Annotated in this window: 104 protein-coding genes, 1 tRNA gene, 2 riboswitches and 1 other annotated feature (1 of these 108 only partly in view); of the genes, 65 read left to right on the top strand and 40 right to left on the bottom strand. The window is 37.2% G+C overall.

Going from position 1 to position 115,343, the window contains the following annotated elements; all coding sequences use genetic code 11:
- Positions 1–203: 203 nt before the first annotated feature.
- The 10 genes from NSQ59_RS22840 to ltrA (NSQ59_RS22795) all read left to right on the top strand — a co-directional run bounded on the left by NSQ59_RS22840 (position 204) and on the right by ltrA (NSQ59_RS22795) (position 12,422).
- Positions 204–713, top strand: a complete 510-nt coding sequence (locus NSQ59_RS22840) for an RNA polymerase sigma factor (protein ID WP_340832848.1) — start codon at positions 204–206, stop codon at positions 711–713.
- Positions 710–1,786 carry a DUF4871 domain-containing protein gene (locus NSQ59_RS22835; protein WP_340832847.1) on the top strand — a complete coding sequence of 359 codons (1,077 nt, stop codon included), beginning with the start codon at positions 710–712 and terminating at the stop codon, positions 1,784–1,786. The genes NSQ59_RS22840 and NSQ59_RS22835 overlap by 4 nt, the downstream gene beginning before the upstream one ends.
- A gap of 100 nt (positions 1,787–1,886) precedes the next feature.
- Complete coding sequence (locus NSQ59_RS22830) at positions 1,887–2,666, top strand: ABC transporter ATP-binding protein (protein ID WP_340832846.1); 780 nt, start codon at positions 1,887–1,889, stop codon at positions 2,664–2,666.
- A gap of 2 nt (positions 2,667–2,668) precedes the next feature.
- On the top strand, positions 2,669–4,300 hold the full coding sequence (locus NSQ59_RS22825; RefSeq protein ID WP_340832845.1) for a hypothetical protein: 1,632 nt from the start codon (positions 2,669–2,671) through the stop codon (positions 4,298–4,300).
- A gap of 344 nt (positions 4,301–4,644) precedes the next feature.
- Positions 4,645–5,361, top strand: a complete 717-nt coding sequence (locus tag NSQ59_RS22820) for a hypothetical protein (protein ID WP_321198680.1) — start codon at positions 4,645–4,647, stop codon at positions 5,359–5,361.
- A 432-nt stretch (positions 5,362–5,793) separates the two neighbouring features.
- On the top strand, positions 5,794–6,369 hold the full coding sequence (locus tag NSQ59_RS22815) for a DeoR family transcriptional regulator (protein WP_340832844.1): 576 nt from the start codon (positions 5,794–5,796) through the stop codon (positions 6,367–6,369).
- Positions 6,370–6,397: 28 nt separating this feature from the next.
- Positions 6,398–8,017, top strand: coding sequence for a copper resistance CopC/CopD family protein (locus tag NSQ59_RS22810; RefSeq protein ID WP_340832843.1), 1,620 nt, complete (start codon positions 6,398–6,400; stop codon positions 8,015–8,017).
- A gap of 13 nt (positions 8,018–8,030) precedes the next feature.
- Positions 8,031–8,678, top strand: a complete 648-nt coding sequence (locus NSQ59_RS22805) for a YcnI family copper-binding membrane protein (protein ID WP_340832842.1) — start codon at positions 8,031–8,033, stop codon at positions 8,676–8,678.
- Positions 8,679–9,271: 593 nt separating this feature from the next.
- Positions 9,272–10,528 carry a group II intron reverse transcriptase/maturase gene (gene ltrA / locus NSQ59_RS22800; protein WP_340828527.1) on the top strand — a complete coding sequence of 419 codons (1,257 nt, stop codon included), beginning with the start codon at positions 9,272–9,274 and terminating at the stop codon, positions 10,526–10,528.
- 634 nt (positions 10,529–11,162) lie between these two features.
- A complete protein-coding gene (gene ltrA, locus NSQ59_RS22795; protein WP_055737770.1) occupies positions 11,163–12,422 on the top strand; it encodes a group II intron reverse transcriptase/maturase in 1,260 nt (419 codons plus the stop codon).
- Positions 12,423–12,474: 52 nt separating this feature from the next.
- On the opposite strand, the gene NSQ59_RS22790 is transcribed toward ltrA (NSQ59_RS22795), so the two are convergent.
- Positions 12,475–13,431, bottom strand: coding sequence for an alpha/beta hydrolase (locus tag NSQ59_RS22790; RefSeq protein ID WP_340832841.1), 957 nt, complete (start codon positions 13,429–13,431; stop codon positions 12,475–12,477).
- Between the two features lie 464 nt (positions 13,432–13,895).
- Between NSQ59_RS22790 and NSQ59_RS22785 the strand changes: the two genes are divergently transcribed.
- From NSQ59_RS22785 to NSQ59_RS22775, 3 genes are all read left to right on the top strand, one after another.
- Entirely contained in the window at positions 13,896–14,849 is a 954-nt protein-coding gene (locus tag NSQ59_RS22785; RefSeq protein ID WP_340832840.1) for a GNAT family N-acetyltransferase, read from the top strand.
- Entirely contained in the window at positions 14,846–15,658 is an 813-nt protein-coding gene (locus NSQ59_RS22780) for an aminoglycoside adenylyltransferase domain-containing protein (RefSeq protein WP_340832839.1), read from the top strand. Before NSQ59_RS22785 ends, NSQ59_RS22780 begins: the two co-directional genes overlap by 4 nt.
- 34 nt (positions 15,659–15,692) lie before the next feature.
- Positions 15,693–15,939, top strand: a binding site (T-box leader).
- Positions 15,940–15,986: 47 nt separating this feature from the next.
- Positions 15,987–16,982, top strand: a complete 996-nt coding sequence (locus tag NSQ59_RS22775) for a tryptophan--tRNA ligase (protein ID WP_055742307.1) — start codon at positions 15,987–15,989, stop codon at positions 16,980–16,982.
- Between the two features lie 186 nt (positions 16,983–17,168).
- Here NSQ59_RS22775 and NSQ59_RS22770 read toward each other — a convergent pair whose 3' ends face one another.
- Positions 17,169–17,681, bottom strand: a complete 513-nt coding sequence (locus NSQ59_RS22770) for a hypothetical protein (protein WP_126649133.1) — start codon at positions 17,679–17,681, stop codon at positions 17,169–17,171.
- Between the two features lie 136 nt (positions 17,682–17,817).
- Between NSQ59_RS22770 and NSQ59_RS22765 the strand changes: the two genes are divergently transcribed.
- Positions 17,818–18,213, top strand: a complete 396-nt coding sequence (locus NSQ59_RS22765; protein ID WP_340832838.1) for a VOC family protein — start codon at positions 17,818–17,820, stop codon at positions 18,211–18,213.
- Between the two features lie 34 nt (positions 18,214–18,247).
- On the opposite strand, the gene NSQ59_RS22760 is transcribed toward NSQ59_RS22765, so the two are convergent.
- Positions 18,248–18,415 carry a DUF4083 family protein gene (locus tag NSQ59_RS22760; RefSeq protein ID WP_235950465.1) on the bottom strand — a complete coding sequence of 56 codons (168 nt, stop codon included), beginning with the start codon at positions 18,413–18,415 and terminating at the stop codon, positions 18,248–18,250.
- Between the two features lie 478 nt (positions 18,416–18,893).
- Between NSQ59_RS22760 and NSQ59_RS22755 the strand changes: the two genes are divergently transcribed.
- The gene (locus NSQ59_RS22755; protein WP_340832837.1) at positions 18,894–21,641 is read left to right on the top strand and encodes a dynamin family protein; all 2,748 of its coding nucleotides are present in this window, start codon (positions 18,894–18,896) and stop codon (positions 21,639–21,641) included.
- A 223-nt stretch (positions 21,642–21,864) separates the two neighbouring features.
- Here NSQ59_RS22755 and NSQ59_RS22750 read toward each other — a convergent pair whose 3' ends face one another.
- Positions 21,865–22,920, bottom strand: a complete 1,056-nt coding sequence (locus NSQ59_RS22750) for a lactonase family protein (RefSeq protein WP_340832836.1) — start codon at positions 22,918–22,920, stop codon at positions 21,865–21,867.
- Between the two features lie 235 nt (positions 22,921–23,155).
- On the opposite strand from NSQ59_RS22750, the gene NSQ59_RS22745 reads away from it, so the two are divergent.
- The 4 genes from NSQ59_RS22745 (at position 23,156) to NSQ59_RS22730 (ending at position 27,342) form a co-directional block, all read left to right on the top strand.
- Complete coding sequence (locus tag NSQ59_RS22745) at positions 23,156–23,842, top strand: IspD/TarI family cytidylyltransferase (RefSeq protein WP_235950454.1); 687 nt, start codon at positions 23,156–23,158, stop codon at positions 23,840–23,842.
- A gap of 4 nt (positions 23,843–23,846) precedes the next feature.
- Positions 23,847–24,602: an SDR family oxidoreductase gene (locus NSQ59_RS22740; protein WP_126649132.1), complete on the top strand. Its 756-nt coding sequence runs from the start codon at positions 23,847–23,849 to the stop codon at positions 24,600–24,602.
- A gap of 22 nt (positions 24,603–24,624) precedes the next feature.
- On the top strand, positions 24,625–25,941 hold the full coding sequence (locus NSQ59_RS22735) for a CDP-glycerol glycerophosphotransferase family protein (RefSeq protein ID WP_340832834.1): 1,317 nt from the start codon (positions 24,625–24,627) through the stop codon (positions 25,939–25,941).
- 177 nt (positions 25,942–26,118) lie between these two features.
- Complete coding sequence (locus NSQ59_RS22730; RefSeq protein WP_340832833.1) at positions 26,119–27,342, top strand: CDP-glycerol glycerophosphotransferase family protein; 1,224 nt, start codon at positions 26,119–26,121, stop codon at positions 27,340–27,342.
- Positions 27,343–27,568: 226 nt separating this feature from the next.
- Here NSQ59_RS22730 and NSQ59_RS22725 read toward each other — a convergent pair whose 3' ends face one another.
- The 4 genes from NSQ59_RS22725 to NSQ59_RS22710 all read right to left on the bottom strand — a co-directional run bounded on the left by NSQ59_RS22725 (position 27,569) and on the right by NSQ59_RS22710 (position 29,371).
- Entirely contained in the window at positions 27,569–27,757 is a 189-nt protein-coding gene (locus tag NSQ59_RS22725) for an aspartyl-phosphate phosphatase Spo0E family protein (RefSeq protein ID WP_055742298.1), read from the bottom strand.
- Positions 27,758–28,236: 479 nt separating this feature from the next.
- Positions 28,237–28,392 carry a YjcZ family sporulation protein gene (locus NSQ59_RS22720; RefSeq protein ID WP_083489538.1) on the bottom strand — a complete coding sequence of 52 codons (156 nt, stop codon included), beginning with the start codon at positions 28,390–28,392 and terminating at the stop codon, positions 28,237–28,239.
- A 33-nt stretch (positions 28,393–28,425) separates the two neighbouring features.
- The gene (locus NSQ59_RS22715) at positions 28,426–28,515 is read right to left on the bottom strand and encodes a YjcZ family sporulation protein (protein ID WP_083489537.1); all 90 of its coding nucleotides are present in this window, start codon (positions 28,513–28,515) and stop codon (positions 28,426–28,428) included.
- A 247-nt stretch (positions 28,516–28,762) separates the two neighbouring features.
- Positions 28,763–29,371 (bottom strand): nucleotidyltransferase family protein, encoded by a 609-nt coding sequence (locus NSQ59_RS22710; RefSeq protein ID WP_340832832.1) that lies wholly within the window; start codon positions 29,369–29,371, stop codon positions 28,763–28,765.
- Between the two features lie 338 nt (positions 29,372–29,709).
- Between NSQ59_RS22710 and pepV the strand changes: the two genes are divergently transcribed.
- A complete protein-coding gene (gene pepV / locus NSQ59_RS22705) occupies positions 29,710–31,122 on the top strand; it encodes a dipeptidase PepV (RefSeq protein ID WP_340832831.1) in 1,413 nt (470 codons plus the stop codon).
- 45 nt (positions 31,123–31,167) lie between these two features.
- Here the strand turns inward: pepV and NSQ59_RS22700 are convergent, their stop codons facing one another.
- The gene (locus tag NSQ59_RS22700; RefSeq protein ID WP_055742295.1) at positions 31,168–32,130 is read right to left on the bottom strand and encodes a D-2-hydroxyacid dehydrogenase; all 963 of its coding nucleotides are present in this window, start codon (positions 32,128–32,130) and stop codon (positions 31,168–31,170) included.
- 135 nt (positions 32,131–32,265) lie between these two features.
- Complete coding sequence (locus NSQ59_RS22695) at positions 32,266–32,826, bottom strand: 3D domain-containing protein (protein ID WP_055742294.1); 561 nt, start codon at positions 32,824–32,826, stop codon at positions 32,266–32,268.
- A gap of 261 nt (positions 32,827–33,087) precedes the next feature.
- Here NSQ59_RS22695 and NSQ59_RS22690 point away from each other — a divergent pair, with 261 nt between their 5' ends.
- A complete protein-coding gene (locus NSQ59_RS22690) occupies positions 33,088–34,170 on the top strand; it encodes a helix-turn-helix domain-containing protein (protein WP_340832830.1) in 1,083 nt (360 codons plus the stop codon).
- Positions 34,171–34,273: 103 nt separating this feature from the next.
- Here NSQ59_RS22690 and NSQ59_RS22685 read toward each other — a convergent pair whose 3' ends face one another.
- The gene (locus NSQ59_RS22685) at positions 34,274–34,474 is read right to left on the bottom strand and encodes a cold-shock protein (protein WP_055742292.1); all 201 of its coding nucleotides are present in this window, start codon (positions 34,472–34,474) and stop codon (positions 34,274–34,276) included.
- A gap of 304 nt (positions 34,475–34,778) precedes the next feature.
- Here NSQ59_RS22685 and NSQ59_RS28025 point away from each other — a divergent pair, with 304 nt between their 5' ends.
- Complete coding sequence (locus NSQ59_RS28025) at positions 34,779–35,303, top strand: CotG/ExsB N-terminal domain-containing protein (RefSeq protein ID WP_437177125.1); 525 nt, start codon at positions 34,779–34,781, stop codon at positions 35,301–35,303.
- Positions 35,304–35,755: 452 nt separating this feature from the next.
- On the opposite strand, the gene NSQ59_RS22680 is transcribed toward NSQ59_RS28025, so the two are convergent.
- On the bottom strand, positions 35,756–36,283 hold the full coding sequence (locus NSQ59_RS22680; RefSeq protein ID WP_340832829.1) for an exosporium protein C: 528 nt from the start codon (positions 36,281–36,283) through the stop codon (positions 35,756–35,758).
- Positions 36,284–36,626: 343 nt separating this feature from the next.
- On the opposite strand from NSQ59_RS22680, the gene helD reads away from it, so the two are divergent.
- The 5 genes from helD (at position 36,627) to NSQ59_RS22655 (ending at position 44,806) form a co-directional block, all read left to right on the top strand.
- Positions 36,627–38,924, top strand: a complete 2,298-nt coding sequence (helD, locus tag NSQ59_RS22675) for an RNA polymerase recycling motor HelD (protein ID WP_340832828.1) — start codon at positions 36,627–36,629, stop codon at positions 38,922–38,924.
- 142 nt (positions 38,925–39,066) lie between these two features.
- The gene (locus NSQ59_RS22670; RefSeq protein ID WP_340832827.1) at positions 39,067–40,332 is read left to right on the top strand and encodes an ATP-binding protein; all 1,266 of its coding nucleotides are present in this window, start codon (positions 39,067–39,069) and stop codon (positions 40,330–40,332) included.
- Positions 40,333–41,440: 1,108 nt separating this feature from the next.
- Complete coding sequence (locus tag NSQ59_RS22665; protein ID WP_340832826.1) at positions 41,441–42,532, top strand: CotH kinase family protein; 1,092 nt, start codon at positions 41,441–41,443, stop codon at positions 42,530–42,532.
- Positions 42,533–43,519: 987 nt separating this feature from the next.
- A complete protein-coding gene (locus tag NSQ59_RS22660; RefSeq protein ID WP_340832825.1) occupies positions 43,520–44,029 on the top strand; it encodes a hypothetical protein in 510 nt (169 codons plus the stop codon).
- Between the two features lie 111 nt (positions 44,030–44,140).
- Positions 44,141–44,806 (top strand): hypothetical protein, encoded by a 666-nt coding sequence (locus NSQ59_RS22655; protein WP_055742287.1) that lies wholly within the window; start codon positions 44,141–44,143, stop codon positions 44,804–44,806.
- A 314-nt stretch (positions 44,807–45,120) separates the two neighbouring features.
- Here NSQ59_RS22655 and NSQ59_RS22650 read toward each other — a convergent pair whose 3' ends face one another.
- The 3 genes from NSQ59_RS22650 to galU form a co-directional block, all read right to left on the bottom strand.
- Positions 45,121–46,110 carry an NAD-dependent epimerase gene (locus NSQ59_RS22650; RefSeq protein ID WP_055742286.1) on the bottom strand — a complete coding sequence of 330 codons (990 nt, stop codon included), beginning with the start codon at positions 46,108–46,110 and terminating at the stop codon, positions 45,121–45,123.
- Between the two features lie 55 nt (positions 46,111–46,165).
- The gene (locus NSQ59_RS22645; RefSeq protein WP_340832824.1) at positions 46,166–47,467 is read right to left on the bottom strand and encodes a UDP-glucose dehydrogenase family protein; all 1,302 of its coding nucleotides are present in this window, start codon (positions 47,465–47,467) and stop codon (positions 46,166–46,168) included.
- Between the two features lie 93 nt (positions 47,468–47,560).
- On the bottom strand, positions 47,561–48,442 hold the full coding sequence (galU, locus tag NSQ59_RS22640; protein WP_055742284.1) for a UTP--glucose-1-phosphate uridylyltransferase GalU: 882 nt from the start codon (positions 48,440–48,442) through the stop codon (positions 47,561–47,563).
- 286 nt (positions 48,443–48,728) lie between these two features.
- Between galU and NSQ59_RS22635 the strand changes: the two genes are divergently transcribed.
- The 3 genes from NSQ59_RS22635 (at position 48,729) to NSQ59_RS22625 (ending at position 53,262) form a co-directional block, all read left to right on the top strand.
- Positions 48,729–49,826 (top strand): CotS family spore coat protein, encoded by a 1,098-nt coding sequence (locus NSQ59_RS22635; RefSeq protein WP_340832823.1) that lies wholly within the window; start codon positions 48,729–48,731, stop codon positions 49,824–49,826.
- Entirely contained in the window at positions 49,823–51,487 is a 1,665-nt protein-coding gene (locus NSQ59_RS22630) for a glycosyltransferase family 4 protein (RefSeq protein WP_340832822.1), read from the top strand. Before NSQ59_RS22635 ends, NSQ59_RS22630 begins: the two co-directional genes overlap by 4 nt.
- Before the next feature lie 284 nt (positions 51,488–51,771).
- Entirely contained in the window at positions 51,772–53,262 is a 1,491-nt protein-coding gene (locus NSQ59_RS22625) for an amidase family protein (protein ID WP_340832821.1), read from the top strand.
- A 75-nt stretch (positions 53,263–53,337) separates the two neighbouring features.
- Here NSQ59_RS22625 and NSQ59_RS22620 read toward each other — a convergent pair whose 3' ends face one another.
- Complete coding sequence (locus NSQ59_RS22620; protein WP_340832820.1) at positions 53,338–53,862, bottom strand: NAD(P)H-dependent oxidoreductase; 525 nt, start codon at positions 53,860–53,862, stop codon at positions 53,338–53,340.
- Between the two features lie 82 nt (positions 53,863–53,944).
- Positions 53,945–55,378, bottom strand: a complete 1,434-nt coding sequence (locus NSQ59_RS22615; RefSeq protein ID WP_340832819.1) for an ABC transporter permease — start codon at positions 55,376–55,378, stop codon at positions 53,945–53,947.
- A 164-nt stretch (positions 55,379–55,542) separates the two neighbouring features.
- Between NSQ59_RS22615 and NSQ59_RS22610 the strand changes: the two genes are divergently transcribed.
- Positions 55,543–56,748 (top strand): DEAD/DEAH box helicase, encoded by a 1,206-nt coding sequence (locus NSQ59_RS22610; protein ID WP_340833192.1) that lies wholly within the window; start codon positions 55,543–55,545, stop codon positions 56,746–56,748.
- A gap of 59 nt (positions 56,749–56,807) precedes the next feature.
- Here NSQ59_RS22610 and NSQ59_RS22605 read toward each other — a convergent pair whose 3' ends face one another.
- The 3 genes from NSQ59_RS22605 to NSQ59_RS22595 form a co-directional block, all read right to left on the bottom strand.
- Positions 56,808–57,341: a hypothetical protein gene (locus NSQ59_RS22605; protein ID WP_126647600.1), complete on the bottom strand. Its 534-nt coding sequence runs from the start codon at positions 57,339–57,341 to the stop codon at positions 56,808–56,810.
- A gap of 180 nt (positions 57,342–57,521) precedes the next feature.
- A complete protein-coding gene (locus NSQ59_RS22600) occupies positions 57,522–57,974 on the bottom strand; it encodes a DUF2269 family protein (RefSeq protein ID WP_055742278.1) in 453 nt (150 codons plus the stop codon).
- Positions 57,975–58,084: 110 nt separating this feature from the next.
- A complete protein-coding gene (locus NSQ59_RS22595) occupies positions 58,085–59,641 on the bottom strand; it encodes an ABC-F family ATP-binding cassette domain-containing protein (protein ID WP_055742277.1) in 1,557 nt (518 codons plus the stop codon).
- Positions 59,642–60,194: 553 nt separating this feature from the next.
- Here NSQ59_RS22595 and NSQ59_RS22590 point away from each other — a divergent pair.
- The 4 genes from NSQ59_RS22590 to abc-f all read left to right on the top strand — a co-directional run bounded on the left by NSQ59_RS22590 (position 60,195) and on the right by abc-f (position 64,232).
- Complete coding sequence (locus NSQ59_RS22590; protein ID WP_055742276.1) at positions 60,195–60,725, top strand: RNA polymerase sigma factor; 531 nt, start codon at positions 60,195–60,197, stop codon at positions 60,723–60,725.
- Between the two features lie 194 nt (positions 60,726–60,919).
- The gene (locus tag NSQ59_RS22585) at positions 60,920–61,879 is read left to right on the top strand and encodes a Gfo/Idh/MocA family protein (RefSeq protein WP_126647602.1); all 960 of its coding nucleotides are present in this window, start codon (positions 60,920–60,922) and stop codon (positions 61,877–61,879) included.
- Between the two features lie 69 nt (positions 61,880–61,948).
- Positions 61,949–62,074: an RAxF-45 family protein gene (locus NSQ59_RS22580; protein WP_280513094.1), complete on the top strand. Its 126-nt coding sequence runs from the start codon at positions 61,949–61,951 to the stop codon at positions 62,072–62,074.
- A gap of 262 nt (positions 62,075–62,336) precedes the next feature.
- The gene (abc-f, locus tag NSQ59_RS22575; protein ID WP_340832817.1) at positions 62,337–64,232 is read left to right on the top strand and encodes a ribosomal protection-like ABC-F family protein; all 1,896 of its coding nucleotides are present in this window, start codon (positions 62,337–62,339) and stop codon (positions 64,230–64,232) included.
- A gap of 149 nt (positions 64,233–64,381) precedes the next feature.
- Here the strand turns inward: abc-f and NSQ59_RS22570 are convergent, their stop codons facing one another.
- Entirely contained in the window at positions 64,382–64,819 is a 438-nt protein-coding gene (locus NSQ59_RS22570) for a C40 family peptidase (RefSeq protein ID WP_340832816.1), read from the bottom strand.
- A 344-nt stretch (positions 64,820–65,163) separates the two neighbouring features.
- On the opposite strand from NSQ59_RS22570, the gene map reads away from it, so the two are divergent.
- Positions 65,164–65,907 (top strand): type I methionyl aminopeptidase, encoded by a 744-nt coding sequence (gene map / locus NSQ59_RS22565; protein ID WP_055742273.1) that lies wholly within the window; start codon positions 65,164–65,166, stop codon positions 65,905–65,907.
- 36 nt (positions 65,908–65,943) lie between these two features.
- Here map and NSQ59_RS22560 read toward each other — a convergent pair whose 3' ends face one another.
- On the bottom strand, positions 65,944–66,549 hold the full coding sequence (locus tag NSQ59_RS22560) for a biotin transporter BioY (RefSeq protein WP_340832814.1): 606 nt from the start codon (positions 66,547–66,549) through the stop codon (positions 65,944–65,946).
- Between the two features lie 225 nt (positions 66,550–66,774).
- On the opposite strand from NSQ59_RS22560, the gene NSQ59_RS22555 reads away from it, so the two are divergent.
- The 8 genes from NSQ59_RS22555 (at position 66,775) to NSQ59_RS22520 (ending at position 76,729) form a co-directional block, all read left to right on the top strand.
- Positions 66,775–67,653, top strand: coding sequence for an SDR family oxidoreductase (locus tag NSQ59_RS22555; RefSeq protein WP_055742513.1), 879 nt, complete (start codon positions 66,775–66,777; stop codon positions 67,651–67,653).
- Between the two features lie 520 nt (positions 67,654–68,173).
- The gene (locus NSQ59_RS22550) at positions 68,174–69,505 is read left to right on the top strand and encodes a polysaccharide biosynthesis protein (protein ID WP_055742271.1); all 1,332 of its coding nucleotides are present in this window, start codon (positions 68,174–68,176) and stop codon (positions 69,503–69,505) included.
- 66 nt (positions 69,506–69,571) lie between these two features.
- Entirely contained in the window at positions 69,572–69,865 is a 294-nt protein-coding gene (locus tag NSQ59_RS22545) for a hypothetical protein (protein ID WP_055742270.1), read from the top strand.
- A 123-nt stretch (positions 69,866–69,988) separates the two neighbouring features.
- Positions 69,989–71,179, top strand: coding sequence for an LL-diaminopimelate aminotransferase (locus tag NSQ59_RS22540; protein WP_340832813.1), 1,191 nt, complete (start codon positions 69,989–69,991; stop codon positions 71,177–71,179).
- Positions 71,163–72,827, top strand: coding sequence for a thiamine pyrophosphate-binding protein (locus NSQ59_RS22535; RefSeq protein ID WP_340832812.1), 1,665 nt, complete (start codon positions 71,163–71,165; stop codon positions 72,825–72,827). The genes NSQ59_RS22540 and NSQ59_RS22535 overlap by 17 nt, the downstream gene beginning before the upstream one ends.
- Positions 72,828–73,015: 188 nt before the next feature.
- On the top strand, positions 73,016–74,518 hold the full coding sequence (locus tag NSQ59_RS22530; protein ID WP_205603359.1) for an aldehyde dehydrogenase family protein: 1,503 nt from the start codon (positions 73,016–73,018) through the stop codon (positions 74,516–74,518).
- Between the two features lie 68 nt (positions 74,519–74,586).
- Positions 74,587–75,744: a saccharopine dehydrogenase family protein gene (locus NSQ59_RS22525; protein ID WP_340832811.1), complete on the top strand. Its 1,158-nt coding sequence runs from the start codon at positions 74,587–74,589 to the stop codon at positions 75,742–75,744.
- 214 nt (positions 75,745–75,958) lie between these two features.
- Positions 75,959–76,729, top strand: coding sequence for an IclR family transcriptional regulator (locus tag NSQ59_RS22520; RefSeq protein ID WP_055742266.1), 771 nt, complete (start codon positions 75,959–75,961; stop codon positions 76,727–76,729).
- On the opposite strand, the gene NSQ59_RS22515 is transcribed toward NSQ59_RS22520, so the two are convergent.
- From NSQ59_RS22515 to NSQ59_RS22500, 4 genes are all read right to left on the bottom strand, one after another.
- Positions 76,726–78,069: a bifunctional folylpolyglutamate synthase/dihydrofolate synthase gene (locus NSQ59_RS22515; protein WP_055742265.1), complete on the bottom strand. Its 1,344-nt coding sequence runs from the start codon at positions 78,067–78,069 to the stop codon at positions 76,726–76,728. The two genes, NSQ59_RS22520 and NSQ59_RS22515, sit on opposite strands and share 4 nt — an antisense overlap.
- Positions 78,066–79,391, bottom strand: a complete 1,326-nt coding sequence (locus tag NSQ59_RS22510; RefSeq protein ID WP_055742264.1) for a bifunctional folylpolyglutamate synthase/dihydrofolate synthase — start codon at positions 79,389–79,391, stop codon at positions 78,066–78,068. The genes NSQ59_RS22515 and NSQ59_RS22510 overlap by 4 nt, the downstream gene beginning before the upstream one ends.
- A gap of 108 nt (positions 79,392–79,499) precedes the next feature.
- Positions 79,500–79,655 carry a hypothetical protein gene (locus NSQ59_RS22505; RefSeq protein WP_340832810.1) on the bottom strand — a complete coding sequence of 52 codons (156 nt, stop codon included), beginning with the start codon at positions 79,653–79,655 and terminating at the stop codon, positions 79,500–79,502.
- Between the two features lie 98 nt (positions 79,656–79,753).
- Positions 79,754–80,314, bottom strand: a complete 561-nt coding sequence (locus NSQ59_RS22500) for a GNAT family N-acetyltransferase (protein WP_340832809.1) — start codon at positions 80,312–80,314, stop codon at positions 79,754–79,756.
- Between the two features lie 420 nt (positions 80,315–80,734).
- On the opposite strand from NSQ59_RS22500, the gene NSQ59_RS22495 reads away from it, so the two are divergent.
- Together NSQ59_RS22495 and NSQ59_RS22490 are read left to right on the top strand one after the other, a co-directional pair.
- Positions 80,735–80,807 (top strand) — tRNA-Arg (locus tag NSQ59_RS22495).
- Between the two features lie 381 nt (positions 80,808–81,188).
- Positions 81,189–81,557, top strand: coding sequence for a LysM peptidoglycan-binding domain-containing protein (locus tag NSQ59_RS22490; protein WP_340832808.1), 369 nt, complete (start codon positions 81,189–81,191; stop codon positions 81,555–81,557).
- Positions 81,558–81,799: 242 nt separating this feature from the next.
- Here the strand turns inward: NSQ59_RS22490 and NSQ59_RS22485 are convergent, their stop codons facing one another.
- A complete protein-coding gene (locus NSQ59_RS22485) occupies positions 81,800–81,901 on the bottom strand; it encodes a YjcZ family sporulation protein (protein WP_126647621.1) in 102 nt (33 codons plus the stop codon).
- Between the two features lie 702 nt (positions 81,902–82,603).
- Here NSQ59_RS22485 and NSQ59_RS22480 point away from each other — a divergent pair.
- Complete coding sequence (locus tag NSQ59_RS22480) at positions 82,604–83,029, top strand: acyl-CoA thioesterase (RefSeq protein WP_055742511.1); 426 nt, start codon at positions 82,604–82,606, stop codon at positions 83,027–83,029.
- A gap of 34 nt (positions 83,030–83,063) precedes the next feature.
- Here NSQ59_RS22480 and NSQ59_RS22475 read toward each other — a convergent pair whose 3' ends face one another.
- Positions 83,064–83,906, bottom strand: coding sequence for an aldo/keto reductase (locus NSQ59_RS22475; protein WP_340832807.1), 843 nt, complete (start codon positions 83,904–83,906; stop codon positions 83,064–83,066).
- 19 nt (positions 83,907–83,925) lie between these two features.
- Positions 83,926–85,122, bottom strand: a complete 1,197-nt coding sequence (locus tag NSQ59_RS22470) for an MFS transporter (RefSeq protein WP_340832806.1) — start codon at positions 85,120–85,122, stop codon at positions 83,926–83,928.
- A gap of 187 nt (positions 85,123–85,309) precedes the next feature.
- Here NSQ59_RS22470 and NSQ59_RS22465 point away from each other — a divergent pair, with 187 nt between their 5' ends.
- The gene (locus tag NSQ59_RS22465) at positions 85,310–85,675 is read left to right on the top strand and encodes a winged helix-turn-helix transcriptional regulator (protein WP_055742259.1); all 366 of its coding nucleotides are present in this window, start codon (positions 85,310–85,312) and stop codon (positions 85,673–85,675) included.
- A 19-nt stretch (positions 85,676–85,694) separates the two neighbouring features.
- Here NSQ59_RS22465 and NSQ59_RS22460 read toward each other — a convergent pair whose 3' ends face one another.
- Together NSQ59_RS22460 and NSQ59_RS22455 are read right to left on the bottom strand one after the other, a co-directional pair.
- Positions 85,695–86,102 carry a GNAT family N-acetyltransferase gene (locus NSQ59_RS22460; RefSeq protein WP_340832805.1) on the bottom strand — a complete coding sequence of 136 codons (408 nt, stop codon included), beginning with the start codon at positions 86,100–86,102 and terminating at the stop codon, positions 85,695–85,697.
- A gap of 841 nt (positions 86,103–86,943) precedes the next feature.
- The gene (locus tag NSQ59_RS22455; protein ID WP_161809314.1) at positions 86,944–87,105 is read right to left on the bottom strand and encodes a hypothetical protein; all 162 of its coding nucleotides are present in this window, start codon (positions 87,103–87,105) and stop codon (positions 86,944–86,946) included.
- Between the two features lie 101 nt (positions 87,106–87,206).
- On the opposite strand from NSQ59_RS22455, the gene NSQ59_RS22450 reads away from it, so the two are divergent.
- From NSQ59_RS22450 to NSQ59_RS22380, 15 genes are all read left to right on the top strand, one after another.
- Positions 87,207–88,064 carry an aldose epimerase family protein gene (locus tag NSQ59_RS22450; protein WP_340832804.1) on the top strand — a complete coding sequence of 286 codons (858 nt, stop codon included), beginning with the start codon at positions 87,207–87,209 and terminating at the stop codon, positions 88,062–88,064.
- Positions 88,065–88,205: 141 nt separating this feature from the next.
- A riboswitch (cyclic di-GMP riboswitch) is annotated at positions 88,206–88,292 on the top strand.
- A 229-nt stretch (positions 88,293–88,521) separates the two neighbouring features.
- A complete protein-coding gene (locus NSQ59_RS22445; RefSeq protein WP_055742256.1) occupies positions 88,522–88,812 on the top strand; it encodes a hypothetical protein in 291 nt (96 codons plus the stop codon).
- Positions 88,813–89,540: 728 nt separating this feature from the next.
- A protein-coding gene (locus NSQ59_RS22440) for an IS3 family transposase (protein WP_268888313.1) occupies positions 89,541–90,700 on the top strand; the annotation gives its coding sequence in 2 pieces (ribosomal slippage) (positions 89,541–89,802 and positions 89,802–90,700; 1,161 coding nt in all).
- 162 nt (positions 90,701–90,862) lie between these two features.
- Positions 90,863–91,246, top strand: coding sequence for a DUF2294 domain-containing protein (locus tag NSQ59_RS22435; RefSeq protein WP_055742255.1), 384 nt, complete (start codon positions 90,863–90,865; stop codon positions 91,244–91,246).
- 468 nt (positions 91,247–91,714) lie between these two features.
- Entirely contained in the window at positions 91,715–93,244 is a 1,530-nt protein-coding gene (locus NSQ59_RS22430; RefSeq protein WP_340832803.1) for an NADH dehydrogenase subunit 5, read from the top strand.
- Positions 93,244–95,862, top strand: a complete 2,619-nt coding sequence (locus NSQ59_RS22425; protein ID WP_340832802.1) for a DUF2309 domain-containing protein — start codon at positions 93,244–93,246, stop codon at positions 95,860–95,862. The genes NSQ59_RS22430 and NSQ59_RS22425 overlap by 1 nt, the downstream gene beginning before the upstream one ends.
- Before the next feature lie 144 nt (positions 95,863–96,006).
- Positions 96,007–96,660, top strand: a complete 654-nt coding sequence (locus NSQ59_RS22420) for a class I SAM-dependent DNA methyltransferase (RefSeq protein WP_055742509.1) — start codon at positions 96,007–96,009, stop codon at positions 96,658–96,660.
- Entirely contained in the window at positions 96,657–97,127 is a 471-nt protein-coding gene (locus NSQ59_RS22415) for an S-ribosylhomocysteine lyase (protein WP_055742253.1), read from the top strand. The genes NSQ59_RS22420 and NSQ59_RS22415 overlap by 4 nt, the downstream gene beginning before the upstream one ends.
- Before the next feature lie 16 nt (positions 97,128–97,143).
- Positions 97,144–98,061, top strand: coding sequence for a PLP-dependent cysteine synthase family protein (locus tag NSQ59_RS22410; protein ID WP_340832801.1), 918 nt, complete (start codon positions 97,144–97,146; stop codon positions 98,059–98,061).
- 171 nt (positions 98,062–98,232) lie between these two features.
- Positions 98,233–99,369: a bifunctional cystathionine gamma-lyase/homocysteine desulfhydrase gene (locus tag NSQ59_RS22405; RefSeq protein WP_340832800.1), complete on the top strand. Its 1,137-nt coding sequence runs from the start codon at positions 98,233–98,235 to the stop codon at positions 99,367–99,369.
- 71 nt (positions 99,370–99,440) lie between these two features.
- Positions 99,441–99,488, top strand: a riboswitch (PreQ1 riboswitch).
- Between the two features lie 118 nt (positions 99,489–99,606).
- A complete protein-coding gene (gene queF / locus NSQ59_RS22400) occupies positions 99,607–100,107 on the top strand; it encodes a preQ(1) synthase (protein ID WP_055742250.1) in 501 nt (166 codons plus the stop codon).
- 1 nt (position 100,108) lies between these two features.
- Positions 100,109–100,750 carry a queuosine precursor transporter gene (locus tag NSQ59_RS22395; protein ID WP_126647629.1) on the top strand — a complete coding sequence of 214 codons (642 nt, stop codon included), beginning with the start codon at positions 100,109–100,111 and terminating at the stop codon, positions 100,748–100,750.
- A 307-nt stretch (positions 100,751–101,057) separates the two neighbouring features.
- The gene (locus NSQ59_RS22390; protein WP_055742248.1) at positions 101,058–101,768 is read left to right on the top strand and encodes a DapH/DapD/GlmU-related protein; all 711 of its coding nucleotides are present in this window, start codon (positions 101,058–101,060) and stop codon (positions 101,766–101,768) included.
- 209 nt (positions 101,769–101,977) lie between these two features.
- Positions 101,978–102,520, top strand: coding sequence for a hypothetical protein (locus NSQ59_RS22385; protein ID WP_055742247.1), 543 nt, complete (start codon positions 101,978–101,980; stop codon positions 102,518–102,520).
- An 18-nt stretch (positions 102,521–102,538) separates the two neighbouring features.
- A complete protein-coding gene (locus NSQ59_RS22380) occupies positions 102,539–104,083 on the top strand; it encodes a flotillin family protein (RefSeq protein ID WP_055742246.1) in 1,545 nt (514 codons plus the stop codon).
- Between the two features lie 33 nt (positions 104,084–104,116).
- On the opposite strand, the gene NSQ59_RS22375 is transcribed toward NSQ59_RS22380, so the two are convergent.
- The 5 genes from NSQ59_RS22375 to NSQ59_RS22355 form a co-directional block, all read right to left on the bottom strand.
- On the bottom strand, positions 104,117–104,344 hold the full coding sequence (locus NSQ59_RS22375) for a hypothetical protein (RefSeq protein WP_126647630.1): 228 nt from the start codon (positions 104,342–104,344) through the stop codon (positions 104,117–104,119).
- A gap of 224 nt (positions 104,345–104,568) precedes the next feature.
- Positions 104,569–105,576, bottom strand: a complete 1,008-nt coding sequence (mreBH, locus tag NSQ59_RS22370) for a rod-share determining protein MreBH (RefSeq protein ID WP_055742244.1) — start codon at positions 105,574–105,576, stop codon at positions 104,569–104,571.
- Positions 105,577–106,371: 795 nt separating this feature from the next.
- A complete protein-coding gene (locus tag NSQ59_RS22365; protein ID WP_340832799.1) occupies positions 106,372–107,211 on the bottom strand; it encodes a TIGR03943 family putative permease subunit in 840 nt (279 codons plus the stop codon).
- 31 nt (positions 107,212–107,242) lie between these two features.
- Entirely contained in the window at positions 107,243–108,130 is an 888-nt protein-coding gene (locus tag NSQ59_RS22360; protein ID WP_055742241.1) for a permease, read from the bottom strand.
- A gap of 516 nt (positions 108,131–108,646) precedes the next feature.
- Positions 108,647–109,159 carry an acyl-CoA thioesterase gene (locus tag NSQ59_RS22355; protein WP_055742240.1) on the bottom strand — a complete coding sequence of 171 codons (513 nt, stop codon included), beginning with the start codon at positions 109,157–109,159 and terminating at the stop codon, positions 108,647–108,649.
- 325 nt (positions 109,160–109,484) lie between these two features.
- Here NSQ59_RS22355 and hutH point away from each other — a divergent pair, with 325 nt between their 5' ends.
- A complete protein-coding gene (hutH, locus tag NSQ59_RS22350; protein WP_055742239.1) occupies positions 109,485–111,005 on the top strand; it encodes a histidine ammonia-lyase in 1,521 nt (506 codons plus the stop codon).
- Positions 111,006–111,106: 101 nt separating this feature from the next.
- Here the strand turns inward: hutH and NSQ59_RS22345 are convergent, their stop codons facing one another.
- The 3 genes from NSQ59_RS22345 to NSQ59_RS22335 all read right to left on the bottom strand — a co-directional run bounded on the left by NSQ59_RS22345 (position 111,107) and on the right by NSQ59_RS22335 (position 114,718).
- The gene (locus tag NSQ59_RS22345; RefSeq protein ID WP_340833191.1) at positions 111,107–111,886 is read right to left on the bottom strand and encodes a TraR/DksA C4-type zinc finger protein; all 780 of its coding nucleotides are present in this window, start codon (positions 111,884–111,886) and stop codon (positions 111,107–111,109) included.
- Positions 111,887–112,055: 169 nt separating this feature from the next.
- On the bottom strand, positions 112,056–113,324 hold the full coding sequence (locus tag NSQ59_RS22340; RefSeq protein ID WP_055742238.1) for an MDR family MFS transporter: 1,269 nt from the start codon (positions 113,322–113,324) through the stop codon (positions 112,056–112,058).
- A 158-nt stretch (positions 113,325–113,482) separates the two neighbouring features.
- A complete protein-coding gene (locus tag NSQ59_RS22335; RefSeq protein ID WP_126647635.1) occupies positions 113,483–114,718 on the bottom strand; it encodes an aminopeptidase in 1,236 nt (411 codons plus the stop codon).
- Between the two features lie 159 nt (positions 114,719–114,877).
- Between NSQ59_RS22335 and NSQ59_RS22330 the strand changes: the two genes are divergently transcribed.
- Positions 114,878–115,228, top strand: a complete 351-nt coding sequence (locus NSQ59_RS22330; protein WP_340832798.1) for a DUF488 domain-containing protein — start codon at positions 114,878–114,880, stop codon at positions 115,226–115,228.
- Between the two features lie 15 nt (positions 115,229–115,243).
- On the opposite strand, the gene NSQ59_RS22325 is transcribed toward NSQ59_RS22330, so the two are convergent.
- Positions 115,244–115,343, bottom strand: the end of a protein-coding gene (locus NSQ59_RS22325; protein ID WP_340833190.1) for an RrF2 family transcriptional regulator. Its footprint extends 338 nt past the window's final position; 100 of the gene's 438 nt are visible here — the last part of the coding sequence; the start codon falls outside the window, past its right edge; its stop codon occupies positions 115,244–115,246.

Here is a 115,343-nt window from a genome sequence, read left to right as displayed (position 1 = left end):
TTTAAAAAAACTGCGATATACATAAAATCAATTCGTCTAATGTAATTAAAGGTAGCTTAAACTTCGTTGTTTATATAAAAAAAATCCGTATTTAAGGTTGTAGCCTTTTTAAGAAAAAATGCCCCGAAACTAAAAATAATATAGGATTTAAAGCAATTAACGAAAACAACCTAATTAGAAGACCGATATCGGAGGGTGAGAATGTGGATAGTAAAAAAATCATTTCCGATTGGTTTCATCAGTATAGCGACGATATATATCAATTTTTCCTTTACCGGATTCGGCCGAGTGATGTGGAAGATCTAGTTCAAGAAGTATTTATTCGAGCGATAAAAGGCTTGCAATCTTTTCAAGGAAATTCAAGTCCGAAGACTTGGCTTTTCAGCATTGCTCGTAATGTGGCAATTGATGAAATCAGGAAAAGAAAACGAAATAAATGGAGGGAGCCACTTGCTAATCAGGTGAATATAGAGCCGATTGATCACCTCACACCAGATTTCTTTCTGGAATTAAATGAGGAAAATAAGCTTTTATATAAATCGATTCAATCCTTAAAAGAAAATTATCGTGACATCTTAATCCTTAGGGGAATCAATGAGCTAACGACAGAGGAAGCTGCTGTAATATTGAACTGGAGTGATAACAAGGTTCGCTCCACTTATCATCGTGCAAAAAAAGCTTTACAAAGGCAGTTAGGAGGGACAGATAGATGAACCATCCAAACGAAGATTTGATAGAAGATAAGCTGAAAAATTTGCCTAAACCAAAATTAAATACGGAAGTGAAAAACAACATTTACTTTTCCTTGATGAGGGATGATCTCTATAAAAAGAAAGAGCCTGCTTTTTATACAAAGAAGATCGTCTTATCTCTGGTTGGGGTGTTTGCTTTAGTTATTTTCAGTTTCACTGTGGCGAGCAGTATGATAAAAAACAGCAATAATACCAACACCAGCTCCTTTTCTTTATCCATTGATCATAAGAATAAGGTCGATATAAAAAAACTTATTCCGTACAGAGAAAGTTATGTTGGTGATAGCAGCGCCGTAGTGGGAATTCTCCAGCAATTGCCTGGCAATCAGTATATAAAAGGTGGAGTTTCCCTAAGTACGAAAAAAGAACCGTACGGAATCCATGTTCATTACATTTCGAATGAAAAGTATTGGAGCAGGGATAACACCGAAAGAATTTTTCTTTATAACGCAACCACTTTATTTATTCTGATAAAAAATGTCGATGAGGTTTCATTTGATGTTAATACAAAAGAGGGTACACAATCCTTCCATACAACCAGAAAAGAACTAGGAAGCTTTTACGGTGTAACATTACGGGAATTATCTAAGAATCAACGGCAATGGGAAAATCTATTAAACTACACTTTTACCGATAAGGAAAAAGTGCAAAGCTTCTATGACAAACAAATTTTTCATAATGTAGATTGGACATTAAGCCCAACGTTCAAATCAGATAATAGTACAACGATGATTGGAAAAAAAGGAAAGTTAGGCATAATGAAATCTGACTTTACTGCTAGCCACCCTGGTAAATATTTGTGGGGTTTTTGGGGAGATAAAAACGAATTACAAGGTCCGGTAAAAATAATTGGAATGAAAAAGGATTCGGGGAATGTAACAAAGATTTTTTCGACCAATCAGCTAATAGGTCCTATACATGGAGCAGACCAGCATATCCCTTGTGATATGTACTTTCCTAGCTCAGGAGTTTGGTGCCTATATGTATATTTAAATAATAAGCCATTTGATTATATTGTTATAAAGGTGCATTAAGTCGGATAGTGAGAACATTATCCGACTTCCTTTTTACCCACCACTCATCAGGAAATATATGCTAAAATATGAATATATCGACTAAAAGTGGGTGTGAGTAATGGGAGAAGAAGTTTTAAGTATACGTGATTTACGAAAAAATTACGGATCAAAAGAAGTATTACAGGGAATTAATCTCACCGTTGAACGAGGAGAGATTATTGGATATATAGGGCCAAATGGTGCTGGAAAAAGTACGACGGTAAAACTCTTGTTGGGCATTGAAGAGGGATATTCCGGTGAAATTAAGATTTTTGGAAGGGATATATCTGATGGAAATATAGATTACAAGAGAAGAATTGGATATGTGCCTGAAATTGCGGAAGTATATGATAATTTAACAGGACAGGAGTATTTAACTTTTATCGGTGAGCTTTATGGGCTGGATTGTGACCTTGCAGATTATAAGGCTAAAAGTTTAATGGAATTATTCGGTGTAGGCGAAGTGTACCATTCTCGAATTGCCTCATACTCAAAAGGAATGCGGCAAAAACTTCTTATTATTTCAAGCATGCTGCATAATCCGGATATTTTATTTTTAGATGAACCGATTAATGGCTTAGACGCTAATAGTGTCATGATATTCAAGGAAATATTATCTCAGTTGGCTGCACAGGGAAAGACAATCTTTTATTCCTCCCATATCATGGATGTGGTGGAGAAGATCAGCAGCCGAATTATTCTGCTTCATGGTGGGAAAATTGCTGCGGATGGCAGCTTTGCGGAGCTGAAGGATCAAAATATGGAAGGAACGTTGGAGGAAATCTTTAATCAGCTAACTGATTTTCATGAACATAAGGATATTGGTACGAGATTTGTCTCTGTCGTACAAGAGGTGTAGAGATGAGGGATATTAGAACATTAAAGTTTTTAGACAAATTTAGCGGTCTATTCCAAAAGTTTGGTGTCGATTATCCCGCCATGAGAAAAATACTGCAAGTCAAACTTATCATGGATCAGAGAAGGGTACCGACCATCTTTAGCCAAGGGGCGCAAAGTAAGAAAAAGAAAGCGGGAGACGATGGAAATGGGTTTTTAAAATCCCTTTGGTTGTATGCCTTTTTTGGACTACTCACAATCCCGTTTATTGTTCTCGGCGAAAATTATCTTTTTCAAATGAGTATTATTTTTGGCTTTGTTATGTTTATCGTCATGACATCGATGATCTCCGATTTTTCTTCTGTTTTACTCGATATTCGCGATAAGAATATTTTACATACAAGGCCAATTGATAAGAAAACAATCAGTGCAGCCAAGATGATGCATGTATTCATTTACTTGTTCTATTTAACAGGATCTATCGTTGCAATTCCATTGATTGTAGGACTTTTTAGACATGGGATTATCTTTTTCTTACTATCTATTATTCTTATCATATTAATGGAAGCATTCATACTAGTAATAACGGCATTGATTTACATGTTAATTTTAAAATTCTTTGATGGGGAAAAATTGAAGGATATTATAAATTACGTCCAAATTGGGTTATCATTTTCCATTATGATTGGCTATCAAGTGCTGGGAAGATCATTCGAGTTTATCAATTTTCATGTGGTACTCACTCCAAAATGGTGGCAGGTGTTTATTATCCCGATGTGGTTTGGAGCACCATATGAACTGATTTTAAACGGACATTTTGATTCTTTTTACGTGCTATTCTCTATTCTGGCTATTGTTGTTCCAATTATCGCCTTTTTCATCTATTTGCGGTTAGTCCCGGCTTTTGAGAAAAATCTGCAAAAGCTTGCCACGCATAGTGTGAAAAAAGAAAAGAAACGAAGCAAATTAGAAAGCAGCTTCATCAAAATGATATGTTCAGGAAAAGAAGAACAGGCATTTTTCCGCTTTGCCAGCCTGATGATGAAAAATGAAAGGGATTTTAAGCTGAAGGTCTATCCATCATTAGGGTTCGCGATCATTTTGCCTTTTATATTTTTGTTTAATAGTCTTAGAGACGGCGGATTTTCCAGTATCTCCTCTGGAAAAGGATACTTAACAATTTATTCTACGATGATCATTATTCCAAGTGTCATCACCATGCTTAAGTTTTCTGGAAAATATAAAGGTGCATGGATATATAAAGCATTACCTCTTGACCATCTATCCCCATTATTTAAGGGAACATTGAAGGCGTTCTTGGTACGTCTCTACCTCCCATTGTATTTGGTACTTTGTCTTTTATTTATCGCCATTTTTGGGGTAAGGGTCATCCCAGACCTTATTCTGGTATTTTTAATTTCCGCTTTTTATTCGATTATTTGTTTTATCATCCTGAAAAAAGTCATTCCATTTTCGGAAAGCTTTGAATCGGTTGGGCAAACAGAAAGTTGGAAAATCTTTGTTTTGATGATCCCAATTGCCATTTTTGCCGTGCTGCACTATTTAAGCACCTTGGCAAGCTTTGGTGTGTATATCTACATTTTTATTATGTTGGTTGCAAACCTTTTTCTTTGGAAGAAAAGGATACGTGCCTAACCATTTTTTGGTGGCACGTTTATTTTCATGCAATAATCCAATAAGTTATTCCAAAAATGATTGCTGCAACAGAGGTTAATATTAAAATGGATAGCAGATACCCATTAAACTAGGCTTAGATATTAGGGACTGTATTTCCTGCGGTACTTTTTTATAAAAAATAAATATGAATTTTACATTGCAAATGTTCAACATTATAATGTAAATGGATAAAAATATAAAATTAGGAAGGAGAATAACAACTGAAAAAGTATCTCATTTCTATTTTGCTCGTTGTAACGGTTGTCTTGTCTGGATGTGGAGGTGCAGTAAATGTTCCTATGTCACAAATGGAACATAAGGGCATGAGTTCGATGCAAGGGAAAGTGACACCGACGGAAGCTGATTGGACAACCCCTAAGGAAATTAAACCAAATCAAGATTTCCCTATTTCTATTTTAATTAAGGATAAGAAAGGGAAACCAATACCGAAATTCGATGTAGTTCATGAAAAATTAATGCATATGATTATTGTAAGTAAAGACCTATCTTATTTTTCCCATATTCACCCCGAGTATAAAGGGAATGGTGAATTTGATATCAAGACCTCCCTTCCAGCAGCTGGTGACTATAATATCATTACAGAGTTTACCCCAAAAGGCTCGGAGGATAATGGTCTGCAAAGACATTGGATTCATGTGGAGGGAGATGCTCCCGCCCAAGAATCGATTGCACCGGACAAGCATATGACAAAAGTGATTGATGGGAAAAAAGTGACCCTTTCCTTTGATCATATTATGGCAGGCATGGACTTAGATATGAAGTTTACTATTCGTGATGCCAAAACAAATAAGCCAATCACCAACTTAGAGCCTTATATGGGTGCAATGGGTCATGCGGTTGCGATAAGCAAAGATTTAAAAGAATATCTACACATCCATCCAATGCCGTCAAAAGAACATGGTCCAGATGTAACATTTATGGTCTATTTCCCGAAAAAAGGTGTCTACAAAATCTGGGGACAATTTCAATATGAAGGAAAAGTGTTTGTAGCTCCATTTGTAGTGAAAGTGGATATGTAAAGAAAGAAGCTATGCTTAATAGGGTATAGCTTTTTTTGATGAGGAAATTTGCTACGAACGTGATATGCCTAAAAAACAGAGTTACGCGTAAAAACTTTAAAAACGTGCCCAGTATCAAGGTCAAGCATAGAAAATGGGAATAATAGTGATCGAATCGTACCCAAATCCGTGACAGCGAGGAGAAGAAAAGTGGCAGTTTGGTGAAGGCAATAGGAATCCAGTAGAAAATCGTACAGGAATAGGGTGTATTTGATACCTGAAAACCTTCCCACGTTCATCTTATGGTAACAAATCCTGCTCTGCCTTACTGTATTCGTCACTATTTCGTCTGAAAAAATACAACATTTTTTCACAAATAGTCACATATAATAGGTTGATATTCCAATTGGAAACAAGTAGTGTATAGGAAGAACCGATATAGGAGGTTTTTAAATGTTACCCGCAGAAAGACAACAGCAAATATTAACATGGCTGGAGAAGGAAAAAACAGTTACAGTGTCTGAACTTAGTAAAAGGCTTGATGTATCGGAAATGACGATCTATCGAGATATTAAGCCGCTAATTGATCAAAATAAAATATTAAAGACATCTCGTGGTATTTCATTTATTCAAACATCACCCATCCTCTCGCAAAATTGTACATACTGTTATAAAGATGCGAACACCAGACATAGTGTGCAATTAATTAAAATAGATCAAACTATTGAACATAACTGTTGTCCACACTGTGGTCTACTTCGGTACGCGGATATTGAAGATCAGGTTTCACAAATCATTTGTAAGGACTTTTTAAGCGGGACAACCATTAGTGCAAAAATCGCCTATTACCTAATCGGTGCTGATTTTCATATGAATTGCTGCAAACCGCAAGCCATTGTATTTGAATCTTACAAACAAATAGAACAGTTTCAAAAGGGCTTTGGAGGTTCCATTTTTACCTTTGAAGAGGCAATTTCGGAATTGAAAAGACGGATGAAGAATCCGCATTCGGATCATTGTTCTTCATAAGTTGGAATAAGATTGGGGGGAACAATTGATGAAAATAAATAAATTTTTTACTTGGTTCTTATTTGTATTAATCCTATTAATATCTTTACCACATACATCATCTGCACATGCCTATATTGTTAAATCCACGCCTGCAGAAGACGAAGTGTTGGAAAAATCACCTTCAAAAGTCAGTATTCAATTTGATGAGGAAATCCAGCCTGCATTTCGGTCACTAAAGGTATTGGATCAAACGGGTAAAAGAGTGGATCGGAACGATGCCCATATCAATAAAAAGAACAAAACGATTCTTGAAGGAAATTTGAAATCCAACTTAGGGGACGGTACATACACCATTCAATGGAATATTATTTCAAGTGATGGACATCCCGTTAATGGAACAATACCATTCCAAATTGGCAATGCGGGAAAAAGTGTCGGGCAAGCTGCCGCTGCTACATCCGGTTATACGCCACATGCGGATATGATCGTCATTCGCTGGTTATTTTATATTAGTTGTTCATTATTTGTCGGTGTTCTCTTTTTCTCTTTATTTGTTTATAAGGGAAAATCATTGTACTTTTCCAACAAAGTCTACCGAATTTTGCGTTATTCTATCTGGGGATTGTTCCTAAGTATTGTGCTAAGTCTTCCGCTTCAGACTACGATAGACTCCGGGTTATCATGGACAAACGCCATTCATTTTTCCTTGTTAATGGAAACCATTAAAGATACAAAATTTGGCCATATATGGCTGGTACAAATAGGACTAATGATTATTTTATCTTTCATTACCTATTTATTCATCCATTCTAAAGGAAAAAAACAAATGGCATATGCAGGAATCATAGCGCTGTTTGCCATCTTAGTTTCGAAATCCTTTATAGGACATGCAACGACCTTTAAATATCAATCAATTGGGATAACAATAGATTTTCTGCATATGGCTGCAGCAGCACTTTGGATAGGAAGTTTATTAGCGATTATTTTCCTTCTTCGAAAAAAAGAGGATGAAACATCTTATTGGTCCTCTATCCAACGATATTCGTATTGGGGTGCAGCATTTGTCGCCATTATCGTAGCAACGGGAATGTATGAAAGCTTTCAATTTATCCCGACATTTAATGCTCTTTTCCATACATCGTATGGTCAAATCATTATCGCGAAGATTGTTCTTTTATTATTCATGATAGGATTCGCACTTTTTAACTTTTTAAGAGGAAAAAGCAAAAAGAAAGCACTGGGACCATCCATATGGATTGAATTTGGTGTTGGTGTCATTGTCTTCATTCTTGCAGCGATCCTAACCAACTTACCGACAGGACTTGCTGCACCAGGGGATGTACAACAAACGACAGTCACAAAGGATGGATATTCCATCACTCTTCATATTACGCCAAATAAAATAGGTAAAAATGAGTTCAAGGTTGATATTCTTCGAAAAGGGAAACAGGTCCAAAATCTTGATCAAGTAACGTTATCTCTAATATGTCTTGATATGGATATGGGAGAAAATAAAGTCCAGTTCAATCGTAACGACCTGCAAGAGAACAAGCCGGTAACTGGAGTTCTAAGTATGGCAGGACGCTGGAAAATTCATGTTCACGGTTTAACGGAATCACTACAAAATATTGATGCAGACTTTACCATTACAGCGGGGAGTCAGTAAAGGAGAAAAGAAAATGAAAAAATTCATTAAAAATTTAACCAAAATCACTTTGCCAACAATCGCCGGCTTATTTTTATTCGCTGGCATAGCAAGTGCGCATGTTACGGTAAAACCAAATGTTTCTGCGCCAGGTGCTTGGGAAACTTATACGATTAAAATTCCGGTTGAAAAAGAAATTCCAACCACAAAAGTAACCTTGAAAATTCCAAATGGGGTAGAGTTCCAAGAATATCAGCCTGTACCAGAGTGGAAAGTTACAACAAAGAAAGACACGTCTGGAAAAGTAACAATGGTCACATGGGAAGCAACTGGAGATGGGATTCAACCTGGCCAATTTCAGCAATTCAACTTTGTTGCGAAAAACCCTGATAAAGAGGGAAGTGCAGCATGGGATGCTTATCAATATTATAAAGACGGATCAATTGTAGAGTGGACTGGAGATGAAAAATCCGACACACCACACTCCATTACATCTATTACAACAGCTCAACCAAATGAAAGTGCGGCAACTGCAAATAATCATCACGCTGACAATAAGGTAAAAGAAGACACTTCAAAAACAGAATCAGAAGAATCTAATTCAACACCAATTATTCTTTCTATTGTGGCTTTAGTTATTGCGGTAGTTGCTCTTATAGCATCACTTCGTAAAAAGAAATAATGAAAAAGAACGGCAATCAAATGGTTGATTGCCGTTTTATTGGTGCGCCCAGCATGGGTGCAGTCTATAGGGTGAAAGTCCCGAACTGTGAAGGCAGAAGTAGCAGTAGCTAAACGCAAGGGTGTCTGTGGTGACGCAGAATCTGAAGGAAGCGGGCGGCAAATCTCCGGTCTGAGGGACACGAACTTCATATAAGGCTAGGTATCATTGGATGAGTTTGCCAAACAAAACGAAGTCCTTTCTGCCAAAGATGATACAGAGTAAATGAAGCAGATAGATGGGGAGAAAGACTGTACTCTTACCTGGGGAGGTCTGGCTGAAATGCCGAGCACACTCGGTAACTTACTTTGTGAAGGGTAATTGAACAGCCAGAAGTCAGCAGAGGTCATAGTACCTGACTAGCTTAAGATGGTTAGGGAAGGACTGAACATTTAAGGAGAATATACACTAGGCGTTCATTGTTTATGATGATACAGACAATCCAATTGGACTTACTTAAAGGAGGAAGTGGTGAATTCCACAGGGGACTTTAAGAGGGTGGAATAAACAATGGCACAAATAGCACGTATATTCACGTGAAAGGATGTATCGAAATGATGGAACGAATACTGTCACGGGACAATCTACTTTCGGCATTGAAACGTGTCGAAAAGAATAAGGGTAGCCATGGAGTAGATGAAATGCCTGTAAAATCCCTACGAGCGCATATTCTACAAAATTGGCAAGAAATCCGAAATTCAATAAAGGACGGAACCTATGAGCCTATGCCAGTCAGACGAGTCGAAATCCCGAAACCAAATGGCGGCGTTCGTTTATTAGGTATTCCTACCGTGACAGACCGTTTTGTCCAACAAGCGATTGCCCAAATATTAACCCCAATCTATGACCCAACCTTTTCCGAACATAGCTATGGGTTTAGACCCAGAAGAAGGGCACATGATGCCGTTAGGGAAGCAAGGCAATATATAGAAGAGGGCTACAGATGGGTAATAGATATGGACTTAGAAAAGTTCTTCGACAAGGTAAATCACGATATGCTTATGGGACTCCTAGCAAAAAGAGTCAAGGATAAGACGATTCTAAAGTTAATTAGAAAATACTTAGAGTCGGGGATTATGATAAACGGTGTGGAAACTATCAGCGAAGAAGGTGTTCCTCAGGGTGGACCATTAAGTCCACTACTTTCCAATATCATGTTAGATGAATTAGATAAGGAACTAGAGGAAAGAGGACACAAATTTGTCCGCTACGCAGATGATTGTAATATTTACGTAAAAACCAAGAAGGCAGGTTTACGTGTCAAGAGTTCTATCACTACTTTCATTGAAAAGAAGCTTAAACTAAAAGTAAATGAAGAGAAAAGTGCGGTGGACAGACCGTGGAAACGAAAGTTTCTTGGATTCAGCTTCACATCAAACCGTAATCCAAAAATCCGTATCGCAAAAGAAAGTATAAAGAGAGCTAAAAGTAGAATAAAAGAACTAACATCAAGGTCAAAACCCATTCCATTGGAATTGCGTATTGAGAAACTAAATGAATACCTTGTTGGTTGGTGCGGATATTTTGCGCTGGCAGACACGCCAACTCCCTTTAAACAACTGGATGAACATATTCGAAGAAGACTCCGAATGTGCCTTTGGAAACAATGGAAACTACCCAAAACAAAAATTAAAAGGCTCATATCCCTTGGCGTTCCAAGAGAGAAGGCCCATGAATGGGGAAATTCTCGTAAGAAATATTGGCGCATTTCGAATAGTCCTATCTTACACACAACACTAAATCTAAAGTTTTGGAGAAATCAAAAGCTTAAAAGTCTGTTAGATAGATACAACCATTTGCGTCATACTTAAGTGAACCGCCGTATACCGAACGGTACGTACGGTGGTGTGAGAGGTCGGGGGTTAGTCACCCCCTCCTACTCGATTGCGCCCGGCATGGGTGTAGTCTCTAGGGTGAAAGTCCCGAACTGTGAAGGCAGAAGTAGCAGTTAGCTTAACGCAAGGGTGTCCGTGGTGACGCGGAATCTGAAGGAAGCGAGCGGCAAACTTCCGGTCTGAGGAACACGAACTTCATACAAGGCTAGGTATCATTGGATGAGTTTGCAATACAAAACAAAGTCCTTTCTGCCGAAGGTGATACAAAGTAAATGAAGCAGATAGATGGAAGGAAAGATTGCACTCTTACCCGGGGAGGTCTGGTTGATACGCCAAGTACACTTGGTAACCTATCTAGTAATGGATAGCTGAACAATCAGAAGTCAGCCGAAGTCGTAGTACTTGGTTTGCTCGAGAGAATCAAGGAAGGACTGAACCATTTTAGGAGAACAAACACTCGGCAAACGGTTCTTTATGTATGAAAGCAGAAAATTCTTACGGAACCTACCTGAAAGGAAGAAATGGTGAATTCCATGGGGGACTTCGGGAGGGCTTAGTAAAGAACCCACTTAATGAGAATGTATTGTTCACGTAGAAAGGATAAATCTCAATGTTAATGGAACGAATGCTGTCACGGGAAAATCTTTTATTGGCATTAAAGCGAGTAGAAAAGAACAAAGGAAGTCATGGAGTAGACAATATGTCCGTAAAAGACCTACGAAGACATATTCTCGAAACGTGGGATACACTTAAAACATCCTTAATGGAGGGTACTTATCAACCTTCTCCTGTCCGTCGGGTTGAAATCCCAAAACCGAACGGTGGAGTAAGGTTATTAGGTATCCCAACCGTGACAGACCGTTTCATCCAACAGGCGATTACTCAGATTTTAACCCCTATCTTCGACCCGACTTTTTCAACACAGAGCTATGGTTTTCGACCAAACAAACGAGGTCATGACGGTGTTAGACAAGCGAAGAAATATATCGAAGAGGGATACCGATGGGTAGTCGACATGGACTTGGAGAAATTCTTTGATAAAGTCAATCATGATAGATTAATGCGGACTCTATCCAAAAGGATTCAAGACAGAACGCTCCTATCACTAATTCGGAAGTATCTACAGTCTGGCATTATGATTAATGGAGTCATAACGAAATCCGAGGAGGGTACGCCCCAAGGTGGACCATTAAGTCCTTTACTCTCCAATATCGTTCTAGATGAACTAGACAAAGAGTTAGAAAAGAGAGGGCACAAGTTTGTCCGATACGCAGATGATTGTAATATCTACGTAAAATCGAGAAGAGCCGGAGAGCGAGTAATGGACTCGATTACTACTTTCATTGAATTTACTCTAAAACTAAAGGTGAATCGAGAAAAGTCAGCTGTAGACAGACCTTGGAAAAGAAAGTTTTTAGGTTTTAGCTTCACATTTCATAAGAAACCGAAGGTGCGGATGTCAAACCAAAGTATTCAACGTGTCAAGAAACGGATACGAGAATTAACTTCAAGGTCAAAACCAATTCCAATGGATTATAGAATAGAGAAGCTGAATCAATATTTGATTGGCTGGTGCGGATATTATGCATTAGCAGATACACCCACTATTTTCAAAGAATTAGACGAATGGATTAGAAGGCGTCTCAGAATGTGCCAATGGAAAGAATGGAAGAAACCAAAAACCAAAGTAAGAAAACTCATTGGATTAGGGATTCCAAAAGAGAAGGCATACGAATGGGGAAACTCTAGAAAGAAATATTGGAGAATAGCCAGAAGCCCAATCCTACAGAAAACCCTCACAAACTCCTATTGGGAGATGCGAGGGCTGAAGAGTCTTTATGTGAGATATTCTCAACTACGTCAGACATAAATGGAACCGCCGTATACGGAACCGTACGTACGGTGGTGTGAGAGGTCGGGGGTTAGTCACCTCCTCCTACTCGATTTAAAAACCTCAATTGTCTTAAAATCCAATTATATACGGCATTAAACACATCCTGCCTATTAATCTCATTTAACATCTCATGCCTGCCTTCTTTAAAAAAAACACTATCAATATTTCTCAATCCATTTCGTTTATACTGATCAATAACTTTCAGGACCCCTTTTGATCTTCTGCCAACCGGATCTTCCTCTCCGCTAAAAATAAACATTGGCAAATCCTTGGGAATAAATTGAATAAGCTGGTTCTGATGAATCCTTTCCATCCCAGTAAGAAGATCATAGAAAAATCCGGCACTGCAAACGAACCCGCAATAAGGATCCTTCATATATTTTTCTACTTGGTGGGGATCATTACTTAACCAGTCAAACTCCGTTTTCGGTTGTTCAATATTTCTGTTGTAGTTCCCGAATGTTAACCGATTCATGAGTGGGCTTGGTGTTTTCGGACCGTTTTTCCGCATCTCCCTTTTAGCAATGCTCTTTCCGACTTTCCCGAGCAACCCAGCATTGCCGCCTGTTCCTGAAATAATAACACCGTTAATAGAATCTGCATATTTTTGTATATACCTTCTTGCCAAAAAAGATCCCATGCTATGCCCGAACAAGAATATCGGTGTGCCTGGATATTCTTTTTGTATTACCTTATTAATCTCATAAAGATCATCCACCACTCGCTCAAAACCATCTTCATCACTGAAATATCCGTGAAGCCCTGCCCGTTCCCCCGTTTGACCATGCCCGCGATGATCATTGCCATATACAAAAATTCCATTAGAAACTAAAAAACTGGCAAACTCATCATATCTTTCAATATGTTCCGCCATTCCGTGTGATATATGGAGAATAGCTTTGGGGCTTGCATCTTCTGCTTCCCATTTTTTTAAATAAATTTCTGTCTGATCATCCATTCGAATCCACTCTGATGATATCTTCATGCCTTCCCACCCCTTGTGTTCAACTATTAAAGAAATTATACGAGAAGACAGTGTGTCGGAACAATAAAAAAAGTCGTGAAAAAATAATTAAAGGGGTACATACAAATTGTGAACTGGTCACATAAACGAGGGAAAAGGCAGGATTAATTTCGAAACAGGGAGCGGAAAAATGAACGGGGAACATAAAAAGGAGAGCGGTCTCATTCAGAAGAAAAAGGGTCACATAAACTAGTAAAAGGGTAGCATGAATTTCGCAACAGGGAGCGAAAAAATGAATAGGGAACATTAAAAGGAGAAGGGGTCCCATTCAGGAGAAAAGAGGTCACATAAACTAGCCTAAGGGTCACATTAACTTAAAAACAGGGAACAAATAAATAAACTGGAGAATTATAGAAATGAATAAACAAGTACGCTAGAATATCAGTATATTCTAAAATTTATAGACCGAGAGAGATGAATGATGAATGACTGCCACAAGCATTAGGTTATTTCAAAACGAAGATACTGATAAAATCGTTCAACTGCTAAATGAAAATGCCGAACATCTTCAAACAAAAGCAACTACAACGATCGAAGAATTCAACCAGTTTTTAGACGAGCCTGGAGAGGAAATCAGGGAAAATACATTTGTTGGATGGAATGGGGACCAAGTTATTGCCTATCAATCTTTATGTTTTGTAAGAAGTGATGAGTATATTAATGTGTATAGCTATGGAACCGTCCATCATCAGCATAGAAGAAAAGGGATTGGTTCTTTGCTCCTTAAGAATACGTTAAAATATTTAAACCAGCGTGCGGCGCAGGAAAAAAAGAAAATTATTTATAATCAAATGGTTACAGTGAATCAGGCAGGTCAGAACGAGTTAGCAGAGAAATTTGGATTGGAGAAGAATACGGACCTGTATTCTTATAAATGGACAAAATCCAATTCAGCTCCAAAACAACCTATTTTGCCAAATGGGTATCATTTATTAACTCCAACACATAGAGATGCTAAGGACTGGGCTATGATAGACAATGAAGCCTTCTCGTGGCGAAAAAATAAAGACGGGATGAATCCGGAAAATGTTATCTACGAATTTAATAGTTTAGAATTTTCACCAGATTACTATATTCTTTGCAGGAATGAAAAGAATGATCCCATTGGCTTCGTTTGTGGACGAGAAGAAGAACCGCAGCATGCCGTCATTTCTACGTTAGCTGTTCGTCCATCTTATCAAGGGCAAGGGATTGGAAAAGCATTGCTCCATGAGGTGATCAGAAGAATGGCGGCACATAATATCCAGCAGATTCGCTTATCCGTAGATGCCAATAATCCCACATCAGCGATTAGCCTATATGAAAAATCAGGTTTTACAATGGATAACAGAATCATTCATTACTATTATGAAATAGATCCCATGAAGGAGGTTCTATGATACCGATAATCGTAAACCAATTGATAAAAGATTACGTTGAACTGCTTTATGATAAACTGCCTAACACGATAGAGGGAGTCTATCTCCATGGTTCCATCGCGCTGAATGCCTATGATAATTCCAGTGATGTGGATTTTTTAACGATTACCAAGCGTCCATTAATGCCGGAGGATATTCAAACATTAGAAAAAATTCACCAAATAATTGCAATGAGGTATCCGAAACCGGAATTAGATGGCATGTATCTCCAGCTAAATGAAATCGGTAAGAATACAGAAACGGGCTCTACTCCCTTTTACAATGGCGGAATAATGCATGCGACTGGTGCTTTTAATCAAAACCCTATTACATGGTGGGTTTTAAAACATTCTGGAATTAGAATTATTGGCCCTGCTATTGATCAGCTGAAAATTGGCGTAGAGCCAGAGGACTTCATTAAGTATGTTCATGCTAACATGAATTCTTATTGGAAAAATCGAGTGAGGAATTATAGAACTTTTGATTTCTCCGCGATTCCAGACGAGCTCATTGAAGCGGAAATTGAATGGGCTGTTCTTGGAGTATTAAGGCAATTTTACACGATAAAAGAGCATGAAATTATTTCAAAACTAGGGGCCGGCAAATATGCACTGAACCACCTTCCGAAAGAATGGAATAATATTATCCAAGAAGCAATCAGAATTCGTGAAAAATCCGAGGTAAGCAGCTACCAATCCAACGAAGAAAGAATTTCGGATGCAGTAAACTTTTTATCCTTTCTTATTCAACATTGCAATGACTTGGTAGATGCGAATGGAGAGGTATTGTAATTTACAAATTTATTCTATATAATAATTAGTATAATGTAGAGCAATGATGAAGAAGAGTAAGCTTGAGAAACACTTAAGAGAGCTGATGGCTGGTGAAAATCAGTGTGTGACTTTTGCTGAATGGGCTTCTGAGCTTCCTGACTGAAATAATAGTAGGTTGGGCGGATCGGTCTTACCGTTAAAAGAGACAACGCATCGAAATAATATTTCCGTGCGGTAAAGTGCGCTTACTTTAGAAGGTAAGCGAATTAAGGTGGCACCACGGGCTTCCCGTCCTTTTTAGGATAGGGGGCCCTTTTTGTGTTTTGAAAAGATAGGAGGATATATAATGAAGACAGTATTAACAGGCGTAAAACCAACGGGAAAGATTCATTTAGGAAATTATATCGGGGCAATTAAGCCAGCATTGCAATTGGCATTAAATCCAGATTATCAGCCGATTTATTTTGTTGCAGACTACCATGGTTTAACGAAAACGCAAAATGCAGAGGAAATGCAAAAACTATCTACAGGTGTGGCATCCGCATGGTTAGCGCTCGGACTTGATCCGGAGAAGGTTATTTTTTACCGTCAATCTGATATTCCAGAGATTTTTGAGCTTTCATGGGTATTAGCATGCTTTTCACCAAAAGGACTAATGAATCGTGCACATGCCTATAAATCGCTGGTAGATCAAAATAAGCAAGCAGGCAAAGAAAGCGATGACGGCGTAAATATGGGGCTCTTCACATACCCAATTCTAATGGCTGCGGACATCTTAATGTTTCATACAGATATTGTCCCTGTTGGAAAAGACCAAATTCAGCATGTAGAAATCGCACGTGATATCGCGGAATATTTTAATAAAAATTATGGAGAGACATTCACATTACCTGAATTTAAAGTGGAAGAAGAAACAGCCGTTTTGCCGGGGCTTGATGGCAGAAAAATGAGCAAGAGCTATAACAACACCATTCCTTTGTTTGAAGATGCTGATACATTATATAAATTAATAAAAAAAATCAAAACGGATTCTACTCCGCCGAATGAGCCTAAGGATCCAAATCAATCGATTATATTCGAGCTTTATAAGGAATTTGCATCCCCTGAAAAAATCCAAAAGCTAAAAGAAGCCTATGCAAATGGAATCGGCTGGGGAGATGCTAAGAAAGAACTATTTGATGTCATGAATTCCTATTTAGAAGAACCGCGTGAAAAATATCATGAACTAATGGCAAATCCAAAAAAGGTAAATGAAATACTGTTGTCCGGTGCAGAACAAGCAAGGCAAAAAAGTATTCCATTTATGAAAGAAATACGCAGAAAAATTGGTTTAATGAATTAAGATTTCCATCAAAGCGGGTCGATGTTGCTTAATATGTAAATCGAACCCGCCAATTTTTATTTTATAAAATTAGATTAAAAATCTTTTCCATGATTTGTACCATCACAGTACGTAGTCTTGTCAAAGTTTGGCAGTTTGTGTAAATTTAGTAGCCGTAATATCATCGGAAAGATTTGTGAATATTATTCACTCCTTAAAAACATCTACTATTCGATCCGCCTTGATTCTTTTTTGGCATAATGATATTAGCTGATCAAAAAATGTTTCCACTTCATAACGGGATGTTGGAATAGGAATATGGATGTGGGTTGAACCAAAAAGTTGTTTAAAATAGGCTTTTCTTTCTTGGTTTTTCCCATCCCGTTTCAGTGGATTATACTTCCAAGTTATAACCTCTTTACCATCATCCTGTTCGATAATATTCTGCATCTCTGCTAAAGTCGTAGACTTGTTTTGTGGATAAATAACCAAGTAATAACGGTTATTTCGATGCCAATCTATAAATAATAAGTAATAACCTGATTCCTCTGGCTTAGAGAAATGATAACCGGCAATAATAGGTTTTCCATTCGTCCACTGATGGAATCCGTGGATAGTACCATTCACAATATTCATTTTCACAATATCATAAGACGTTTGATTGTTCATCATACAATCATCCACCTGTGCACAAATAAAAGCAGCCACTTTTTTCTCCATTCGTCCATCCCTCCTTTTTCAATATAATAAAAGGAATGCTTTGTTTTCAACATAAAAAAACTATATAATTTCCATAACAATTCTTAGCAGGAATTGCCGCTTACATACCAATTCAAAAAAACGGGGAGGTTTGTTTATGAAAAAAGTATATACCCGCCTTAATATTGAAAATTGCAAGGAAGCAATTGAATTTTATGCTCAAGTGCTAAATGGAGAAATTAAAAATGTTCAGCTTGCAGACGGTGTTGAAATGTTTAAAGGGCACGAGGGAAAATACATTCATGCCGAACTACATTTAAACGAACATTATGTTATTTACTTTAATGACATCTTTGGAAACGAGCCTGTAAAAGGAACCAATATTATCATGGGGCTTGATTTTGATAGAGAAGAAGAGTTGCGAAAGGTTTATGATGAGCTATCAAAAGAAGGAAAAGTGACAATGGAACTCCAAGATACATTTTGGAATGCTCTTTATGGAAACGTAACCGACAAATACGGTATTCATTGGGAATTAAACTATCAAAGATAAGTGGGATGGAGGGGCAGGTCCCTTGTCCCGCTCTTCACTTCTCCTGATTTACCAAAATCTTATCCAGTTTTTCCTCTATTCTCCGAAGCTGCTCCATTTTAATTTCATGATTCTTTAAAAGTCTTCTGATGAATAATCCAAAGGAAATAAAAAATAAAACAACCAATAAGTAAACTATAACCACAGACAAATAGTCCGTCATAAATATATCAAACACCTCACTTATGTTCTCATTTACTTACGTATTCACATTAAGAAAGTTTCAGCAAAAATGAAACGGTGCCCCTTAATAAAAAGTATAAGTTTTTTATCAGATAATTTAATTTAACCAGATTAGTCTTTAACTAGCAGATTTCTACAATGTTATAAAACCGACACATTTCTGTAGTACAATTGAAAGGAAAATGAAATTTATCGCATATAGGACTTTGTTACAATAATAAGATAGAATTGGAGAAGTCTATATAAATACTCTTTTGCATTTAAGACTTAAATAAAGGCTCTTTTCATACTTTGATGCTTCATAATACCTTAGTAATATTGTCCTTATACAACTTTAGAATGGCTTGCTTTTTTGGAAAAGTTGCCCTATCTAACATGTATAGGGGTATTTTAACGAGGATGTGAAAATCAAATAATTGCTATGAAAATCCTAACTTAATGACACCGGGGGTTCAAAAATGACATTAGAGGAACAATTAATTAACAAAACGTATTACAAAGTAACCTATATGAACGGGCAGGAGGAAAAACATCCTATTCAGGTTCTGGGAGACGCTTATTTATTGGAACAGCAAAACGATCTTCCTGACCTCTCTTTTATTCGATATGCCCAAGGTGAAGTGTATTTTCAGTATAAAGATTTTGAAGCAGCAATTTTTAAATGGGAAAACATTCATAATGAACTGCAGCCGTGGGCTAGAAAAAATATGGCCGATGCTTATTTAGAGCTAGGTTTAGTTAAGGATGCGGAGGAAATATATCTTTCCATTCAACCGGAATCACCATCACCAACCCTTCATGCGGAGGTTTCCCTGCAATTATTTTCTTTGTACATGGATCAAGGAAATATTGACAAGGCGGACAAAGTACTGAAGGAAGTGGTTTCATTAAATCCTGACTATCCAAATGTAACGGAAATTGCTCGAAGGTTTTATGAAGAGCAAGAAAAAGTACAGGATGCTGTGGAGCTTGCAGTAAATGAAGCGATGCGTACGGACTCTTTAGAATGGTTCCAATTCGTGGGTGAATATGTGGAAAAAGGTTGGACAAAAACCTACAAGCCAGAGTATTTCAAGGATTTCATTAAATCCGTTCACCAAGTCGATCTAAAATGCTTTGAGCAAACAGTTGTATCCCTTTGGAAAAGCTTTAAAAAGGGAGATAGTTATTTAGAGTGGCTAAAGGTGCTTAATCATGTACTTTCTGAAATGGAAATCCATAAAAATGCAGTAATTTCTTCTTTATATAAAGAAGCTTATGTTGATTTAATTGAAGGAAGTTATTATATAAAAGAAATATCAACTATTATTCCTGACCATTTAACAAATTGGCAAAGGGTATCAGTTGCAACTGACAAAATTTTTGCTGCTTCCGCCATTTTAGCATGGAGTGAAATGTTTCCTTCCAGCATAGATTTAGGAGTAATCAGTGATGCTGAGTACAATATTTGTCATACAGAAAAACTTGATAATGTTTTATCGTATTGTTTAAAGCTATATAACTCTATAGCTGAATGGGCTAGAAGTCATGAGTTGGAAGTTGGACAAAAAATGAAATGGATGGTTCAACAATTGATGGATAGTAACGTTCAGCATCTGATGATAGCGGGACCAACCGGAAATGGAAAATCATCCTTTATTAATTCCGTTCTTGGCGAAAATATTTTGAAACCATCTACCTCCTCGATTGTTGTTTTTAAAGATAGTGATGCAGTAGATATTCACGAGATTACAGATACAACCATCAAACGAGTGGAGGATATTTCTGATTTTCAGCAAATAACAGCTTCTCAGCTCCATACAAAGGTAATCGAATTTGGTTTACCTTGCGACTTTTTCTATAAAAATGGGATAGCTTTTATTGATTCTCCAAGTTTTCAAGGAAATGCAAAGACAAGAAACGAATTTTTCCATTATTTGCAGTTAGCAGATAGCCTTATATTTGTATTAAATGCAAGTGTACCATTTACAGATAAAGAATGTGACATCCTATTGCAAATACAAAAATTTGCTCCAAGTCTCCCGATTTATTTCGTATTAAATAAAATTGATACGATATATGGTGAACATGAGGCTAATCGAATTATCGAGGAAACCGAGTCGCGTCTATCAGAATATTTTCCATCTGCGAAGGTATTTCCGTACTCTTCCGTCTATGACAGCGGGGATCAATTAGACCAATTGGCTGAATTTGTAAAGGCTGACAATGATCATGAAGCTCTTCAGCAAGGACGTACAGAGAAACTATTATTCTTGATTCGTCAATTGATTACGGAACTTTTGGAAAGACGGGTAAAAATGGAAACAGATATTGTGAATTCCATCAGCTGGAATGAGGATATTGCCGGCAGGTTAACAGGAGCGCTCCATCAACTGAAGGATCTGGAAGGGGAAAAAATTCAGCATATCCAAACAGAATATCAAATGATGGAAGAGGAGATAAGGAATGAAGTAATTAATACCATTCCAACCATTTTGAAAGGCTGCACAGACTTTATAAAAGAAGACAGCGATTTCCGTCATTTTCACAGTGAGCTGAACGATGAAATGAATAATCGTGTGCAGGACTATCTCCACAATGATATTCTGCCTAAATATTACGAGCTCTTGAAAAAATGGATTGCCAATACTAATGGTGAATTCAATCAATGTAAGGAATATTTAGATGAAATGTGTGAAAGTTTAAATCGTCTATATGGGGAAGATCGTTTAAAATTGGAATTTGATTTCCGTGTAATCGACGATTGGAGCCGTGACGCCGACAGAATGACCAATGCGGTACGTCTGGAAAAAATAAATATTTTATCAAAAAATACTCCGACTCAGCTATTATTAACAGGTGCCGGGAAGCTGTTTGGCGGAATGAAGCAAAACAGGTCCATGCTTTATAACAAATATAAAAGCATGGTGGATAGTGAAGACTACTATGAGGTAGCTGTTATTATTGCAAATAAATTCCTGCAGCAATTCGACTTATTTGAAAAAGGATTGGATCGAGACATATCCATGTTCTTCCATCATCCATTATCCGTTTTTGAACAGATAATAGCAGAAACATATGAAAAAATTCAAAGTCAAAATGATACACTGCAAAATTTACGTGCAAATCCGGAAAGTTACAAGGATCCAATCACATTGTTCGAGGTCAGATTAAGACAGTATGAGTGGATAAAAGATGTTGGGAAAGACGTTCAGCCTATTTATTAGGTTGGCGGGATGTCCTTTTATAATGAAAAAAGCAGCCAAATCAAAAAATTGGCTGCTTTTTTACATTGTTTAGCTTCAGCGCTTATTGGCTAGTGGATTTCTCCGTCTCCTCCCTACGATAACTCAACATCAGTACGTGAACTACCTCACTGTGTTTCCTTTATCTCGAGCCTGCAACCACGAAATCCATACGCCGATGGGAAAAGCGCTTCCGCTTTTCTATTTAGTAATTCAAAAACTTCACACAAACCGGATAAGGAACTGCCACATCGGATTGCAGTAAGGACAATTTTCCAGTTTCCGTATCACGCACATAGAGAACAAGATTTCCTGATTCTTGGTTGGATGCCACTAGGAATTTCTCCGTCGGATCCAGTATAAAATCTCTTGGCCAAGAACCTTCTGTAGAAGTATGCTCAATAAATGTGAGTTTTCCTGACTCTTGATTTATACTAAAAACTGCAATTGAATCATGGCCCCGATTAGCGGCATATACAAAGCGTCCGTCAGAAGAAACATGGATGGCGCTTCCTTGACTGTTCTCTGTAAAATCTTCCGGAATAGCAGAAATATATTGCAGTTCTTTAAAACTGCCATCTTCCTCATGATATTCTAAAGCAATAACCTCAGAGCTTAATTCGGTCATTAAATAGGCATATTTCCCATTTGGATGAAACTCCAGATGTCTGGGGCCGCTGCCAGGTTTAACAGATAAACTGCTCACCTCTGTTAAATTTTCATCATCTAATTTGTAGGTAATCAATTTATCGATTCCTAAATCAACTACCACAGCATATTTTTCGTCGGGGGTAAAGCCGGAATAATGCGTATGAGGTTTTTCCTGTCTCTCTGAAGGGCCGGAACCTTGAAGTTCAATAACCGAATAAGCAGGATGAATGCCACCATCCTTATTTGTAAGATACGCTGAAATGTTGCCTTTATGGTAATTTGCAGATAAAACAAAATGATTGCCGCTGTCCACACTTACATGACAAGGTGAGGAGCCTGGAAGCAATTGAATATTTTTTCTTTCAAGTGTGCCTGAATTCTCAAGGATGGAATAGGCAGCAACTCCTCCTTGTTCTCCTTCTTTTATAACGGAATAAAGATATTGATTATCGTTGCTTATAGCTACATATGTTGGATTCTCAAGCTCTGCAGCTACCTTCACTTCACTAATTTTTTTATTCTCGGTATCTAAGGTGAAGGAATAGATTCCTTTGCTATCACCTTTTGTATATGTACCAACAAAGCCTGTAAATTTATTATGACTACTCATCCTTTTTAAGCTCCTTTTGGATAGGCGTTGATTTTACTAGCTATTTGATAAGATTAACCAGCAAATCATGAACCTATATATTTCCTGATTATTATAACATATATGCTGCCAATTCATGATGGAAGTACCGATTTACGTTTTTGTTTCCATTAGAACCACTTTAATAGTATAATATTTTTCAAAGTTGTTTGAATTTGCTCCATATTTTGAATTTACACAAGATGAGGTGAATTTTTTGAAGGAGTATAGTTTTATACTTTTATCAGGCGGCGTAGGAAAAAGAATGCAGCTTGATATTCCAAAACAATTTTTATTAATTGGTGGAAAGCCAATCCTGATCCATGCCTTAGAAAAAATTGATGTCATCGAGGAAATAAAGGAAATCATTATTCCATCACCAAAGGAATATATAGAAAAAACGGAAGAAATCATTTTTCATTATGGATTTTCAACTCCCATCCATTGTATAGAAGGCGGAGAAACCAGGCAGGAATCAGTTCATAAAGGGCTTCAGCAGACCAGATTCGAAAGCGTTATCATCCATGAGGCTGTAAGACCATTTGTAACGGTGGAGGAATTCAGAAAGTTACTTTATGTCGATGCGGAAAACGCGATTTACGGACAGGATATTCCATTTACGGTTTTAGAGGGAACAGAGTATATTGAAAATAATTTGCACAGGGATAGGCTCATAAATGTCCAATTACCCCAGAAATTTAATAAATCAAAATTGCTTTATGCACATGAATGCGCAAAAGAGGAAGGAAGGAACTTTACGGAAGATGCCAGCCTTTTCTTTCATTATTTTCATTCAAACATTAAAGTGCTAGCAGGAAGCGATTATAATATTAAAATTACGAAGCCAATAGACCGGAAAATAGCGGAAATTATTTATAAAGAATACATTTTATTGGAGGGGTAATGGGATGGCAAAAACATGCGTCATTACAGGTGCTAGCCGAGGTATTGGAAGGGCGATAGCAATTACTCTCAGCAAAAGGGAGGATATTGCAAATATTATTCTCATTTCCAGAACGAAAGAAGGCCTTGCGGAAACGGCTAATAAAATGAACAAAGAAAAGCATATTGAATGCTATGAAATGGACTTAACCAATTATCAGGATGTGGAAAAAGTCATTGCATCTGTAGGAAACAGATTTGGCACCATTGATTATTTATTAAATGTTGCTGGATACGCCAATCCCAAATCCCTCTTAGAAACCTCCATTGAAAATTGGGAAACTACTTATAAAGTGAATGTCCATTCTATTTTTTATATAACGAAAGAAGTAGTGAAGTTTATGAAGAGAACAGGAGGAAAAATCCTGAATGTTGCCTCTACCGCAGGCAGTTCTGCGCGACCTGGCTGGCTTGCTTATGCCTCTTCCAAAGCAGCGATCATTAGCATGTCGCAGACTTTATCGGAGGAATTATCAGAGTATGGTATTTTGGTATATTGTATTTCTCCGGGAAGATGTGCGACAGAGCTTAGAAGAATCCTTGCACCTGATGAGGATCAAAGCACTATTATGCAGCCGGAACATGTAGGCGAAGTTGTAGATCATTTGCTTTCTGACACGGGTATTTGTTTGGATGGACAAAATATTGTCGTTCGTAAGCAAGTTACAAAACCAATAAATCAAAGCATAAATAAGAAGGAACTAACAGAACAATCAATGTAAACAGCATAGAGAGGCGGTTACAATGCATTTCAATCAACAATTATTAAACATTATCCAAATTATTCTACTTGTAATGATTCTTCTATCTGTTAATAAAAACTTCAGTAAATGTAAGCTGTTGTTAAAGCGTTTCATTGTTGTATGCATTTACTATGCATCCAAATTATTTCCAAGATCGGAGAAAATCATTGTATTTGGTGCGGAAAATGGAATGGGGTTCCGGGGAAATCCAAAATATCTTTTTCTCGAGATGACAAAGAATCCGGAATATCGGTGTATTTGGATTTCTAAAAGCGGAAAGGTGGTAAAAGAACTGACAGATAGAGGGTACACTGCCTATAAGCATAATAGCTTAAAAGGAATCTATTATCAGCTAAGAACAAAGTTAGTAATTCATTCCCATTCGATTAATGATGATTTTTACAAGGTCTTTTTAGGAGGTGCAATCTCCTATCTCACGTGGCATGGTGTTGGATTAAAGAAAGTGTGGGGGGCACATAGCAAAACATTTTCCTATAAAATTCTCCATCATCCTAGTTTTATCAGACGCTTTTTTGGGAAATTCGTAATAAAAACAAATTCAGCAAAAATAAATTACGTTGTATCCACTAGTCCAAGGGTTTCATCCTATTATCCTGAAACCTTTTTAGTAGACAAGGAGAATGTCATTGAACTTGGCCAGGTAAGGAATGATATCTTTTTTCAAACGTCTGAAGAAGATGACAAGATTCCCGATTATATAAAAAAGAACAAGGTCATTTTGTATATGCCGACACATCGGAATTTTGGGAAATTAGATAAGCCTATTAATCTTGTCTTCGACTTTGAAAAGCTGGATAAGTTTTGTGAAAAAATGGGGTATATTTTTATTGTTAAAAGACATATGTACAGCAGCGGGAGTATTTCGAAAAAATATAAGCATATCATTGATGTCAGTGATAAATCCTATGATCCTCAGTTTTTATTAAAGTATGCAGATTTACTCGTAACCGACTACTCCAGCTGCTACACAGATTATTTATTACTTGACAGACCAGTTGTGTTTTATTGCTATGACTTAGAAATGTACTTGCAAAAATCAAATGAAATGTACTTTGACTATTTCGATGTAACTCCAGGGCCAAAGCCAAGTACGTTTCAAGATTTCCTTCAGTCATTGCAGGACATGATTGAGGATCCTGCCATTTATCGAGAAGAAAGAGAACGGGTTTTAAATGTTTTTTATTCAAAGGAAAATCAAGAAATGGTTTTGGAAAAACAGGTGAATTATATTCACAACTATATTTTAAAGGGAAGTAAAACAAAAGTTCATGTCAAAGGCACGGATGCTTCTTTCTAAGGCTCTTTTCTTAAGCTTTGTTGCTTTTGTATATAAAAATCTCTTGGGTTCATAATGAATAAACTTTTATAAGAAAAGATGCCCCGAAACCAAGTCTGCTTAGGATTTATAACACATATGACGAAAAGCAACAATTAATGCAAAACAGCCCTTTCAAAAGAAAGGTAGGTGCCAATAATGTCTTATTTACGATTAATGCCGACCATTTTTGTAAAATATACGATGAAATGCGTCTATATGATTATTTGTCTGTTTTTTAAGGTGAACTCAAATAAAATTACCTTTGCATCCTATAGATCGGATAAACTCAAAGATAATTTATATTTCCTATGCAATGAGCTGCAAGCACAATATCCTAATTATCAATATCATTTTGTTTTTAAAAAGTTTCATAGTTCTTTTAGAGGGAAAATAGATTACTTTTTCCATTTATCAAGAGCTATTTATGAAATGGCAACCTCTAAATTTTTTATCATTGATGACTATTATTTTCCGGTATATGTGATCAGTCCAAGAGAGGGTACGGAAGTGATCCAGCTTTGGCATGGTTCCGGCGCTTTAAAAAAGTTTGGATTAAGTACAGTCGGAAAGCTTTATGGTCCAAGTGAAAAATACTTAAAGCATGTAAAAATTCATTCGAACTATGGAAGGGTATATGTTAGCTCCGCTGAGGTAGTCCCTTATTATAGTGAAGCTTTTGGGATGCCAGCAAAGCGAATTTATCCTCTTGGGGTACCAAGAACGGACTATTTATTTTCATCAGAAAAAAGAGAACACCTAAAGAAAACTTTTTATGAGAGGTATCCAGAATTAACTGGTAAAAAGCTTATTTTATATGCACCGACCTATCGGGGGAAAAGTCACTATCAAGAGGCATTTCAATGTCCGCTTAATCTCCGAATGATGAGGGAAAAGCTGTATCCTGATTATGCTTTACTCATTCACCTCCATCCCTATATGCAAAATGGCATAACCATAGAGGAAAAGGAAAAGAATTTTGTCTACCATATAAAGGATATCTTCACCATTCAAGAATTATTATCACTCGCAGATATTCTTATTACCGATTATTCAACGGTCTTTTTCGATTACAGCTTACTTGGCCGGCCAATTGCCTTTTTCGCAAATGATTTGGAGCAATATATCAGTGAGCGGGATTTTTATTATGATTACTTGGATATAATACCGGGACCATTTTTTACTAAGACAGATCAACTTACGGATTGGGTGGCAAAAGGAGAATTTGATTTAAAAAAGGTTGCCACCTTTCGAAACCGTTTTTTTGACTATATTGATGGGAAGTCAACGAAAAGAATTGTACGGCATTTGATGAGTGAAAATGCAATTCAACCAATGGGGTATCAAAAGGATAATGGTGAGCGGGAAGAAGGAGCAATTTGATTGCTCTTTTTTTTATGATTCATCGTGTTAATAATTAACACCCTTATAAGTAAGTGACACTTGAGTGATTATTCACATTGTGATGAAATAAATAAAGAGGTTTTAAAAAATTTCATAAAAACTCCTGCGTAGAAATCAAAAATGAATAAGTATGATAATTAAATAATCATACTTGTTAACTTCTCTCCACACCAATTTAAGTGAATTTATTGTAGAAATCTCCTCATTATTCTTTAGAAGTTTCCCGAAATCCTTTCATTAAAGACTGATAAGCATAAATAAGCTTGTCCAATTCCTGACTATGAAAAAGGGTTTCCGGACTCCTAAGCCCTTTCTTCTCACCAATTTCCACCATTTGCTTTCGTAATAGATCAATTTGGACAGTTAAATCTAGCAGGTTGTAGTAGTTCTTCATTATGCCAACTCCTACTATAATGAAATTATCTCAGCAACTAGAGGATGTTAATCCGCTAATTGGTCCACATTAGTATCTTGAAGGATAATTACAAAAATTTCTATTTATGTATAAGAAAAAAATAAAATAGATACTAAAGTAATAGGACATATGTAATATTATGATAGATAATGGGTAAAAATGGAACCCTTTCGACAATGAATCTACCAATTTGACAAAATTCGATAACCTCTTTGTTAGAATACAAAAAAATTGTACCATCAAAAAAAGATGTAACAATGGTACGAGACAGTATTCATTTTATAAGCTATCGAGTTTGCCGGAGAACAAGGAATTATCGTTTAACTCAACTAATGACAGGGAGGCAGGAATATTTCATATTCTGTCCCTTGTATGTGGTGTAAAAAGGTGCTAACTAATAATATTAGTTAGCACCCTATGTTTTCTTTACATAGATTTTTTAGCTTAATAGTGGATATTTAAGCCCAGCAAACAGCTCCAATAATAATTAGAAGGATAAACAATACGACGATAAGCGCGAAACCGCCGCCATAACCGAATCCTCCTCCATATCCATAACCGCAGCCACCATATCCACCGTAGCCACCGTATCCGTATCCCCAACGACCAAACATAAAGATCCTCCTTTCAGAAAGGTTTACTTATAATTAGTAAACGTAAGCTGCTCCTACGATAATCAGAAGGATAAACAATACGACAATTAGTGCAAAACCTGCACCGTAACCTGCACCATCCACAATATCACCCCCATGGCTTATTCCTTAATAAACTATGTATGTTTCACGATTCTGGATTGGACTTCTCACATAAAAATTTTTTGCGAAAAGAAAATTAGTGATTACGACTAAGAAGAATTCCTTTTTAGGTATGATTCTTCACAAAAAAATAAAGAGATGGTTTTAACCTTCATTGTAGGATAACCCGTTTGGGGAAATTTTCGGCTTTTCACTAAAATGAAACACTTTATGCATTGTTAAGATAACGTCAATCACCCTCTATCATTAATCTCTGATAATCTTCAGGTGTATCGATGTCTTTAGGATATGGATATTCACTAAGACAATGAGATAAAAAACGGCGATTATTCCTGATTATGTCTTTCCCTCCTTTATCTCCATTGATGGATGCTAACTCACGAAAAAAATGTGAGCTGAAGAGAGTAGGATGACCAACAAAACCGTCGCGGTATTTCATTTGAATGATGCTCTTTTCCTTTTTAGTTAAAAACTTCTGGAGAAAGGATTCACAAATATTTTGTATATCATCTGAATGCAGTTTCGGCTGATCACCAAGCAGGATAAGTGCTGCTTGGGCATCTGGAGGAAGGGAACGAATAGCCAAAGACAGGCTATACCCCATCCCGAGCTCAGGGTAGTGATTGTTGATTGGATCGCATGGAAAAGTGGAAACAATTCTTTTTAGTGGTACATTACTATCGGGGACAACGACTTTAACTCCTTCAAAAGGGAACAGAAAGGTGTTGGAAAGAATGTGTTCGATAATGCTAATTCCTTTCCAAGGTAGCAATAGCTTAGGTGTCCCCATCCTAGTAGACTGTCCACTTGCTAAGATTACTGCAAATATTCCTGTCATTGTACTTAAAATCCCCCCTAAACATAGTCATTTCTGTGGATCGAAAAGAAAAGTCAATTATTTTTTTATGTGTTGTATTTGCTGTATATTTCATCTTTCAATAATGCATTATTTAGTCTAAAAAATTCATTTTCATTACTTTATTAAATATATCCACCAATGATAATTAGATATTCCAAATTGGCAACATGTTCCCACTGCCGTTCAATAATAATAACTTTTAGCTTCTTAAGTTTTCGAGGTCATTGTTTTGCATTTACTATGATAAAATAGCAATAAGGTTTGGAATTGAAATATTCGAAAAATTATATAACCTGTTTATTTGGGAGTGAGGAGAAATGGTTAATTGGTACCAGGAAGTACAAGACAGAAAAGAGAAATTAGTGGAGGACTTATTTGGATTATTACAAATAGAAAGTGTGAAGGACCTAAGTACGAAAACAGAAGTTCGTCCAATGGGAGAAGAAATAGGAAAAGCATTAGATTATATGTTGCAACTATCAGCTGAAGCTGGATTTAAAACGAAGAATTTAGCTGGATATGCTGGATATGCTGAACATGGGGAACATTTAAGTGATGACTATGTGGGGATTTTATGCCATGTAGATGTAGTGCCTGCTACGGGAAACTGGACTAGTCCGCCATTTGAACCGACTATTCGCGATGGAAAAATATTTGCTCGCGGCTCTATTGATGATAAAGGTCCGACCATGGCTGCCTATTATGGATTGAAGATTGTAAAAGAGCTGGGACTCCCAATGAAACGAAATGTCCGTATTATATTTGGTACAGATGAAGAAAGTGGAATGAGCTGTATGAGACATTATCAAGAGGTAGAAAAATTGCCGGTGATTGGTTTTGCTCCGGATGCCGATTTTCCAATCATTAATGCGGAGAAAGGGCAAATGAGTATAAAAATAACCCTAAACAAAACGAAAAATGAAAAGCAGTACAATTTAAATCTTGTCTCGTTTTCCGCAGGAAGCAGAATAAATATGGTTCCTGAACAAGCGACGGCTGTATTATATGGGGATAACAGTGAAGTCCTTGAAAAATTTGAGGAATACTGTCAAGAAAATCAATATCATTATAGTATGGAAGTTTTAACAAATACCGTAAAACTTACCTTATTTGGTATATCAGCACATGCAATGGAACCTTTTGCCGGTCGAAATGCGGGAACAGCCCTTGGCGAATTTTTAAACCAATTCAAGCTTCAGTCTGAAGTTCAGCCATTTGTATCGCTTCTATCACAATTACATAACGACTATTACGGTGAGAAATTTGGAATAACATTTTCTGATGATGTAACAGGACCACTTACGGTTAACCCTGGTATTATTCAATATGATCAAGAAGGGAAAGGTTCGATTTTTCTTAATATGCGCTGTCCAGTAACATTAGATTTTGCTCAAACGAAAGAGAGAATTGTGAATGCAGTAGAAGAAAAGGGATTCAGCGTAGCAGAATGTCGTGAATCTGCGCCGCATTTTGTAGATTCCAATCATCCAATGATTAAGGCTTTACAAAAAGTTTATCAAGAGGAAACGAATCAAGAGCCAACACTTTTATCTACAGGCGGAGCAACCTATGCACGCTTTATGGAAAAGGGTGTAGCATTTGGAGCATGCTTCCCGGGGAAAGAATACAGAGCCCATCAGCAGGATGAATATATAGAGGTAGAAGATTTATTAAAAGCAACCGCGATTTATGCAAGAGCGATATACGAATTAGCAAATTTAGATTCGTAAAAAGTAATAGAGGGTGAACAAAAAAGTTTGTTCACCCTCTGCTATTTAATAACCTTTCTCATAATCAACAACATTAATAGTCGGCTTATCTTCTTCTATATATTTCTTTAAATTTGGAAGGAAAATTTCCTCTATTACTCTCCTATCATAACTCTCGGTTGATCCGGAGGTATGCGGTGTAATGATGACATTTTCTAACTCCCAGAGTGGACTGTCCTGAGATAATGGTTCTTTCTCAAATACATCTAATCCGGCACCAGCAATTTTTTCCTCTCTTAAAGCATCTATTAGATCCTGCTCGGCAACTGTATCCCCGCGGCCAATATTGATGAAAAAGGCAGATGGCTTCATCAGTGAGAACTGTTCTTTACCGAACATGTGGTAAGTTTCTTTTGTGGATGGCAGTGTCACCACAACATAATCACATTGGGGAAGAATATCATTTAACTGAGAAGCGGTATACATCTCATCTACATATTCCTCCGGTTTTCCTGAAAAACGCACCCCAATGACCTTCATTCCGAATGCTTTGGCAAGTTTTGCTGTTTCTTTTCCAATGGCACCGACACCAATAATTCCTACTGTTTTCTCATGCATTTCAAGACTTAAATTTGCATGATGCCAAACTTTATTTACTTGATTCCTTACATATGTATGTACTTTTCGGGTTAACCCAAGCATCAGTGCAAAAATGGTTTCTGAAATTGGGTAGGCATGCACCCCGCTAGCAGTCGTAATCATCATTTGCTTAGCAGCCATTTTTTCCAAAGGAAAGCTGTTAACTCCGGCGCTCCAGCTTTGGACCCAACGTAAATTTGAATCTTGCTCAATGCAATACTCTTTTATTTCCTTTTTCCATCCTGCAATAATCTCTGCATCTTGGAGATGGTCCAACCATACGGAAGAATCCTTTCCGATGATAACCTCCCAATCTGGGATTATTTCATTGATTTTATCCATATACTTCCTGTCGATATTTTGCGTGATGACTAGTTTTTTCTTATACATTAAATCATCCCTTTTAGAAATTTTAGTTAACTTTGGATATTCCTATTTTAACAGAGATTTGGAGCGATGGTAACTTTATAGAGGGGAATACACATTAAAAGAAAAACCAAAGCACCTTATTAGGATGCTTTGGTTCTATTTAACTATCCTTATTTTTACTTTTTTATTTCCCCATTTATAGCATTGTTTAAGCGTTGGATAAAATACATCGATTTTATTGCCTTTCACAGAGCTTCCTTTATCTGCTGCAATAGCATATCCATAACCTTCGACATATACCTTTGATCCGAGCGGGATTACCCTTGGATCTACGGAAATGACTTTCGAATTAGGATGTTTTTTTAGGTTGATGCCAGTAGCTGTGATGCCTCTGCATCCTTTGCAGCTGATCGTATATGCTGTAGCTGTTACCGTAAGTTCTTTTACTGTTTTGCTTTTTGCAGTTGCTTTTTTAGTCTTAACAGCAGATGCTTTTACAGGTGCAGCAACGTTTAATTTTTGATTAATATGTATCGTGTTAGTAGAGAGATGATTCCATTGTTTTAATTGTGTAATGGAAACTTTATATTTTTTGCTTATTTTATATAAACTATCGCCTTTTTTAACTGTGTATGTATTGGAGGCTGCAAATGCGCCGTTTGATAATCCAAACGTTATTATAAGCAACGTACTGAAAGTAAGAATTAATTTCTTCAAGTTCTTTGCTCCTTTAGGTTTGTCGTAAGAAAATAATACCATTGGAATGTGACAATTATATTTCAGCGGTGTACTAATTCTGTTACAGGATGTTAAAAATCATGGAAAGGATATAAAAATTAGTCCATTAATTTCCAAAAAGTACTTTTCAACCAGCAGTAGAAAGAAAATTCAACTAATAATTGATAGTCGATTTACACTTGCTATGCTATTCTTTGGGTACAATGCGCATTGAAAAATTATTTGCTTGGAGATGGGAACATGTTAAACAGTCAATTGATAGGATCGTATATTTCGAGATTACGAAAAGAAAAGGATTTCACCCAAATGGATTTAGCCAATTCTTTGAATGTAAGTCATCAGGCTGTTTCAAAATGGGAAAGAGGAGAGTCGTTGCCAGACTTAGGAACACTTGTGGAATTAGCATCAATGTTTGAAATTACGGTTGATAATCTTTTAAGCGGCGGAAAAAAGGATGCGGAGGAGGCAAAAAAAGAACCGTTTATCAAAAATATTATAGAGGGGCATCCTAAACATGCTGCTCACTTTATGAATACTAGGACGATTCATATTAACGAACTTGTCGATATGGCCCCTCTGATGAAGGCAAGTTCACTCGAAGAATTGACATCGAACGTGGATGAAGATGTGTTTTCCATTCAACACTTGGTTGAATTGGCTCCATTTCTAACAGAAGCAAATTTAAATGAATTAATAAAAAAACTAAATCCAAATGGCCTTTCGATTTCAGAGCTATCTCATTTTGCCCCATTTATTAGTAATGAATTGCTAGTAGAATTAGCTAATATTACTGAAATAACCGATTTTAAGGAATTGGTTCATTTGGCCCCGTTCCTTGATGAAGAGATTATTTCATTATTAGAGCGTGTCCCCAATGAAAAAATTGATTGGAACGATATTGTGCATCTAGCTCCATATTTAGAAAGAGATGCAATTATCCGACTTGTTACTAAAAAATCGGAGGGCAAACTTACAGTCAAACAAATTTCGATGATTGCCCCATTTTTGGACGGAGATATGCGTACTCTTCTAGATTATTTATCTTTAGAAGAACTGGAAGTTAATGATATTACCGATCTGCTGCCTTTTTTAGAAAAAGATAGCAGAGTAGATTTAGTTAAAAGGGTTACCAAAGTAAATTTAACGGTGAATCAAATTGCAACAATTGCCCCATTTTTAGAAGAGGATGAATTAGAACAAATGCTAGGAGAAGAGAATCTAAAAATTACTCCCAAAAACTTAGCGGCTTTAGCCCCATTTCTTACGCAAAAAGCATTAGTGAGACTAGTTGAAAACTTTTCGAGGAACTATGAATCTAAATGAATATTTCCATTCGAATTATGATTGGTCGTTGCGGTTTTAAAATTCATATTAATGTTTCCCTATAATGAAACAAAAAAGACTCCGACACCGGAGTCTTTTGTCACTATTGCTTTTGAACATTTGTTGCTTGTGGTCCGCGGGCACCTTGCTCAATTTCAAATGTAACAGTCTGCCCTTCTTCAAGAGTCTTGAAGCCTTCCCCTTGAATTGCTGAAAAATGAACAAATACATCATCTTGTCCTTCGACTTCAATGAATCCAAAGCCTTTTTCTGCATTGAACCACTTAACTTTACCTGTAACCATTCAATTACCTCCAACACGGATATTTCCAATATGTATTTCCATTCATAGTATTTCAAGATAGAACGTGTTTTTATACAGTCTTTTTTGAAAATGTGGAACACGAAGGGTAAATATCCATTTTTAAAATATATTTTTCACCCTATAGTTTTTACCGAATCAACAAGAAACTATACATTAAAATTTATAAAAAATGGGGGAAATTTTTATAACATAAACGTCTGTCCTGTACGTAAAAACTTCTTCAACATACGCTATTGTAGTGATAAGTTTAAAAAACTTTCATGTTATAGATAATAATAAGGAGATGATTTATGTGGGATACACAGCATTAGAGGTCCAAGATGCTGTACGGGAAGGTGAAAAAAGAGGACTAAGCCACTTTTTTTATCAAGAACCAAGGGCTCAAGGTTCTAGAAGACGTAGGTCAAGTAGTAGTGAAGTGCGTCAATCAAGAAGGAGTGCAAGTAGTAGATCAAGAAGGAGTGCAAGTAGCAGATCACGTCGCAGTGTAAGCAGAAGTGCAAGCAGAAGTGCAAGTCGTCGTTCCCGTCGTCGTTCACAAAGACGTTCGAGAAATCGTTCACGTCTATTGATAGTGTTTAGATCGTTGAGAAGTAACTCTAGACGACGTATGAGCTCACGTTCGCGAAGACGCTCGAGGAGAAGTCGTTCCCGTCGTCGTTCGGAAAGTCGTTCCCGTCGTCGTTCGCAAAATCGTTCGCAAAGACGTTCGAACCGGAGTTTTAACCGCCGTTCAAGCAGCAGCTTTAGCCAACGATCAGGACGCGGTTCAAGACGCAGTAGACGCAGTTCAAATAGAGGTTTCTAACTTTTGCACAAGTCTTCAATTTAACGAATGCCACCTCAAAAACATATATTCCATTTATAAATGCTTATCGTAATTCCCTAATGAAGAGTGAAATTTACTCATAAGACATTATCTGGTTGCATCTGTTCGTTTGATTATTCATTATATTCAACTATTTACCTTAATGTGCTTTTTACAGTTATTGATTTATAGGAATCCTGACATGTATGGTACAGGAGTAAATCCACTTGAAAGCAGTAAAACTATTGAAAAAACAGTAAAACGATTAAAGATGTGGTTTAGTAATGGTCATACCTCAAGCTAATCGAGCAGTCACTGAAAAAGGGATAAAATCGAATCAAATGAAAATATTTTTGATAGAAATTTAATGGAGAAACCCGTCACTATAGTATGGCGGGTTTCTCCATTAAATTAGCTTCATCCCAAAGTGACCTTTTCAGCAATCGTTAAGATTATAGTTTGTCTAAGAATCTGACTAATCTGTCGAGTTCACTGTCGAGTTCTTTGACAATTTCTCTGTCGTGATCTCTTCTGCGATCTTTGTTACGACTTCTATCACCTTCTCTTGCTAACCCATTAAACGTAATTGGGCCGACTACACTTGCTTCTGAATCACTAGTTATATTTTCAGCAGTTACCTTATAAGTATGTGATCCATCTCTCACATTCCTATCAATACATTGAATCTTTGCAATATAGTTTTTATCTGATGCTGGATCAGGTTCTACTATCTTTTCGGTAGTATAAATTTCTACACCATCACGATAGATTTTAAATAAAATTTTCGATGTACCACTTACCCCTTGTACACCTACTTTTGCAGTTAGCTTTACATGATTTTCATATGCATGCGTCGTTGGAATAGTTATATCTATAGTTGCTAATATTAATTTTCTCGGTGAATGGGGGATAGTATTTGATCTCATTTTATTAAACTTAGGAACTGGCTCTATAGCTTGATAATCAATATCTCGAACCATAATCTTCTTCACTCCTTATCTTTTGATAAAATACAATAAAAACACTTTAGTTTAGGTATTCTCACCATTATCCTACGTAGTATTAGATAAATGGATATGGAGCAAAAGTTTATATTTGTGAAAATAGGCATGTGACCAAAGGATAAACTCAGTAAAATACACAAAACAATGATTCTGATGATTGGAATTAGAGGAATTTACAAAAATATTAGACATTTCGTTGAAAGTATAATACAATTAATTTTACGTTTTCAAAAAGTGCAAGTTATTTAAGTCATGAATTTTCAACTGAATTCATGGCCTTTTTGCGTCTGTATTTACATTAGAGAGGGGGCCTCAGGTAGTGCAAAATATCCAGCATCCTGATTATCAAGAAGAGCTTGAACGTTTGGAGTTTACTAAAAAGTATATGGAAATTGTGATCAAAGCATCTGAATCGACAGAGGAAAACTTCAGGGAGAATCTCAAGAGTTCCCTTGAAGGAATCGATTTAAAGGACAGTAGTTTAAGTTACATGAGTATGCTGACCAACTCAAACCTTTTAAGAAGAACGGAAGAGGAAGTGAAAAGATTAAAAAAGTTTGAGAACAAACCTTATTTTGCGAAGATTAATTTTCTACGGGAAGAAACTAATCAAGAAGAAATCCTCTATATCGGTAAAGTTTCTCTCTTTGATAAGGAAACACAAATGCCGATCATTGTGGATTGGCGCTCGCCAGTTGCTAATCTTTATTATGACGGTCGTTTAGGAGAGGTTTCTTATGAAGCAGAAGGCGAAGAATATGAGGGGTTTTTATCACAAAAACGGCAATTTATCATTGAAAATGGAGAGCTTACGGATATTCGTGATATTGATTTAACCACCAATGACGAACTTCTGCAGATGTCCCTGGCAAATAGCTCAAGCAACCGGCTTACAGAAATAGTTTCCACCATCCAAGAGGAGCAAAATAATGTCATCCGAGCTGATCTGAATAAACCAATCATCGTTCAAGGTGCAGCAGGAAGCGGAAAAACAACCATCGCTTTACACAGATTATCTTATTTCATTTACACCTATGCTGAACACTTTACTCCAAATCAGTTAATGATCTTAGCCCCAAACCGATTGTTTATCGATTATATATCGGAAGTACTTCCCGAACTGGGAGTCGAAAATATTCATCAAACCACCTTCGTTGATTATGTATTAAAATGCATCGGCAAAAAGATAAAATTAAAACACCCAGATGAGAAATTACTGAAATTTATGAACCGTGAGATCCAGGAACCTGAATTAACAAGATGGATTTCGGCATTTAAAGGATCTTTGCAATTTAGGGATATTATCAATCAATACTTACAAGATATTTTAAAAACCTTATTGCCAAAAGAGGACTTCTATGTTTCGAAATTTAGACTTTACAGTGCAAAAAAATTACGAAAGCTGATTACTTATGAATATGAATACCTTCCATATTATCAACGAATAGAGAAAATTAAACGCGTTCTGCAAAACCATGTTAGAACAGAAAAAAAGACAATGATTGAAAAAATCACAAATTTTTATGATGAAAAATTAGAAAGAGCATTATACAGCAAAGCGGATCCTGAGAATCGGCGCAAATATGTCTCCATGGCATTGGATAAAAAGGATTATGCTTTAAAAGAAATAAATAAAGAAGTCAGAACAGCAGTAAATACTTATATGAAGCAAATACCAAAACATGATTTGTTTCATTATTATAAAGAACTTGTCACCAACAAAGAGCTCTTTTCAAAATATGCGCCAGATTTAACTGAGCAGCAAATAGAATTCTTCTGCAACTATCAGTTTTTGTTATATACAGAAAAAAGCTTTGAAATAGAAGATTTATCCGCACTGCTTTATTTGCAAGGAAAATTATTTGGAATAGATAAAATGCTGCGCGTGAAGAATGTTGTCATTGATGAAGCCCAAGATTACAGCTACTTTCAGCTTTTTGCGTTAAAAAGCGTACTGGAAACAGATATGTTCACGATAGTGGGTGATCTGGCTCAAGGTATTCATTCTTACAGGGGAATCAATGACTGGAGCATTGTATATAAAGAAATCTTTCCACGTGCCAGCTACAAGACATTGCAAAAAAGCTACCGTACCACCATTGAAATTATGAATGCGGCCAATGAAATCTTAAAGCTATTGCAATTAAATCTTCCAACGGTAGAACCGGTTGTTCGCCATAGCCAAAAACCAACATTTATAGAAACAACTACGGAAAAAGCAACGATTGAAAAAATTTGCAGTGAAATTGAAAGAATGTATTCTGAAGGGATAAAGACGGTAGCCGTTATTGGCAAAACAAATACTGAGTGCAAAAAATTGGCGAAGCTTTTCGGAAAATATTCTACATTGCCTATTCAGTTTTTACAGGAAAATGAGGAAATAAATAAAGATGAAGTGGTAATCGTCAGCTCCCATTTATCAAAAGGGCTTGAATTTGATGCTGTGATTGTATGTACATTGGATGAAACATTCGAGGCAAATGAAATTGATATTAAGCTTTTGTATGTATCCATGACAAGACCTTTGCACCGTTTGATGCTATTTGGAAAAGATAAATCATGCTTTTTACTTGATCAAATAGAAGATGCATCTCTTTTTGGAGAACTTGTCTCATAAAATGGAAAGGAGCCAAAGCCTTATATTAAGGAACGGCTCCTATTTTTTATGTAAAAAATTCCATGAATTTGTATGGATTGCAGGATATCTATCACATTTTGTCGTATTTTATGCAGTAAAAAATCACGGAAGTAGGGTACTAATGATCCTTGAAAAAATCCTTTTGCATCTGCTAATCATTTTAATTCCCGTTCATATATATACCCTTTTTTTTGAAAATAGAAAGATTGGAAAATCTCCTTATTTATTTGGAGTGATAAATGGAATTACTGCCATTGTAACCATGTCTTTTTCTTTCAACGCATTCGGCATGGTGTGGGATTTAAGGTATGCTCCTCTAGTAATAGCATTTTTATACGAAGGTCCGATATCAGGATCAATTGTTATGATCATTATTGCACTGAAAAGAACAATTACAGGCGGAGATGGTCTAATCGTAGCCTATTTGTGTTTGATGTTTACTGTGATTTTGCCATTGTACATGCATAAAAACTACTGGAATATAAGTAAAACAAATCGGATCAGAAAGGCATTAATTGTGGGAATATGGACAGCTCTTGCCCAGGTAATAATTACATATGGCTACTTTTTAATTAATGGTTACCCGAATCATACGAATAAAGAGCTATTTCTTTTCGTTGTTTTATATGGAGTTGTACAGATAATAGGTACTGCAGCGTCTTCCACCCTTCATGAACGAATGATTGAGAAACAATTATTGCAAAAGGAAATGTCAAAAGCGGAAAAATTGCATACTATTGGGGAACTGGCGGCATCTATTGCCCATGAGATCAGAAATCCTTTAACAGTGGTGAAGGGCTTCCTGCAACTGATGAAAAAGCAGGAAAAAGGAACAAATCTCCAATATTTAACCCTTGTCTTGAGTGAGCTGGACAGGGCTGAGGTTATCATTAGTGATTATTTGAATTTCGCTAAGCCTCGGCTAGAAAAAGTAGAAAAAATTAAACTCGGTGATTTCATTTCAGGTATTATCACTTTAATTCAATCCTTAGCTGTTGCAAAAGGTGTTATTTTAGACGACAAAGTGGATGAAAATCCTCCTATTATTACAGATAAAGATCAGCTTAAGCAGGCAATAGTGAATTTTATTAAAAATGCTATTGAGGCTACACCGCAGGGAGGAACGGTTTCTGTGAACCTAAAGCGGATAAATAACTTTGTTTATATTGTAATATCTGATACAGGAAAAGGAATGACAAACGAACAACTTTCCAGAATGGGGACTATATTTTACACAACGAAGGAAAAGGGAACCGGCCTTGGTACAGCTGTCTCAATTAGAATCATTGAAACAATGAACGGAAAAGTCACATATGAGAGTGAATTAAATGTTGGAACAAAGGTTACGATTCAGTTACCGATAGTAGAAGACGAAATTGGTTTATGATAAAAAAATGATGGATTAACCTGAATGAATTTTGATATTCCCCCAAAATGAAAGAGGAGACAGCACGGCTCCTCTTCAAAAAATAAATTAATCTTTTTTTACTAAAGTAAGTGACCACATATTTCCATCTTTCCACACTCTGTTTGTTGTTCTATACTGGGAAGTCCTGCGCCCGGAAGTGCGACGCCGGGAAGTCCTGCGCCTGGAAGTTCGACGTCGCGAAGTACGGCGACGTGTCCATCGAGAAGTCCAACGAGAAGTACGGCGACGGGATCTGCCCGTATTACGCCGCGAAGTACGACGAGATGTCCAACGACTAGTACGGCGCCTAGAACTTCTGCGACGAGATGTCCGAGATCTGCGCCCTGAGCTTGGATCTTGCAGCATAAAATCAATTAAGCCAGAGATATTGCCATTTTCAACAGCACGTCGAATATCTCTAGAAGAATAATTACTCATGGTTAACCTCCTTTAAGCATTGAAAGATTTGAATCTTTTTTATGAGATAAGAAAATATATGATTTTCAACTCATAAGTTTTTAACAGGTCTATGCATTGTCTAGCTACAAGTGAAATTGGCACTTCAAATTTCACCAGCGCCTATCGGCTAGCGGATTTCTCCGTCTTCTCCCTACGATAAGTCAACATCGGCTCCTGAGGTACCTCGCCGTGTTTCCTATATCTCGAGCTTGAGATTACGAAATCCGTACGCCGTTGGGCAAGGCGCTTGCGCTTTTCTAATGCTAGAAAGATTCCCATATATCTTTCATTGCTATATGGTACGTGTATCCTACAAAAATGTATGAGACATTCGTGTATATTTCGAAAAAAAAATAGATAAATGATTCATGTGTCAATGCCTGCTTTTTTTTCATAACAATAAATAAGAAAAGCGTAAGCTCCTTGCCCATAGACGTATGGACTGTAGGGGCTTCGACTGAGATAAAGGAAACACAGTGAGGTAGTTCACGAACTGGTGAAATTAGCACTTCAAATTTCACTTGATGTTGACTTATCGTAGGGAGGAGCCCCGGAAGTCCACTAGTCTATAGGAGCTGAAGCTAGACAATAAGAAAAGCAAAAGCTTAGAAAAGGCAGGTGTTCATTTATGGCAAAACACGAACAAATGATCAATTATCATTTATATGTTCATCCTTTAGACTTGAGGGAGTTGAAAAAGGATATTTGGAATGATGAACCTGTTCCGGGGAAGCTGACCATTAATCAAAAAAAATTCGATATTGATGTTGTATACAGGGGTTCCCATATTCGGAAGCTTGAAAAAAAGTCCTATAATATCTCTTTTTATAAACCTAGTAATTATAAAGGGAAAAAAGAAATTCATCTAAATGCGGAATATAAGGATCCTTCTATGATAAGAAATAAACTTTCCCTCGATTTTTTCGCAGATATAGGCGTTCTATCTCCCGAGTCCCAATATATTTTTCTCCAATTAAATGGTCGACAAGAAGGAATTTATCTGGAATTAGAATCCGTAGATGAACATTTTTTGAAGAGGAGAAGCCTCCCTGACGGGTCGATTTTTTATGCAGTAGATGGAGATGCAAATTTTTCACTCATAAGTGAACTAGATGATGAAACAAAAAAATCATTATTATTAGGGTATGAGAAGAAATACGGAAAAGATAGTGATGATCATTATCTTCAAGAACTTATATTTATCATTAACACTTTATTAAAGGGTGAGTTTGAGAAGGAAATCGTTCATCATTTGGATGTTGAAAAATATTTAAGATGGCTGGCTGGCGTTGTTCTTACTCAAAATTATGATGGTTTTGTTCATAACTATGCATTGTATCGAAATGGAGACACGGGATTGTTTGAAATTATTCCATGGGATTATGATGCAACATGGGGAAGGGATGTAAACGGGAAATATATGCAGGAAGATTATGTTCGAATTGAAGGATTTAATACATTAACAGCTCGGTTATTAGATGTGGATTCTTTTAGAAAAAAATATCAAGGTTTGTTGATGGAATTTTTATCGAATCAGTTTACTGTGGAGTATATGAAGCCAAAAGTCGAGCAGTTATTTAACTTACTTCACCCCTATATTTTAATGGATCCGTATAAAAAAGATCAAGTTGAAAAGTTTAAAGAGGAACCAAATCTTATACTCCAGTTTATCGAATTAAGAAACGATTATTTAAGATCAAAAATAAATAAACTTGACTGATAAATGATAGAAAAGTATTTCATTTACCTTCCATATTATTGCTTACACTATAAGTGAGTCAACATTCCATATAGGCTAAAGTTGAATTTATTATAAATAGTTATTTATCCCGTTTCAAGATTTTAATAGACACGTATATATACAGTATGAATAACCCTAATGGATAAATGACAAGGAGGATAAAAATGGAGAGTGGCAATATGAATTACTCAAATCGGACTCAGCCTACCTTAAAAATACCCCACTCGTTATTAAGCAAAAATATAACCGTATATAGAGGCGGACCTGAATCTAAAACTGGAAAACTTATGGACGTAAAACCAGATTATCTTGTAATTTATGCTGATAATAAAATCATTTACTATCGATCGGAACACATCAAAAGCATTACAGAAGATTCCAAAACAAATGCAGTTCAAACGAACAATGCCCAGGAAGAGAATCCATTTTTCTATCAAGAAGATAACTTTTTAAGTTTATTAACTAATTTTTTGAATAAGAAAATTCAAATTGACCAAGGCGGTCCAGATTCAAAGCAAGGAAAGCTGTTAGAAGTAGGCAGTGACTACTTAGTTCTTAGTACGGATGATGACGGAATTGTGTATTATTACTTGCCTCACATTAAAAGTATTATGGAACTCGAAAGTAATGAAAATGATGGCGAGGAAGATTCTGTTGAATCTTCAACTTGGGTAATGGAAGAAAAAACAGAAGACCCGGTGATGACAAATTTTCTTAGAGGGTCAGATTTTAATCATCTTTGCTCACTGTTGACCCATAACTGGGTATCTATTAATCGGAAAGGTCCTGAAGCATTAGAAGGAATATTTGTTGATAATTCTGAAGGATTCTTTACCCTTGCGAATAATCAAGAACTATACCGTATAAATCCATTTCATGTAAGAAATATAAGTATCGGGCCTAAAGGAGCAATGAAACAGCAGCAAAATAATAATCAGCAAGAAGAGCAAACGGACAATATTATGGATGAATCAAGCAGTGAAAATTTTCCGGTTACCTCCTCCATTACAAGCGGGCAAAGAGAATCTAGTGGAATTTGGGGCGAGAGCGAAGATCGTGAATCGAGTGAAAATAGAAGCACAAGTAGAGGACGCCGTACCAGTAGACGCAGAAGCACAAGCAGCAGCAGTAACCGAACAAGTAGACGTAGACGCACAAGCAGCAGCAACCGAACAAGTAGACGCAGACGCACAAGCAGCAGCAACCGAACAAGTAGACGCAGACGCACAAGCAGCAGTAACCGAACAAGTAGACGCAGACGCACAAGTAGTAGTTACCGAACAAGTAGACGCAGACGCACAAGCAGCAGCAACCGAACAAATAGACGCAGACGTTCAAGCAGACGCCGTAATCGAAGAACAAGCAGCAGCTCCTCTAGAACAACAAGAAGACTTGAATCAATCGTCAGATCCGTTAGTTATGACTGGAGACCATTGTCATAATTATTACAGCGAAAATATTTTTACTATTTCATAAGATGGGTGCATTGTGAAAAGCTCTTTGCTCAGTAGCATGTCTTCAACGAGACAAAATGAAATGTACCCATTTTTATACGAATGCTAGCAGTTTTGAAAGGAGGTCTAGTTATTGAATGGGATAAACAGCTTTCTTGGTCAAGAAGTCGAGATTGAGATATCTGGGAAAACATTTATTTCTGGGATATTAATTGATGTAGGTTTAGACATCCTTGTGATATATGATGGAAAGCAATTTCTTTATATTCCTTTAATTCATATACATTGCATCAAAGAAAAAATAGAGAAAGAAGTTACAGAAGATCCTCCAGATACCCTGCTTATTTTTAATGAATCTGAGCCTATTTCCTATCGGAAAACATTAAACCATTCAAAAGGACAATTTCTTGAATTATTCATTACCGGAAACAGATCCATCCACGGATATATTACGAGTGTCTTAAATGACTATATCGTGTTTTACTCACCTGTATACAAAACAGTATTTATATCTATGCAGCATGTAAAGTGGTTTACTCCTTATTCCCATCAATTAACTCCATATACTTTAGAAAATAAGGATCTTCCTGTTGTTCCAACTAATTTTCCATTAGCACGTTCATTTGAAGAGCAATTAAAAAAATATGAGGGGAAATTACTCGTATTTGATTTAGGAGATAATCCAGATAAGATTGGTTTAGTGAAGCAAGTTTCTAATAATATTATTGAATTGATAACGGCAAATGGACAAAAAGTATTTTGGAAGTTCATTCATATTAAAACTGTTCATATTCCATAATTAAATAGAAAAAGACATATAAAGGAACCTTAGTTTTATTGAACTAAGGTTATTTGTATAAGGGTAAGAAAATATAAAATGTTTTAACTTACAAATTATTAACAAATTCAACCTTGTCTAGCGTAAGCAGATATCGGCTAGCGGATTTCTCCGCCTCCTCCCTACGATAAGTCAACATCAGTTGAAAATGGGAATGCTTATTTTCACTTGTTCGTGAACTGCCTCACTATGTTTCCTTGATCCCGAGGTGAGCGACTACGAAATCCGTACGCTAGAGCTGCGGCGCTTGCGCTTTTCTTATCCGAAACATGAAGTTATGAAAGATTATAGTACTCTTTAAACCATTTAACGAAATTTCTTATCCCATCCTCAATATTTGTTTTGGGTCGATAGTCAATGAACTTTACTATATCCTCAATATCAGCAAAAGTTTCTTGAACATCTCCTGGTTGAATCGGAAGGAAATTTTTATTCGCCCTCATACCGAGTTGGTCCTCTAGTACTTGGATAAAATCATGCAGCTTAACAGGTTGATGGTTCCCGATATTATAAATTTTATATGGTGGTGATAAGTCGATAGGGAGACCTTTCTCTAATAAGCGAAATATCGATTCTATTATGTCATCAATATAGGTGAAATCTCTTTTCATATTTCCGTAGTTAAATAAATTTAATGGCTCCTGTTTGATAATAGCATTAGAAAAGATAAAATAGGCCATATCAGGCCGTCCCCACGGACCATAAACAGTGAAGAACCTTAGTCCGGTGGTCGGAAGTTTATACAGGTGACTGTACGTATATGCCATTAGTTCATTTGCTTTTTTCGTAGCAGCATACAAGCTAATGGGCTGATCAACCCGATCACTAACGGAAAATGGAACTTGCTTGTTATTTCCATAAACGGAACTGGACGATGCGTAAATTAAATGCTTGATTTGATGTTCTTTACAACATTCTAATATATTTGCAAACCCAACAAGATTGGATTGAATATAGGCGTGAGGATTTTCTAAACTGTACCTGACACCGGCCTGGGCGGCCAAATGAACAACTTTCTCTATTTCGTACTGCTTAAAAAGACTGCTTAATAATTCCATATTTTCGATGGAGCCTTTAATAAAAATAAAATTCTTTGATTTTTTCAATATTTCAAGACGGTCATATTTTAAGGTTTGATCATAGTAATCATTTAAGTTATCAATACCTAAAATGCTATATCCTTCGTCTAATAGGCGCATCGATAAATGAAACCCGATAAAACCTGCACATCCAGTTACGAATATATATTTATCATTTTGCTGCACCTTAAAGAACTCCTTTATTCATGTAATTAATACTGGCAGGAAGTACTGCTCATGATTAAAAATTGCCTACCCCAAAATAGCGGTATCCCAATTCCACCATTTTTGAAGGAGACAGGGTATTTCTTCCGTCAAATAGAAGGGGATTGGATAATAAAGATTTTGCATGTTTCCAATCAATTTCTAGGATTTCTTTCCATTCTGTTAAAATCAAAACAGCATCTGCGCCTTCCAGAGCTTCAAGAGGGGTCAGCGTATATTTGACAGTCGGATAAATTTTTTTAACATGTTCGGATCCTTGGGGATCATAGGCGGCAATGGTAGCTTTATTATTTAGGAGGTAATCGATTACTCTTAGAGAGGGTGCTTCGCGAATATCATCTGTTTGTGGCTTAAAGGTAAGGCCAAGAACAGCAATACGTTTTTTGGTTAAACTGCCTAATACTTGTTTCACTTTTTCCATAAACCAATCTGACTGCGTTTGATTCACATAAGAAACAGCTTCAAGAATTGGCATTGGAATGTCCACTTGGGAGGCTAACGCTAATAATGCTTTAATATCTTTCGGAAAACATGATCCACCGTAGCCGATACCAGCCTGAAGAAAATCAGAACCTATTCGTTTATCCATCCCCATCCCTATTGCAACTTGTTTAATATTTACACCTTTTCCTTCGCACAGTCTTGCCAACTCATTTATAAAAGATATTTTTGTAGCTAAAAATGCATTAGAGGCGTATTTTATCATTTCTGCTTCTTTTATCGTTGTATAAAGAATGGATGTGTCTACATCCTTATATAATTCTTTCATAATATTCCGTGCTTTCTCTGACTCACAACCAATTACAACCCTATCGGGATATAAGGCATCATGTAATGCTTTCCCTTCCCTTAAAAATTCCGGATTTGAAACTATGTCGAATGATATGGAGATATTTCTTTTGCTCAATTCCTTCATCATGATGTCATTCAATTTATCCCCAGTGCCTACAGGAACAGTGCTTTTGATGACAATAACCTTGTAATTATCCATGAATCTCGCTATTTGGCTAACTACTTCTTCTACATAAGTTAAATCGGCTTTTCCGTCTTCTGATGGCGGAGTGCCAACCGTGACGAATAATATGTCACATTGTTTTATAAAGTCCTCTATATTACTAGTAAAGGAAAGTCTCCCCTCTAATAAATACTCATGGAGAAGTTCCTCTAGTCCTTCCTCATAGAAAGGAAGCCTGGATTGATTAAGTTTATGAATCTTTTCTTGATTCGTATCCACAACAGTAACGGGATAGCCATATTTCGCCAAAACAATACTTGTTGTCGTTCCAACATAACCTGCTCCAATTACTCCTATTTTCATATTTTTCACCTCTATTCTGCTTTTGAAATGGTCTTACTTGCATGGTTAAACATTATTGACCAACAATTTACACTGGCTAAAATAGTAGAACCATTATCTATTCTCTTCTCGCTCAATGACCTCGTATAAATACTGTAATACATCTTCTTTTAACTCTTGTCTTTGGAGCGCAAAATCAATCGTCGCTCTAATAAAGCCTGCTTTATCCCCAATATCATAACGTTTCCCTTGAAAGTGATACGCTAAAACTGCTTGAGACCTGTTCAAGATATTGATAGCATCCGTCAATTGAATTTCTCCGCCGGAGCTTGGTGGTAAGTCTTTTAATATATCAAAAATCTCTGGCCTTAAAATATATCTACCAAGAATAGCTAAACGTGAGGGGGCGTCTTCTTTTTTTGGTTTTTCGACCAATTCTTCAACATTAATTACATTTTCATTCATAACGCAGCCATTTGGTTTAACAATCCCATATTTCGAAACCTCTTCGTATGGCACCTCTTGAACGCCAACAATCGAAGAATGATAACGATTGAAGACATCCATCATTTGTTTCAAGCAGGGCTTTGTCGATTGGACAATATCATCGCCTAATAGAACGGCGAAAGGCTCTTGGCCAATAAAGCTTTTCGCGCAAAAAACGGCATTCCCCAGGCCTTTCGGTTCTTTTTGGCGAATATAATGGATATTTGCTAATTCTGATATAGATTGAACGCTTTGAAGAAGTCCAAATTTATTTTTCTTTAATAGGGTTTCTTCTAATTCATATGATTTATCAAAGTGATCCTCGATAGAACGTTTACTGCGGCCGCTTATGATTATGATATCCTCAATTCCAGATGCAACTGCTTCTTCAATGATGTATTGAATGGTTGGTTTATCCACAATCGGAAGCATTTCTTTTGGTAATGCCTTTGTTGCAGGGAGAAATCTCGTACCAAGTCCGGCAGCTGGGATTATTGCTTTACGAATCATTCTCTCTCCCTCCTTATGTCAAACTAACTTTTTAGTCGTTTATTCTTTCTATGATGAAAACACACATTGAGTATGTGGGAATGACCTAGAAAAGAAAAATTTATTTATTTTACTAGGTATTTGTGTTTAAAAAACAGCTATCATAATAGGGCATTAATCTGCTTCCTACATTTGCACATTTTATTAACCCATAAATGAGTGAACTACCTATACAATAATTTTTTCAAGACATACATTAATACAAAATGTACTAAAACCCCTAATTCAAAAAACTAGGAGGGGAAAAATGGATAATATTAAAATTGGACCTTGGGAAGAGGAAGCGGGTTCGAATGAATTCTTCGTACCTGAATATATTGAAAATCTAGCAAAAAAGGTACTAGAACGCTACAATTTCTCCGTACAAAGTATGCAAATCATTACAACAAAACCCGATAAAGGAGGTGCCATTTGGAAGCTTACTACAAGTGAAGGACCAATGAGTTTAAAGCTCTTACACCGAAGGCCGACAAGAAGTATGTTCAGTTTAGGTGCTCAGGAGTATCTAGTAGATGTTAAAAAGGCAAGGGTGCCGATGATTATTAAGACGAAGGATCAGCAAAATTATGTAGAGGCTGGCGGAAAGCTATGGTTTGTTGCTGAATGGATAGAGCCACTTACACCTGTCACAAAGGACTTAGAAGGCGCAAAGCAACTTTGCGCAGCACTTGGCGAATTTCATCGTTTAAGTAAAGGGTACGTACCGCCACACAGGGCAGAAATTGCGTCCAGATTGTATAAATGGCCGGAAAACTACAAAAAAATAGTAACGAAAATGGATTGGTTTCGAAATATTGCGAGTGTATATAATGAGATGCCTGCAAGCTACTATTTATTATTCGTATTAGATGAATTTGAAAAACAGGCAATAGCCGGATTACAAGCCCTTAACCAATCAAGCTATTCGGAAATGGTGAAACTCGGTAATCAAAATTGGGGACTAGTACATCAGGATTATGGTTGGTCCAATGGGCAAATGGGACCGAATGGAATGTGGATTATAGATCTTGACGGGGTGGCATATGATCTGCCGATTCGTGATTTAAGAAAGCTAATTAGCGGTACAATGGCAGATTTAACGAAATGGGATACAACATGGATAAGAGAAATGATTCAAGCCTACCATAAGGAAAATCCGATATCACCGGAGCTTTATGAAATATTAATGATTGATTTGGCGCTGCCAAATGAGTTTTACAAGAATATTAAAGAAGTAGTGTATGAGCCGGATAAATTTTTAAATAATGAAACAAAAATAATGATAAGGAGTATTGTCAACCTGGAAAAAACAAAATGGACTGTATTGCAAGAATTACAAGAAGACTGGAAAGGAGTGAAACAATGAGAATCTTAATGATTTGTACAGAAAAACTCCCAGTTCCACCCGTATTAGGAGGTGCGATTCAAACCTATATATCTGGAATTCTTCCATATTTAAGCAAGTCCCATGATATAACGGTACTAGGAGTTAATGCTGATTCACTCCCTGACGAAGAAACGTTGGATGGAGTCCATTATGTAAGGGTACCAGGTACAGTTTTTGAAATTTATAGAGAAGGCGTTATTTCTTATCTTGAATCCAATCAATTTGACCTCATTCATATTTTTAACCGTCCACGCCTTGTCCTTCCTATAAGGAAAATTGCACCAAATTCAAAAATTACTTTGAGTATGCACAATGATATGTTTAAACCTGACAAAATTGAACCGGAGGAAGCTTCCGCTGTTATTGAAGAGGTTTCGAATATCGTGACAATTAGTAATTATATCGGTGAGGAAATTAAACGTTATTTCCCCCAAGCTGCGGACAAAATACGTACTATTTATTCAGGAGTAGACATAGAACGGTTTTTACCTGGACATCATGAAAAGATGCAGAATATCCGAAATGAGCTTCGGGAAAAGCATGGTTTAGAAGGTAAAACCGTTATATTGTTTACAGGGAGACTTTCCAATAATAAAGGTGTAGATCGGTTAGTTAGGGCATTACCGGAGCTAGCAAAAAAATTCAATGATCTTGCTCTTGTCATTGTCGGAAGTAAATGGTTTAGTCAAAATGATGTGACAGATTATGTTGCTTATGTCAGAGCATTGGCCAATAAATCACCAGTACCTGTTATTACAACTGGTTTTGTTTCGCCAAGCGAGATTCAAAATTGGTATGCGGCAAGTGATCTCTTTGTTTGTACGTCACAATGGCAGGAACCACTTGCGAGAGTGCATTACGAAGCAATGGCAGCCGGTCTTCCAATTGTAACGACCGCAAGAGGTGGAAATCAGGAAATTATTGAAAGAAATGAGAATGGACTTGTCGTTGGAAACCCGGAAGACCCGAGCGAATTTGTAGATAAAATTAGTGAGATATTATCAAGCAAATCTTTGATGAAAAGAATGGGAGAGACAGGAAGAAATCTAGCGATATCAAAATATACGTGGGACAGAGTAGCCAACGATGTGCTAGAGGTATGGGAACAATCTCTTCAATCTTCTGAAGTTATCGTCGAAGTTGAAAACCCTCAGGACGATAGTAAAATTATTGATATTGAGGAGATTCGCGATCGGAAACGAAAGCATGAGGAAGATTCGAAATACTCTACGCATCATAAGCGAAAGCACGAGAAAGATTCGAAATACTCTACGCATCACAAACGAAAGCACGAGGAAGATTCGAGATCCTCTACGCATCGCAAACGAAAGCACGAGGAAGATTCGAGATCCTCTACTCATCGCAAACGAAAGCACAAGGAAGATTCGAGATACTCTACCCATCACAAACGAAAGCGCGAGAAAGATTCGAAATATTATACACACCACAAACGAAAAAGATCTTCAAGAGGAGAAAGAAAATATAGAGATGAAAGGTATACCAGACGATATCGAAAAGAGAATTCCAGGAAGCTTCTTTCAAACAGAAAATATAGAACTGCTGAAAAAAGTATAGTTACCTCTATAAAAGTGCAAGAAAAGATCATCAAATCGATTAATTATAGATGGAAACCTATGTAAGGATAAAAAACCAATGACCGGGATCATTGGTTTTTTTATGAAAGAAAGCATATTAATGTAAAGATAATTGTTGAAGGAATAACAATCCAAACTCTCTAATGTATTAGCAATCACTATCGTTGAAATGGTGGCAATCGCTGTTTCCGTTGAACAATCCCCTAACTGCAAAAAAATCGTGCAAAATGGCATTGGAGACTTACGTCATACTAAGCGAATTTTTTATAAAGGATTTTTATCCCTAATCAAGAATTTATATAGTAAGAAAATAAAAAGGGGAAACAATGATGGAAAATCCAAAATTAGAAACATTACAGAAGGAATGGATAGTAGAAGCAACCATTTCTGATATGCAGAAAAAAATGGAAAATGGTGAATTAACATCAAAGGAACTTGTCCTGATGTACTTGCAGAGGATCGCTCAATTGGATAAGAATGGCCCAAAAATAAATTCCATACTTGAAGTCAACCCGGATGCGGTACAAATTGCTGCTGGATTAGATGCAGAGAGAAAACTAAAAGGCCCAAGAGGACCACTACATGGAATTCCTATCCTCATTAAAGATAATATTGATACTCATGATAAAATGCATACAAGTGCAGGTTCCTTAGCACTAGCAGAGTCTGTAGCACCTAAGGATTCTTTTGTGGTGAAACAGCTAAGAGAAGCAGGTGCCGTTATTCTTGGAAAAACCAATATGACGGAATGGGCGAATTTTATGGCGGATAATATGCCGAGTGGATACAGTTCAAGAGGTGGACAAGTATTAAATCCATACGGTCCGGGAGTGTTTGATGTCGGAGGCTCCAGTTCCGGTTCTGGTGCTGCGATTGCAGCTAATTTTGCAGCAGCAGCGATCGGCACAGAGACTTCAGGGTCCATTTTAAATCCTGCAACCCAAAATTCATTAGTTGGGATAAAACCAACATTAGGGCTAATAAGCAGAAGCGGCATTATTCCAATCGCGCATAGTCAAGATACTGCTGGGCCAATGGCAAGAACCGTAATGGATGCAGCTATTCTGTTATCTGCTTTAACGAAGCATGATACAGAAGATCCGGCTACTTTAACCAATACAGAATTAAATATGGTAGATTTTACTGAATTTCTGCAAAAGGATGGTCTAAAAGGAGCCCGACTCGGTGTTGCGAGGGATGATTATTTTAACCATTTAAGTGAAGAACAATTAGCGATTGTCGAGAATGCGCTTAAACGAATAGAAGAGTGCGGAGCGATTTTATCTGATATTTCCATCCCATCTGCAAAAATTAATTGGAGCTATGCTGTATTAACCTATGAATTTAAAACAGATATAAATGCTTATTTGCGTCAAGTGGACTCAAGTCTTCCGGTTCATTCCTTAAAGGATCTAATTGAGTTTAATAAGAATAACCCAGAAAAAATGTTGAAATATGGACAGGCCGTATTAGAAAAATCAGAGGCAACTAGCGGGACATTGACAGAAATGGAGTATATACAAGCCCTTGAACAGGATATCTATTTATCCACGGAACAAGGAATTGATTACGTGTTAAAGGAAAATAAGGTTGAGGCAATCATTTTTCCGCAAGATTTTAGTGATAGTATCGGCGCCAAGGCGGGATATCCTTCCATAACGGTGCCGGCAGGCTATACAAAAGATGGGGAACCTGTCAGTATTACCTTTACAGGAACTGCATACAGTGAACCAACTTTATTAAAAATGGCATATGCGTTTGAGCAAGCAACCCAGGTTAGAAAAGCACCGATTTTAAAATCGTTTGAGGAAACAAAATAAAACATGAAAAACCCTCTAAAACCAATTTATTAGAGGGTTTTTTGAGGTATATAATTGGTTTCATTTCCTTTTTAACTACTTCATGAGGTGGGATGTTACTTGAACAACACGTTCTCCTAATGCTCTTCCCAGTGTCTGATCTTGCTCATTTAACAGAGTGGAGCTTTCAATCGGGCAAGATATTCCAACACCATAGTAAGAACCGTAAAGAGCGTTTTCCGGTATATTACCTGGCAATCCTACAATAATCATGCCCTGATGAAGCATTGGGGTAATAAGGTTTAGTAATGTTGCCTCTAATCCGCCATGTGTTGTGGCTATTGTACAAAAAACAGCGCCAACTTTATCCACGAGCTTTCCGCGTGCCCATAGATAACCAAGCTTATCAATCCACTTTTTTAATCCTGAACTAACACTTCCAAAATGGCCGGGACATCCCCAGATGATCGCATCCATTTCCGGAAGCGTATGGACATCGGCTTCATCAACATGTTTTACATATACTGTTGCTATTCCCGTTTCTTCTGCTCCACGACCAATCGCTCTCGCTAAAGCTTCCGTATGCCCGCCTTCACTATCGTATACAATATATACTTTCATTTACTATCTCTCCATTACTTTAATGAGTTTCCATACCATTAATAGGGCGTAGATACAGTCTGTTTTTTTAGTCACACTTGTATCACTTATCTTTTTTATGTAAAGATCTTAATGCATTTCGGAACTCATCATCATTCATTTCACGATGTTCTTTTTTAAAATTACGAGCATCTTCTGGATTCCCTTTTGCTAAATTACTTAACGCTTGACGAAACATCTCATCTTTTTCCCCTTTAGCATGGTGTTTCTCTCTTTCATGGTCAGAAGATTTATGAGGAATTTCATTTTCCACTTCTACTTCAATCTTCTTTCCGCTTTCATCTACAACAGCTTCTTTATAATTTTTAGTTAGATTTATAAATGCAATAAGAATCGCCAATGTCAAAATAAAATAGATGGATAGTGCATATAATGCATTCCCCAGTCCTGCTTGCAATCTTCCGTCATAATAGAGTAATGCCCTTATGCCGTCTACAATATATCTCGTAGGTAAAATAAAACTGAACAATCGATGAACGATTGGTAATGTTGATAGAGGAAATGCTCCTCCGCTCGAAAATATCCCCATAAAATTTAATGGGAACATTACTAACATTCCCCATCCGCCTAAAAAAACCGCAATCGTTTTAAATAACAAAAACATGGTAGTAATACTGAAAAAAGTGAATAAAAATATCATCCAAATGCTCGAAGCATGTGCGCTCCCGAAAAGGCCAAATACACCGAGCTGTATCACAATAGAAACACAAAAAGTTAAAATCACACCAAATATTATTTCTGATTGGAGGACTTCAGATTCACTTAATGCAGAGCCCCTATTCTTCAAAGTCCCATTTCCTCGCAAAAGATATCCATGGATCATATTTGCTCCCAACATCCCAGTGATGGATGAAATAAGGGCCATAACAAACGGTGTCATTCCTTTATTAAGATTAACCGGCAGCCCAAGCACATTTTTTGAAATAACCTGTACAGGATTGTCTAATAGTGAAGCATTCTCCGGCGCTACTCTCATTCCTCTTTGTGCTAGTTCATTTTTTAGTTGACTGCTAATTCCTTTAGAAGCAGTTAAAGCGACGGTTTGAAGGGTATTACTCGCAATCATGGATGCCGTTTGCCCAATCCCTTCATTCAATAAAACTTCTAATTTTGCGGGTTTACCATTGCTAATACCTGATATTAGTGTGTCATGTACATTGCCTAGACCTTTTGAATAGTTAGAAGGAATAATCAATGCGCCGTATGCTTTGTTATTTCTTAAATCCATCAATGCTTGTTTCCTGCTTTTATCGACAACCCATTTGAAGGAATTTCCATTTTGCTTCTCGATAAGATTTAATAATATAGCATCACCAACTTTTCCCTTATCTTCATTCACGATAATGAGAGGAACATCAGACATATTTTGTTTTGCGCCTTTGAAAATTGGCAGATACACACATACCATGACAAGCATTAATAATGATATTAACCAAATAGGAAACCAAGAGGAGCTTAATTTAAACAATTGCTTCACGATTCCATTCCCCTAACAACGGATATTTTTTCATTTTCATTATGTCCATATTAGTGTAGATTATGAGGACGAATAAAAGGATAATGAAAGTTAGGGGTTTGTCTTGTATTGGAACATTAGTGTATGATAAAGCATATCAAGTTTTTGAGACAAAAGGAGTCAGCATATTGAACGGAAATTCAAGTTTAGAATCATATCAATCTTTTATAAAAAAGAATTGGGAAAAGGCCGGCTTTAAGAATCCAACGGCGGTTCAAGCGGAAGCCATGCCGCACATTTTAGAAGGCAAGGATATTATTGCAAGCTCACCGACTGGATCAGGAAAAACGGTTGCTTATTTACTTCCATTGCTGCAACGAATCAACCAGGAAAATAAAGGAGTTCAAGCTGTTGTTCTTGCTCCTTCAAGAGAATTAGTGATGCAAATCCTTGAAGAAATTCAAAAATGGACCGAAGGAGCAGATATTTTAGCGGCTTCTTTCATTGGAGGAGCCAATTTAAAACGTCAGCTTGAAAAATTAAAAAAGAGACCGCAAATCGTTGTTGGCACACCAGGTCGTATTTATGAACTTATCACGCAGAAAAAGCTAAAAATGCATGAGGTAAAAACAATTGTATTGGATGAAGGCGATCAATTGTTGCTGCCTGAATATAAGCAGGCTATCTCTGGAATAGTGAAGTCCACATTAAGCGATCGGCAGCTCCTTTTATTTTCTGCTACCGTATCACCGGAAGCGATTGAAAAGGCAACGGCGATGATGAAGAGTCCAGAATTTATTAATATTACCGTAAAGGAATCCCCAAGTGTGGAATACCAGTATTTTTTAAGTGATGCACGGGAAAAAATCGATGTACTTCGTAAGCTAAGTGCAGCAGAAAGATTTCAAGCTCTTGTTTTCGTAAGGGATATTGGAAATCTTTCTGTATTAGCTGAAAAACTGCGGTTTAAAGCAGTGTCAATTGGGGAACTGCATAGTGATTTGAAAAAGGAAGAGCGGGCAAAAGCGATAAAATTATTCCAGCAAGGTGACACACAATTTTTACTCGTTACTGAGGTGGCAGCTAGGGGATTGGACTTACCTGGATTGACTCACGTTATTCATTATGATTTTCCGGAAGAACTATCCCAATTTGTTCATCGCTCCGGACGTACCGGCAGACTTGGATCGACTGCAGGAACCGTAATATCCATTGTTACAGAGCGGGAGGAGAGAAAGCTTAAACAGTTCTGTCGTGAACTGAATGTGGAAGCTCACCAAAAGGCATTGGTTGGCGGCAAAATAGTGGACGCTAAAAGTGGAAGTGATCGCTTGAATCAAAGAAGCGGAAGGAAACCAGAGAATCGTAAACAACAAAGAGGAAAAAGGTAAGCAATGTCTCCAACACAAAAAATCAGCCATCTCCTGAGATGGCTGATTTTTTATATTATTTAAGAATTCACATCATTATTTAAACTAGCCTTTGCAAGACCTACGCTTTGTAATAACTTACCTAATGCGTCATCTGCTGAAGAAAACTTAGCGTTAGCAGCATCTAATGATGGTTGATCTTTTTTTAATTCATTTGCTTTTAATTGGTATGTAGCCTCTAAATCTTTTAAAATAGCTTCAAGATCTGATTTTTTGTCCTTTAATCCAGATGGAATCTTCAATTCTTTAATATTGGCTTCAACATTTGGTGCTGCAGCCGCAGCTTTTTCTTTTAAACTTGCCAATTCATCGGCAGATGGCTTTGGATCTGCTGTTAATGCTGATTCATATGCATTGATGTCTTTGTCTGCAGAGTTAATTTTATCCACTAGATTCATATAAAATTGCATCATATCTGCTTTTGCATTTGCTGCTGTTTCCGTTTTATTGCTGGTAGTCTTTGAGTCTGATTTAGTAGAATCACTATTAGAACAAGCTGTTGTAAGCGCCACCACAAGTGCTAGCCCTAAAGCGATTAACCATTGCTTTTTCATATTGTGCTAAACCTCCTGTTGCATTGTAAATCAAATTTTGTCTCGCGATATGTATATTAGCATGCAAAAATTGCTAAGTAAAGGAAAATTACATCAATACTAAAATGTTATAATAATATGAATAAAAGTAAGATTTTGTTATTGTGAAAAATAAAAAAGCGGGTATATTTACCCGTAATCTCAAAATGGTTTTATCGTCATTAAGATGATTAAAATGATTGCTGCTCCATGTATAATCCAATTAAATGGACGTAAGCCACTGTTCAGCACTTGATAAGCCTCCGGAATGTCTTCTTTATTATGCTCGGCAAGAATTTGTTCCATTTGTTTTAGTCTTTTTGGAAGAATACCGGCAACAATCGGCTGTACAAGTATGTAAATAACAAGAGAGGCAATATACCAGCCATGTTTGAATAGATCGAGGTTGAGGAATCCAAGTATAAGTCCCGTTAGAAGAAGAACGATACTTCCATATTTAACCGGTTTCTCAATATGTTTGTTCAAAAGCAAGGCAAATTTAGCTTGTTCCACAGTTTTAGGATATTTAATCACCAATGGCATTGCAAAGCTTGCACCTAATCCGGCTACCGCAGCAATAATGTGAACGAGCAATATAAATCCATAAAATGTCATTTATACACCTCCTTTTTCCTGCTTCTCAGACTAATTATATAGAGCAGAATGAACAATTAGAATATTTCATTCATAAAAAAAGTTCCCCGTCAAAACAGGGAACACCATGATTAAAACACTTTAGTTGTCCATGATTCACAATTCCATACATCTGTAACTACATCTTGATAAAACTCAGGCTCATGGCAGATAAGCAGAATGCTTCCTTTGTAGTCCTGCAAAGCACGTTTTAACTCATCTTTCGCATCAACATCGAGATGATTGGTCGGCTCATCCAGTACTAAAATATTTGTTTCTTTATTAATAAGCTTACAAAGCCTTACTTTAGCCTTTTCACCGCCGCTTAGCACTTCGACTTTACTTTCGATATGCTTAGTGGTTAAGCCACACTTCGCTAATGCCGCACGAATTTCGTACTGTGTAAAGGAAGGAAAATCATTCCAAACATCTTCAATACAAGTGTGATAGTTTGCTTGTTTTATTTCCTGTTCAAAATATCCAGTATATAAATATTCCCCTAATTGAACAGAGCCGGAGATTGGATTAATTTCCCCTAAAATACTTCTTAATAAGGTTGTTTTTCCAATGCCATTTGCTCCGACAAGTGCAATTTTTTGCCCGCGTTCCATCCTCAAATTAAGTGGTTTAGAAAGTGCTTCATCATAGCCAATTACAAGGTCCGATGTTTCGAAAATCAACTTGCCGGAAGTTCTTGCTTCTTTAAAACGAAATTCCGGTTTTGGCTTTTCGGCGGCAAGCTCAATAATCTCCATTTTATCAAGCTTTTTCTGGCGGGACATTGCCATATTGCGGGTAGATACCCTTGCTTTATTGCGTGCAACAAAATCCTTAAGCTCGGAAATTTCTTGCTGTTGCTTTTTATACGCGGCTTCAAGCTGTTGTTTCTTCATTTCATGTACCTTAAGAAAATCATCATAATCACCAACATAGCGGTTTAATTCTTGATTTTCCATATGGTAAATAAGATTAATAACACTATTCAAAAACGGAATATCGTGGGAAATGAGAATAAACGCGTTCTCATATTCCTGCAGATAACGTTTTAACCACTCAATATGCTTTTCATCCAAATAGTTGGTCGGCTCGTCCAAAAGAAGTATATCAGGTTTTTCTAGAAGCAGCTTTGCCAACAGGATTTTTGTTCTTTGTCCGCCGCTTAATTCCTGAACATCACGTTCTAGGCCAATATCATCCAATCCAAGACCGCGGGCAACCTCTTCCACCTTTGCATCAATGACATAAAAATCATTATTTGTTAAGGTTTCTTGGATATTCCCGACGTCTTCAAGCAATGCTTCGAGTTCTTCTGGTGTTACTTCTGCCATTTTGTTATATATATCATTCATTTCCGCCTCAAGATCAAAAAGGTATTGAAAAGCCCCTTTTAAGCAATCGCGAATAGTCATTCCTTTTTGGAGAACTGCATGCTGATCAAGATAACCGACGCGTACCTTTTTCGCCCATTCCACTTTTCCTTCATCAGGCTGAAGCTTACCGGTCACTATATTCATAAACGTAGATTTTCCCTCTCCATTTGCACCTACTAGTCCGATATGCTCTCCTTTAAGCAGCCGGAAGGAAACATCATTAAATATCGCACGGTCGCCAAAGCCATGACTTAAATTCTTCACAGTTAAAATACTCATATTGTAAATACACCTTTTTCCGTTAATTTTTGCCGCATAAAAAAATTATATCTGAGAGATACATAGTATTGAAGTAAATTTTTTTTGAAATGAATGTAAATATTGGGCATGAATAAACCATTGCATCAGCCTTCTACGTCTTAAGTCTTATATAAAATTCCATCTGTTATCTCATGATAAAAAAACTTGTGGATGATAATGTAAATTTCGAAACAAAAACTGTAGGGTTTCTATTTTTTAATACGTTTATTATTACGAGCAGGAAACTAGAGTCGACAGTTAAACTTTTTCTAAACAAAAATTAAAGAAAACTTAAGAATCTTTTTTTTCTATTTTAAGTTTGATTCCATATAATGAATGGGAAAAGCGGAGACGCCTTGCTCATCGGTGTATGGATTAGTGAAATTTAAAATGCCAATTGCACCTTCGCAGTCATCAAAATGGATACCCGCATACGTTAGAAAGAGACAAATGTTTGTAAATAACTTAAAATGATTATAAATGAAACTTCCTTATTTTTAAAGATATGGATAATTTAGGAGAGAGTGAAAAAATGATTGCAGCAAATCGTAAACAAGATAATGTGATAGATTTAGAGGAATTTATTCAAACACACGGAAAAGCACTTCTGCATTATATATATTCTATTATGAAGCATTGGGAGATGTCTGAGGACATTTACCAGGAAACATTATTATCGGCTTTTATCCATTATAAATCCTTTGAAAAAAGAGCATCTTTGAAAAACTGGATATACAAAATTGCACAGAATAAGTGCAAGGACATGTGGAAAAAAGAGAATGTTAGGAAACGATATATTAATAATCAAACCATGGAACAAAACGAAGTTATCCTCCATGATGAAACGGAAAATACTGTAATGGAAAAATGTCTTCATGAAGAATTGATGAAAAAAATTAATGAGCTTCCAAATCGTTATAAAAACCCTATTTTACTTTATTATTTTCATGATTTCACGATTATGGATATTTCGAAAAATAGCGAGCTGCCTATGTCCACTGTGAAAACTCACTTAAGACGTGGAAAGGAAAAACTGAAAGGGAAGGTCGCTAGTATTAATTAAGGCTCTTTTCTTAAACTATGTTTTATTGGAAAAATATCCTTAATTCGGTTAAGAATGAATAACCTTTTTAAAGAAAAAGTCTTCATTAGGATTTATCATATATGAAAAGAAACAATCTAAACGGAAAATCAGTCTTCTATAAAAAAATTGACCTTTTGAAAGAGTCAGATAATAATAAGGGAGGAGGTGCAATCATGGAGAAATTAGTGAACGTCGGAATTGTCGGATTGGGTGCAGTAGGGGAGAGACTATTACATCAGTTTGTTAAACATCCGAAAACAATTGTTGCCGCAATCTGCGATACCAATACGTCGCGATTAAACGAGTTACAGGCAAAGCTTGATAATGTGAATATATATACAAATTACAACGAATTAATTTCAGATCCTTCTATTAATCTTGTATATGTGGCAGTTCCGCCTAAGTTTCATCATCGGGTCGTAATGGAAGCTGCAAAGGCGGGTAAGCATATTTTATGTGAAAAGCCTTTAGCAAATTCATTAGCGGAAGCGGAAGAAATGGCTGGTGCAGTAGAAAATGCAAATATAGTAAACGCTATTAACTTTCCGTTACCATATAGCAATGCTGTTCAAACATTTAAAGCAAAATGGGAAGCAGGCGAAATTGGAAAATTAAAACGCGTAGAATTAAAAATGCATTTTCCCCAATGGCCGCGCGCGTGGCAGCAAAATCCTTGGATAGCCGGAAGGGAACAAGGCGGTTTTATTCGTGAAATAACGCCTCATTATATTCAAGTGATGGAAGATCTTTTTGGAGAAATTACATATGAACAATCTTTTATTGACTACCCGGATAATCCAGAACAATGTGAAACAGGTGTTATTGCAAAATTAAAGCTTCAAGATGGTATCCCTGTTATCATTGATGGTTTAAGCGGAATTGGAAGAAAAGAAGAAATATCCTTTAAATTATATGGTGACAAAGGAACATTGGCTCTAAAAAATTGGGGTCAGCTTGAAGGGGAAACAAACGAACAATCTGCCTTTCCAATTGAAGCGATTGAAAATAATGAGCACCAAGATCTTATTTCAGAAATAATCAAGGCGATGGAAAATAAGCAATCGAGACTAGTTTCCTTTAAAGATGGGTATAATGTACAAAAAGTATTAGAACAGATTTTGCAGCATGTTTAAAAGAAAGCTTGCAAAAAGTGTTCGAAAAAATTAAAATAATAATAATACAATGAAAGGTGGTGTATAGAGATGAATCAAGCTGTTTTTGTGCGCGGGCAATGGATGGAACACCTGTATATTTGCCGTGCAATTTTTCATGCTGTAGCTGCTAACGGGAGTAGTATGCCCATTTTTAGCAACTGCATATGGAAATGAAAACGGTGAGAAAATCTCTATAACCACTTTTGAATAGTTCGGTAAAAAGGGAGGGCTTCTTGCTCTCCCTTTTTTTGCACCTATTATGTTTATAAAATGGAAACATAATTTTTGAACTAAAGCCATGGGGTTTTGCTTTCCTATGGCTTTTTTGTGTTTGAAGTACGGAAATAAAAATAGGTAAGTCCACATTCCAAACTAGGTTATAGAGATTGCTCAAGTGAAATATGTGCATATTTTTATGACAAAGGAGAGAATGCAAATGATTGTTTGCAGTATGAATGAAATTAGTAAATCCTATGGCGGGAGTATGATATTTGAACATTTATCCCTAGAAATAAATGAGAAAGATTGTATTGGCTTAGTCGGACGCAACGGAAGTGGAAAGACCACCTTGTTAAAAATTATGGCCGGCATAGAGATGCAAGATTCAGGGCAAGTTCATTGGAAAAAAGGCTTAAACATTGGCTATTTAGCCCAGATTCCAGATTACCCGGCCGATATGTCGGTTGAAAATGTTTTAAGGACGGCTTTTCAATCTCTTACAGATATTCAATCCAAAATGAAAGAACTGGAGGTAAAAATGGGAGGTGAAAATGATCCTAATACATTGCAAAAGCATATGGATATGTATGGAGAATTGCAGGATCATTTCATTCGAAATGGAGGATATGAAATAGAGTCCAACATTGATCGAGTTGCGAATGGATTAAATATATCCAGTTTACTTTCTCAATCTTTTAATCAGTTGAGTGGAGGAGAAAAGACGAAAATTGGATTAGCCCTCAACTTATTAAAAAATCCTGATTTGTTATTGCTGGACGAACCAACCAATCATTTAGATCTTCAAGCAGTAGAATGGTTAGGGAGTTTTTTGCGTGATTATGGCGGCACTGTGGTTCTAATATCTCATGATCGATATTTTTTAGATGAGGTTGTAAACAAAATTGTTGATTTAGAAGAAGGGGAAATCCATATTTATCACACTAACTTTTCAGGGTTCGTGAAGGAAAAAGAGGAAAGACTGCTCATTGAATTCCAAGCATACCAGGAGCAGCAAAAAAAGATCAAAAAAATGAAGGAAGCGATCAAACGGTTAAAAGAATGGGCAAATCGTGCAAATCCGCCGAATGAGGGTCTTCATAAGCGAGCCCGAAATATGGAACGTGCCTTAGAAAGAATGGTTAAGCTGGAAAGACCAATTTTAAACCGAAAAAAAATAAATGTAGATTTCGATAGCGCAGATCGGAGTGGAAAAGATGTTATTTCGCTAAAGGAGGTAGCAAAATCCTATGGTGGAAGGAAGCTATTTGAACAAGTCAATATGCATATTCAATACACGGATAAGGTGGCAATTATTGGTGAGAATGGCGCAGGTAAATCCACCTTAATAAAAATGATGCTTCAAAAAGTGCAACCGGATAATGGTGAAATAAAGCTTGGCAGCAATCTCCACATCGGCTATTTATCCCAGCATGTATATGACAGCGGCCAAAATCATACGGTTATAGAGGAATTCCGCAACGAGATCCATGTTACAGAGGGAGAGGCGCGCCATATATTAGCGAGATTTCTTTTCTACGGTCATTCTGTCTTTCGCAAAGTAAATCAGCTAAGTGGGGGAGAGCGCATGAGGCTGCGCTTGGCACAATTAATGTACAAGGATATTAATCTTCTTATACTGGATGAACCAACGAATCATTTAGATATAGATTCCTGTGAAGTATTAGAGGAAGCATTAGAAGAATTTAATGGAACGATTATTGCCGTCTCCCATGATCGATATTTCTTAAATCGTTTATTTGAAAGAATATATTGGATTAAGGATCAGTCTGTACACCGTTTTGATGGAAATTATGATTGGGCAAAGGGGAAAATGGAGGAACTTCGTCACCGCCAAGAATGGAAGGTAAAACAATTGCCTAAAACAACTTCAAGGGAAAACGTTAAAAAAGCCGAAGTGAAAATAGAAGAAAATATAACGTTTATCCTCGAAAAGGAAATAGAACAAATTGAGTCTTCCATTAGTGCTATTTTGAAGCAAATGGAAAAGGAGAGGGAGATACAATTATTACAGGAACTTCATCATGAAGCAAATAGGTTGGAATTAAGAAGAGATGAAATATACGAAGAATTGGAAAAAATAGAAGGAGATTAATGGGTGCTGACGGGGAAACCTGTCAGCTTTTCATATGGATCTTTAACTATTATGATGGACATTCCGCCGGACAGTATACGTTGGCTATAAATTATGTCTAGCCTTACAGACAAAAAAAGCAGCACTGAAGCTACTTTTCTTTTAAATTATTAAATTCTTTTTGCACCAATATATCTTGTTTTCCAATAAGTACAGTTCAAACAATCAATTTTTACTCCATTTGAAACCGAGTGAATAACTTTATTGTTACCTATGTATATCGCAACATGAGAGACTTTTTTTGAACCAGTATTGAAAAACACAAGATCTCCTGGTTTTAAATTTGTTTTACTAACCTTTTTACCTCTTTGAAACATGGCATCCGCTGAATGTGGTAAATTGACTCCAATTTTTTTATAAGAATAGGAGACAAATCCGGAACAATCGAAGCCCGTTGGCGACATTCCACCATATCTGTAAGGAGTTCCTAAGTATTTTTTTGCTACATTAATAACTTCCGTAGGGGAAGCTGCTGCAGCTTCTTTTGCTGGTAGTAAAAATACGATTCCTAATAACAGTGTAAGCAGAAGGGATGCGATCTGTTTCATTTAGCAAGGTCACCTCATGTTTAATTTATGTTTAGCGCAAGCAGCTTATCCGCTAGTGGATGAGTTGTGTATAATAGACAAAAGAAATATATTTTCTAGCAATTTCGGCATAAAACTTATTTCCTATTTGATATTTTTAATATATCAGAAAATTGTCGAAACTTAGGTTACAGTTATTTTAAAAAGTATTACAAATGTATTACATTCCGTTACAAAAGATAGATGAGAGATTTTGAAAAGCAAAACTTTTTTCCTATATAATAGAGAAGAATGAGTATCCATATGTAAAAAAGCATGACAAATTGCTACAATATCTTCATCGATAGAAACAGGAGGACAGGTAAATGATTGTAAAAAATGATCAAGATTTAGAAGGGTTAAAAAAAATAGGCAAACTTGTCGCAAATATACGTGACGAACTGAAAAAACAGGCAAAGCCTGGAGTCACCACGAAGGAACTCGACGAAATTGCTGGGAAGCTCTTTGAAGAAAATGGAGCCATTTCTGGACCAAAAGGAGAATATGATTTTCCGGGTTATACTTGTATCAGTGTGAATGATGAAGTTGCACATGGGATTCCGAGCGATAGAATCTTGCAAGAAGGCGATTTAATAAATATAGATGTATCCGGCTCTTTGAATGGATATTATGCAGATACAGGCATTTCATTTGTGGTAGGAAATGGTGACCCAAAATTACAAGAACTTTGCGATTGTGCGGAAAGAGCTTTTCAGAAGGGACTAGCAAAAATTAAAGCTGGGACAAAGCAGAATCAAATTGGCAAGGCTGTAATGAATGAGGCCAAAAGAAGCGGTTTTACCGTTATCATGAATTTAACTGGACATGGGGTAGGAAGAGCTCTTCATGAAAAGCCTGATTACATTATGAACTACTTTGAGCCATGGGATAACGATTTATTAAGAAACGGGATGGTCATTGCATTTGAGCCGTTTATCTCTACTGGAGCAGAAGAAGTAGAAGAACAGGATGATGGGTGGACATATAAAACACCTGATGGAAGCTTTGTTGCACAGGTGGAGCATACTGTTATCGTTACGAAGGATAAGCCGATCATTTTAACTTTATAATAAAAAAGGAAGGAAAGCTCCTTCCTTTTTTACATATTAAGCACTTTTTTGTTGGTTTACTGTGTTAGATTTTTTCAGTTTCACCGTTTTATGAAGGCGATATGCCATAATTCCCGCGAAAATAGAAAGAATCATGTCTTTTGGCAGTGGTGGGAGCATCCATACCCATGCCATTTTGTAAGTGAAACCATCTGGTGCTGCTGCCCAAAATTTATAAGCAAAATACATCCAGTTTGTCCCAAAAAGATAGTTAATAATCGTTCCGATTAGTGCTGCTCCAATATATACGGACAATTTTTCAGCGGACTTTTCTACGATTTTTCCTGCAATAAAAGCTAATAATATAAACGAAACGATAAAGCCGAAGGTAGGAGATAAGATAATGCTTGGTCCGCCTTTAAACCCGGCAAATACGGGAGCACCTACTAACCCCACAAAAGCATATACAGTCATGGAAATGGCACCTAGCCGACTACCTAATAATACCCCCGCCAATACCGCAAAAAAGGTTTGCAAAGTAATCGGGACACCTCCAATTACTAAAAATGGAACTAGTGATGTAAGGTTTGCACCAATCATTGTTAAAGCCACAAACATAGCAGCATAACAAAGATCAATTGCCCGTAATTTTTGCTTTCCCATTTAGATTCCCCTTTTCTATGTAGTAATAAAAGAATAATAGATTGTTATCTAATTTGTCAACTTAAAAAATATTAAGGTTAACAATGAAAGGTTATCTTTAAAATCAAATACACCATTTTTTTGTTGGAGAATACACTAAAGGGTAAATGCCTAATCATGAGGTGAAGCATTATGTATCGAATGTATCGAATGTATCCAGTGTATCCAATATATCCGTATTATCCGATGAGGATGAGGTCTCCAAAAAAGCCAAGAAGATTTCCTCCGCAGCACCAGGATAAACAACCCGGTATAGAAGGTTTAATGAAACCGAGGCCGATTATTGAAAATGATCAATATAAACCAGGCGGAAAATTAAAAGGGAAAGTGGCGATTGTCACAGGCGGAGACAGCGGAATAGGAGCGGCAACTGCTATTGCCTTTGCAAAAGAAGGAGCGAACATTGTTATTCCCTACTATTATACTTATGAGGATGAAGATGCGCTTCGAACGAAAAGAAGAATTGAGGAGTTAGGGCAAAAGTGCTTGCTCGTAGTGGGTGATTTAACAGATGAAAATCACTGCAGAACGGTTGTAGAGAGAACCATTAAGAGATTTAAAAGGCTCGATATTCTTGTGAATAATCATGGCGTTCAATATCCTCAAAAAAGCCTTTTGGATATAACAACGGAACAATGGGATCATACCTTTAAAACAAATATTTATAGCTTCTTCTATATGGTCCGGGAAGCGCTTCCTTATATGAAAAAAGGCAGTACCATCATTAATACGACATCCGTTGTGGCATATGAAGGAGAAAAAACATTAATAGACTATTCCTCCACAAAGGGAGCTATTGTCTCTTTCACTCGTTCTCTTTCTCAAAATCTAGCAAAAAAGGGGATAAGGGTTAATGCTGTTGCACCAGGACCAATCTGGACACCACTCATTCCTTCCAGTTTTTCAGCAGAAAAAGTAGCAAAATTCGGTTCAGATGTTCCAATGAAACGGGCTGGCCAACCATATGAACTCGCTCCAGCTTATGTCTATCTTGCTTCTGATGATTCAAGCTATGTGACAGGACAGGTCATTCATGTTAATGGCGGCACCATGGTTAGTTCCTAACAGGTACAAAGGAGATTCCTTTGTGCTTTTTTCTTTAAATTGTGTATTAGGTCCTGCCTGACTAAGTCTGCGGAATTTTTTCTATTATAGTCCTGAGTCCCACTGTTCAGTGGTGTTTTCGGTCCGTTTACCATCTATTTCGTGCCATTGGGGGAAATACCAAGCTAACTTTTCAGTGTAAACCATCATACTTTTTAAAAATGATAATATTATGTAAACTAGTTGGTTATAAAAATATATTTGAATATAAATCTATCAAAAAAATGTTATCAAATTGCTCGTTTTGCATCTATTTTTATCATAGAACGAATTAATAGTTTCAAAAAAAATAAATCTTTACATATATTCCGAGGACTTGTCTCATATCCTTTAATATGGCTTTTTTCAAGATTCTGTTTTTCTTAGGAAAATCCTAAAAGCAGTATGTTTGTGAGGAATCTTTTCTTTAAAAGTACCCATCATATTTGAAAGTTTTTAAGAAAAGATCCTTAATTGATAGCGTAACAAAAGGAGAGACAGTATGCGTTCTTTTTTTAAAGGAATATTTGTATTAGCGGTTGTGGCCTTTTTGGGAGAGTGTATTGAGTTTTTAGTTAATATGGTACTGGCAAAAGAGCTTGGCGGCGTCGGGATGGGATTATACATGTCCATTTTGCCGTTAGTCTTTTTTGTGGTGGTATTAGCCAGTATGGAGCTTACCGTTTCTATTTCAAAATATATTGCGGAAAAAGAGGAAAAATATCATGCTAGCATGCTGCGGCACGGAATCCGATTTTCCGCTTTTTTTACAATCGTTTTAACAATTGTCACCATTTGTGTGCTGCCTATTATTCCAGTCTTCAATCAATATCATCCCTATATACGGCTGCTAGTTATTATCTTGATACCGATTACCTCGTTTTCATCCATCGCTCGAGGCTATTTCATGGGTGTTCAGCATATGGGGAAAATTGCAGTTGCAAATTTCACACGAAAATTTGCTCAGCTGATATTGCTTGTTTTGATTTATCATTTATTCCAATTTGATCTTAACGTATCCATTTTAATTGCTTTATGTGCTTTGGTCGGAAGTGAGATCATTGTTCTTATTTACCTGTTGCAGCAATTTTATGTGCAAATGAAGTATATGAAAAAAAATAAGGGAAATATCCGATTAAGCGGAAAGAATGTTCGAAAAAGCTTGCTGTCTGTATCCTTACCGACAACAGGAATGAGAATTTCCCACTCCATTGCACATGCTATTCAACCATTTTTAATTAAGGCTGCATTGGTGAAAGCCGGGTTGACGGGAACGGTTGCATTGGAGCATTTTGGTATTGTAACGGGTGTAGCTTTCAGTATCGGATTTTTTCCTGCATTTATTGCACATTCATTTTCAACGGTACTTATTCCGACCGTCTCGGAGGCGTATGCCAAAAAGGATTTTGTAAGGCTGCAAAAACTTTTGCAACAAATAATGTTTATGACATTTCTCTATGGGGTGCCAGCGGTCATTATTTTTCACTACTTTGCAGAGCCCTTAACTCATTTGTTTTTTAAATCAGCATTGGCGCCCCTTTATTTACAGTTATTATGGCCCTATTTCCTCTTTCATTATTTTGTCATTCCTTTACAGGCTTTCTTAATTGGAATAGGGCTAATAACAGATTCTCTCATTCACTATATTTGGGCGACGATTGTTATGTTTGTCATCATGTATATCTTAGGATCCAATCCTCATTATCAAATGATTGGAATTATCCTTGCCATGAACACAAGCTCCTTATTGCTAATGCTTTTGCACTATATTACCATCTGCAGAAAAATTGGTGTAAGCATCATTTTACGAAAGCCCATCAAACAATCCTACTAAACTAGAGGAAAAATAGTCTATCTACGAGAATTATTAAGTTAAATCCAAATTGTACAGGTGATGAATATGTCCATTGATAAAGATGAGCTGCTATTATCTGCCCAGTCAGCATTAATCGGTTCAATACCAAAAAAATTAAGAGGCCTCACCGTCAGAAATGACTATAATTCCTTGCTTTGGGTTGCATATTTTGATGATCAACCAACTGAAAAAGAAAAGGGCATTTTAAGCAAGGCATTTCACGAGGTTGCTTCCAAATATCCAAGCATCCAAAGCACCAGGGAAGAATTTGTATTCATTCCAACATCGTTCCGCATTGATATGTTGGATTATTGGGTCTTTCTTAGATGGGAGGAGTAAACACGGGGACGTTTCTCTTGTTTCTTAAGAAACAAGAGAAACGTCCCTTTGTTTTAGTCATATTTGAAACCTAGTTTCATATAATGAAATGACAGGAAAAGGAATGGAAAGGGGGAACGGGTAATGGCTTTTGTTTCGAAGCGTGTGCAGGGACTGCCGCCGTATTTATTCTCCGTCATTGATGAAAAGAAAAAGCGGCTTCAGGAAAAAGGAATGGACATTATTGATTTAGGAATTGGGGCTCCGGATTTGCCGACACCCGATTTTATTGTGGAAAGACTTACAAAAGAATTAGCCAATCCGCTTAATTTTAAGTACTCAGGATATGCAGGATGCCAAGAATTTCGCGAAGCAGTCGCCTTATTCTATAAAAATCACTATCAAGTCGATTTAGATCCCGATACCGAAGTTTTAACTCTTATCGGTTCCAAGGAAGGCATCGCTCATATTGTTCCGGCAATGATTGACCCTGGAGATGTTGTCTTAATCCCTGATCCTGGCTATCCGGTGTATCATACGGCTGCCTATCTTTCCGGTGGGGAGTGTGTAGATCTTCCGCTAATTCCGGACCAAAACTATCGTCCCGACTACTCAAAGGTATCCAATCAACATAAAAAACAAGCAATGCTCATGTTTTTAAACTACCCTGGCAATCCAACTGCAGCGACGGTGGAAATCAATGTCTTAGAAGAAGCTGTTCATTTTGCGAAGGAACATCAAATTGGTATCGTCCATGACTCTGCATACAATTTAGTAACCTTTGACGGATATAAAGCACCAAGCATTCTCCAGGTTCCCGGCGCAAAAGAAGTAGCAGTCGAATTTGGTTCCTTATCCAAAAGCTTCAATATGACAGGCTGGCGGATTGGGTACGTGGTTGGTAATCGAGATATTATCCGTGCTCTATCCATCGTAAAAAGTAACACGGATACAAGCCAATTTCTTCCGATTCAAAAAGCAGCGGCAGAAGCATTGAAAAGTGATTACACTACCGTTGAACAAAATAACCGCATCTATCACGAGCGCCGTGAAAAAGTGGTAGAAGCACTGCGAAACATTGGAATACAAGTAGAAAAACCAAGAGGCTCCTTTTTCATATGGGCACCCGTTCCGAAAGGATATTCCTCTCAAGAGTTTGCCGAAAAAGTCCTCGAAGAAACAGGTGTGATTATAACACCCGGAAATGCATTTGGGCGATCAGGAGAAGGATATTTTCGCATCGCCTTAACCGTCCCTTCCGCACGGTTAACAGAGGCAGTGGAGCGAATGAAAACTCTAAAACTAGAGGTGAAGTCAAATGTCTCAGATAGCTGAAACACAAGAAATGAACGGGGCACAAGCAATAACGGAATGTTTGAAAATTGAAGATGTTGTAAAAGTGTTTTGTGTTCCTGGTGAAAGCTATCTTCCATTGCTTGATGCTATTTACGATGAACCGTCCATTGAATTAATAACGGCTAGACATGAAGGCGGGGCGTCTTTTATGGCGGAAGGATATGCAAAGGCATCGAAAAAGCCCGGAGTGGTGATGGCAACACGTGGAGTTGGTGGGGCAAATTTAGCAATTGGAGTACATACTGCATATCAGGACTCCACCCCGATGGTCGTGTTTTTAGGACAGGTGCATAGTAAATTTCGCGGAAGAGAGGGATTCCAAGAGGTTGATCTCGATCAATTCTTCGGGCATATCGCTAAATGGACCGTCGAAATTAAAGATGTTGACCGGGTTCCAGAGCTGGTCCAAAGAGCTTTCCGAATAGCTCAATCAGGCAGGCCGGGTCCTGTTGTCATCTCATTACCAGAAGATTTACTCAAGGAAAAAAGCAAAATGACCTTTCACCCGAAGGTGCAGAAACCGAGGCCGTCCCCCAATCAAAATGAAATAGATGAAATGCAAATGATCCTGCAAAAAGCTAAACGTCCACTAATAATTGCTGGCGGGGGAGTCATTTCTTCGGAAGGGGAACAAGAGCTCCTTGAATTTGTAAAAAAGTTCCATATACCAGTGATGGCAGCTTTCCGTCGGCATGATGTGTTTCCAAATCATCATCCCTTGTACGCAGGACATTTGGGGCTTGGAACACCCAAAGATGTGTTAGCAACGACAAAAGAGGCAGATGTCATTTTAGCAATTGGAACAAGACTTTCAGAGGTCACCACACAAGATTATTCCATAATCAGCCGGGACCAAGCACTGATTCACATTGATATTAATGATCAAACATTAGGGAGGGTCTTCCAGCCTATGCTAGGCATCGTTTCAGATGCAAAGGAGGCCTTAATCTCCATGTTGTCCATAGATATTCAACCCGAATGGGAGGAATGGGCGGCGAAATGCAATCAAAGATATCACCAAACTTCAGAAATAAAAAGAAAAGCAAACAGTGAAAAGCTAACAAATGAGGATGTCATCTATCTGCTGCAAAAACTGCTGCCAGAGGATGCAATCATTACGAACGATGCGGGCAATTTCGCTGGATGGCTCCATTTATACTATCCATTTAAACAAAAGAAAACCTATATAGGCCCAACCTCAGGTGCCATGGGATATGGTTTGCCGGCAGCCATCGGAGCGGCTATAGCCCTTCCTAATCGATTGGTAGTGTCTCTATCAGGCGACGGCGGGATGATGATGACGGTCCAAGAGCTAGAAACGGCTGCACGCTACAACATACCCGTGATTAGCCTTGTATTTAATAATCGCATGTATGGAACGATTCGGATGCATCAAGAAATGAATTATCCGGAAAAAGTGATTGGCACCGACTTAGGAAATATTGATTTCGCTGCGCTGGCTAAATCTCTAAATGCTAACGGAGTAAAAACTACTACAGCTGCTGAATTTGAAGAAGCAATACGCTGTGCGACGAAAGCTAATTTACCGACGGTCATTGAAATAGAAATGGATCCGGAACAAATATCCGTATCCAAAACAATTCAGCAAATCCGTTTGAAAAAATAGAATGGCTCTATTTTTGAGTTTGTAAATTGTTATAAATCCCAAAACAGACTTAGTTTCGGGCATCTATTCTTATAGAGGTTTATCATTTTTAATCTTATAAATGTTTCCGTGTACAAAAACAAACAGAGTTTACGACTCTTAAAACAAATGAAGTATTTCCAAATGTTTATAGAAAGGGGTCACAATACATGACTAGAAAAATAACAAATGGTATTACGGTGGATAATTTTATAGATGGTGAGTGGGTAGTATCAGAAAAGGAACAGTATGCTCCAATTAAAAATCCTGCGAATGGTGAAACACTTGGGGAAGTTTTATTATCAACGGCTGAAGATGTGGATAAGGCGGTTGTCGCTGCGAAAAGAGCCCAAAAGCAATGGGCACTAGTTCCAGCACCGCAAAGGGCGGAAGTTCTGTATCGTGTTGGGTTGCTGTTAAAAGAACGTAAGGAAAAACTGGCGCAGATTTTAACGATGGAAATGGGAAAGGTGATTGAGGAGGCTCGCGGAGAGGTACAAGAAGGAATCGATATGGCCTTCTATATGGCAGGCGAGGGAAGGCGATTGTTCGGAAATACGACTCCTTCCGAATTGAAGGATAAATTTGCGATGAGTATTCGTGTGCCAGTTGGAATTGTCGGTATTATTACACCGTGGAATTTCCCGATTGCGATAGCAACGTGGAAGTCGTTTCCTGCTATTGTGGCTGGGAATGCTGTGATTTGGAAGCCTGCAACGGAAACACCACTGATGGCTAGAGAATTGATTAATATTTTTGATGAAGCGGGATTGCCAAAAGGAGTTATCAATCTAGTTTGTGGATCTGGCTCCAAAGTAGGGACAGCGATGGTAGAGCACCCTGATATTGATGTTATTTCCTTTACAGGCTCTAATGAAGTTGGGCGGACTATTGCTGAGAAATGCGGAAAAACACTAAAAAGAGTTTCCCTCGAAATGGGTGGCAAAAACGCCATTATTGTAATGGATGATGCAGATTTAGATTTAGCGGTTGAAGGAATTTTGTGGAGTTCCTTTGGCACCAGCGGTCAGCGGTGTACAGCCTGCAGCAGGGTTATTGTTCATGAAAAGGTAAAAGAGGATCTGGAGGAAAAGCTTTTAGAACGGATGAGATATTTAAAGATTGGTGATGGCTTAGACGAAGGAGTAAAAATCGGTCCTGTTATTAATGGAAATGCTCTGCAAAAAATCCATGAATACGTTCAAATCGGCAGAGGAGAAGGAGCGGTTTTACTAGCAGGAGGATATATTTTAAACGATGAAGAGCTCGGGAATGGTTATTACTACGCACCAAGCGTTTTCACGGATGTGGAGCCGACAATGAGAATTGCTCAAGAAGAAATTTTTGGTCCCGTTGTGTCCATTATTCCGGTTAAAAGCTTTGAAGAGGCAATTGAAGTGAATAATAGTGTTACGTTCGGACTTTCTAGCTCTATTTTTACAAGAGATATAAATAAAGTTTTCGCTGCACAGCGTGATCTTGATACGGGAATCGTCTATGTGAATGCAGGTACAACAGGAGCGGAAATTCATTTGCCTTTTGGCGGAACAAAAGGTACTGGAAATGGCCACCGAGATTCGGGTGTCGCCGCATTAGATGTGTTCACAGAGTGGAAGAGTGTCTATATTGATTTCAGCGGCAAGCTGCAAAGGGCGCAAATTGATAATAACTAATCTTCATAAATTCTTGGGGTCGAGTGTGAATCCGGCCCCAGTAATCGAACTAAGAAAGGGGAATAATCATGAAAATAGCAGTCTTAGGCGCAGGTTTAATGGGAAAAGAAGCGGCACGGGATTTAGTTAATAGTCAAGGGGTCGAAACCGTTACCTTGGCGGATGTGGATATTAAAAGAGCTGAAGCGGTTTGCAGTCAACTGAAATCTGCCAAACTATCTCCGGCGTATTTAGATGCAACCGATTATGAACAATTAAAAAGCTTTATTGGAAACTATGATGTGATTATTAATGCACTATTTTATTCTTTCAATGTCAGCGTAGCAAAAGCAGCTATTGAAGCGGGAGTCCATTCAGTAGATTTAGGCGGCCATATTGGTCATGCAACAGATCGTGTACTTGAGATGCATGATCAAGCAAAGGCAGCTGGTGTAACGCTTATTCCTGATTTAGGTGTTGCTCCTGGGATGATTAATATTCTTTCCGGTTATGGGGCGAGCAAACTGGATGAGGTAAAATCTATCAAACTATACGTTGGCGGAATCCCGGTACGCCCTGAACCTCCGCTTGAGTATAATCATGTCTTCTCCATGGAAGGAGTTTGTGACCATTATACAGATCCGTCTTTAATCATTCGAAATGGTATTGTACAGGAAATTCCTTCTTTATCGGAGATTGAAACGGTATATTTTGAAAAATTCGGTCCTCTAGAAGCATTTCATACAGCAGGAGGGACATCTACATTATCTCTATCCTATCCGAATCTTGAAACACTTGAATATAAAACAATCCGTTATCCTGGCCATGCCGAGAAATTCAAGCTTTTAGTAGATTTAAATTTAACTAGAAATGATTATACAGTAGAGGTAAAAGGACAAGAAATTAAACCGCGCGATGTTCTGCTAAAAGTCTTGGAGCCGATTGTCGAATTAGGAGAAAAAGATGATGCTGTTCTTTTAAGGGTTATAGTTGAAGGAACGCAAAATGGCAAAAATGCCAAATATGAATACGAATTGACTACTTATAAGGATCGAGAACATCAAGTAACAGCAATGGCACGAGCGACTGCAAACACGATATCTGTCGTCGCACAAATGATAGGGAGCGGCATTATTACGCAAAAAGGTGTATATGCTCCGGAGAAAATCGTTCCTGGTGATGTGTACATCCAAGAAATGGCGAAGAGGGATGTTCATATAAAAGAATTAGAGACTATCGAAAAATAAAATTAATAATGACGCCTTGCTACAGCGCCTATCGGCTAGCGGATTTCTCCGTCTTCTCCCTACGATAAGTCAACATCATGTGAAATTTGAAGTGCCAATTTCACCAGCTTGTGAGCTACCTCAGCGCGGTTTCCTTTATCTGTAAGGTAGCACTACGAAATCCGGACGCCGATGTGCAAGGCGCTTACGCATTTGATTTAAGGGGACGGTATAAATGAATCAAAGTATTATCAAAGCATTAAGTTTGCTTGACTTATTTTCTGATGGCAGGCAAGAACTGAGCTTAAAAGAAATTACAGAGGAAGCCAAACTGCCGAAGCCGACCGTATATCGTCTGTTAGCATCATTGGAATACAGTGGTTTTATTACGAAAACAAAAGAAACCGAGAATGATAGCCGTTATAAATTAGGGCTGAAATTGCTCGAGCTGGGGTCTCTTGTCTCCGAACAGCTGGAGCTGCGTAAAATAGCTTTGCCGCACATGAAAAAACTTGCCGGACAGCTAAATGAAGTGGTTCATTTAGTAATCTCCCATCAAAATGAGGCAGTCTATATCGAGAAGGTTGAAAGTACAAGGGCGTTAAGGCTCCACACACGAATCGGTAAAAGGTCTCCGCTCTATCTTGGATCGGGACCGAAATTATTATTAGCCTTCATGGAGGATAATCGGAAAAAGCTTGTGATGGAGGAGATTATCCAGTATAGAAAGATCGAAAAGCATTCGCTTTTAGAAGATTTACAGCAAATAAAACAAAGAGGATATGCCATTAGTTACGGGGAACAGGACGTAGGTACAGTCGGAATATCTTTTCCTATTTATGATTATCAGGGACATGTGGTCGCCTCTTTAGCGGTAAGTGGTCCAACAAGCCGTTTCGAAGGGCAAAATATGGACTATATTAAAGAAAAGACGGAAGTCACTGCGGGTAATATATCGCAGGAACTAGGGTATAAAAATGAAAGAAACAGGAACCTTCCGTTTTAAAGGAAAGGTTCCTGCTTTTGCATAAATATTCTTTTCGCATTGCTAATGAAAGTTTGCGTTCCGATAATTAGTAAAATATCAAATGAATCCTTTTTCACCAAATTTACCGCATCAGCTAACCACTCTGTTTCCTCTACATTACCATGAATTGTTTTTGCAAACGATAAAGCATCTGTAGGAAAGGTGAGATGACTGATGTCCGGCTTTGATATAAATATTTTTTTTGAAAAAGAGGCAACCGTTTCTATAACACCTTTATAATCCTTATCTTCTGGTACTCCAACAATCGAAATCACCTTGTTCTTCCCGAATGATTGAAGGACTTCCTTTACGTATTGAGCAGATTCCCTGTTTATGGCCCCATCCATAATAATGGTCGGTTTTTGTGAAACGATCTCACATCGCCCTGGCCATTCCAACTGCCGAAAACAATTTTTAATTAAATCCTCTTTTAATGGATGTCGGAGAATCTCCTCACAAGCATTCAAAGCTGTTGCAGCATTAAAGGCTTGAAATGAACCGAGCAGCGGCAAAGTTACTTTTGAGTAATTTGCTTTTGATGTTTTAACGATAAAGGAAGTTCCGCTTTTATCTAATTTGATTTTGTTAGCGGAAAAATCCTTATCGTACATTTGAAGATGACCTGCAAATCCCTGTAATTGCTGGTATATATCCTTTATTAAAAAAGGTTCCTGTCTCCCAATAATGACCGATTTCGTTTCTTCTTTTACAATTCCTAACTTGTGTTTTACAATGTCATAAATCGTTGGGCCCAGTTGACGTGTATGCTCTTCCATCACCGATGTGAGAACAGCCCATTCATTAGACAAAACAATAGTATCATCATATTTTCCGCCGCGTCCGCATTCGATAATATTAATATCTGTCTTATGTTCTTTAAAATACATAACCGCAATAGCGAGTGCCAGACCAACCGGGCCCTGGTATTCTGTCGGTGACAGATCTTTTTCTATCGCTGAAAAAGCAGGCAGCATTTTGGTGCTGAGCCTAATAAAATCCTCATTCGTTATTGGTTTTCCATTTAAACGGATACGTTCATTAAATCGGATTAAATGCGGCGATGTAAACAATCCGACTTTTAAACCATGATATTGAAGCAAAGAGGCAAGCATCATAGAGGTCGAGCCTTTGCCTTTGCTGCCAGTAACAAGCACATATTTTTCACCGCTGTCAGGATTCTTGAGCAAATCAAGTAGTTTTCGCGTGAGATATGGCTTTCGAACCTCTTCATCCTTTGTCTTCGTGATATGAGGGTGTGCCCGTAAATAAGACTGGTATATTAAGTTTTCTGCATCCTGCATCGTTAGGATCGTTGTCATTCTTTTCCCTCGTTAAGCACAAATTTCTTCACATAACCTACCAAGTATAAGGATCCAGTTACTAATACAATCTGGTTTTTTTGATTCAGTTCGAATGCTTTTTTTAAAGCACTTTTCATATCTGGATAATAGAAGTATTGGATATCCTTCACGGAAATCAAGGATTTTTCAATCTCTTCTTGCCTTATATTTCTCTCTCTAAAAGGATGTGGCGTGATGATATAGGAAGCTTGTTCAAAATGAATGGACTTCATCATTTTTTCCACATCTTTATTGGACGAAATAGATAGCATGACACTGGACACCTGCAATCCTAGTGAATCAATGCTTTCCTTTAATGTTTTCAGCTCTAAAGTATTGTGGGCGCCATCGAATAAAAAGGTCATACCGTTCTTTTCAAGCATTTCCATGCGGCAAGGCAAGGCTGCTTGATACAGGGCTTGGATAATGACGTCTTTTTCAAACGAATAGCCGCATTCTGATAATGCTTCTACCACTGCAATAGCATTGCTTGCATTTTGCACTTGATGGGTTCCGAGCATCTCGATTTGAATATTTTTAAGAAAATAATGAAGACCTTTAAAATAGAAGGTATTCCCAGTTGTATCACTTGATGTCGTTATAAAATCATAGTCACGATAGAGAAATCGAAAGACAGTTTCACAATGATGCTCAATTTTTAGCAGATAATTTCGGGCTTGAACATTATTCATCCCGCATATCGCATATTTAGTTGTTGGCTTTATAATACAAGATTTATCAAGGATAATATCCTCAATGGTAGACCCTAGTAAATGGGAATGATCCATCGTGATTTCCGTAAAGACGGCAATCATTGGATCAAAAATATTGGATGGATCTGTTTTACCGCCAACCCCGTTTTCAAATACCACCAGTTGGATTCCGTGTTTTTGAAAATAAGTAAGAGCAATCATGATCATTACATGCATATGCCCGACATCATCTTTTAGTGGATAATCCTCCAGTTTTTGCTGAATATCTAGGACAATGGAGGAAAATTCCTCACGATCAATGAGGGAACCGTTAATGGCAAATCTTTCTTCATAATCCGTTAGATGCGGACCGGTAAAAAGCCCGTGATCCATCGCATGGTGCGTTAAAATAGAAGAAATAAATTGCGCAGTGCTTCCCTTCCCACATGATCCCGTTATTTGAATAAAAGTAAATTCAGCCGGATCCACCTGTATTAATTGCAGTACCTCCACCATTATTTTATGGTGATACCCATGATCTCTCCGGGTTGTGCGTCCATTGTAACTGGAGAGAAAGGCGAGTGCCTTATCATATTCTGTATTTTTCATCCATGTATGCTCCCATAAATAATCATTCAAAATAGGCAATTTTTCTAAATAAAATATTACCACATCTAAAAGGAATGTTAGAAATAAGAAAACACCCTATCCCGGGTGTCATGTATAAAAGGAGTCTGTATGCGGCGGTACAGGGTCTATTGTTTTAGCATCCTCCGAATGCAGTGCCAATTTTAAAGCAAAGACAAACATCCATCCTCCGAATCCAACAACAAAAACAAGAACACCGATCGTAATGATCCATAACTCAGCCATATTTTTCATCCCCTTTTGATGCATTCAAAATGTGAACACTTTTTGAACATCATGTTAATAAAAAATATGCTGAAAGGACGAAAAGCTTTCCAACTATTTTAGTTTCTGCGGGACAAATTTTGCTCCCACTCTTTCTTTAATAATCCGAATAAAAGCATATCGTACGTTTTTCCATCCCTTTCCAAAAACTCTCGATAAGACCCTTCATATGTAAACCCCAGTTTTTTATATAGCTGGATAGCTGCCTGATTGTAACTAAACACGGTAAGCTGAACACGTCTGAGATTTAGTTCATGAAAAGCGAATTGCAGGGTAAGCTCGAAAGCTTCCTTTCCATAGCCTTTACCACGATTTTTTTCATCACCGATGGCAATGGAAATCCCTGTAACTCGTTGATTCCAAAGGATTCCGTCTAATTCAATATAACCGATGAATTGGTTGCTCTCGATTGTTCTGATAGCAAAAACATATTGGTTAGTAGTAGTAGTAAGTTCTGCAAACCAAGATTGGAGAGAGGCTATGCTGCGCGGCCCGGCAGGAATAGCATCAAACAACCGTAAAAAGACAGGGTCCTGATACCACTCCAAAATGGTGTTTAGGTCCTCTTCGGTTAAAGCATTCAACTTTACTTTTTCACCTTGTAAAATGGAAGAAATCATTTTGTTTCACCTCTTTATATAAGTACGGATGAAGTTTACATTCCGCGTGAATTTATTCGCTCATTTTAAACCCATTGATAAAAATTTCTTCAAAACCTTTTTAAAAGTTCTAGATAGTCGTTTACGAATTTGATAATATTTGATTATTGATATGAGGAGGATTATTCAGCTATGAAAAAATTCTTACTAGGTGCCTTAATTACAATAATTGTATTAATGCTTATCTTCATTATCGTGATGGAAGTCTATCCTTTTTAGTAACATACCAACCAGAATGATTTACATATTAGCTCCTGCCTTCCCAATTCGACGGGAAATGCAATTATCCTTTATTTATAACCGAATTTTTCCACGAATGTTAAACAATAAGCCTTTTCAAAAAAGGCAGGATGCTATATAATATTTAATGCACATTAACATGGCTCCGTAGCTCAGCGGATAGAGCGTCGGTTTCCTAAACCGTGCGTCGGAGGTTCGAGTCCTCTCGGGGCCGTATCTGCAAAATCGATAAAGGCAAGGATTTCAGCGAATCTGAAATTCTTGCCTTTTTCTGTGAATTACAAATTGCAAACGTTATTCTACTAAACGGCATTTTGGGGGATGTCGTTCATTATTACAAGAATTATGAATAAGTTTATGAAGCAGTAATAAAAAATATCTGTATTAAACTAAACTCGGTGACAATAGTCCTATTCATTACTGGACTTGCCACCGAGAAAGCCTTTTAATAAATTTTAAGTCCAACTTTTGGGGGGCAGATCATATCAGGCTTTTTTATTTTTCTTTTTTTCTTGCATTTTGTCTACAAAATTAGCAATTAAACCGATTACAGCAAGGAACACCAATTGAGTCCTTTAATTTAACTAAATATGATGTGAAAAATGAGCCCAAGCCAAATGGAGATCAAAAGTATACAGTTGTAACGTCCGTGAATGCCTATGTTACAGCTGCTGATGCCAAAGCCGGTAAAAATATAAAAGGAACCGTTAAAGCTGGCACATATTTCGTGTTTAACAAATCAGACGGTATGATTAATGTTACAACGAAACCTGGTGCTCCCGGCAGTTGGATTAATCCTAATGAAAATAAAGCGGCTGCACCTGTCTATCACTCGGTAGTAAAAGGGGATACAGTCTCAGAGCTAGCGGTGAAATATGGTGCTTCCCAAGCCGATATCAAAAAATGGAATAATCTTAATGATGACTACTTAATTAAAATTGGGAAGAGAATCCGGGTTAAGTAGGACAGCTTACCGAAGTTACCAGGCAAGGATTTCGTTGATAAAAATTTTTGCTTTATTACATCTTAACTTTTTGATTGTCTGTAATAGCCGAAAAGGTAAATCAATTGAACTGTGAGGAAAGTTTTAGAAATAACTAGTAATTTTCACTAGTAGTATTATTGATAATTTCTTTGTTAGGTTCATTTCATCAACAGAAAAATCGGCCACTCTTTTATGACCGATCGATAAAAAGTTATTAAGTTTTAATAAACGTACGCAGCTCCGACAATAATTAAAAGAATGAAAAGAACAACGATTAAAGCAAAACCTGCTCCATATCCGTATCCACCTGCAGTTTCACTCATAATTATCACCTCCTTTAATGCAGTTAGAAGGTGCTATTTAATGATACATCATAACCAATGAAAGTGAGTGACTACATCTTTGTATGGATTGTATAAACATAGATTTCAAGCTTTTTTGGAAGATGGAATTGTATTATAAATATAAAAATTTAAAGGAAAATATTTAAACATTTTTATTCCCGGTTTAATATTTAGAGAATGTAAAAATACACCACATTTTTATGCATCAATTGTATGAATTAACAAATGAAACAATTAAAAGAAAAAGGGACCTCGACGAAATCCAAAGCGTGGACCAAAGCGCGGACCAAAACGTGGGCCAAATCGCGGACCAAAACGTGGGCCAAATCCGAAACCTCCAAATGGTGGCATAAATATTCCCCTCCTTTTTATTGAGCGATAATACAGGTTATGCAATTAAATTTGCTGGTGAGAGGGCAAGCATGGAAAAAATAAAAAATAAAATACGCATTTCGATAAAGAAAATCCTTTTTACGTGCAATGAAGTTGTACCATTTCCGTTATTAATTGCAAATTGAATAAACATTTTAAGGATGGGACAGTAACTAAGGTTTTCATTCGTAAATAAGCCGATTTCCCTAGCAAACTTTTGGGTTTGCGAACCCTCCTGTTAGAACATACAAATCCAATAGTATAAAATAAATGTAAAAGTAACGAGAAAGGAAGTATAAAATGGATAACATGTACGTTGCAACCCAGGAAATTCAATTTTCTTATGCTGACACAGATATGATGGGAGTTATTTATCATGCGAACTATATCAAATGGTTGGAATTAGGCAGAACAAAGCTGATAGAAGATATCGGGTATGATTATATGGACATGGAGAAAGCAGGTTATTATGCACCAGTTTATAATCTGGAAATTACATATGAAAAGCCCGTAAAACTTGGGGACAGAGTATTTGTGAAGACATGGGTGGATGTAAACCAAGGGCTACGCACTGTTTATGGATTTCAAATTGTAAATGGCGAAGGGGAAGTATGTGCGAAAGGTACGACCACTCATATCGTAGTAAAAAAAGAAAATGATAAATTCAAACCAGTACAATTTAAAAAAGCCTTCCCAGATTGGTTTCAGAAGTACGAAGAAATAAAACGCAAATAAAAGGTGACCCCAATGGCCACCTTTTATAATAGAATTAGAAATCAAAATTATCAGGATCAGGACCTACACGATGATTTTGATTTAAAGCATCAATTGCCTTCATATCTTCGTTGGATAACGTAAAATCAAATACATTTGCGTTCTCAATAATTCGGTGTTCCTTAGTAGATTTAGGGATAACGACGATACCGTTTTGTAAGTCCCATCTTAAAATGATTTGGGCAATAGATTTATTGTATTTTTCAGCGATTACCTTGAGCTCAGGCAGATCCAGCAATTGCCCTTGCATTAATGGAGACCACGCTTCTAACTGGATGTCATTTTCTAAGCAATAGGATAGAAGTTCTTTTTGAGTAAGGCGTGGATGTAATTCCACTTGGTTTACCATTGGCTTTATTTCCGCATCTTTGAGTAAGTTCTCAAGATGATGGATTTGAAAATTACTAACCCCAATGGCTTTCACCTTCCCAGCTTTATATAGAGTTTCTAAAGCTCTCCATGCCTCTTTATATTTTCCTTCAACTGGCCAATGAATAAGATATAAATCTAGATATTCTAAGCCGAGTTTATCCAAGCTTGTTTCAAACGCTTTTAATGTTGAATCATATCCTAAATCATCGTTCCACACTTTGGATGTGATAAATAAGTCATCTCTTGAAATGCCTGCTTCTTTGATTCCTTCTAATATACCTTTGCCAACACCTGTTTCATTTCCATAAATAGCCGCTGTGTCCACGCTGCGGTATCCATGTTTAATTGCGTTTTTAACTGCTTGAACTAGCTCTTGTCCTTCTTCTACTTTAAAAACCCCTAGTCCAAACCATGGCATTTTCACACCGTTATGCAAAGTAGTTGTATCTTGTAAATTTTTTATCATGATCTATTCCTCCAATTTATTAATTAGTTGTTACCTTTTCTTCATTTTTTTCAAGCTTGCGGCTCCAGCCTGTCAAAAAGACGGCTAATAATACCATGAATGCTCCGATCCATGTTGTATGAATTAAACCTAAAGAATTTGTAATAACACCCCCTAAATAGGATCCGATTGCTATTCCGGCATTAAAGGCAGCAATATTTAAAGCAGATGCGACGTCTACTGAACTAGGTACAAATCGTTCTGCTAGCATCACAACATACACTTGGAGACCAGGTACATTCATGAAGGCCATTAATCCCATGAAGAAAATGGTGATTAAACCAGCAATTTTAAATGGTGCTGTGAACATTAGAATAAATAAAACAATTGCTTGGATAATGAACATATAAAATAATGACTGTAATGGTTTTCGGTTCGATAGTTTTCCGCCAATAATATTACCAATAGCAATAGCAAGACCATATACAAGCAGAATAATAGCGACGGTACTCGTTTTAAAGCCAGTAATGTCATGAAGCAACGGAGATAAATAAGTGAAAACCACAAATGTACCTCCATACCCGAGGGCTGTGATAATAAATACCATTAATATCCGGCCATTTCTGATAAGATTTAGCTGACTGCGAAAAGTAGTACGGGCAGGTTTTTTTAAATCAGACGGAACAAGAATACTGTTTGCAATGAAGGCGATTATACCAACAATTACAATTAATATAAATGCGAATCTCCATCCCAATTGCTGACCAATAAAAGTACCAAAGGGAACACCCGTAACAGTAGCCACAGTAAGCCCGGAAAACATGATGGATATCGCACTGGCTCTTCGATTTTCCGGAACGATATCGGCTGCAATAGTAGAGCCAATTGACATAAATACTCCATGTGAGAATGCAGAAATCACACGAGCTGCCAGTAGTATTCCAATACTAGTAGCACTGGCCGCAATACTGTTGCCAAGGATAAAAATAATCATTATCCAAAGTAAAAGGGACTTTCGTGACATTGCCGATGTTAAGGATGTTAAAATCGGTGCCCCGAACGTTACACCTAAAGCATATAAGGAAACCGTTAATCCCGCTGTTGTAACGGAAATTTTCAAATCATTCGCGATCAACGGCAATAATCCAACACTAATAAATTCAGTTGTACCGATAGCAAATGCACTTACAGCTAACGCTAGTAAGGCAAACGTACTTCGATTTTTATTTGCTGTCATTTGTATCCTCCTTAATAAATGTATATATAGAATGGTGTAATTGAAAAAATATATGAGTGAACTTCCCGTCGACAAATGCTATTATGGGATATATAAAACGTATTGAAAAGTACGTACTTTAAAGTGCTATAGGTACCTGAAGGTTTTATAGGTACTTTTTAGTTCCTATAGAGTAGGAGGAGCAATCATGCCAAAAAAGAAGTACAACATCGGAGTAGAAGCAACACTGGAAGTGATTGGGGGAAAATGGAAATGTGTTATTTTATGTCATTTAACACATGGAAAAAAACGGACTAGCGAATTAAAACGCCTTATGCCGCAGATTACCCAAAAGATGCTTACACAGCAATTAAGAGAACTGGAAGCGGATGGGGTTATTAAACGAATTATCTATAATCAAGTTCCGCCAAAAGTTGAATATGAATTGAGTGAGTATGGTTGGAGTTTAAAAGGTATTTTAGATTCTTTATGTGCATGGGGAGAATTTCATTTAGATAAAGTATACGGAGACAAATCTGAGGTATTAGAAGAAAGTATTTTAAATGAAAAATAAGGGTATTTTTCGAATACCCTTAATATCTTTTATACATTCCAACGGATTTTGGCTGTGTATAATCAAAACCAAACTTTTTATATAGTTGATCTGCAGGCAAATCTGCAATTAAACTTACATATGAATCTGCAGGTGCATTTTTATCCAAGTAATTTGTCAGCTCTGTCATAATCGTTTTTCCTAGTCCTTGTCCTTGATAGGCGGGATCAACTGCAATATCAACAATATGATAGAAGTTGCCACCATCTCCAATAATTCTTCCCATCCCGATTAATTTTTCTCCAAATCGAAGAGTTACAGCAAGAGTGGAGTTTTTCAGGCCTGTTTTGGAAGCATTGAGATCTTTAGAGCTTAATCCTGCTTTGACCCGCAGTTCATTATATTCCTCCGGTGCAGGTGCTTCATAAAATATTTTATAATCTATCATGATTTATCCCCTTTTTTTTATTTCATTTTAACTCATAAAAAAATTTCCGGCTATAAAAGCCGGAAAAAGGATTAGGGTATTTAAATAAGGGGGTTACTTGATAATGGAGGGGACCATAATCAAGTAGGAAAATTACTAGCTTGTCCTATTAACAATTACATCATAATCTCTCAAACCTAAAAATTAATGAAAAATAAATTAGAATTAGATGAGAAACAAAATTGTCACAATTGAATCAAAAAATGCACCAAAAACGGTGCTGAAGTTAGAATATTCCCGGTCCTGGTGGAGGTGGCGGAGGGTTATTCCGCTGGTCAAAAGGATTTTTTTCAATATCTTTATTGATCTGTTTTGTCGTATTTGAAGTTACTCTAAAGAAAATGATGGGTAGGATAATGACAAATGCAAGAACAATATAAATCCACATATTAGTCACCACCTTTAAAGAGTGTATATTATCATTAGATGCCAATATTAAAGAAAGATGACAAAAATGGATAAGGTTTATTACCGCTAATTGAAAATGGACGTTTAATCGTGCTTTTTTATGAGGTCAGAGCGGGAATCCGGTAGAAGGAGAATCGTGCCTGAACACAATGCCGGACTGGGAAAACGGTAACGATCAACGGTTGAATGTGCCCGAAGAGGAGAATAAAACGGAAAAATGGTAACAATGAACGGCTGAATATTCCCATGGAAGGTGCTAAAGCATGAAACAGGTAACAATAGATGATGAATAATTGTGCCACAATCAAATTCAGAACGCAAAAGCGGTAACAAAGCACGGAAATTCCCCACTCGTTACCCCTTACTAAACCAAAGAAAAGCAATCCTATTCCCTTTATATAACACTTTTAGTATAAGTAATAGTACTACGTTCAATCATGCCATTTTTCTTAAATTGGTCAATATGTGTCATCCAATAAATCCCGGTAAATAAACCTCCTAAAATAAATAGGATGGATATAAGAAAAAATATGATTTGCTTTTTTTTATTTTTCATATAAGTCTCCCTCCGCACAAATGCAATCTTTTAATAATATATGCCATAATAGTGGGTGGAAGCAACAACAATGATATAGAAGCAAAAAGGAGACAGGTGCAATGTATTCAATTCAAGAACTAATGGACGAAGGTTTAAAAATATACGAATTAAGAGATGGAGATTCATACATAAAAGTTGTACCGGAACGCGGTGGAATAATCACAGAATTCGGGATCAGCGGCACCGAAATTCTTTATTTAAATAGGGAAACTCTGTTAGATAGAGAAGCAAACATTAGAGGAGGAATTCCAATTTTATTCCCCATAAGCGGACAATTGCAAAAAGGTGAATACGAACTTCAAGGAAATACCTATAAAATGAAAAATCATGGTTTTGCGAGAAATATGCCTTGGGAAGTAGTAAAGACTTCTACAGAAGGGGAGTTATCGATTACTTTAAGATTAGAAAGTAATGAAGAAACAAGAAAATCTTATCCATTTGATTTTGAGGTTGTTTTTAAATATATCTTAAAAGAGAATACTCTTTATATAGAACAGGATTATAAAAATTTATCCGAATTAGAAATGCCATTTTATGCCGGATTCCATCCATATTTTAAAACGTCGAAAAAGGTATTAACCATAGAATCTGACGCCAAAACATATCTTGATTATAATGACAATCAAGAGAAAATATTTAAAGGGATCATCGACTTATCTGATAAAAAAGAATCGTTGATGTTACTGGACACTGTGAAAAACGAAGTCCAATTTAAACTTGAGGAAACAAATAAACTAGTTTCATTAGAATATGGCAAGGAATTTAACTATATTGTCTGTTGGACAGAACATGGGAAGGAATTTGTTTGTGTTGAACCATGGATGGCAAAAACATATGAAATGAATCAAAAAGAAGAATTGGTGTATTTAAAACCAAATGAGTCGTTAACGACCTTTTTTCAAATCAAGGTGGAATAAGACAAGGTGTCTCCTTGTCTTTAATTTTTTTCATCGCATAGCCTCAATAGATAGTTTCATCTAAGTGTCGAATTCTCTCTTTTTTTGCTGAAAAATGATTGATATAAGTAACCGAAAAATGATATGTTTAAAAGGTAAAAACAACGATAATAGCAAACCTTTTGAAAAATGGGGACGCAAAGCCACGGGTCTAAGGTTCGGAAGAATGATGATCGCCGGGTTACCGAAAGTTTATTGATAATAATATGAAAAAGATTTTGAAATCTTGTCTTATTAAGTATTCCTATTATGATTTCGGAATTCCTCCTTTATGCGGTCTACTCCCCACTGTCTGCTCGTCTTGTCCTGGATTTTTGTGAAGAAAACCACAAAGTCAAATTGTCTGACCAAGACATTTTTTCCATTTGTTTCTCTATCTTAGAGAAAATTGTTTAAAGAAAGAAGGATTTTATTAAAGATGGCAATAGACGTAAACCAGAAGTCAGATAGATATAGCTATAATCAAATAAAAGAGCATTTATATTCATATATTTTTCCGGCAAATAGTTTGACCTTTTTAGTAAACCAGAAGCTGGAAGTTGAGATGTCAGGGGATCAAATTGTCGATTATATTCTTACTAATTTACCGAGGAGACAAATTCTTGAACTTTTAGAGATGCTCGAAATTATTAAAAATCGCAATTCGAGTCCCATAAGTTATCTACAATATATTTTATATGGAATCGATCAATACAAAGAGCGAAAATAATATAATTGGTATACAGCCTTGTAAAAGTTATAGACCCTCTTGTTATTTCAAATACTTATAGACGATAACTTTCTCCGTTCCTGAAGTTGATATTGGTCTTATAAGTTATTTAATCTAAAAGGCAGTTCATTGTGAAAATCTTTATCCATTTACTGAACTCGTGATGATCATACTGCTTCTGCCATAACGCTGAAAAAAATGAAAGGAAGAATTTAGCTCTTATTTATAGCTAAGTTCTCCATAACCAACCATTGCTTTTCCATCTGGAGGAGCTTTTTTCATCTTGAACCTCATTCGTTCATTATATTAGTGGACTGGATCCCCCCATAACTAACTTAATAATCCATTTTTTCTCTGATAACATAAAATACACGAGTTCTTTTCAATCCTAATATGTGATTCGATTCGGGGCACTCTACTTAAAAAGATTAGGATGTTTTTCAAGTTTTCTTCTCAAAGGTACTATAGTATATGTAAAGAGCCTTTGATAAAATATAGGTGGCTAACTTAAATGACCAAAGAGGAATCGTTAATGATCAGAATCGTAAGTTACCATGAAAGAAAACCGTGTTAGGAATTCAATGCAATAAGTTATTGTAGCTTTCTATAAAAGCTATAAAACATATACTAATACATTTATTAAAATAAAAAAGGAAATTTGATGCTAGACTAAAAAGTGGACACAGATTGTTATAATAAATATATCAATTATAATGAGGTGTGTCCGTATGGCAAAAGGTAATGGTAAACGATACGAAGAGTCTTTTAAAATTGAAACTGTAAAGTATATTAGCGAAAACCATAAATCTGTAGCTCAAGTGGCGAGAGAAGTTGGTGTAAACGAAAATACATTACATGGTTGGATGAAAAAGTATGGTCAACAACCGGAAATCAAGGCTGTACAATCTTTCTCCTCGGAAGGTGCTGCTTTAAAAGCTCTTCAGAAAGAAATGCGCGATTTAAAGGAGGAAAATGAAATCTTAAAAAAGGCGATGCACTACTTCGCGAAAAGCCCTCGGTAAAATATGAATTTATTCATAAGAATCGCTCCCAATTCCGAGTGGAGAAGATGTGCAAAGTCCTGGGAGTATCCAAGAGTGGTTACTTCAAATGGTTAAACCGACCAAAAAGTAACCGGCAGAAAAAGCACGAGAAATTAGCACAAAAAATTCTGAAGACCCATTTAGAATTTAAACAACGTTACGGCAGCGTGAAAATTACTAAAACCCTTAATAAACGTGGCATGAAGGTAAGTGAGCGTACGGTTTCCCGTATTATGACGAAGAACCAATGGAAGTCTTGTACAGTCAAGAAATACAAGGCTACGACCAATTCAAAACATAAACATCCAGTAAGTGAAAACGTCCTAGATCGACAGTTTAAAGCAAGCAAACCAAACCAATTTTGGGTAACGGATATCACTTATATACCGACCAATGAGGGCTGGTTGTATTTGGCGACCGTAATGGACTTATATTCTCGTAAAATAGTAGGTTGGGCTATGGGCAAAACTATGACAAAGGAATTGGTTATCTCTGCATTAAAAATGGCTTACAAGCGTCAAAAGCCGGGAAAAGGCGTCATTCATCACTCAGACAGAGGTGTTCAATATGCTTCCTCTGAGTATCAGAAACTATTAAAAAAGTATCATATGATTGGTAGTATGAGCCGTAAAGGAAACTGTTATGACAATGCTTGCATTGAATCGTTTCACGGTATTCTTAAACGTGAGTTAGTTTATCAAACCAAGTATAGAACAAGAGAAGAAGCGAAGAAATCATTATTTGAATACATCGAGTTCTTCTACAATTCTAAGCGGATTCATTCAACATTGGGCTACTGTACACCAAATGAATTTGAGCGAATGTATAGTAATTCTGCAGCTTGATTTTACCTTCATCAAAAAGTTTAAATCGCACTTTATTTAAACTTTTTGATGAAGGCCACCAAGCGAAAGCGCGGTAGAAAAATCTGTGTCTATTTTCTTGACGTAGTATCAATTGTTTAATAAGGAGTGTACGGATTTTTAGTACAAGGAGGATATATAATATTGAAAGTTTCGAAAGGTTTTATTGAATCGGAAATAAGTAAGGCCATAACACAATGGGAAAAGGACTATCTTGGAAGAGGCTCTTTATCTGTTAAAACAGATATATTAAGGGATATGATCATTGTCAATTTACAAGGAATTTTAACTCCAGCAGAATATACTGTTTGTGAAACCAAAGATGGAATGTTGACTATAAAAAAAACACGATCTGAGTTAGTTGAATCTGGGATAGAGAATCTTAAGGAAATTATATTGACGATTACTGGGGAGGAAGTAAAGGGATTCCATACCGATATAAGCTCTCGTACTGGAGAACGACTGATGGTTTTCAAATTATTTAATGATCTTGAGAAAAAGATAAACAGCAATAATGGGCAGGATTAAGTCTAAATTGTTGACAAATGTGTGCAGTATGGAATATCCTAAAGTTAACTAAATATGGCGTTTTTAATCTTAATTATAACTTGAGCATTCATTTCAATATTTATATATTGACTGGATGAAAAAGTTTTTATTGTGACGTAAAAATCGGTACAGTCTATAATCTGATTGATAAGATGGAGATATACTGTTTTTTCATTCGAACGCATACATGTTGATAATAATTGGTAGCATTTCAAAAAACTTTATGGTTAGTTGAATTGAAACCGACAATTTACAAAATTCCAATGATTTTAATCATCGTTGGAATTTTGAAGTTGTCGGTTTTTTTATTTAAATGCGAGAAATGAATTTACAGATTAGTCATTGTCTAGCTTCTGCGTTTTTCTTTATAAGTATTATCTGGAATATATATCAACCTTTTTAAAAGGAATTATATAAGTAAGCGCCATTTAGATGGAGGACCGTTATATGTTATTTTCCCTTAGTTTGTCATCATTATTAAATATATTTTATTGTGTACTGGTGATTTCCGGTCTAAGTGGTCTGTTGTTTTTATATCCACGGATACCATTGCGTTACGTTAATATCCATATTGGAATTGTGTCTTTACCCCCATTGGTTGCTTTATTTGCTCTTATTAATACGAAGGCAAAAGGAATTTTTGGTCCTTGGCACCTAGACTCTATAGCGTGGTTATTGGCATTCTTTGTTCTTTTTCTTGGATTAATCATTCAACGTTTTTCCGTACGTTACTTAATGGGGGATCACTCTTATCGGAAATATTTTATTCTTTTTACATTCACTACCGGCGCAGCCTCGCTTGCATGGTTAAGTGATGATTTACGCTTAATGGCCATTTGTTGGGGAGTTACTCTTATTGGACTTATCTCACTTATACGGTTGAACCGTGGATGGAAAGTGGCTCATGAAGCAGCAACCATATCTGGTCGTTTATTTGCATTAAGTTGGATTGCTATTGTATTTGCAATTATTTGGCTTTCCCATGTTACAGGACAATGGCAGCTATCGTCAGCTTTAAAGGACGGGAGTTTAGCCCACCTTGATTCTTGGGAGAAAACAGGGATTAATCTGTTGCTCATACTAGGGGTAATGATTCCAGCAGCACAATGGCCGTTCCAACGGTGGTTGTTAGAGTCTGTTGTTGCTCCGACTCCTGTTTCGGCGATTATGCACGCTGGTTTAGTAAATGCAGGTGGTATTGTTCTAACTAGATTTTCACCGATATTTAATGGTGATATAGCGCAAATAATCTTACTAATTCTGGCAAGTATTTCGGTATTGATTGGAACTGGAATCAGTTTAGTCCAGGTGGACTATAAACGACAGTTAGTAGGATCAACCATTGCACAAATGGGATTTATGCTGATTCAGTGCGCATTAGGTGCCTATTCAGCAGCTATTTTTCACCTTGTATTTCATGGTTTGTTCAAAGCTACGCTATTTTTACAGGCAGGTTCGTTAGTGCCGCGTTTGGAAAAATCAACACATGGTCGGAAAAACATATCCTATTCATGGACCGTGGTTGGGTATATTTTAGCTATCCTTGTTGGTGCTTCTTTTTGGCTTAAGGACATGGGAAATGGATATCAATTGATAAGTGCGCTAATTATAGGGTGGTCTTTATCTGTTTCCTGGAAACAATTAGTAGCTTTTGGAGAGGGAAGCATTGATCGAATTGCTGGATTGTTATTTTTGGGTGGATTTACTATTTTGTACCTTATCATTCATAACTACCTCTATGGTTGGTTGCCTGTAAATGTTTATCATGGAAATCAACTTTCCATGGCTATACTTATCTTTATCATCTGTTTCTTGTTTGTTTGCAGTATTATAGGCAGGTGGGTTGTTCAGCATCGCTCTTCTGTTTACTTCACAGTAATTTATCTTTGGTTGGTACGTTTAGGTGAGGCACAACCAAAAGCAGTGGAAAGTCATCCAAACTACCTTAAGTTTTTATCTCAGGGAGGTAATAAATGATGAGTGTAACATCTGTCATAAATAAAGATGATGTAAAACAGAAAGACGATAATATAAATTTTCAAGAAAGTGACATTCGCGTTTTAGTTGAATCAGCCAGTCGAGTTATTGCACCACTTTGGCCGATTTCTACGTTTGCAGCACGCAGTCCATGGATGGGACTCGAAAAACTTTCTTTTGAACAGGTAGCACGGTGGCTAAAGAATACACGGGATGTTGATATATATCCTAGTGCTTCTATGATCCAATCTGCGAAAAGGAAAGGTGAGATTGATGAGGCTTTTGTAGAAATGGCACTGCAGCGTTGGCTAGATTCTCATTCTTTTCACATATCTCGGGAGGCAGCAGAACGATTTTGTCGTGCTGCATTAACATTAGATAAGTTACCCTCTGAGCTTCTCTCATCATCTGAGCTGAAAAAATTGGATGCGGACCTAAAGGAATGGAATACAGAGAGTTCCGAAAAGGCCTTTTTGCAACCATTAAGTATGAATGTAAAACAACAGAGTGGGGAAAAACTGGCAGATATTCTTGATTATTACATGATCAAATGGTGTAAGTTATACCTTGATGAATCCCAGGCAACTTGGACAATGCCGAATCGTGAGGATGGGTTCTATCCAGCATGGCGACAGCTTATTCCATATGATCCTGCCATCAGTAAAAGTCTGCGCAAAAGTCTGATGGATTGGCCCAAAGATGCAAATACTGCTTTAGAAGTAGCGCTGTCCGCGCTAGAAATCCCAAAACAAGAGATTCAACATTATCTTGAAGGTCATTTACTTTCGTTACCTGGCTGGGCAGGAATGCTAATGTGGCGTTCACAACAATCAAGTCAGGAACATGCACTCTTAATAGAATATTTAGCTATCCGAATCTCAATGGAGTGGGCTCTCCTACAACCTTATGTACCTTTGTCCAATCAACAATCAAAGAAAAAGGTTTCGAATGTTTCCCTTATAGCATCTTGGATTCACTGGGGACAGCTTTCTATAGATGAATGGTCACAGATGTCTTTAAAGGATCAGGACGAATATTTAACATTTGCCTATCAGTTTGATGATATGGTTCGTAGGAAAATATGGCTTGAGGCATGGGAACAAACATACAAAGATCAATTAAGTGAGAAGATCCTCTCAACCCATGCTAATCATAAAAAAACTGCATTAGCTCAGCTCGCATTCTGTATAGATGTTCGTTCAGAACGTTTTCGTCGCCATCTTGAAAAAGAAGGTCCGTTTGAAACAATTGGAATTGCTGGCTTTTTTGGGTTACCGATCGCAACTAGTGAACTTGGCAGTAAACATAGCCATCCTTCCCTGCCGGTCATATCTAAGCCGGAACATGCCATAAAAGAGTTGCAAGATGCAAATGAACTCAATCGATACCAACAACGTAAGAATGCGGTAAATTCATTAGGTCATACATTCAAAACAATGAAGCATCATTTACTTGCAAACTTGATTTTACCCGAGGTAAGTGGACCCTTGCTTAGTTTGCAAATGGTAACACGAAGTTTTGTTCCACGAACAGCAGATCGATTTATACGGAACCTCCGTGAAAATTGGGTACGGAAACCCGAAACAAAACTCTCTATTAACCATGTTCATGAAAAAGAAGCGGGGTTACCTGTTGGATTTACGGAAGAAGAAAAGGTAAAATATGCACGTCATGCTCTGAAACTGATGGGATTAACAAACAACCTTTCACCATTAGTTGTTTTTTGCGGGCACGGTAGTCAAAGTATCAATAATCCGTATGCATCCTCTCTTGATTGTGGTGCCTGTGGTGGCGCATCAAGCGGATTCAATGCAAGGGTATTGGCAGAGTTATGCAACCTTCCGGAAGTCCGAGCAGCTCTTTTAGAAGAAGGAATGGAAATCCCTGAAGATACGGTTTTCGTAGCAGCTGAGCATAACACGGCGGTGGAGGAATTGCATTGGATTTATGTACCGGAACTTACAACATCCGCTCAAGTTGCGTTTGATCGATTGGAAGCTATTTTAACGAAAGTAAGCGACAATGCAAATGCGGAACGTTTAACACAATTACCTAATTTCCATTCAAAACATAAAAATCCAACAGATGAGGCACATCGATTTGCTCAGGATTGGAGTGAGATACGTCCGGAATGGGGATTAGCTCGTAATGCCGCTTTAATTATCGGAAAACGTGAACTTACTCAGAACGCTGAATTAGAAGGCAGAGCCTTCCTTCATAATTATGATTGGAAGGAAGATGAAAATGGTGATCTGTTAGCTGGTATTATTGCCGGGGCTGGTACAGTTGCTCAATGGATTAATCTGCAATATTACGCTTCTACCGTAGCTCCTCACTATTACGGCAGTGGAAATAAAACAACCCAAACAATTACAGCTGGTCTCGGCGTCATGCAAGGGAATGCAAGCGATTTGTTAGCCGGATTACCTTGGCAATCCGTCATGCAATCAGATAATGAGTATTTTCATTCTCCGCTTCGTTTGCTGATCGTTATTCAAGCACCTACGGAATATATAAAACGGTTATTAAATAATAACACCGCATTTCAAGAAAAAGTTCAAAATGGATGGGTTAGACTTGCCAGTGTTGATCCAAAAGGTCTGTGGGAAAATTGGTAAAGACTAATTAACTTAGATAACTCAAAAACACCCTGATAATGGTATTGGGGTGTTTTTATTTTGCCAATTATTCAAGATTGCTCTTTTGAGAAAATCATGCTAAAGTTAATTCTGAGTTATTTTATAGGAAATGAGGGAATTGAGATGGGTAGAGAGTTCAATGAGCTTTTTGATGAATGGTCCCATTCTTATGATGAAACTGTTACCGGACATGACCCTGAATATGAAGAAGTTTTTATAGATTATGACAAGATACTTTCAACTGTAGCCGAAAAATCCACAGGTACCGTACTTGAATTTGGAGTAGGTACTGGGAATTTAACAGCAAGGTTAAATAATAAAGGATTAAATGTTTTTGGAATTGAACCATCTGAAGGGATGAGGGCAATTGCAAAACAAAAATTAAAAAACATTACTATTTTAGATGGGGATTTCTTAGAGTTTCCGCAAATAGATGCTAAAATCGATACCATTGTCAGCACCTATGCGTTCCATCATTTAACAGATGAAGAAAAAGATAAGGCAATTCGAAAATATAGTAATTTATTAAATGAAGGCGGCCGCATTCTTTTTGCGGATACCGTTTTCCCGACAGAGGAAGCCAAACAAGAAAAAATCCGGGAATCTTTAAAAAGGAATTTTCATAGACTTGCAGAAGATTTACAGCGGGAATATTATACAACCATTCCTGTTTTGCAACATATATTTGATAAATACGGATTTGAAGTTTCATTTACACGATTAAATCCATTTGTTTGGTTAATGGATGCCAAAAAAGAGAGGAGAAATGATTCATGACAACACAAAAGAAAATGAATGTAGAAAGCTTTAATTTAGATCATACAAAGGTAAAAGCACCATTTGTACGTTTGGCTGGAGTGAAAGAAGGTGTGAACGGTGATGTTATTCATAAATATGACATCCGTTTCTGCCAACCAAATAAAGAACATATGGAAATGCCTGCATTACATTCCTTAGAGCATATGATGGCAGAATTTAGCCGCAATCATACAGATAAAATTGTGGATATCAGCCCTATGGGGTGCCAAACAGGCTTTTATTTATCCGTAATCAATCATGATGATTACGAAGCAGTTCTGGAAATACTTGAAAAAACGTTAAATGATGTTCTAACAGCAACTGAAGTACCTGCATGTAATGAAGTACAGTGCGGATGGGCTGCTAGCCATAGCTTAGAAGGTGCACAAGAGATTGCTAGAAAAATGCTGTCTAAGAGAAACGAATGGAAAGAAATCTTTGCATAAAAAAGAGGTTTTAAAGATGAAATACGCGCGAAATGTGCATGAATTAATAGGCAATACACCATTGGTGGAGATTACAAACTTTACATTGCCAGAGGGTGTACGTTTATTTGCGAAACTTGAATATTTTAATCCTGGTGGTAGTGTAAAGGATCGTTTAGGACAGTATTTGTTGAAAATAGCCTTTGCGGAAGGAAAGCTGAAAAAAGGCGGAACCATTATTGAGCCGACAGCCGGAAACACGGGAATTGGTCTAGCACTTGCGGCTATTCAATTTGGTGTTCAAGCTATATTTGTGGTACCGGAAAAATTCAGCCTTGAGAAACAAACATTAATGAGGGCGCTTGGGGCAAAAGTCGTAAATACTCCAACTGAACTGGGGATGGAAGGTGCGATTGCCAAAGCGAAGGAATTATTAGAAACGATTCCGGGTGCGTTTTATCCAGGTCAGTTCCAAAACTATGCTAATCCGGATACGTATTATGCAAGTCTTGGACCTGAAATTTATGAAGCACTTGATGGGAATGTTCATATTTTTGTTGTTGGAGCTGGCTCCGGTGGGACATTTATGGGGACCTCTAGATATTTGAAAGAAAAACTCCCAAATGTGAAGACGGTTATAGTAGAGCCTGAAGGGTCGATTTTAAATGGCGGCGAGTCGGGATCGCATCGAACAGAGGGAATTGGGATGGAATTTCTGCCGCCTTTTATGGACCGGAATTATTTTGATGCAATCCATACCATTCCGGATGAAGCGGCATTCACTCGTTTGGCTGAATTGGCAAAACTAGAGGGTCTTTTAGTAGGCAGCTCTTCGGGAGCAGCGATGGAAGCGTGTCTTCGTGAGGCAGCAATAGCAAAACCTGGAACAAATATAGTAACCATTTTTCCGGATAGCAGCGAACGTTACATTAGTAGCAAAATATATGAAGGCTGATTTCGTATAAATTGTTGTTTTTCGTAAATGTTATAAAATCTTAAACTTATCTCCGGGGCAACTTTTCTTAAAAAGAGTATTCATTCTTAACCCAAATAAGGATTTCTATAAGGTTTTCGTTTACAAAAGCAACATAGTTTAAGAAAGAAGCCTTAGAAAGTAGGAATGAACATGAGGAAAAAAACGAAATTTATTCATGGTGGAATTAGTCGTGATCCTTATACTGGCGCTGTTTCCACACCAATTTATCAAGTAAGTACGTATAAACAAGATGGTGTTGGTAATTTTAAATATGAATATTCAAGAACGGGAAACCCTACGCGTGAATCATTGGAAAAGCTAATTGCAGATATTGAAGGCGGTAAGCGGGGATTTGCATTTGGTTCAGGTATGGCAGCCATCACGGCAGTTATCCAATTATTTTCTGCAGGGGACCATATTATTGCGACGGATGATGTGTACGGCGGAACATTCCGTGTTATGACCAAGGTTCTAAACCGCTTTAATCTCGAAGTAACATTCGTTGACACCAGCGATTTAGACACAGTGAAAAATGCGGTAAAACCAAATACAAAAGCGATTTATGTAGAAACCCCAACAAATCCGCTTTTAAAAATTACCGATATTCAGGCTGTAAGTGAAATCGCCAAAGAAAATAACCTTAAACTGATTGTTGACAATACCTTCAGTACTCCGTATTGGCAAAATCCGCTTGAACTTGGAGCAGATATTGTCCTTCACAGTGCAACAAAATATCTTGGCGGTCATAGCGATGTAGTAGCAGGTCTTGTAGTTGTGAATGATGACAAGTTAGCCGAAGATGTTCATTTTATTCAAAATTCAACAGGTGGTATTTTAGGTCCGCAAGATAGCTGGCTATTAATTCGTGGAATTAAGACATTAGGCGTTCGTATGGAAGAGATTGAAGAAAATACGAAAAAGGTTGTTAATTTTCTTCAAGATAATAAACATGTTCAAAAAGTTTATTATCCCGGCTTAGCTAATCATCCGGGCCACGATATCCACAGCAAACAAGCAGATGGTTTTGGAGGGATGATCTCCTTTACAGTGGAATCAGAAGCAAAAGCACTGGATGTATTGAAGAAGGTAAAATACTTTACACTTGCAGAAAGCTTAGGTGCAGTGGAGAGCTTAATTTCTATTCCAGCTTTAATGACACATGCCTCCATTCCAAAAGAACGCCGTCATGAGCTAGGAATAGAGGATGGACTTATCCGCATTTCCGTTGGGATAGAGGATATTGAGGATCTTCTTGAAGATCTTGAGAATGCATTACAAGATGAATAATAAAATTTCTAGTTGACGGACTGTAAAGAATTTAATATTCTATATTATGTTCAATTAAATACCCGAACATGACGGGAGAGGTTCATAGCACAAAACCCTCTATAAAAAACTATGGATACATGACAATTATAGCCATGTCCATAATGGGCATGGCTTTTCTTTTATCCATTTTAATATGTTTGCTATGGAAAATTCCCTCTCTAAAATGTCAAGGTACATCTTAAGGAGGCTTTTTTTATGTCAGGAAGAAAACAGGAAGAAGGGTTAAAGGATTTAACCTTGTTAGGGAATCAAGGTACCAAGTACAAATTTGAGTATTCTCCCGAAATTTTAGAATCCGTAGATAATTTACATTCGAATCGGGATTATTTTGTAAAGTTTAACTGTCCGGAGTTCACATCACTATGTCCCATTACAAGCCAGCCAGACTATGCAACCATGTATATCAGCTACATACCAGATAAAAAGATTGTCGAGAGTAAATCTCTGAAGCTTTATCTATTTAGTTTTAGAAATCATGGAGATTTCCACGAGGATTGTGTGAACATTATTATGAATGATCTTATTAAACTTTTAGATCCGCGTTATATTGAGGTATGGGGGAAATTTACGCCTCGTGGCGGTATTTCTATTGATCCTTATTGCAATTATGGTAGACCGGGAACGAAGTATGAGGAAATGGCCAATTTCCGCTTAATGAATCATGATTTATATCCAGAGAAAGTGGATAACCGATAAGATGTTATTATATTTAAATGGATTATTTGTCGGTTTATTAATTCTGGCAAATATTGTAGCGGTGAAGCTGTTTAGCATTGGCCACCTGGCAGTTTTACCTGCAGCAGTTGTCATCTATATTTTTACCTATCCGATTGTGGATGTCATCGTTGAGGTGTATGGAAAGGAAACAGGGAGAAAAACGGTTCAAGCTGGCCTAATCACACAAGTACTTGCTTTAATCTTTATTTTTATTGCAATCCAATTGCCGGCTGCCCCGGTTTTCGGACATCAATCAGAGTTTAAAACCATTTTAGGCGGGAGCTTCAGAGTGATTGTAGCAAGCCTAGCATCGTATGCAGTCAGTCAAAACTTAGATGTTTTTGTTTTTAACAAATTGAAGAAAAAGCATGGTACGAAGAAGCTATGGCTAAGGAACAATGCTTCAACTATGTTAAGTCAGCTAGTGGATACAACTATTTTTATAGCGATTGCATTCATGGGAACAATGCCATTAGCTGTACTCGTAACACTTATTTTTACACAATATGTATTTAAATTCCTTGCTTCCATTGTGGCAACACCAATTGTTTATTTATTGGTGAGTGTGACTCGGAAGCAAGAATCAAAAAATAATGCTCAAGGAAGCTCTGCAGTATCTTAAGTATGGGGATTTCCCTAAATGAACAATCTTAAGCGGACAGAGAATCCGTTATTTTAATAAAATGACCTTAATTTAAGAGTCTAGCGGACACAGGGTACGTTATTTATGAAAAAACACATGGAAATCACTGTTTTTATGCTAAATAACGGATCCTATGTCCGCAAACATTAGAAATACCCCCTTTTTGTCACAGATAACGGATCTGGTGTCCGTACTAAACCACCCAAATATTTCATTATGAATATTTTCTCTTCACAGCGAATACCCATGTATTGATACAATTATACAAGATGGGGAGGGACTTCATATGCAATACTATCAAGGCTACCCATACTATCCTTATCCTCCTGCAATGAGACAGCAACAACCTGTAGGTGGTGAGGATCTTAAGTTTAAACAAACAGGAGTCTATCCACAAAGGCAAATTCTCTCTTTTAATCCTCCAATTGAAGAAAATCCAAATGCAGAATATCCAAAGATTAGTGTTAACGCTGTGGTGGGACCAAATTCGTATATATTCGGAGATGTCCGAGTTGAAGATGATTGTTTTATTGGCTGGAACAATTTGATTCGTGCTGATTCTTCAACGCCTTACTTTATTGGTAAAAAAACAAATATTCAAGATTTTGTCGTTATACATTGTCATCCAAACCAGCACGTAGATGTGAAAGGGAAAAAATATGGTGTGTATATTGGGGATGAGGTGAGTATTTTGCATCATGCCCAGCCGCATGGTCCACTGTATATAGGGAGAAATACCTTCATCGGGGAAGGGGTATCCATTTACGGTGCGACGATTGGAAAGAACTGCGTGATTATGCATGGGGCAACGGTAACAAATGATGTCAAAATATCAGATGGACGTTTCATAGAACCAGGTAAAGCAGTATGGAAACAGGAACAAGCAGACGCATTGCCACCTGTGCCGGAAAAATTTAAAGGACTAAATCAGGAGATTGTTGACCATTATTATCGATTGGGCAAATCGTATCGAAAAAATACACCATTTTTTATATAGACTGCCTAGCCATTAGGCAGAATTTTTTTTGGAAGAAGGGAAAAAATGTGTCCCTTGTACTACCGAGGTAAATTTAGAGGTAATGGTTAAAAATTTTAAAAATAATATGAAACCAAAGTTCTAGATGCCCCGTAAATATTAGTAGGAAAATAGAGAAAGGAGAAAGACATAAAAATGATGTAAAAGTTCAATCTGAAGGAATGATGAGAATGACGATATTCGGAACACCAATCGAGACCATTTACTTAGTTTTATTAATTGTATCAGGTGTCTTAACCATTCTTTATATTTTTTTCGGTGACGTGCTGCATGGTTTAGGAGAAGGGCTAAACTTTTTACACCCGACTTTAGTGCTATCATTCATCACATTTTTTTCCGCAAGCGGATATATATTAGAGCTTGCAACTTCTATTTCAAGTGCACTTATAATTGCCATATCTGCCATTATCGCACTCGTCTTGGACACATTACTAAACATGTTTGTGCTCATTCCACTATCCTCAGCGGAAGAATCCCTTGCTTACACGGAGGATTCTTTAAAAGGGAGAATCGGAAAGACGATTATTTCCATCCCTGAAGATGGATTTGGCGAAGTTGTGATTGAAAGCAAAAGTGGAACGATTGCCAAACCAGCCGCCAGCGTAAAAAATGCTCCAATAGAAGAAGGCACTCAGGTCCTGGTGATTGAAGTGAAAAATGGTGTACTATATGTAGTTTCATATGAAAATAATCAATTGCATTATGAAGAATAAGAGATAGGGGGAGAAGGTATGTTTGAATCAGGTATGATCGGAATTTGGATTGTTATTGCCATTGTTGTATTCTTATTAATTGCTTTAATTGGTGTATTTATTTCCAAGTATCGCACAGCGAGTCCAGATGAGGCATTAATTGTTACAGGAAGCTATCTTGGCGGAAAAAATGTCCATGTGGATGAAGCAGGAAATAAAATTAAAATTATTCGCGGCGGCGGTACTTTCGTGCTACCCGTTTTCCAACAGTCACAGCCACTAAGCCTATTATCCAGTAAATTAGAGGTTACTACACCTGAAGTGTATACAGAACAAGGTGTGCCGGTCATGGCTGATGGAACAGCGATTATTAAAATTGGCGGCTCCATTGGGGAAATTGCTACTGCAGCAGAACAATTTTTAGGAAAAACAAAACAGGATCGCGAAAACGAAGCGAAGGAAGTACTGGAGGGACATCTCCGTTCCATCCTTGGATCGATGACTGTAGAAGAAATTTATAAAAATAGAGATAAATTCTCTCAAGAGGTTCAACGAGTTGCTTCCCAGGATTTAGCGAAAATGGGGTTAGTAATTGTATCCTTTACCATTAAAGAAGTAAGAGATAAAAATGGATACTTGGAATCTCTAGGTAAACCGCGAATTGCCCAAGTAAAGAGGGATGCAGATATTGCAACAGCCGAAGCGGAAAAAGAAACAAGAATTAAGCGTGCAGAAGCTGCAAAAGACGCACAAAAAGCGGAATTAGAAAGATCGACGGAAATTGCAGAAGCAGAAAAAATGAATCAATTAAAAATTGCAGAGTTCCGCCGTGAACAGGATATTGCAAGAGCGCGTGCAGACCAAGCATATGATTTGGAAACAGCACGTTCCAAACAAGAAGTAACGGAACAGGAAATGCAAATTAAAATCATTGAACGTCAAAAGCAAATTGAACTTGAGGAGAAAGAAATCTTACGTCGTGAGCGTCAATATGATTCGGAAGTGAAGAAAAAAGCGGATGCAGACCGCTATGCTGTTGAGCAGGCTGCAGTGGCTGATAAGGCACGACAAATGGCAGAAGCAGATGCGAACAAATATCGAATTGAATCCATGGCAAAGGCGGAAGCAGAAAAAGTCCGTATCGATGGTTTGGCACATGCAGAAGCCCAAAGAGCACAAGGGGAAACGGAAGCCGAAATCATTCGTTTAAAGGGTCTTGCCGAAGCGGAAGCAAAGAGAAAGATCGCAGAAGCTTTCGAACAATTTGGTCAGGCAGCTGTTATGGACATGATTTTAAAAATGCTTCCTGAATATGCAAAACAAGTTGCTAGCCCGCTTAGCAATATTGATAAGATTACTGTTGTGGATACTGGAGGCGGCAGCGGTGAAGGCGGAGCCAATAAAGTAACTGGCTATGCCACAAGCTTAATGTCAAGCCTGCAAGAATCGCTGAAAGCATCTTCAGGTATCGATGTGAAAGAGCTGCTAGAAAACTTATCCGGAAAATATAATGTTCGTGGAAGTATTGAACATTTGACAGACACCATTTCAGATTCGAATAAAGGAAAAGCAGTAGAACAATAAGTAAAAAGGGAGCGCTTGTGCTGCTCCCTTTTGTCATGCCTGTTGCTCGTATATTTTTAGATACATCCAAAAATAATATCGAAACTCATCAAATAACAAGCGATCATAGCCTTGGAAATCAAAGGTATCAAAGAAGTTTTCCAATGTATACTGGTCAACATGATCCAACAGACCGGAAATTTCGATAGCTGTTTTCATGTTTTTGTAATAACGCTGATATCCATACACATCAAAAGTATCCTCAATTTCATGACTTAACATGTGGTTCACCTGACTTAAGATTATATAGATATCAGTTTTCTCTAACGTACGAAAAATAATTCATTCATATCAAAGAAATCTAGATAACGCTCAGTCAACAGCCCGGAACTGCAGGGGAATGGCCCGAAAATGACATCGAATAGTTCCAAATAGTGCTAAACACCTACAAACTTATCTGCTAACACTAAAAAAAGAGCTATCATTAGCTCTTTTTTTAATGTCCATTATTTCGCCATAGGCTGCAAACGATTAATAAATTTCAATGATTTTCCGGTACCAATTACAACAGATTCCAACGGATTTGATGCTAAATGTACCGGTACAATGATACTTTTAGACAGCCAATCCTGCATACCATTTAGAAGTGCGCCGCCACCTGTTAATATAACCCCACGGTCCACAATATCCCCACTCAATTCTGCGGGGCAATTTTCTAGTGTCGCACGAATGGATTCTAAAATTTTCAATAAAGATTCTCGCATGGAGTTTTGAATTTCTGTTGATTTTAATGTAACTGTTTTTGGTAATCCGGATACTAGGTCACGTCCGCGAACTTCCATGGAAATTTCATCGTGATCAACTAACGCGTACCCAATTTCCATTTTAATTTGTTCTGCGGTGCGCTCCCCAATTAAGAGATTATAAGTTTTTCTAACATGTTGAATAATATCCTCGTCCATTTTATCGCCGCCGACGCGAATCGTGTTGCTTGTTACAACCCCGCCATAGGAAATGATAGCAACCTCGGTTGTTCCGCCGCCAATGTCCACAATTACATTCGCTACAGGCTCATCTACCGGCAAGTCTGCCCCAATGGCTGCTGCAACAGGCTCTTCAATTAAATGAACATTCTTGGCACCGCTATTTTTTACTGCATCCTGGATTGCTCTTCTTTCTACGGAAGTTGCACCTGAAGGAGTACATACAATTACGTTTGGCTTTCTGACAGACATTCCAAGCTGTTTTCCGATTTTTTTCATAATATGTCTAAGCATCTCTGTAGTGATGTCGAAATCAGCAATTACCCCATCCTTTAAAGGTCGGATAGCTGCAATTTTTTCAGGTGTCTTTCCGATCATACTTTTAGCCTCTAGTCCAACGGCCACGATTTTTTTCGTTTCCGTATTAATGGCAACGACAGATGGCTCATTTAAAATAACACCTTTACTTTTACTAAAAACAAGGGTATTTGCAGTACCTAAATCAATTCCAATATCAGCGTTTGAGAACATAACCTAATATCACCTTTTCCTTTTAAAAATATAATGTGCATGATTGCTTTCTAGTTAACTATAAAATTTAGACCCGTGGATAACCCTTTAAAAATATTGTCTACGTTTAGTGCAACAGCTTCGGTTAGCCGATTTCTACGGGCATCAGGTGAAAATGGAAGTGCCAATTTCACTAGCTTGTGAGCTACCTCAGTACGGTTTCCGTTGGTCCTGCCTGCTACTTCGAAGCTGAGGAGCTTACGCATTTGTTTTAAAGTCATTGTAGAACAGTGACGAAAGTCTTCGATTTTTGTCATTACATATAATTCTTAGATTAGTATAGATGATTTATGAGGGTAATGCGGCATACAATTTATGCCATGAAATAAATATTACAAATATGAATATGGTGAAAAGAGTTCTTCAGCGCCGTAACCAAAAAGGATTGGGCTATAAGAGAGGATCTCTTTGAGCTTTTGCGTGTCATCTAATCTTAAATGTTTTGTAAAAATGTAATAGGGTATACATGATAGTTGTATACCCTATATTTAAAATATATTAAGTTCTGCTAGAATTTAATCCACTTTTTTGTCCAGTATCAGAGCTTATCGACTAGCCGAATTTTCGGAGGCTCTTTTCTATGATAAGCGGGCATCAGGTAAGGTTACATTTCAAATTTTACTCGGTGAAATCTGAAGTGCCAATTTCACTAGCTCCTGAACTACCTCCCTATGTCGAAGCCCCTCTAATTGAAATTTGCACTTCAATGTCAAGAGTCCGTAGGTCGATGAGCAATTCACCTTCCCTTTTTCTAATTTAATAGTTCCGGTAAACATATTGGTCTTTCGGAACTGGAATTTGCTTCACCTTTTCCACTTTTAACACTGGAATAGTCTTTTTAAATGGCTGATAGTATTCGGAGGTTAATGTTCCAGTAACTTGCAGCCAATCATCATTATGATAGTGAACACCCTTAGGGAATTCAATCAGCATACCGAATACACCGGAGTCAGCTACACAATGGATGATACCGAATCGGAAAATAAACAATTGATTTGCTGCTAGATTTTTTTCATTATAAGCAAATCCTCGGAAACTAACGGTCTTACCCATGAAATCTCCAGGGAATCGATAGATGGTCTCCATTCCTTGCAGCCAATTCTCATCACTTAATGCGACATTGTTGCCTAATTTGCTGAACTTTTTCTTGGATTTCCCCATCAATTCATCATAGCCGTCTGTGCCATAATAAACGCTCGAGTCAGGCTGTAGAAACTCATGGATTGCAGATGTGTCTTTGTCATTATACACATTAAAGTTAAATCCCTTTGCTTTTACAATATTGGAGTCAAGCGTTGCCACCGGTAAACACAATACCGAAAAGATTGGAAATATGAGAACCGGCAGCATCACATAATCCTTCCAGGTTTTCTTATGATGGTGATGATGGTCACATCCACAATCACAGCCATCTTCTGTTTCTTTATCGCCTTTAATATAAAAATATAACTGGACAATAGTTAGGAAAAAGAGCACAAAGATGGTGATAAAAGAAATATAAGAGTATTTCATATTAATGTATTTACTAATGGACCCGGTCGCATGCAAATGTAAAAAGAGAAAAGAGAAACCAAGTAAAATAAAAAATCTTATCATGCTTCACATTTTCCTTTCTAAAAAGTAATCACTATGAAATTTGTGCAATAAACATCGATCCTAAAAATACGAATAACGCAACGTATACAAATAAGTAAAAAATAAACTTAGGCTTAAATGCTTGGAACATCATTAATGTATTCTTAATATCAAACATTGCTCCAAAGACAAGGAACGCAACGATCGAGCTGAGCGAGAATGTACTTTGGAAGGATGACGCAACAAAAGCATCTGCTTCTGAACAAATCGATAACACATATCCAAGACCCATCATCACAAGATGAGAAGAAAATGGTCCATGTCCAATTGCTGTTAAGGTGGATGTTTTTACATAGGTTTGCATAGCAGCTGCGATCAGAGCACCTACTATTAAAAATTTCCCAACAGAGAAGAATTCATCAATTGTATGCTGAATGGTTCCCTTTATTTTCCCCTTCAAACCATTTCCATGGTGATGATGATGATCATGGGAAGCGGATTCTCTTAGCTGTGATGTTTTAAATTGATAGGAAATAATAAATCCCACAATCACCGAAACAACAAAGGAAAGTCCGGCGCGGTAAAGCACCATTCTCCAGCTGTTTCCAAAAGCAATATAAGTTGAGAACAATACGATTGGATTGATGATTGGCCCAGTTAACATGAAGCTGATAGCAGCATGGAGCGGAACCCCTTTTGCCATCAAACGTCTAGATATCGGAACAATTCCACATTCACAGGCTGGGAAGAGTGCCCCCATCACTGTTGCAACCAGAACTGCCAAGAAGCGATTTTTCGGCAAAATCTTGGATATCATTTCTTCTGTAACAAACATTTGAATGATTCCCGAAACCAAAACACCCAATAACACAAATGGCAATGATTCTATTAGAATACTAATAAAAATCGTATTCATTTGTAAAAAGGATTGACTCGTCATTACTTTGTCTCCTTTTCTAGAATTATAAAACTAAATTAGTTTGTTATTATATAACTTATTTAATAGATCTAGCAATTCGTTGTTCGGTTCCAGTGCCTATCGACTAGCGGATTTCCGAGTCTCCTAGCGGCATAAGGGCATCAAGTAGAATTTGAAGTGCCATTTCCCTAGCCTATGAACTGCCTCGCTGTATTTCCTGAATCCTGTGTCGAAGCCGTCTATTACGTACGTTGATAAGTAAGGCGCATCCACTTTTCTCATAAAATGCTATCCTGTATTATAGACCACATTGAATCCTTTGCCAAACGAAATACCTAAAATAAGGAAATGGAAGTTACTTGATTAAATAGCAGATATACTCATAAAAAAATAAAACACTCCACACGAAAAATGTGGGGTGTTATTCTTTAGCGTTTAATGGATTACTTTTTTAAAAAAATGGTTTAACGGATTTTTCTGCGGGTAAGGCATTAGCTCGTAATGTTTCCGTTGGTTGCGATGCGTACCAATAGTTTCTTATTTACCTTTTGTGAAATAACGTGCTAAATCTTCACTTTCTTTTTTTCTTACTTTCCGGTGTTCTGCTCTCTTGATAGCTGTTTCATTCAACCATTTTTCCTCGTCTGTTTCAGGGATAACGGCCGGTATTCTAGTAGGTTTTCCATTTTCATCTAGGGCAACAAAGGTTAAAAACGAAAGAGCTGCAATGGACTTTGTCCTTGTTAAAAGATCTTCCGATGTAATTTTTATAAAAATCTCCATAGAACTTCTGCCTGTCCAAGAAACCATCGCTTCAATATCGACAACATCTCCAACACGAATAGGCTTAATAAAATCGACAGAATCCGTAGAGGCAGTCACAACTGGGCCTCTTGCTAATTTTGTCGCAGCAATGGCTGCAGTCTCATCAATATATGCCATTAATTTACCGCCAAATAAAGTTCCATGATGATTCGTATCCGGAGGAAACACTTGTCTTGATTGAACCGTTAATGTCTCCCGCATAGCCATTGTTTGTTGTTCATTCATTTTACGTCACTCCAATAGTTTAATTAACCTTTAGTATGTGCAAAGGAAGATACATTATTTAGAATCTCCCCTTTCCTATACTAACACAGTAATATAATATCTTGTTAAAATATGGAACATTTTTAATTGACAAACTACTTAGCGAAATCGTATTCTGTTATTAGGAAATGATAATTTTTATCATGAAAAGGTGAGTACGTATGAGAATACACTTCCGTTTAAAAAAAGAAGTAATAAAAGGCTTGATCACAAACTAACAAATTGTGATCAAGCCTTTTTTCTTTAGCGTGCTACTATATCAAACATAAAGAGGAGATGCAATAAAATGGAACTTACAGGAAATACATTAACACTTAAATCAGTCAATGAGGTTTTATACAATAATGAATTTGTGAGTGTCTCCAGTGAGAGCATGGAACGAGTACAAAAAAGCCATGAAGCAGTAAAAAAAATTGTTGAGGAAAAAAGAGTGGTATATGGAATCACAACAGGTTTTGGAAAATTCAGCGACGTATACATTGATTCAGAGAATGTGGAAGAGCTTCAACTAAACTTAATCCACTCCCATGCGTGCGGTGTTGGTGAACCTTTTCCAGAGGTTGTCTCTAGAGCGATGCTTTTATTACGGGCAAATGCCTTAGTAAAAGGCTTCTCCGGAGTACGCCCAGTAGTTATCAACCGTCTATTAGATTTACTGAATGCACATATTCATCCTGTTATTCCTCAGCAAGGTTCATTAGGAGCGAGTGGTGATTTAGCACCGCTTTCCCATTTAGCGTTAACTTTAATGGGAGAAGGGGAGGTTTATTATAAGGGAGAACGCACAAATACATGGACAGCATTAGAAAAAGAAGGTATTCTCCCGATTACCCTACAAGCAAAAGAAGGATTAGCGTTAATAAATGGGACCCAAGCAATGACAGCGATGGGAGTGGTAGCATTTTTAGAAGCGGAAAAATTAGCAAAACAAAGTGAGCTGATTGCTTCTGTTACCATCGAGGCATTACAAGGGATCATCGATGCATTTGATGAAGATGTTCATGTAGCCCGCGGTTATTATCAACAAGTAGATGTGGCTAGAAGAATTCGTGAATATTTAGCGGATAGCCAGCTTACAACAAGACAAGGGGAGATTAGGGTTCAAGATGCCTATTCTTTACGCTGTATCCCGCAAGTTCATGGAGCTTCATGGCAAGCGTTAGATTACGTAAGAGAGAAGCTTGAAATTGAAATGAATGCAGCTACCGATAATCCGCTTATCTTTAATGATGGGGAAAAGGTTATTTCAGGTGGAAACTTCCATGGGCAGCCGATTGCTCTTGCCATGGACTTTATGAAAATTGCCATCGCAGAATTGGCTAATATATCGGAAAGACGTATTGAAAGATTGGTAAATCCGCAATTAAATGATTTGCCTGGGTTCTTGAGTCCTGAACCTGGTTTGCAATCTGGAGCGATGATTATGCAATACGCAGCTGCATCATTAGTTTCTGAGAACAAAACACTTGCACATCCTGCCAGTGTTGATTCCATCCCTTCATCAGCAAATCAGGAAGATCATGTAAGTATGGGAACGATTGCTGCAAGACATGCTTATCAAATTCTGCAAAATACAAGAAGGGTATTGGCAATTGAAATGATCTGCGCGATGCAAGGGGCTGAATACCGCGGTGTTGAAAAAATGGCACATGCTACTAAAGGCTTTTATGATAAAGGACGCAAAATTGTCCCAAGTATAATAAAGGATCGTATCTTCTCTAAAGATATTGAAGCGATGTCAGCTTGGTTAAAAGAATCGGATGAATCCTCCTTGGTTGATACAAGACAAGGTTCTAAAGTGCAATAATGTAAAAACAGGTGCCGTATAGGGCACCTGTTTTGAATTAGTTTGGGATACGAAATCCGTACGCCGATGAGCAAGGCGCTTGCGCTTTTCTTATTGAATCTTTAATGTCGCGGATCACTATCGTCATTTTCATCCTCGACATACGGATCATGCTCATACCTTGGCAAATCTCCAAATGTCGTCATGATATTTTCCTCTTCCAGCACATCATTGTATTTCTCATACTGTTCATTCCGATAAATATATCGATAATTTCCTTCTATATCGGTTCCGACAAAGTTTTCGTAGTCTTCCACGTATCCAACATTTTCATCCGAATCAATATACATTTCATTATAGTGATCCGGTGGGTTCACAAAATCGGACGGTGATTCCGAGGTTCCCCATTTCGCAACATCCTGCCACGAATCTTCTGCATCATAAGCTTCTGACTCATCAAGGCTGTCATCAAAATTAAATTTTCCCCATGGAGGCATAAGGACGCCTTCTTCTATTGGACGATTAGTCGAAACTGTCTTATCTGGTGTATGGTTAATACAATAGAGTGTCTGTGGGATGGCTTCCAATCGTTCTAATGGGATTTCTTTTCCACAAACTATACATTTGCCATAGGTGCCATTTTGAATGGCATCAAGGGCACGCTCTATATTTTTTAATTCGTACTCACTATGTTCATTTAGGGCAATATCTTTTTCACGCTCATATAATTCTGTTCCTTCATCACCTGGATGATTATCATAGCTGGATAATTCGCCTACTGCATCATGAGGGTGACCATCCTCTAAGCCATAATTATCATTTAGTTGAAACTGATGTTCAAGTTCTTCTTTTGCCTTTTGTAGTTCAGATTGGAAGTGAGATAACTGTTGTGAAGTAAGAATAACAATCACTTCTTTCCTTTAAATTCTTCATCTGACTGTATTATTTAACAAAACAAAAGAAAACATGACTGTCAAAAAGTTCATATAAGAAATACGCTAGCCGAATGCTGAAGCTAGACCGAGAATACACCTGTTCAATAATTTTTATAATATAAAAAAGGAAAGCATTTTAAATTTGCTTTCCTCTTTGCATCTCAAATTTCCGAAATACAACTAAATAAATTCCAGCTGCAACAATAGCTAATAATGCTAATACAATAAACGTACTATAATATCCTATCCAAGAAGCAAGCGGAATCGAGATTGGAGCAATCGTTCGCCCGATGGTATAACGCAAGCTTGCTGCTGCAAAATATTGACCGCGCATTTCTTCAGGCGCTAATTTCGAGATAAACGTTTGCTGGATACCGGCAACCATTAGTTCGGCAAACGAGAAAATGGCCATGGCAATGATGAATCCCCAGACAAACGGAAATTGTCCGAAGAAATAAATGGATATAGCATAGGCAAAGCACGATAAGATAAATACATTTTTTTCCTTATACACATTCATCCACCTTGTTACAAATACAGTCAAAAGTGCCACAAGCAATCCATTTTCAGACAGGATCAGTCCAAATGTTTGCTCTCCAGTTATAGATATATGCATAGACCCAAAGTGGAACAGGGTTGCCAGCTTAACCGTTTCTTTTGTAAAAACAGGTAAAAGAAGATCCAATTGCATAAAGGTCTGCGAGATTAGAATACCAGCAATAATAAACAGTAAAAAAATACGATCCTTTACAATGATGCTGTAAGAATGCAGCTGAGAAAGAAGGACTTGATACCAATTTTTCTCTTTATTGCTTTGTTCACTTATCTTGACCGGTGAAGTTTCGCGAGTATATTTTAATAAAAGCAATCCTAAAAAAATACAAACTGCTCCTGCAATAACAAGCAGCTCGAATCGGTAATTATTAAAAAAGATACCACCCAATATCGGACCAATTACGACTGAAATATTGGTAGATGTATAAAAAATCGCAAAAACATCACTGCGGTCTTTTTCCTTCACAACATCCGCAACCATTGCCTGACTTGCCGGATAATAAAAAGACCCAAAAACACTTGCAACAGTAAAACAAATAAAGCCGATACTAGCGGATTCAAACCAAGGGGAGTTAGAAAATCCAAAGATTAAAAAGGCAACCCCTTGTCCAATGGAAGAAAGAACCATCATTTTCTTTCTTCCAAAACGGTCTGCATAATAGCCGCCAAGTAAATTCGCTATCACCGAAAATATTTGTGAAATAATTAAGAGCCATCCTGCAGTGTTTTTTCCAAAGTTTTCCGTAAAATAAATCGTCAAAAACGGAAAGAACATCCAGAAGGTTAGATTCATCATGGATTCTCCGATAAGACGAATTTTCAAGTTTTGATCCCAATCACGTATTCTCATAGCTGTTACCTCTAAAATAATCTGTTAAGACAATATCATAAACGAAACAATATTGGAAAACAATAGAAAGGTATCAAAATTTACTATTGTCGGAATAGTGGAAAAGATAAACGAAAAACTTCTACTGAAATTCAGTAGAAGTATAAGACATACCTTGATTAAAATGCCCAATCCCCATTGCGGAAAATAGGTTCTGCTGTTCCATCCTCTTTAATGCCATCGATATTCATTTGGGCGGAGCCTACCATGAAATCGACGTGAGTAATACTTTGATTCAAGCCATGTTTTTCAAGCTCTTCTTTGGACATTTTCTTACCGCCTTCAATACAGAACGCATATGCACTTCCAATTGCAAAGTGATTAGAAGCATTTTCGTCAAATAATGTATTGAAGAAAAGAATATTGGATTGTGAAATTGGCGAATTATGAGGAACTAGGGCCATTTCACCTAAATAATGAGAGCCTTCATCTGTTTCCACTAATTGCTTTAAGATTTCTTCGCCTTCTTTTGCTTTTACATCGACAATGCGGCCTTTTTCAAAGGTAATCGTAAATTCGTCGATAATATTGCCACCGTAGCTTAAAGGCTTTGTACTTGAAACATATCCATCTACCGCATCTTTTTGAGGAACTGTAAATACTTCTTCTGTGGGCATATTTGCCATAAATTCGTTGCCTTGTTCATTGATGCTTCCGGCACCAACCCATAAGTGTCCATCTGGAAGACCAACTGTTAAGTCAGTACCAGGTGCAGTATAGTGAAGCTTTTTATATCTTTTTTCGTTTAAGTAATCCACTTTTTTATGAAGAGTTTTATCATGTTCCTTCCATGCTTGTACAGGATCCTCTGTATCTACGCGGGTAGCTTTGAAAATAGCATCCCAAAGCAATTGTACACTTTCTTCTACAGTTGGAGCTTGTGGAAATACCTTCGCAGCCCATGCTTTTGATGGTGCAGCAATAACCGTCCAGCTCACCTTATCGGATTGTGTATATTGACGGTATTTTTCAAGCGCTTGTCCGGCTGCTTTCTGGAAATTCGCAATACGTGCCGGTTCGACCCCTTTTAACAAATCAGGACTAGCAGAAACAATACCCATAAATGCAGCCCCATTTTCCGCTAATTCTATTGTTTCCTTCGCCCGCCATTTTGGATATTCAGTGAAAGCTTCATCCGGTGCTAAATCATATTTAATACGGGAAACAGTATCGTCACTCCAATTAACGACTACATTTTTTGCGCCAACTTCATAAGCTTTTTTTACAACTAGGCGCACAAATTCTGCCGCTTCAATGGAAGTATTAACGACTAGAGTTTGTCCCTTTTGGACATTCACACCAACCTTAACCGCTAATTCTGCATATTTCTCAAGATATTCTTGAAATTTATTCATATATGTATTCTCCTTTTTCTTCTTTTCAGAATGTTCTATTCTATTTTAGCAATCCCGCGTTATGATAACAAGTAAGTGCGAGGAAGAGTTTTTTCTGTTTTTTCAAACTGAATGATAAAATATGGTTATGAAAAAAAGCTAACAAATAGGAGCATGAACATGTTTAAAATAAAGCGAATTTACGATGAGTATAGTAGTGATGATGGAATACGAATTTTGGTTGATAGATTGTGGCCACGAGGGATTTCAAAGGAAAAAGCAAAGCTTGATCATTGGTTCAAAAATGTTGCACCAAGTACGGAGCTTAGAAAATGGTTTCATCATGAACCGGATAAGTTTCAGGAATTTATTTTGAAATATAGGCATGAACTTGATGAAAATAATCCAGTTGAATTGCAAGAGCTTATTGAATTAGGTAAGGACCATGTTGTCACACTTTTGTATTCTGCTAAGGATGAAGAACATAATCAAGCGAATGTGCTGATTGATTATTTACAAGATAGATTTTAAATGAGAAAAAAGGCACTATTTTGTGCCTGTTTCAAAAAGTTGCCGATAAACTAAAGGGTTATGAACAATATCTGCTAATGTATATCCGTCCAAAACCTCAAAATAAGCAGAAAGA

The organism is Margalitia sp. FSL K6-0131 (assembly GCF_038008735.1).
Classification (GTDB): Bacteria; Bacillota; Bacilli; order Bacillales; family Bacillaceae_C; genus Margalitia; species Margalitia shackletonii.
The sequence above is the reverse complement of the archived record's forward strand: the minus strand, read 5'-3'. Positions and strand labels throughout refer to the sequence as shown.

Coding starts and splice junctions, on each gene's coding strand:
- NSQ59_RS22755 (WP_340832837.1), top strand. CDS start 18,894: ATGACATTAGAGGAACAATTAATTAACAAAACGTATTACAAAGTAACC.
- NSQ59_RS22585 (WP_126647602.1), top strand. CDS start 60,920: ATGGAGAAATTAGTGAACGTCGGAATTGTCGGATTGGGTGCAGTAGGG.
- NSQ59_RS22530 (WP_205603359.1), top strand. CDS start 73,016: ATGACTAGAAAAATAACAAATGGTATTACGGTGGATAATTTTATAGAT.
- NSQ59_RS22660 (WP_340832825.1), top strand. CDS start 43,520: ATGAATCAAGCAGTGAAAATTTTCCGGTTACCTCCTCCATTACAAGCG.
- NSQ59_RS22450 (WP_340832804.1), top strand. CDS start 87,207: ATGTATTCAATTCAAGAACTAATGGACGAAGGTTTAAAAATATACGAA.
- NSQ59_RS22470 (WP_340832806.1), bottom strand. CDS start 85,122: ATGACAGCAAATAAAAATCGAAGTACGTTTGCCTTACTAGCGTTAGCT.
- NSQ59_RS22410 (WP_340832801.1), top strand. CDS start 97,144: ATGAAATACGCGCGAAATGTGCATGAATTAATAGGCAATACACCATTG.
- NSQ59_RS22460 (WP_340832805.1), bottom strand. CDS start 86,102: ATGATAGATTATAAAATATTTTATGAAGCACCTGCACCGGAGGAATAT.
- NSQ59_RS22680 (WP_340832829.1), bottom strand. CDS start 36,283: ATGGTTCGAGATATTGATTATCAAGCTATAGAGCCAGTTCCTAAGTTT.
- NSQ59_RS22375 (WP_126647630.1), bottom strand. CDS start 104,344: ATGTTAAGTCATGAAATTGAGGATACTTTTGATGTGTATGGATATCAG.
- NSQ59_RS22770 (WP_126649133.1), bottom strand. CDS start 17,681: ATGGAGAAAAAAGTGGCTGCTTTTATTTGTGCACAGGTGGATGATTGT.
- NSQ59_RS22635 (WP_340832823.1), top strand. CDS start 48,729: ATGGATAATATTAAAATTGGACCTTGGGAAGAGGAAGCGGGTTCGAAT.
- NSQ59_RS22415 (WP_055742253.1), top strand. CDS start 96,657: ATGACAACACAAAAGAAAATGAATGTAGAAAGCTTTAATTTAGATCAT.
- NSQ59_RS22700 (WP_055742295.1), bottom strand. CDS start 32,130: ATGTATAAGAAAAAACTAGTCATCACGCAAAATATCGACAGGAAGTAT.
- NSQ59_RS22580 (WP_280513094.1), top strand. CDS start 61,949: ATGAATCAAGCTGTTTTTGTGCGCGGGCAATGGATGGAACACCTGTAT.
- NSQ59_RS22740 (WP_126649132.1), top strand. CDS start 23,847: ATGGCAAAAACATGCGTCATTACAGGTGCTAGCCGAGGTATTGGAAGG.
- abc-f (WP_340832817.1), top strand. CDS start 62,337: ATGATTGTTTGCAGTATGAATGAAATTAGTAAATCCTATGGCGGGAGT.
- NSQ59_RS22620 (WP_340832820.1), bottom strand. CDS start 53,862: ATGAAAGTATATATTGTATACGATAGTGAAGGCGGGCATACGGAAGCT.
- ltrA (WP_340828527.1), top strand. CDS start 9,272: ATGATGGAACGAATACTGTCACGGGACAATCTACTTTCGGCATTGAAA.
- NSQ59_RS22690 (WP_340832830.1), top strand. CDS start 33,088: ATGTTAAACAGTCAATTGATAGGATCGTATATTTCGAGATTACGAAAA.
- NSQ59_RS22445 (WP_055742256.1), top strand. CDS start 88,522: ATGGCAATAGACGTAAACCAGAAGTCAGATAGATATAGCTATAATCAA.
- NSQ59_RS22360 (WP_055742241.1), bottom strand. CDS start 108,130: ATGACGAGTCAATCCTTTTTACAAATGAATACGATTTTTATTAGTATT.
- NSQ59_RS22515 (WP_055742265.1), bottom strand. CDS start 78,069: ATGACAACGATCCTAACGATGCAGGATGCAGAAAACTTAATATACCAG.
- NSQ59_RS22485 (WP_126647621.1), bottom strand. CDS start 81,901: ATGAGTGAAACTGCAGGTGGATACGGATATGGAGCAGGTTTTGCTTTA.
- NSQ59_RS22335 (WP_126647635.1), bottom strand. CDS start 114,718: ATGAATAAATTTCAAGAATATCTTGAGAAATATGCAGAATTAGCGGTT.
- NSQ59_RS22720 (WP_083489538.1), bottom strand. CDS start 28,392: ATGTTTGGTCGTTGGGGATACGGATACGGTGGCTACGGTGGATATGGT.
- ltrA (WP_055737770.1), top strand. CDS start 11,163: ATGTTAATGGAACGAATGCTGTCACGGGAAAATCTTTTATTGGCATTA.
- NSQ59_RS22465 (WP_055742259.1), top strand. CDS start 85,310: ATGCCAAAAAAGAAGTACAACATCGGAGTAGAAGCAACACTGGAAGTG.
- NSQ59_RS22785 (WP_340832840.1), top strand. CDS start 13,896: ATGACTGCCACAAGCATTAGGTTATTTCAAAACGAAGATACTGATAAA.
- NSQ59_RS22605 (WP_126647600.1), bottom strand. CDS start 57,341: ATGAAAAAGCAATGGTTAATCGCTTTAGGGCTAGCACTTGTGGTGGCG.
- NSQ59_RS22765 (WP_340832838.1), top strand. CDS start 17,818: ATGAAAAAAGTATATACCCGCCTTAATATTGAAAATTGCAAGGAAGCA.
- NSQ59_RS22525 (WP_340832811.1), top strand. CDS start 74,587: ATGAAAATAGCAGTCTTAGGCGCAGGTTTAATGGGAAAAGAAGCGGCA.
- queF (WP_055742250.1), top strand. CDS start 99,607: ATGTCAGGAAGAAAACAGGAAGAAGGGTTAAAGGATTTAACCTTGTTA.
- NSQ59_RS22820 (WP_321198680.1), top strand. CDS start 4,645: ATGAGTTCGATGCAAGGGAAAGTGACACCGACGGAAGCTGATTGGACA.
- NSQ59_RS22520 (WP_055742266.1), top strand. CDS start 75,959: ATGAATCAAAGTATTATCAAAGCATTAAGTTTGCTTGACTTATTTTCT.
- NSQ59_RS28025 (WP_437177125.1), top strand. CDS start 34,779: ATGATTTATGTGGGATACACAGCATTAGAGGTCCAAGATGCTGTACGG.
- NSQ59_RS22735 (WP_340832834.1), top strand. CDS start 24,625: ATGCATTTCAATCAACAATTATTAAACATTATCCAAATTATTCTACTT.
- NSQ59_RS22405 (WP_340832800.1), top strand. CDS start 98,233: ATGAGGAAAAAAACGAAATTTATTCATGGTGGAATTAGTCGTGATCCT.
- NSQ59_RS22780 (WP_340832839.1), top strand. CDS start 14,846: ATGATACCGATAATCGTAAACCAATTGATAAAAGATTACGTTGAACTG.
- NSQ59_RS22365 (WP_340832799.1), bottom strand. CDS start 107,211: ATGATAAGATTTTTTATTTTACTTGGTTTCTCTTTTCTCTTTTTACAT.
- NSQ59_RS22750 (WP_340832836.1), bottom strand. CDS start 22,920: ATGAGTAGTCATAATAAATTTACAGGCTTTGTTGGTACATATACAAAA.
- NSQ59_RS22760 (WP_235950465.1), bottom strand. CDS start 18,415: ATGACGGACTATTTGTCTGTGGTTATAGTTTACTTATTGGTTGTTTTA.
- NSQ59_RS22665 (WP_340832826.1), top strand. CDS start 41,441: ATGGCAAAACACGAACAAATGATCAATTATCATTTATATGTTCATCCT.
- NSQ59_RS22590 (WP_055742276.1), top strand. CDS start 60,195: ATGATTGCAGCAAATCGTAAACAAGATAATGTGATAGATTTAGAGGAA.
- NSQ59_RS22480 (WP_055742511.1), top strand. CDS start 82,604: ATGTACGTTGCAACCCAGGAAATTCAATTTTCTTATGCTGACACAGAT.
- NSQ59_RS22420 (WP_055742509.1), top strand. CDS start 96,007: ATGGGTAGAGAGTTCAATGAGCTTTTTGATGAATGGTCCCATTCTTAT.
- NSQ59_RS22390 (WP_055742248.1), top strand. CDS start 101,058: ATGCAATACTATCAAGGCTACCCATACTATCCTTATCCTCCTGCAATG.
- mreBH (WP_055742244.1), bottom strand. CDS start 105,576: ATGTTCTCAAACGCTGATATTGGAATTGATTTAGGTACTGCAAATACC.
- pepV (WP_340832831.1), top strand. CDS start 29,710: ATGGTTAATTGGTACCAGGAAGTACAAGACAGAAAAGAGAAATTAGTG.
- NSQ59_RS22775 (WP_055742307.1), top strand. CDS start 15,987: ATGAAGACAGTATTAACAGGCGTAAAACCAACGGGAAAGATTCATTTA.
- NSQ59_RS22595 (WP_055742277.1), bottom strand. CDS start 59,641: ATGAGTATTTTAACTGTGAAGAATTTAAGTCATGGCTTTGGCGACCGT.
- NSQ59_RS22670 (WP_340832827.1), top strand. CDS start 39,067: ATGATCCTTGAAAAAATCCTTTTGCATCTGCTAATCATTTTAATTCCC.
- NSQ59_RS22825 (WP_340832845.1), top strand. CDS start 2,669: ATGAGGGATATTAGAACATTAAAGTTTTTAGACAAATTTAGCGGTCTA.
- hutH (WP_055742239.1), top strand. CDS start 109,485: ATGGAACTTACAGGAAATACATTAACACTTAAATCAGTCAATGAGGTT.
- NSQ59_RS22570 (WP_340832816.1), bottom strand. CDS start 64,819: ATGAAACAGATCGCATCCCTTCTGCTTACACTGTTATTAGGAATCGTA.
- NSQ59_RS22810 (WP_340832843.1), top strand. CDS start 6,398: ATGAAAATAAATAAATTTTTTACTTGGTTCTTATTTGTATTAATCCTA.
- NSQ59_RS22535 (WP_340832812.1), top strand. CDS start 71,163: ATGTCTCAGATAGCTGAAACACAAGAAATGAACGGGGCACAAGCAATA.
- NSQ59_RS22545 (WP_055742270.1), top strand. CDS start 69,572: ATGTCCATTGATAAAGATGAGCTGCTATTATCTGCCCAGTCAGCATTA.
- NSQ59_RS22730 (WP_340832833.1), top strand. CDS start 26,119: ATGTCTTATTTACGATTAATGCCGACCATTTTTGTAAAATATACGATG.
- NSQ59_RS22630 (WP_340832822.1), top strand. CDS start 49,823: ATGAGAATCTTAATGATTTGTACAGAAAAACTCCCAGTTCCACCCGTA.
- NSQ59_RS22505 (WP_340832810.1), bottom strand. CDS start 79,655: ATGGCTGAGTTATGGATCATTACGATCGGTGTTCTTGTTTTTGTTGTT.
- NSQ59_RS22550 (WP_055742271.1), top strand. CDS start 68,174: ATGCGTTCTTTTTTTAAAGGAATATTTGTATTAGCGGTTGTGGCCTTT.
- NSQ59_RS22385 (WP_055742247.1), top strand. CDS start 101,978: ATGACGATATTCGGAACACCAATCGAGACCATTTACTTAGTTTTATTA.
- NSQ59_RS22355 (WP_055742240.1), bottom strand. CDS start 109,159: ATGAATGAACAACAAACAATGGCTATGCGGGAGACATTAACGGTTCAA.
- NSQ59_RS22625 (WP_340832821.1), top strand. CDS start 51,772: ATGGAAAATCCAAAATTAGAAACATTACAGAAGGAATGGATAGTAGAA.
- NSQ59_RS22380 (WP_055742246.1), top strand. CDS start 102,539: ATGTTTGAATCAGGTATGATCGGAATTTGGATTGTTATTGCCATTGTT.
- NSQ59_RS22425 (WP_340832802.1), top strand. CDS start 93,244: ATGAGTGTAACATCTGTCATAAATAAAGATGATGTAAAACAGAAAGAC.
- NSQ59_RS22805 (WP_340832842.1), top strand. CDS start 8,031: ATGAAAAAATTCATTAAAAATTTAACCAAAATCACTTTGCCAACAATC.
- NSQ59_RS22555 (WP_055742513.1), top strand. CDS start 66,775: ATGAGGATGAGGTCTCCAAAAAAGCCAAGAAGATTTCCTCCGCAGCAC.
- NSQ59_RS22830 (WP_340832846.1), top strand. CDS start 1,887: ATGGGAGAAGAAGTTTTAAGTATACGTGATTTACGAAAAAATTACGGA.
- NSQ59_RS22815 (WP_340832844.1), top strand. CDS start 5,794: ATGTTACCCGCAGAAAGACAACAGCAAATATTAACATGGCTGGAGAAG.
- NSQ59_RS22340 (WP_055742238.1), bottom strand. CDS start 113,324: ATGAGAATACGTGATTGGGATCAAAACTTGAAAATTCGTCTTATCGGA.
- NSQ59_RS22645 (WP_340832824.1), bottom strand. CDS start 47,467: ATGAAAATAGGAGTAATTGGAGCAGGTTATGTTGGAACGACAACAAGT.
- NSQ59_RS22725 (WP_055742298.1), bottom strand. CDS start 27,757: ATGAAGAACTACTACAACCTGCTAGATTTAACTGTCCAAATTGATCTA.
- NSQ59_RS22455 (WP_161809314.1), bottom strand. CDS start 87,105: ATGAAAAATAAAAAAAAGCAAATCATATTTTTTCTTATATCCATCCTA.
- NSQ59_RS22790 (WP_340832841.1), bottom strand. CDS start 13,431: ATGAAGATATCATCAGAGTGGATTCGAATGGATGATCAGACAGAAATT.
- NSQ59_RS22540 (WP_340832813.1), top strand. CDS start 69,989: ATGGCTTTTGTTTCGAAGCGTGTGCAGGGACTGCCGCCGTATTTATTC.
- NSQ59_RS22600 (WP_055742278.1), bottom strand. CDS start 57,974: ATGACATTTTATGGATTTATATTGCTCGTTCACATTATTGCTGCGGTA.
- NSQ59_RS22430 (WP_340832803.1), top strand. CDS start 91,715: ATGTTATTTTCCCTTAGTTTGTCATCATTATTAAATATATTTTATTGT.
- NSQ59_RS22395 (WP_126647629.1), top strand. CDS start 100,109: ATGTTATTATATTTAAATGGATTATTTGTCGGTTTATTAATTCTGGCA.
- NSQ59_RS22500 (WP_340832809.1), bottom strand. CDS start 80,314: ATGATTTCTTCCATTTTACAAGGTGAAAAAGTAAAGTTGAATGCTTTA.
- map (WP_055742273.1), top strand. CDS start 65,164: ATGATTGTAAAAAATGATCAAGATTTAGAAGGGTTAAAAAAAATAGGC.
- NSQ59_RS22710 (WP_340832832.1), bottom strand. CDS start 29,371: ATGACAGGAATATTTGCAGTAATCTTAGCAAGTGGACAGTCTACTAGG.
- galU (WP_055742284.1), bottom strand. CDS start 48,442: ATGATTCGTAAAGCAATAATCCCAGCTGCCGGACTTGGTACGAGATTT.
- NSQ59_RS22685 (WP_055742292.1), bottom strand. CDS start 34,474: ATGGTTACAGGTAAAGTTAAGTGGTTCAATGCAGAAAAAGGCTTTGGA.
- NSQ59_RS22475 (WP_340832807.1), bottom strand. CDS start 83,906: ATGATAAAAAATTTACAAGATACAACTACTTTGCATAACGGTGTGAAA.
- NSQ59_RS22510 (WP_055742264.1), bottom strand. CDS start 79,391: ATGAAAAATACAGAATATGATAAGGCACTCGCCTTTCTCTCCAGTTAC.
- NSQ59_RS22835 (WP_340832847.1), top strand. CDS start 710: ATGAACCATCCAAACGAAGATTTGATAGAAGATAAGCTGAAAAATTTG.
- NSQ59_RS22330 (WP_340832798.1), top strand. CDS start 114,878: ATGTTTAAAATAAAGCGAATTTACGATGAGTATAGTAGTGATGATGGA.
- NSQ59_RS22560 (WP_340832814.1), bottom strand. CDS start 66,549: ATGGGAAAGCAAAAATTACGGGCAATTGATCTTTGTTATGCTGCTATG.